This window comes from Nocardioides terrigena, assembly GCF_003047265.1.
In the GTDB taxonomy this organism is placed as follows: domain Bacteria; phylum Actinomycetota; class Actinomycetes; order Propionibacteriales; family Nocardioidaceae; genus Nocardioides; species Nocardioides terrigena.
In genome coordinates this window covers 224,145-339,487 of sequence record NZ_PZYY01000004.1, presented here as the reverse complement: position 1 = coordinate 339,487, position 115,343 = coordinate 224,145, and the positions used below count along the sequence as shown (strand labels likewise).

Here is a 115,343-nt window from a genome sequence, read left to right as displayed (position 1 = left end):
CCGCGGCGCTGGCCACGATCGCCGGCACCAGCGGCCCGGAGTCGAACCAGTGCTCGGCGGAGCGCTCGATGCTGGCCGCACACACCTGGAAGGACACCTCGAGGTCGGCGAAGGTGGTGTCGCCGAACTCCTCGGCCAGCCGGGCGGTGAGCGGCTTGGCGGAGTAGATGTGGGTGCCGGTGGAGACCGCGCGACGGACGCTGCGCAGCGGGCGGTCGCCGTACACGTCGCGCGACTGCGCGGTCTGGGCCCACAGGTCGGTGAGCCGCTCGATCACCGGCAGCCGCGGCTCGCGGGCCACCATCGCGCCGTTGAGGGCGCCGACGCTGGTGCCGAGCACCAGGTCGGGGGTCACGCCGCGCTCGAAGAGCGCCCGGAGCATGCCGACCTCGACGGCACCGAGGATGCCGCCGCCGCCCAGGACGAACGCGGTCGTCACGATCGAGCGCCCCTCACGTGCTCATCGCAGCTCGGGTTGCAGCTCGGGGTGCTCGGCGCGGGTCCGCTGCGTGGCGCGGTGCTCGGCCCAGAACGACAGGATCGGCACGGTCCCGCAGACCAGGGTGACCACGAGGAAGGGCATCTCCCAGGCGGCGCGACGTCCGAGCATGAACGCGGTCACCAGGAAGATCATGTAGAGCCACCCGTGCGCGACGCCGAGGTACTCGGTGATCGCCTCGCCGAACTGCTGGACCGAGGACCCGGGGGTGACCAGCTCGGGGGTGCTGGGGAAGACGCCCCACATGCTGCTGCCGTCGAAGTTGGCCAGCGGGACGCCGATCAGGATGAGGACGACGAGCAGCACACCGACGACGGTGGCCATGACGCGGTAGCGGAGCAGGGCAGCCTTCACGCGGGCGAGTCTGTCACGCGGTCCGCAGCCCGCAGGTCGCGCACCCAGCGCCACCAGATGAAGGCGGCGAAGCCACCGAAGACCCACCACTCCACGGCGTACAACAGGTTCTTCAGCGCGGTGAAGCTGCCCACCTCCGGCAGCGACCCCAGGCTCGCCGCCTCCAGGCCGGGCGCGGGCTCCTGCGCCACCACGTAGGCGCCGTACAGGTCGGCGTCGACGCGCTGGACGGCGTCGGCGATGCGGAGCTGGGGTACGACGTCGTCGTCCGGGTCGTCGTCGACCGCACCGGTGCCCTCGGCGGGCTGGAGCCAGCCCGTGAGCTCGGCGGAGCCGTCGGGCAGCTCCCCGTCGGGGGCGTCGCTCCAGCCGCGGACCACCAGCACCGCGGTGTCGGTACCGGAGAGCTCCAGAGGGGTCACCGCCCAGTAGCCGTCACGGCCGTCCTGTACCCGGTCGGAGACCCAGAACGAGCCCTCGGGGAGCCAGCTGCCGGCCACGTCGACCGGCCGGCCGACCTCGTTGCCGGGGAACGGGTCGTCGGAGCCCATCACCTCGTCGATCGCCACCGGGGTCAGCTCGGTGAGGTCGCGCGCCTCGGCGTCGCGGCGCGCCTGCCAGGCCCCGAGCTGCCACCAGCCGAGCCAGCCGGCGATGCCGACGAGCACCAGGGCCAGCGCCGTGGCGGCGACGGTCCGGGGGGTGGATGACACGGCCAGAGTCTGCCACTCGGCCCCCAGCCGCCCCACGCCCGCGTACCCTTCGCACGACAGGGAGAGGCGGACATGACTGACACCCAGCCGACGGTGGTCGACGGCAGCACCGGATCGATCACCGCGCACGAGGCGGAGTGGTTCAGCCGCACCTTCACGCAGATCGCCGACCACATGGGCCGCGCCGTCCTCGGCAAGGACCACGTCGTGCGGCTCGCGCTCACCTGCCTGGTGTCCGAGGGCCACCTGCTGCTCGAGGACCTCCCCGGCACGGGGAAGACGATGCTCGCCCGCGCGCTGTCCAACACCATCGAGGGCAGCCACGCGCGCATCCAGTTCACCCCCGACCTGCTGCCCACCGACGTCACCGGCGTGACGGTCTACGACCAGCACAAGGGCACCTTCGACTTCCACCGCGGGCCGATCTTCCACGACATCGTGCTGGCCGACGAGATCAACCGTGCCTCGCCCAAGACCCAGTCGGCGCTGCTCGAGGTGATGGAGGAGGGCCACGTCACGGTGGACGGCATCACCCACGCCGTGGCGCGCCCGTTCATGGTGATCGCCACCCAGAACCCCATCGAGCAGGCCGGCACCTACCGGCTGCCCGAGGCCCAGCTCGACCGCTTCCTCATGAAGACCTCCGTCGGCTACCCCGACGCCGAGGCCACCGAGGAGCTGCTCCTCGGCTCGGCGGTCCGCGACCGCGCCTCGCTGGTGGCGCCCGTGGTGTCCCGCGAGGTCGTCTCCGAGCTCACCCGCGTCGCCGGGGAGGTGTACGTCGACCGCGCGATCGTGCGCTACGTCCGCCAGCTCGCCGAGGCCAGCCGCGAGCTCCAGCACGTGCGGATGGGGCTGTCCGCCCGCGGCTGCCTCGCCCTCGTCCGGGTCGCCAAGACCTGGGCCGCCGCCGACGGCCGGACCACGGTCGTCCCCGGCGACATCACCGCCCTGGCCACGCCGGTGCTGTGCCACCGCCTGCTGCTCGACCCGCAGGCCCAGTTCAACGGTGTCTCGGTCGACGACGTCATCGAGCGCCTGCTCGAGTCCGTCGAGCCCCCGACCTACCGCGGCTGACCGGGGACCTGCCGTGCTGTCGCGCGCGCTCGCGGTGACCAGGACGGGGTCGCGCGTGGTGACGTCGACGGGCCGCGGCGTGCTCCTGCTCGGGGTGGTGGCCTACGCCGGGTCGCTCGTCTGGGGCCTCGTCGAGCTGCGCCTCGTCGCGGTGATGTGCCTCGGCGTGCTGCTCGCCGCGGTGCCCTGGCTGCTCGTCCCCATGCGGGTCGAGGCCGACCTGCGGCTCCGCCCGCCCCGCACCACGGCCGGCGAGGCCGTCGAGGCCTCCCTGACCGCGACGAACCACGGCGCCCTGCCGCTGTGGCAGCCCCTGGTGCGGATCCCCGTCGGCACCCGGGAGACCTGGGTGCGGATGCCGTCGCTCGACCGCGGCAGCCGCGAGCGGGTCGAGGTCGTCGTCGACGACCTGGCCCGCGGGGTGCTCCAGGTGGGCCCCGCCACCGCGGTCCGCTCCGACCCGCTCGGGCTCCTGCACCGTCCGGTGCGCTGGGGCGGTGCCCGGGAGCTCTTCGTGCGCCCCGCGATGGTGGTGGTGCCGACGCTGGGGGCCGGTCAGGTCCGCGACCTCGAGGGCACGCCCAGCGACCGGGTCTCCATGAGCGACCTGGCCTTCCACGCGCTGCGCGAGTACGTCCCCGGGGACGACCTGCGCCACGTCCACTGGCGCTCCTCGGCCCGCGCCGGCGAGCTGCTGGTCCGGCAGTACCACGACACCCGGCGCAACCACGCCACCGTCGTGGTCGACGCCGACCCGGCGGCGTACCCCTCCGTCGAGGCCTTCGAGCTGGCGGCGTCGGTCGCGGCGTCGCTGCTGATGTGCGCCGCGCGCGAGGAGTACGACGTGAGCCTGGCCTGCGCCGACGTGCAGCTGACCGCGCTCCCGGCCCCCGCCGTCCTCGACGGCACCTGCCGGATCGACCCGGTGCCCGGTGCCGCGTCGCTGAGCGAGCAGGTGGCCACCGCGATGGTGCTGGCGCCGGAGACCAGCGTGCTGCTGCTCGTCACGGGCAGCGGCACCGACGCGGAGGCCGTCACGCGCGCGACCGTCGCGCTGCCGGCCGACACCCGCGTCGTGGTGCTGCGGGCCGCGCCCGGCGAGACGGCAGGCGTGCTGCGCCAGCACAGCCACGACGCCGTCACCGTCGGGTTGCTCGGCGAGCTCCCCGGGCTGATGGCGGCCGCCTCGTGAGCACTCGCACCCGCCCCCTGCCGCCGTACGCCGCCGCCGACCTGCTCGCGGTCGTCGTGCTGTCGGCGATCACGCTGGTGGGCCTCACCGACAGCTTCGCCGGGATCCGCTGGGTCCTCGTCGGCGTGGCCGGGGTGGCGATCGGCCTGGCCTGGACCCTCACCCTCGTCACCCTGCGGATGGGGCTCGGGGTGGTCCTGCCGCTGCTGCCGGTGCCCTACCTGCTCACCGCGGGCCTGCTCGCCCTCGGCTCGTCCGGGCTCCTGCTCGGCGTGCCCGACATCGAGACGATCGCCGACGTCGTGGTCGGCACCGTCGGCTCCTGGCGCGTCCTCGTGGAGACCGCCCCGCTGGTCGACGGCGAGGGTTCGGTGCTGCTGATCCCCTACGCCCTGGGGCTCTTCCCGGCCGGTGCCGCCTCGGCGCTGGCGCTGCGCAGCCGCCGGGCCGCGCTGCCGCTGCTCCCGATGGCCGCGGGGCTGGTGGTCGCCCTCGTGCTCGGCGTGACCGACCCGTTCTCGACCCTCCTCCAGGGGATCGGCTTCGGACTGGTCTCCCTCGCCTGGATCTCGCACCGCGGGCTGCGCTTCGAGGCCGGCCGGCGCAGCGACGCGGCCCTGGGTGCGGTGTCCGCGCGTCGCCTGCTGGTGGGCCTGGCGGTCGTCGGCCTCGTCGCCGCGGCGTCGTACGTCGTCGTCGACCAGCCGGACGGCCAGCGCCGCTTCGTGCTGCGCGAGGCGGTGGCGCCCTACGACTCGGTCTACCTCGAGACGCCCCTGTCGGCCTTCCGCCGGTTCCGCGACGAGGGCCCCGGGTCCTACACCAACCTCGCGGACCGCAAGCTCTTCCGGGTCCGGGGCGCCGGCCCCGGCACCCGGGTCCGGGTGGCGGTGATGGACCGGTACGACGGCACCCGTTGGTACGCCGACGACGACACCAGCCCCGACGACTTCACCGACCGGTTCCTGCGTGTGCCGTCCCGCCTCGACAACCCCGCCCGGGGCGAGGAGCAGCTCTACACGTTCTTCGTGCGCAGCACGTGGGACCTCCCGTGGGTGCCGACCATCGGGGCGATGCAGGCCTTCGAGTTCTACGACGACTACGCCAGCGACCGGCTGCCCGACCTGCGCTACAACCGGGCCACCGACACCGCGGTCCTCCCCGGCGGGCTGCGCGTCCAGGAGGACTACGTCCTCACCGCCATCCCGACCCCCGACAAGCTCACGGTGCGGATGAAGCCCTTCCGGCGCCCCGACACGACCCTGCAGGAAGCCGCCGAGTTCCTCGACGTGCCCGCGCAGGCGTGGTCGCTGGGGGCGAAGACGCAGATGGCGGCCGTCTTCCGCATCGCCGACCGGCTCCGCGAGCGCGGCCGCTACTCCGACGGCGCCTTCGGGTGGGAGACCCGCTTCGACGCGGGCCAGGACGAGCGCCGGCTCGACGAGGGGTTCGTCAACGCGCCGATCATGGTCGGCAACGACGAGCAGTACGCCGCGACCATGGCGCTGCTCGCCAACCGCATCGGCGTCCCCGCCCGGGTGGCCGTCGGCGCCGTGCTCGGCCGCAACGGGGTGATCAAGGGCAAGCACCTCGACGCCTGGGTCGAGATCCGCGTCGCCAACGGCTCCTGGCGGGTGCTGCCGACCCGCGCCTTCATGGGGCGTCGGCCGCCCAAGCGCGACTCGGCGCCGCTGCCCGAGGTCAGGCTCCCACCCGAGCAGCGTCCCGAGGACCGACCGCAGCAGCCCGAGCCCGAGGTCCGGGAGGAGGCGGAGGCCGAGGACCGGCAGGACGAGGCCGCGGACCAGCCGCTCCCCCGGTGGCCGCTGCTGCTCCTGGTGCCGCTCGCGCTCGGGGTCGTGCCGCTGCTCAAGGTACTGCGACGACGCCGGCGGCGGGCCGCGTCCCCCACGTCGCTGGCCTACCTCGGCGGCTGGGACGAGCTGGTCGACACCGCGCACGACCTCGGCGTCGCCGTGCCCCGCAGCACCCGGTCCGCGCAGGCCACCGCCCTCGGCGTACCCCGGTCCCTCGCCCGCGACGCCGACGTCGCGACGTTCTCACCGGACGAGCCGGACACCGCGGAGGAGTTCTGGGCGCTCGTCGACGAGGGGCGCGCCGGTCTCAGGTCGTCGGCTCGTCCCGTACGACGCGTGCTCGCGCCGCTCGACCCACGCTCGCTGCTCCGCCGCCGGCGCTGAGGATCAGCCGAACCACTCCCACAGCCACGCCCGCATGGTGAGGATCTCGGCGTGCTGGCTGCTGCTGATCGACCGGGCCAGGTCCTCGACGTCCTCGTGCTCGGCGAGGTCGCGGACCACCAGCTGCTGCGCCATCATCACGGCGGCCATGTGGTGCCCGACCATGTCCTCGAGGAAGACCCGGTCGAGCTCGTCGCCGGTGAGGTCCTCGAGGTCGCGCATCATCGGCTCGTAGTCGGCACTCGTCGACATGTCGGGGTACCACTCCTCGAGCCACCCGCGCATCTGCTCGACCTCGGCGGTCTGGCCCTCGACGATGGAGCGACCGAGCTCGCGCATCTCGGGGCGCTCGGACCGGGCCAGCTCACCGGCCGCGTCGATCGCCTCCTCGTGGTGGGCCACCATCTCGACCAGGAACTCCGCCTCGCTGCGGACCGCGACGTGCATCCCGGCCCCCATGAAGCCGCCGCCCATCATCGACCCCGGCCCCGATCTGCCGGGGTCGCGGTCGTCGCGGTCCTGGGCGGTCGACGTCATCATGCCCGGACCCCAGCCGCGGTCCCGGTCCCCCAGCGCGAGGGCGAGCACGGCGGTCACCAGCGCGGCCATCATGACGGCCACCACCGCCACCGAGAGCGCAACCAGCGTCGGGCGCTTCATGCCGGGCCTCCTCGCAGGGTCCTCCTGCTACCGAGCATGCGCCGGTCCGGGCCGATCGGTCAGAGGCGGGCGCCCCGGCCCCGTGTGCCGGAGGTCCTTGACCGGGCCTACGGGGATCACCGGTCAGCCAGTGGTTCCGCGCGACCAGATGGAGGAGATGGGTGGTGGAGCCTAGGGGACTCGAACCCCTAACCCCCTGCTTGCAAAGCAGGTGCGCTACCAATTGCGCCAAGGCCCCCGGGTCGGCCCGCGAGGGCCGGTGAGGATCAGGACTTGTGGACGGTGTCCGTCGCCTCGGCCCACAGGGCCTGCTCGGACTTGCCCTCGTCCATCTTCTTCTTCGCGAAGGCGGCACCGGCGGCGGCCAGCAGGACCAGGATGATCTTCTTCATGGTGCGCTCCTGAGGGGCGGGGCTGGTGCCGGGATGGTGCCGGATGGGGAACTGCGGTGGGCCTAACAGGACTTGAACCTGTGACCTCTTCCTTATCAGGGAAGCGCTCTAACCGTCTGAGCTATAGGCCCGAGTCGCCGAGTCACGACGACACGGCCGCCACCGGCGGCCGAGGGGGAACACTACCCCACCGCCGAGGGCCGTCACAAAACGCCGGTACGCCGTCCGCGGAGGGTGTGCGCGGGTGTCAGCGCTCGTCCTCCGAGAGGGTGACCTCGATGCCCCCGAGGAGGGCAGCGGCCATGTTGTAGAGGAAGGCCGTGAGGGTCGCGATGGCGGTCAGCAAGATCACGTCGATGATGCTGACGAGGAGGGTGAAGCCGAGCACCCGGCCCATGCCGACGTAGTTGGTGACGTCGAAGTCGCTGGTGTTGGTGTCGCCCTCGACGACGCTCGCCACGGTCGAGTTGATCGAGTCCCACACGCCCGCGGCGCCGAGGACCGACCAGACCATGAAGACCGCCACGAACGTGACCACGCCGAAGGCCACGGACAGCAGGAACGACGTCTTCATGACCGACCAGGGGTCGATCCGGGTCAGTCGCAACCGCGCGCGACGGGGCGACTTGCCGGGCCCCTTGGTGACCCGACGACCGGTGCGGCTGTCGCTGGCGTCGGCGTTGGCCTTGTGCTCGGTCGCGGCGTTCGACAGCTTCGCCTGGACGCGCTCGCTCAGCGACGGCCGAGACGCGGCAGGGTCGTCACCGCGCGGGCTGCCCTGCGATCGGGAAGCGGTGCGCTCGGACATGGATCACTCCTCAGCGGACTCGGAAGGACTCTCGATTGTTGCATCGTCGGCGACCTCGGGCGATTCGTCGGCGTCCGCGACCTCGGTCACGGCGCCGTCGGCGGCGTCGGTCGCGACCGGCGTACCGGCCTCGTCCTCACCCTCGACCGCGCCGTTCTCGACCTCGTCGGCCTCCTCCTCGCGGGCCTCGACCGAGCGGGCGACCACGACGACGGAGTCGTCCTTCTTGGGCTGGACGAACTTCACGCCCATGGTCGAGCGGCCGGTCGGCCGGAAGTCGTCGTTGATGGGGCTGCGCACGACCTGGCCGCCCTGGGTGATCGACAGCACCTCGTCGCCGTCCTCGACGATGAAGGCGCCGACCAGCCCGCCGCGGTCCTCGTTGGCCAGCGACATCGCCTTGATGCCGAGGCCGCCGCGGGACTGCGTGCGGTAGTCGTTGATGCGGGTGCGCTTGGCGAAGCCGCCGTCGGTGATGGTGAAGACGTACTGCGGCTTGACCTCGCCGGTACCGGCGGCGGTGGCGACCTCGTCGTTGCCGTGTGCCTCCTCGACAGCACCCTCGGTCGGGGCCGCGACCTCGTCGCTGGGCGTCTCCGCGTCGAGCCCGGCGGCGACCTCCGCGGCCACCTGCGCGGCCCGGATGATCGACATCGACAACAGCGAGTCCTCGCCGCGGAACTTCATGCCCGACACACCGCTGGTGGCCCGACCCATCGGCCGCAGCTGGGAGTCGTCGGCCTTGAAGCGGATCGCCTGGCCCTTGCGGGAGACGAGCAGGATGTCGTCCTCGGCGTTGGCCAGCTCGGCGCCGATCAGCTCGTCATCGTCCTCACGGAAGTTGATCGCGATGACGCCGGCCTGGCGCGGGGAGTTGTAGTCGCCGAGGCGGGTCTTCTTGACCAGGCCGTTGCGGGTGGCGAGGACGAGGTAGGGAGCCTGCTCGTAGTCGCGGATCGCCAGCACCTGCGCGATGTCCTCGTCGGGCTGGAAGGACAGGAGCCCGGCCACGTGGCCGCCCTTGGCGTCGCGCGCGGCCTCGGGGAGGTTGTAGGCCTTGGTGCGGTAGACCCGGCCGGCCGTGGTGAAGAACAGCAGCCAGTGGTGGTTGGTGGTGGAGATGAAGTGCTCGACCACGTCGTCGCCGCGCAGGGTCGCGCCCCGCACGCCCTTGCCGCCCCGCTTCTGCAGGCGGTACTGCTGGCGCAGGGTGCGCTTGGCGTAGCCGCCGCGGGTGATCGAGACGACCAGCTCCTCGTCGGGGATGAGGTCCTCCATGGAGAGGTCCCCGTCGGCGGCGATGATCTGCGTACGCCGCTCGTTGCCGTACTTGTCGACGATCTCAGTGAGCTCGTCGATGACGATCTGCCGCTGGCGCGTCTCGTTGGCCAGGATGTCCTCGAGGTCGGCGATCTCGAGCTCGAGCTCGGCGAGCCGGTCGATGATCTTCTGCCGCTCGAGGGCCGCGAGGCGACGCAGCTGCATCTCGAGGATGGCGTCGGCCTGCACGTCGTCGATGTCGAGGAGCTGGATGAGTCCCTCGCGGGCCTCGGCGACGTCGGGGCTGCGGCGGATGAGGGCGATGACCTCGTCCAGCGCGTCGAGCGCCTTGACCAGGCCGCGGTAGACGTGGGCCTGGCGCTCCTTCTCCGCGAGGCGGAAGCGCGTCCGCCGCTGGATGACCTCGATCTGGTGGGTCACCCAGTTGCTGATGAACTGGTCGATCGTCAGGGTGCGCGGCACCCCGTCGACCAGCGCGAGCATGTTGGCGCTGAAGTTGGTCTGCAGCTCGGTGTGCTTGAGCAGGTTGTTGAGCACCACGCGGGCGACCGCGTCGCGCTTGAGCACCACGACGAGGCGCTGGCCGGTGCGACCCGACGAGTCGTCGCGCACGTCGGAGATGCCCTGGACCTTGCCCGAGTCGGCAAGCTCGGCGATCTTGAGCGCCAGGTTGTCGGGGTTGACCATGTAGGGCAGCTCGGTGATCGACAGGCAGGTGCGCCCCTTGGCGTCCTCGTCGATCTCGATGACCGCGCGCTGGGTGACCGAGCCGCGACCGGTGCGGTAGGCCTGCTCGATGCCCTCGCGGCCCACGATGAGCGCGCCGTTGGGGAAGTCGGGACCCTTGACCCGCTCGATGAGCGCGTCCTGGAGCTCCTCGCGACTGGCGTCGGGGTGCTCGAGGGCCCACCGGGCGCCTTCGGCGATCTCGCGCAGGTTGTGCGGCGGGATGTTGGTCGCCATGCCGACCGCGATGCCGGCCGAGCCGTTGACCAGGAGGTTGGGGTAGCGCGACGGCAGGACGACCGGCTCCTGCGAGCGACCGTCGTAGTTGGGCTGGAAGTCGACGGTGTCCTGCTCGATGTCGCGCACCATCTCGAGCGCGAGCGGGGCCATCCGGCACTCGGTGTACCGCATGGCCGCGGCCGCGTCGTTGCCCGGCGAGCCGAAGTTGCCCTGGCCGTTGACCAGCGGCGCCCGCATCACCCAGGGCTGCGCGAGGCGGACCAGGGTGTCGTAGATCGCGGTGTCGCCGTGCGGGTGGTACTGACCCATGACGTCACCGACGACGCGGGAGCACTTGGAGAAGCCGCGGTCGGGGCGGTAGCCGCCGTCGTACATCGCGTAGAGCACCCGGCGGTGCACCGGCTTGAGGCCGTCACGCACGTCGGGGAGCGCGCGGCCGACGATGACGGCCATCGCGTAGTCGATGTAGGCGCGCTGCATCGAGGTCTGGAGCTCGATGGGCTCGATGCGGCCGCCGCCACCGGCTCCGGCGAGGTTGTCGGTCGTCTCAGTCATCGCTACTTCTCTCTCACGGTGTCTAGCTCACGTCTTAGAGTTCTTGATATTCAGCTACAGGAGCGGCGAGGGGTGCCGGCTCGCAAGGCGGAGGAGCGAGTGCGACCTCAGAGCGGAGCGGGTCGTCGAGCGACGACAACGCAGCGAGGGGGTGCCCATCGCCTCTCCTGTCAGATGTCGAGGAATCGGACGTCCTTTGCATTGCGCTGGATGAAGGAGCGTCGCTGCTCGACGTCCTCGCCCATCAGCGTGGAGAACACCTCGTCGGCCTGGGCGGCGTCGTCGAGGGTGACCTGGAGCATGAGGCGCTGGTCGGGGTTCATCGTGGTCTCCCACAGCTCCTCGGCGTTCATCTCACCGAGGCCCTTGTAGCGCTGGACCGGGTTCTCCTTGGGGAGCTTGCGGCCCTGGGCCAGGCCGTCCTTCATCATCGCGTCGCGCTCGGAGTCGGAGTAGACGAACTCGTGCTCGGCCGGCTTGTTCCACCGGATCCGGTAGAGCGGCGGCTGCGCCATGTAGACGTAGCCGTGCTCGATGAGCGGCTTCATGAAGCGGAACAGCAGCGTCAGCAGCAAGGTGTTGATGTGGTGGCCGTCGACGTCGGCATCGGCCATCAGCACGACCTTGTGGTAGCGCAGCTTCTCGAGGCTGAACTCCTCGTGGATGCCGGTGCCCAGCGCGGAGATGATCGCCTGGACCTCGGTGTTGGCGAGCACCTTGTCGATGCGGGCCTTCTCCACGTTGAGGATCTTGCCGCGGATGGGGAGGATCGCCTGGACGCGCGGGTCGCGGCCCTGGCGGGCGGAGCCGCCGGCCGAGTCGCCCTCGACGATGAAGACCTCGCACTCGGCGGGGTTGGTCGACTGGCAGTCGCTCAGCTTGCCGGGGAGGCCACCGCCGCCCAAGAGGCCCTTGCGGTTGCGGGCCAGGTCGCGGGCCTTGCGGGCCGCGATTCGTGCCGACGCCGCGGCCTGCGACTTGCGGACGATGTCCTTGCCCTCGGCGGGGTTCTGCTCGAACCACGCCCCGAGCTGGTCGTTGACCACGCGCTGGGTGAAGCCCTTGGCCTCGGTGTTGCCGAGCTTCGTCTTGGTCTGCCCCTCGAACTGGGGCTCCTCGAGCTTGATCGAGATGATGGCGGTCAGGCCCTCGCGGATGTCGTCCCCGGAGACCCGGTCCTCCTTCTTCTTGATCTGGCCCCACTCCTCGCCCCAGTGGTTGACCAGGGTGGTGAGCGCCGAGCGGAAGCCCTCCTCGTGGGTGCCGCCCTCGTGGGTGTTGATCGCGTTGGCGAAGGTGTGGACCGACTCGGTGAACGAGGTGTTCCACTGCATCGCGACCTCGAGGCTCATGTGCGCGCCCGAGGACTCGGGGGACTCGGCCTCGAAGGAGATGACGGTGGGGTTGGCCAGGGTCTTGCGGCGGTTGAGGTGCTCGACGTAGTCGACGAGGCCGCGGTCGTACTTGAAGATCCGCTCGAGCCCGGTCTCCGTGCGCTTGATCGCGTCGGTGCCGGCCTGGTCGACGCTGGCGTCGACGGTGCCGTCGCCGACGGCGTCGGCGACCTCGTCGGCGTGCGGTCGCTCGTCGCGCACCACGATCTCGAGGCCCTTGTTGAGGAAGGCCATCTCGCGGATGCGGTGGGTGATCGTCTCGAGGTTGTAGGTGGTGGTCTCGAAGATGTCCTCGGAGGCCCACCAGGTGACGGTGGTGCCGGTGCGCTCGCCCTCCTCCATCGGCCGGACCTGCTCCAGCCCGCCGTCGGGGACACCGAGGCTGAAGGTCTGGCGCCACAGGTGGCCGCGGTTGCGGACCTCTGCGTGCAGGTGGGTCGACAGCGCGTTGACGACCGAGACGCCGACGCCGTGCAGGCCGCCGGACACCTTGTAGCCGCCGCCGCCGAACTTGCCGCCGGCGTGCAGCATGGTGAGCGCCATCGTCAGCGCGGGCATGTCCTGCCCGGGCGCGGTGTCGGTGGGGATGCCGCGGCCGTTGTCCTCGACCCGGACGCTGCCGTCGGCCCGCAGGGTGACGATGACACGGTCGCAGTAGCCGGCCATCGACTCGTCGACGGCGTTGTCGATGATCTCCCAGATGAGGTGGTGGAGGCCGCGCTCACCGGTCGAGCCGATGTACATGCCGGGCCTCTTGCGGACCGCTTCGAGTCCCTCCAGCACCTGGATCGCGGAGGCGTCGTAGTCGACGCCGTTGGGCCTCTCGGGGGCGGATCCGTCGCTCACGCGTACCTCATCTGCTTCTCGACCACACGGGCCGGTGACATGGGAGAGGGTCGCGACTGGTGAGCCGGCGACCCAAACGCTGAGTCTACCCGTCACGGGCCCACAATCCACGCAAGTGCCCCCCGGATCGGGTCGCCTGTGGATGAAAAGTGCCCCTGAGCGCCCCGTGAGGGGCTCGCGGAGCGCCGATCAGGGGGTCGGACAGGTCCCTGTACGCCGGTGCGGCCCGTAGATCGTCATTTCGGGGTACGCCGTGCGAGGACGTCAGCCGTACGTGTCGCGTGGCCCGCGACCGTCGCGACTGGTGAAGCGGCCCTTCTTCCAGCTCGGGAGGTGTGGCCCCTGGATGTCGATGACGGTGACCGTCCCGTGGCCGAGCTCCTCGTTGAGGCGGCGCACGATGGTCGGTGCCAGCAGCTTGAGCTGGGTCGCCCACGCCGTCGAGTCGGTGCGCACCACCAAGCGGGTGTCGCCGAACGACTCCGGCGTGCAGTGCGAGGCCACCTCGTCACCCACCAGCTCGGCCCACCGGCCGAAGACCGACTGCACGCGCAGGTCGAGCTCCCACCCGTGGTTGGCGATGAGGCGACCCATCGCGGTCTCCATCAGCTGGGGGTCGCGGTCGGAGGGGAACGCCCCGGACGTGCGGGGGCCGCCGCGGCGACGCGGGGCGTCGTACGGCGTGGTGCGCTTGCGCTTCCTGGCCGTCGGCTGGCCGGGGACCGCGCCGGCGGCCCGGCGGGCGGCGCGCGCCAGGTCGAGGCCGTCGTCGCGGTGCTCGGGAACGGGCTCGGGGGCCGGACCGGTTGCCGGCAGCTCGTCGGAGGCGGGCGCCTCGCCGGGAGGGTCACTCGTCACGGCGCACCTCCCCGTCGGCCACGACGTACCGCACGCCCTGCAGCGCGACCGGCACGTCGGCGGCCACGGCCGCGGTGACCAGCACCTGCTCGGCGCCGGCCACCAGCTCGGCCAGCTGTTGTCGGCGCTCGCCGTCCAGCTCGGCGAACACGTCGTCGAGCACCAGGATCGGGTCGTCGCCGTCGGCGCGCAACAGGTCGTACGACGCCAGGCGCAGCGCCAGCGCGAAGGACCAGGACTCCCCGTGGGAGGCGTACCCCTTGACCGGGAGCCGGAGGTCGTCGTTGCCCAGGGTGAGCTGGAGCTCGTCGCGGTGCGGCCCCACCAGGGAGATCCCGCGGTCCAGCTCGTCCTTGCGGCGCCGCTCCAGCTCGGCGAGCAACGCGTCGGTCAGGTCGGCGGCGTCGGTGGCGCCGTCGAGCTCGAAGGACGGTTTGTAGTCGATCTCGGCGTCGTCGCGGCTCGCCCCGCGGGCCACCGCCTCGTAGGACTTGCCGAGGTAGGGCCGCAGGTCGTCGACGAGCCGGAGCCGGGCGGCGAGCAGCTCGGCGCCGACCCGGGCCAGGTGGGCGTCCCACACGCCGAGCGTCGAGATCGCGGTCTCCCGGGCCTCGCCGCGGGCGATGCCGGCGGTCTTGAGCAGGGTGTTGCGCTGCTTGAGCACCCGGTCGTAGTCGGAGCGCACGCCGGCCAGCCGGGGGGCGCGGAGGACCAGCAGGTCGTCGAGGAACTTGCGCCGGTCGCTCGGGTCGCCCTTGACCAGGGTCAGGTCGTCGGGGGCGAAGACCACGGTCCGCACCAGGCCGATGATCTCGCGGGGGCGGGGGAGCGGGGACTTGTTGATCCGCGCCCGGTTGGCCCGGCCCGGGTTGAGCTCGACCTCGAGCACCGCCGTACGCCCGTCCTTGACCACGGCCGCGCGGACGACCGCCTGGTCGGTGCCGGCCCGGACCAGGGGGGCGTCGGAGGCGACCCGGTGGGACGAGAGCCGCGAGAGGTAGTCGATGGCCTCGACGAGGTTGGTCTTGCCCTGCCCGTTGCGGCCGATGAACGCCGTCGCGCCGGGGCCCAGCTCCACGTCGAGGTCGGCGTAGGAGCGGAAGTTGTGCAGCGTCAGGTGTGCGACATGCACGTGGGACCTAGCTCTCGCCCGTCTGGCGACCCTCGCCGGCTCCGGCCTGCTGGGCCGCACCCGACTGGTCGGGGGAGTGGCCGGTGGCACCGGAGGCGTCGCCGCCCTTGGGGGCGGCGGTCCTGACCGCGTGGCCGCCGAACTGGTTGCGCATCGCGGCAACGGCCTTCATGGTCGGCGAGTCCTCCTGGCGGGAGACGAACCGTGCGTAGAGCGCCGCGGTGATGGCCGGGGTGGCGACCGCGTGCTCGATGCCGGCCTCGACGGTCCAACGACCCTCGCCGGAGTCCTCGGCGTAGCCGGCGATCTGGCTCAGGCCGGGGTCGTCGTCGAGCGCCGCGACCATCAGGTCGAGCAGCCACGAGCGGATGACGGTGCCCTCGCGCCACGAGCGGAAGACCTCGGTCACGTTGTCGGTGAGCTCGGCCGCCTCGAGCAGCTCCCAGCCCTCGGCGTAGGCCTGCATCACGGCATACTCGATGCCGTTGTGGACCATCTTGGAGAAGTGGCCGGCGCCGACCTTGCCCGCGTGCACGGCCCCGAAGTCGCCCTCGGGCTTGAGGGAGTCGAAGGCGGGCTGGACCTTGGCGATGTCGGCGGCGTCCCCGCCGTACATGAGGGCGTAGCCGTTCTCCAGGCCCCAGACGCCTCCGGAGACGCCGCAGTCGACGTAGCCGACGCCCTGGCCGGACAGCAGCTCGGCGTTGGCGATGTCGTCGGTCCAGCGGGAGTTGCCGCCGTCGACGACCACGTCGCCCTCGCCGAGGAGCTCGCCGAGCTCCTTGACCGTGGCGCGGGTGGGGTCGCCGGCCGGGACCATGACCCAGACGACCTTGGGGGAGGGCAGGGCCTCGACGAGGGCAGCGAGCGAGTCGACGTCGCTGACGTCGGGGTTGCGGTCGTAGCCGACGACGGCGTGGCCCGCGCGGCGCAGCCGCTCGCGCATGTTGCCGCCCATCTTGCCGAGGCCGACGAGTCCGATGTCCATGCGTGTGCCCTCCAAGACGATGTCGCTGCTGCTGCTGCCACTCAACCACGCGCTCCGGCGCGGTCCGATGCTCGCCTCAGCTGAGCAGGCGGCGGGGCATCAGCAGGTAGCGGAAGCCGTTGTCGGCGCTGCCGTCGGTGCTCGAGATGACCACCGGCTTGGTGGCCTGGGTGAACGAGAGGTCGATGAACTCCCCGTCGAGCGCGGTGAGGCCGTCGAGCAGGAACTGCGGGTTGAAGCCCGTCGTCAGGTCCTCGCCGGTGATCTCCGCGTCGATCGCCTCGGTCGCCATGGCCTCGTCGCCGCTGCCGGCGTCGAGCACGAGCTGGTTGTCGCCGAACTTCAGCTGCACCGCGGTGTTGCGCTCGGCCACCAGGGCCACGCGCTTGACGGTGTCGATGAGCTCCTGCTTGTTGACCTTGGCGACGGTCAGGTGCTCGCTGGGGAACAGCGCCCGGACCTTGGGGAACTCGCCGTCGAGCAGGCGGGTGGTGGTGCGTCGTACGCCGCCGAGGCCGGAGCCCTGGAAGCCGATGAGGCCCTCGCCGGTGCCGCCCGTGCTGAGGGCGATGGTCACCTCGGCGCCCGACGTCATCGACTTGGCGGTGTCGCCGAGCACCTTGGCGGGCACGAGGGCCGCGACCGAGGCGTCGGGGGTCTGGGGGTTCCAGGTCAGCTCACGGTGCGAGAGCCGGAAGCGGTCGGTGGCCAGCAGCGACATGGTCGGGCCGTCGATCTCGATGCGTACGCCGGTCAGCACGGGCAGCATGTCGTCGCGACCGGCCGCGGTGACGGCCTGCGCCACCGCGTGGGCGAAGTCGTTGCTGGAGACGGTGCCGGTGGCGGCGGGCATGTCCGGGAGCTTGGGGTAGTCCTCGACCGGCATGGTCTGGAGGCTGAAGCGGGCGGAGCCGCAGGTCAGCTGGACCTTGGGACCCTCGAGGACCACGTCGACCGGCTTGTTGGGGAGGCTGCGGCAGATGTCGGCGAGCAGCCGGCCGCTGACCAGGGCGCTGCCGTCGTCGCTGACCTGGGCCGTGAGGTCGGCCCGGGCGGACGTCTCGTAGTCGAACGTCGAGAGCACCAGGCCCTCGTTGCTGGCCTCGATGAGGAGGCCGGCGAGCACCGGGGCGCTGGGACGGACCGGGAGGCTTCGGGCCGCCCAGGCAACGGCATCGGCGAAGACGTCGCGTTCGACGCGGAACTTCACTGCGGGCTCCTCGGTGCTGTGGAAGGCGTGCTGCGGTGGAGGCGGGACAACGATCCACGAGCAGGATCGGGGCAGGGTGGAGTTACACGAACCTGTCCGTGGGAGGTGAATCCTGCCATGCCGATCCTCGTCGTGGGGTGGTGCAGGTCAGGTTGTCCCCAGGCAGGGGGCCGGATGACGTTGGACTGGTGATCGATCCGTGTAGAGGTTCGTGGGAGTCATAGCGTCGGTGGAAACTGTGGACAACTCGCGTTGTCGCAGGTCGTCGCGCTCGATCTCTGTGCACAGGGGGTGTGCACGAGCCTGTCGACCCCCGGACCGGGGTGTGCACGACGAGGTGTCCGTGGACGGCGGTGCGTGTGATTCCCACAGGGGGTGTGCACGACTGGCCGACTGGAACCACACGTCCTCCACAGCTCTCCGGGTGTGCTTCGACGTGTGGTTCGAGTGCGACTCGGCGGGTGATCCGTGGTGCGCGCGGTGGTCGGGTGCCGGGTCAGGACTGGCGGGCCTGCATCTTGACGCGGTTGGTGAGCTCGCTGACCTGGTTGAAGACCGCGCGGCGCTCGGCGAGCAGCTGGCGGATCTTGCGGTCGGCGTACATCACGGTCGTGTGGTCGCGGTTGCCGAACTCGGCGCCGATCTTGGGCAGCGAGAGGTCGGTGAGCTCCCGACAGAGGTACATGCCGATCTGGCGGGCCATCACCAGGTGGCGTCCGCGGCTCGGGCCGGTGAGGTCCTCGATCGAGACGCCGAAGTAGGCGGCCGTCTGGGCGATGATCAGGCCGGGGGTGATCTCCGGCTCGCCACCCTCGGGGATCAGGTCCTTGAGCACGATCTCGGCCAGGGTCATGTCGACCTCCTGGCGGTTGAGGTTGGCGAACGCCGTCACCCGGATCAGGGCGCCCTCGAGCTCGCGGATGTTGGTCTGGATCTTGCTGGCAATGAACTCGAGCACGTCCGGCGGTGCCGTGAGCCGGTCCATCGCGGCCTTCTTGCGCAGGATCGCGATGCGGGTCTCGAGGTCGGGGGGCTGGACATCGGTGATGAGCCCCCACTCGAACCGGTTGCGCAGCCGGTCCTCCAGCGCCTCGAGGCGCTTGGGGGCGCGGTCGGAGGTGAGCACGATCTGCTTGTTGGCGTTGTGGAGGGTGTTGAACGTGTGGAAGAACTCCTCCTGGGTCTGCGTCTTGCCCTCGAGGAACTGGATGTCGTCGATCAGCAGCACGTCCACGTCGCGGTAGCGCCGCTTGAAGCGGTCCTGCCGGTCGTCGCGGATCGCGTTGATGAACTCGTTGGTGAACTCCTCGCTGGAGACGTAGCGCACCTTGGCCCCGGTGTAGAGGCTGCGCACGTAGTGACCAATCGCGTGCAGGAGGTGCGTCTTGCCCAGGCCGGACTCCCCGTAGACGAGGAGCGGGTTGTAGGCCTTGCCCGGCGCCTCCGCGACGGCGACCGCGGCGGCGTGGGGGAACCGGTTGGACGAGCCGATGACGAAGGTCTCGAACGTGTACTTGGGGTTGAGGCGCGTCTCGAGCGCGGAGCCGGCGCGCCGCTCGGCCGCCTGCTCGTCCGCGGCCGTCGGGGCGGGGATCGCTCCGAGCGGTGTCGACATGTCGTCATGTGTCTTTGTCGACATGTCGATGCCTTGCTGGTCGGAGACCTCGGGCAGGGGGGTCGTGCTGCCGTCGTCCAGTGCGGGGTTGACCGTCACGGCGAGCCGGATCTCACGACCGAGCGCGTCGCTCAGGGAGTCCTCGAGCTGACCCCGGAGCCGGCCCTCGAGCTGGTTGCGGGTGAAGTCGTTGGGCACGGCGATGATCGCGGTGCTCTCGTGCAGCGTGACGGGCTCGCTGGCTCGCAACCAGGCGCGCTGGTTGGGCTGGAGGTCACGGACGATCGAGCGCCAGACCGTTCCGAGGTCGGTCTCCGGGTCTTCCACGACTGCCTCCACGCCTCGCTGGTCTCGACCCGGCCGCGGTGTGCGGACCTCGGGTGCTCCACAGAGTTTTCCACAGTCTGTGAACCATCGGTCAGCGAACGCCGTCGTCGGCGTCAGAGCGCCGTACCGCGGGGGAAGTGCGGTGGTGCGGGCCATCTCGTCGCACCGGATCGCCCGCAACCTAACAAGGTCGCGACACTCGCGGCAAGAAGTCATCCACAGGCGTGGGACTCGTGTCATCATCGCTAGTTTGACCCTGTCTTCGCCTCCCGCGTACCGTTGGCCGGTCGCCTCTGGGCGATGCACGACCTTCCCCTGTCACCACTTCGTGTCGACGGGTGCCGCATGTCCACGACTTCACGCCCACCGGGGCGTGCGCGTGGGTGGGCGGTGCCGGCCGAAGCGCCGTTCCCCGCACCGGTGCCCTGCACCGGGTCGGAGCACCGATCCACCGGCTGTGGAGTGGACACCTTCAGAAAACGCATCGGAGACAACTCGTGAGCAAGCGTACGTACCAGCCGAACAACCGCCGCCGTCACAAGGTGCACGGTTTCCGCCTGCGCATGCGCACGCGCGCCGGCCGGTCGATCCTGTCCTCGCGCCGCCGCAAGGGCCGCAAGGACCTGGCCGTCTGAGCGACGCCTCGGCGTCCGCTCAGGGCCACGGCCGTGCTGCCGGCGCACCACCGGCTCGTCGACAGTGACGCGTTCCGCGTCACGGTCCGCTCCGGCCACCGCTCCGGCGCCCAGACCCTCGTGGTCCACCTGGACCGGAGCGAGCCGGACGCACCGGTCCGCGCGGGCTTCGTGGTGAGCAAGGCCGTGGGCAACGCCGTGGTCCGCAACCGTGTGAAGCGTCGGCTCCGACACCTGACCCGGGAGCACCTGCCATCGCTGCAGGGGCTCTCGGGTTCTGCCGTCCTCGTGGTCCGGGCCCTCCCGGCCAGCGCCACGGCGTCGTACGCGGAACTCGGGGCCGACCTGGACCGTTGCCTGTCGAGGGTGATGTCGTGACCGGGGTGCATGCGTGAGACTGCTGCTGATCGGACTGCTCCGCGCCTACCGTGCGGTCATCAGCCCGCTCTACGGCCAGGTCTGCCGCTACCACCCCTCGTGCTCGGCGTACGCGCTCGAGGCAGTCACCCAGCACGGCTCGATCCGCGGCAGCTGGCTCTCCGTACGACGACTCGCCCGGTGCCACCCATGGGCCGCCGGCGGCTACGACCCCGTTCCACCCCGTGCCGCACCAGCCGGCCCGGATCCCACCTCCACCCGAGGAGCATGAGTGATCGACTTCTTCCAGGCCGTGGGCGGCTTCATCATGGCGCCGCTGTACTACGTCATCTCCGCGGTGCTCCTGGGCTTCCACAACGTCTTCGGCGACATCTTCGGTCCGGCCTCGGGCGTGGCGTGGGTGCTGTCCATCATCGGCCTGACCCTGGTGGTGCGGATCGCCCTGATCCCGCTCTTCGTGAAGCAGATCAAGTCCAGCCGCAACATGCAGCTGATCCAGCCCAAGGTCAAGGAGCTGCAGAAGAAGTACGGCCACGACCGGGAGCGTCTCGCGCAGGAGACGATGAAGCTCTACAAGGACTCGGGCACCAACCCGTTCGCCTCGTGCCTGCCGATCCTGCTGCAGATGCCGATCTTCCTGGCGCTGTTCCGGCTCATCGACCAGGCGGCGAAGGACCCCGCGGTCGAGCGTGGCCTGATGACCGAGGAGCTCAACAACCAGTTCCGTGACGCGGTCTTCCTCGGGGCCAAGATCTCCGACACCTTCCTGAGCACGGACGACTGGAGCGTGCGGCTGCTGGCCGCCGTCCTGGTGCTCGCCATGACGGCCACGACCTTCCTCACCCAGCGCCAGCTGATGAGCAAGAACATGCCGGCCGACGCGCTCACGGGTCCCTACGCCCAGCAGCAGAAGCTTCTGCTCTACGTCCTCCCCGTCGTCTTCGCGGTCGGCGGCATCGCGTTCCCGATCGGCGTGCTCTTCTACTGGACCACCTCCAACCTGTGGACGATGGGCCAGCAGTTCTACGTGATCCGCAGGAATCCCGCTCCGGGCACGCCGGCGTTCGCCGCCAAGGAGGAGCGCGACAAGGCCAAGGCGCAGCGCAAGGGCCTGGTGCCCGAGGCGCAGGCGACGCAGGACGAGCTCGGCGCCACGACCGCGGTGGAGGAGCCCCCGGCGGCCCCCCGCGTCCAGCCCAAGCGCCAGACCAAGGCGCAGCGGCAGGCCAAGAAGAAGCCCAAGGGTTCCTGACCCTTCCCCAGTTGTCCGCGGGGAGACCCGCTGCCCATCGATGATCCAGGAGTGACCCACGTGAGCGATCCGACCGAGACCCTGCAGGACACCGACAGCACCGATACCTCGACGGAGGACGTCGCCGGGGGCTCCTCCGACGGCGCCTCCGAGGACACCGGCTCCGAGGAAGGACGCCTCTCCAAGGTGGAGCGCCTCGAGCAGGAGGGCGACATCGCCGCCGACTACCTCGAGGAGCTGCTCGACATCGCCGACCTCGACGGGGACCTCGACATGGACGTCGAGGGCGACCGCGCTGCGGTCTCCATCGTCGGTGCCGACCTCTCCCAGCTGGTCGGGCGCAACGGCGAGGTGCTGGACGCCCTCCAGGAGCTGACCCGCCTCGCGGTCTACCGCGAGACCGGTGAGCGTTCCCGCCTGATGCTCGACATCTCGGGGCACCGCGCCGACCAGCGGGCCCGCCTCGTGGAGCTCGCCGCCGAGAAGATCGCGGTGGTGAAGGAGACGGGCGAGCAGCTCTCCCTGTCGCCGATGACGTCGTTCGAGCGCAAGGTCGTCCACGACGCCGTGGCCGCCGCCGGCCTCACCTCCGAGTCCGAGGGCGCCGAGCCCAAGCGCTACGTCGTCATCCTGCCCGCCTGATCGGTCTCCCCGTCAGGTCCGTGTTTCACGTGAAACGAGCCCCGTGACCGAACAGCACGACCGCGCACCCTCCCCGCCCGACGAGGCCGGGAGGGTGTTCGCGTCTGACCGTCTGCCCCTGGCGGTGGCGTACGCCGACCTGCTGGCGACCGAGGGCGTGGTCCGAGGTCTGATCGGCCCTCGGGAAGCCCCCCGCCTGTGGGACCGCCACCTGCTGAACTGTGCGGTCCTCGGTGAAGCGGTGCCGCAGGATGCCACGGTCTGCGACATCGGGTCGGGCGCGGGACTGCCGGGCCTGGTGCTCGCGATCGCGCGTCCCGACCTCCGGGTGACCTTGGTGGAGCCACTGCTGCGGCGCACGACGTTCCTCGAGGAGGTCGTGTCGGCACTGTCGCTCCCCCACGTGGAGGTGGTGCGCGGTCGGGCCGACGCCCTGCACGGAATGCGCACGTTCGACGTGGTCACCTCGCGTGCCGTGGCACCCCTCGAGCGCTTGCTTCAGTGGTCCATGCCGCTCGTCTCCCCCGACGGCGCCCTGGTGGCGATGAAGGGGTCGAACGTCGCGGAGGAGATCGACTCCGCACGCCCGGTGCTCCAGGAGTGGCGCTGCGCGGAGCCGGAGGTGTTGACGCTCGGCGAGGGGGTCCTTGTCCACAGCACGCACGCGCTGAGAGTGGCCTGGTCCGACCCTGCGCGGGTAGGTTGGCCGCTTGCTTCGACGAAGCGCAGCTCACGCCGCCGTCGCTCCCGCTGACCAGCACTGGCCCGGCGCGGTCCGCGACGCACCTGTGCGTGCGTGGTTCCCCACGTTCCTGTGCACCATGCCTGTTCCCTGCACCATGCCCGTTCCTGTACCAAGCCCGTTCCTAGCACCATGTCCGTCCTGAACACGCGTCCCGCGTGAGACAGCGAAAGGCCTCGCCCGTGTCTGAGGACCACCCGACGCCCGCGTCCCTCCCCCGGGATGACTGGGACGACCGGCACAGCGTGTCCGGCGACACCACAGAGTTTTCCACCGGTGTTGACCGCCCTGCTGAGCGTGAATATCCACAGACCCACGCAGTTCATCCACAGGATGAGGCCGGGGCGGTTTCACGTGAAACCGCGCGATCGCAGTCCGTTTCACGTGAAACACCGGCCCGGCCGTTCCAGGTGCGGACCGCCGCGGAGGTGGCCGAGGGCACCACGGGATTCCACGACGAGACCACCCCACTGGCGCGAGCGGCGGAGCACTCCGTGCTCGCGCGCACCGGAGGTCTGCACCGGGGACGCGAGGTCCCGCGTCCGGAGGAGACCCGCGTCTTTGTGGTGGCCAACCAGAAGGGTGGGGTCGGCAAGACGACGTCCACGGTCAACGTGGCCGCCGCACTGGCCCAGCTCGGTCAGCGCGTCCTCGTCATCGACCTGGACCCCCAGGGCAACGCATCGACCGCACTCAGCATCGATCACCACCGGGGCGTGCCCTCGACGTACGACATGCTGGTGGAGGGCGAGCCACTCGCCGACGTGATGACGCCGAGCGAGGACCTGCCCGGCCTGTGGGTGGTGCCCGCCACCATCGACCTGGCCGGCGCCGAGATCGAGCTCGTGAGCGTGGTCGCCCGCGAGAGCCGCCTGCAGAAGGCGCTCGCCGCGCACCCGTGGATCGGAACGGCCGCGGAGGCGGGCGAGGAGCGTTTCGACTACGTGCTGGTGGACTGTCCCCCGTCCCTCGGCCTCCTCACGCTGAACGCGTTGGTCGCCGGCCGCGAGATGTTCATCCCCATCCAGGCCGAGTACTACGCACTGGAGGGCCTGGGCCAGCTCCTCGAGACCGTGGAGATGGTGCGCAAGCACCTCAACCCCGCGCTCGTCGTCTCCACGATCCTCCTGACGATGTACGACGCTCGCACCCGGCTGGCGGCCGGCGTGGCGAGCGAGGTGCGGGAGCACTTCGGCAATGAGGTCCTCAAGACCGCGGTGCCGCGGTCGGTCCGCGTGTCGGAGGCGCCGTCGTACGGGCAGACCGTGATGACCTACGATCCGGCGTCGGCGGGTGCACTCAGCTATCTGGAGGCGGCCCGCGAGATCGCCACCAAGGGAGCACCACGATGACGTCCACCCCCAAGCCGGTTCGCCGGGGCCTCGGTCGCGGCCTCGGGTCGCTGATCCCCACGGCTCCCCCCGAGTCAGCCCTGGCGGAGGCGCCGGGGGCGCCCACGCACAACGGGTCGCACGTGACGGCGGGCGAGGCGCCCGGCTCAGACCCGGCCACGTCGGACCACTCCACGTCGGACCACACCGCGGCGCCCGTCCCTGCGGCGGGCGGGGAGGTGGCCGGCTCCTGGTTCGCCGAGCTCCCCATCGACCAGGTGCGTCCCAACGCCCGCCAGCCGCGGCAGGTCTTCGAGGAGGAGGCGCTGGGCGAGCTGGTGCACTCGATCCGCGAGGTCGGCCTCCTCCAGCCGGTCGTCGTACGCCGCACGGGCGAGGACTCCTACGAGCTGATCATGGGCGAGCGCCGGTGGCGGGCGTCGCAGGAGGCCGGCCTCACCGCCATCCCCGCCATCGTCCGGCACACCGACGACAACGACATGCTCCGGGACGCCCTCCTGGAGAACCTCCACCGCTCGCAGCTCAACCCCCTCGAGGAAGCGGCCGCCTACGGCCAGCTGCTGGAGGACTTCGGCTGCACCCACGACGAGCTCGCGCAGCGCATCGGCCGCTCGCGCCCCCAGATCAGCAACACCCTGCGGCTCCTCAAGCTCTCGCCCGCGGTGCAGCGCCGGGTGGCGGCCGGTGTGCTGTCCGCCGGGCACGCCCGGGCCCTGCTCAGCGTCGAGGACGCCGACCTCCAGGACCGGTTGGCGGCCCGGGTCACGGCCGAGGGCATCAGCGTGCGTGGTCTGGAGGAGATCGTCTCCCTCGGCCCCGGCCGGACCGGGTCCCCGCGGGCTCAGCGCTCCCGCCCGACGGCGCCTGGTCTGGGTGACCTGGCCGAGCGGCTCTCCGACCGGTTCGAGACCCGGGTGAAGGTCGACCTGGGCAAATCCAAGGGCAAGATCACCGTCGAGTTCGCCTCGCTGGACGACCTGCGGCGGATCGTGGAGGTCATGGACCCCCGCAACCGCACCGACCGCCCCATCTGAGGTCCGCCCGGCGACCGCCGGCGGCGCGCCGGGCGTCGTACGTCCAGTGTCGTTCCTCTGTGCTGGCCGCTGTCCCAGCGCACCTAGTTTGGGACGATCTGGTCGGAAAGGCGGCGGCGGAACCGACCAGATCATCCCAAACTATGCGCTCACGGGCCGCTGACCTGCGACGACAATGTTTGTCGACAAAGCCAGATAGCAACAAGTCGAGGTAGTGACATATCGATGTGTCCCCGTCATCCGGTCGCCGGTAGCGACCGGAGCGCCTGGACGAGCGCGAGGGAACCGGGCATCCCGGTGAGCACGTCGGGGTTGCTGTCGAGGGTGCTCCGGAGCAGCCGGACCAGCGCCGATGCCTCCGCCCGGTCGCAGTCGCGCCCGGAGCTGCGGTCCTGCTGCAGCGTGTCGAGGAACAGCGACCGGGTCTCGGCGTCGACGTCGAGACCCAGGTCCACGGCCACCCGGGACCGCATCTCCTCGTAGGCGCGCAGGGCGGCGGTCCGGTCGCCGATGCCCACGAGCCCGCGCATCAGCTCGCGCAGTGCCGGCTCGGAGAAGGTGTCCCGCCGGGTGGCCTCGGTGGCGAGGCGCACGGCCGTCGCGTGGTCCCCCGAGACGTTGGCCTCCCGGGCGGCCCTCGTGCAGGCCGTCGCCAGGAGCTCGGCGAACGAGGTCCGCGCCTCCTCCGCCCAGCTCGCGTAGGGCTCGTCGGCCAGCAGGTCCCCCGGGATGCGGTCCAGGCCCTCCAGGACCGACGCGGCGTCGCCCTCGAGGAGTCGACGTACGTCGTCGAGGTCCACCCGGACGTGCTCGGGGTCCAGCAGGTATCCCCCGTGGCTGGTGGCGATCGCGCAGTGCCGACCCGCGGGGAGCCGCAGCTTGCGCCGCAGCAGGCAGACGTAGCTCTCCAGCGTGGTGATGCACCCGCCGGGCGGCCGCTGCTCCCACAACCGGTCGGCCAGCGCCTCCTTGGGCACCGGACGGCCGTGCTCCAGCGCCAGGAGCTCGAGCAGCTGGCGCGGCTTGACGCCCCCCAGGTCGGCCGCCCCCAGCCTGACCGCACCGTCCACCGACATCTGGCCCAGCAACGTGACCCCGATCATGAAACCCCTCCGCTCCCCGTCCGGACTTCATCGTCGGGGAGGGAGGGATTGCCGCATCAGCCCCTGCGAGGGGGTTGTCGCATCCCCCCAGCGGCACTGACCCGGACGGACTCGTCTGACCCGATCGGACTCGTGCGCCCCTTCGGTACGGGAGCACATGACGAAGCACCGGAACGGGCCCGTTGCGGGCTCAGGAGAGGACCCACACCCGCCAGAGCACGGCCAGCACCGCGGCACAGGCCATCACGGTGGTCATGATGCCGCGCAGGCGCGGCGGCAGGAGTGCGGCCACGGAGATGACCAGGACCAGCTCGGCGACCAGGCACAGCAGGTCAAGGACCCCGACCGGCTCCACCCGGGAGCCCGGGTAGGTCGGGATCCCGTTACCGACCGCGCCGGGCACGGGCAGGTGCTCCATCTCGTGCGCCGCGTCGTGCGGCGGGACGAAGGGCAGGTCCACGGTGCGCGACGCGACGTACAGGCCCATGATCGCGAGGTGGGCGGAGATGACGCCGACGAGCACCGCGTCCGGCAGGCCTCGCCCGAGCGCAGCCGCCAGCACCAGCTGTGCCACCCCGACACCGAGGAAGAACGCGCTCATCGGGGCGGACACCGCCCAGTGGCCCGGGACGACGACGAGGTGGATGACCCCGGCCATGGCGGCCCCCATGGCTGCCGCGAGGACGAATCCCTCGCCCGGGAGGGGCTCGTCGATCGAGCCGCTCGACGACACGGACGGGATGGTGGTCGCCATGGCGCGTCAGAGGGGGGTCTCGGGCAGGTTGCGGGCCGGGACGGAGAACGGGTCGTCGGCCACGTTGGCACCATCGAGGACGACGAACTGGCCCATCATGTCGTGGTCCTCGTGCACGAGGTTGTGGCAGTGCATCATGTACTTCCCGAAGCCGCCGTCGAACTTGATCAGCAGCCTGATGGTCTCGTTCTCGCCGAGGAACACGACGTCCTTGGCGCCCTGCTCCCAGGGCTGGGCAGGCCTACCGTTGCGGCTGAGGATCTTGAAGTCCACCAGGTGCACGTGGATGGGGTGGTGCCATCCACCCGACGGGTTGCGCAGCTCCCACGTCTCGACGTCGTTCTTGTTGGTGGTCGCCAGGGCCAGGGTGAAGTTGCTCCGGACGACGTCCTCCCACGTCCGGTTGTTGATGACCCACTCGCCGCCGTCACGGCGGAAGACGAACTGGCGGGTGCGCATCGAGTCGGCCGCGGTCAGCGCCATCACCGGCTGGTAGGGCTCGAGCACCGCCGGGACCGTGTTGTTCGCGGGGTCGAACGGGTCACCGGTGACCTCGAAGGCCATCACCTTGTCGACGTTGGCGAAGTTGACGTTGTTCTTGGGCGAGCTGTTGCGCAGCGTGATCCGGGTCCCGGGCGCGTAGCGGGCGAAGTCGATGACCACCTCGTAGCGCTCGGCGGGCGCGTGGCGCAGGCTCGTGACGTTCCTGGGCGCAGCCATCAGGCCGGCGTCCGACGCGATGACGGTCATGGGCCGCCCGTCCGACAGCGACCACCGGTACGACCGGGAGACCGAGGCGTTGAGGATGCGGAAACGGTACTTGCGGCGCTGCACCTTCATCAGGGGCCAGGGCCGCCCGTTGACCGCGATGACGTCGCCGTAGAAGCCGGAGTCCTCGTCGAGGTTGAAGAGCAGCGAGCCGTCGGCGTTGAACATCATGTCGGAGACGATGAGCGGGACGTCGTACTCCCCGTGCGGGATCGGCAGGGCCTGCTCGACAGCGTCGGTCATGATGTACATCCCGGCCAGGCCCATGAAGACGTTCTGGGCCGTGTGGTGGACCCCGTGGTCGTGGTACCAGAGCGTCCGCGCCTGCTGCTTGTTCGGGTAGACGTAGTCCTTCCACTGACCGGGGTTGCAGATGTCGCTGGCGTAGCCGTCGTACTGCGGCAGCGACGCCGAGCCGTGGAGGTGCACCGAGGTCCAGGGGGTGTAGTCGAGGACCGGGTGTCGGCCGGGCAGGTTGTTGACCTGTCGGACAACCGACTGCCTCCCCTTGAGGACCCGGAACGTCGGCCCGGGGACGGACCCGTTGTAGCCCCACACCATGGTCTGCAGGCCGGGGATGATCTCGGTCATGGCCGGCTCCATGGACACCCGGTAGTAGTCGGTGGTGGCGTCGCTGCGGACCGGCCAGATGGCCGGTGGCTTCGCGAACGGGACCGTGAACGGCAGTGGGAGCGCACTCGTGGCGATCCGGTTGGCCAGCGTCGCCGGCCCCCCGATCGCGCGTTCGAGCGGCAGGGCCACCGCCGCACCCCCCAGCAGCGACAGCTTGGCCACGTCTCGTCGTGTCAGGTCCACCACGATCTCCCCTCTCGATCCACCCACGCTAGGAGGGGGCGCTTGGGAAAAGATGGGAGGTCGCCCGGGCGCCCGTCGCTCAGTCGCGCAGTGCGTCGTCGAGCTCGGGCAACCGGGCCGGTACGACGGCGCGCAGCCGGGCGCCGCCGTCCCCGCCGGGGCGTTCGACGAGCTCCAGACTGCCGTGGACGTCGGTGAGGAAGTGCTCCAGCAGCCGCAGCCCGACGTGGCCGTCCTCCCCGTCGTGCTGCACCGGGCCACGGCCGTTGTCGTCGATGGTCACGTCGACGACGGCGTCGCGCCGGGCGACCCGGACCGTCGCCGCCGTCGCGTCCGCGTGCTTGGCGACGTTGTGGAGGCCCTCGCGGACGATGCGGTAGACGAGGGTCCCGGCCGCCTTTCCCACGCCCAGGTCGGGGTCCGTCGACATCTCGACCCCCAGCCCGTGCTCCCGGTGCCGCTGGGCCAGGGCGTGCAGGGCCGCGTCGAGCTCCGCGTCCTCCAGCCCCGACGGGGCGAGGTCGGTGAGCACGCCGCGCAGCACCCGGACGCTGCGGATCAGCACGCCGGTCATCTGCTCGCCCATGGCCCGGGCCGCTGCGGCCGGCTGGTCGTCGGGCAGCGCCTCCAGCACCACGGGGAGGGCATAGCCCATGGCCGACAGGTCCTGGATCACGTCGTCGTGCAGGGACTGGGCGAGGCGCTCGCGCTCGCGCTGCCACGCCCGCAGGGAGCGACGCAGGATCTCGCGACGCCCGGCGTTGGCCCGGTCGATGCGACGCGCCAGGGTGAGCGACAGGGGCACGATGGCGGCGACGAGCAGGAGCAGTGAGCCCAGGGTGAGGGGCAGCAGCTCCCGCATCAGGATCCGCGCGTCGGCCTGGATCTTGCCACGGGGCGTGTAGGCCTCGAAGACGAACGGATTGCCCTCCGCGTCGAGGACCCGGACGTAGACCTCGACCAGGTCGTCGGTGCCGGCGCCCACGTGCTGGAGCGGCTCAGGCCCCCGGTCGACGGCATCGCCCTCCGCGGCCTCGACGGCCGTCAGGGTGACGGGCAGGCCGTCGTCGTGGTCGACCTCCTCGGGGGTGTCCCCCCAGAGGGGTGTGCCGTCGACGTCCCAGACGACCATGTGGGACACGGTGCCGTCACGCATCCGGTTGCTCAGGGCGTCGTCCAGGGCGCGCATCGCCTCCGGGTCGCCGTCCCGGACGTCGCTGTTCACGAGCGGGGCGGCGATCCCCCGCGCGATGCCGATCGTCCGGTTGCGGGCGTCACGCACGGCCTCGTCCCGGGCGATGTGGAGGCTCATGTAGACCGTCACCGACGCGACGAGGACAAGGGCGACGAAGGTGAGGACGGCGAAGCGGGTGATCGCCACCTGGACGACGGACCGGTCCACGCGCTCGCGTCGGCGGCCTGTGGACCTCACGGGTCCGTCACGAGTCCCCGTCTCCGAGCGTTGGCAACGGCCTCGAGCTGGGTGTGGGCGTCCAGCTTGCACAGGAGTGACTTGATGTAGCCCCGGCAGGTGTTCTTGGAGATCCCCAGCTGGTCGGCGATGTCCTGGGCGCGGAGCCCGAGCGCCAGCATGGCGAGGACGTCGTGCTCCCGAGCACTGAGCGGGTCGACCTGGGCCGGCGCGGCCTCGTGGAGCATCCCGGGGTGCACCAGCAGTGCTCCGGGTCCGATGGTCTGGAGGGCGTGGAGCAGGTCGGGCAGGGAGCCGTCCTTAGGCAGCAGGGCGCGTGCCCCGGCCGCGGCCGCGCGGTGCAGGAGGTCGGCGTCGGCGTGGCCGGTGAGCAGGACGACATGGACGTCGGGGAAGCGGGCGGTGACGGCGGCGGTCGCCTGGATCCCGTCGAACTGGGAACCGGGGAACTCGTAGTCCATGACCACCAGGTCCGGATGGTGCTCGCCGATGACCTCGAGGCCGTCCTCGGGGGTGTACGCGACGCCGACGCAGGACAGGGACCGGGCGCTGCCCAGCGCGAACTGCAGGAGCTGCACGAAGGTGCGGTGGTCGTCCACCAGGACGACGCGGCGCGGGCGGGTCGGGGCGACCTGGTCCTCGAGCGTCTCGGGCGCGAGAGGCGACGGCTGCATGTAGATCGTCATCAGGACCCTTCCCCAGGACCGACAGGTGTCCAGAAGGTTAGGAGTCAGGTGCGTCATCAGGTGCTCCCGAGGATCGGATTTCCCCAGCAGAGGGGACGGGGGGACAAAGAGGGCACCGGAGGCAAGGGGGTCGGGTCCCTCGCCTCCGGTGCCCTGGTCTTGACCGGCGCCTACCTTCCTGCGACCAGGTTGGACCTGAGCGACTGCTGGCTGTTGCCGATCGCGTTGATGGCCTGGACGGTGAACCGGTAGTTTCCGGCCACCGGCAGCGTCATCAGCAGGGTGCGTGCGGCCGCCGGCTGTACCGCTGAGGTCGTCGTGGCAAGCACGGCCCCTGCAGCACTCATCCGCAGTGCCCTGATCCGGTAGCCCGTGATCGGCGAGCCGCCGGTGTTCGTCGCCTCCGGCCAGTTCGCCGTGGCATTGATTGCCCCACCGGCCGCCGCTCCCTGGACGGCGATGCCGATCGCCGGCCTTCCGGGCACCGTCGCCGGCGCCGTGGCTGCTGTCGTGAAGGACCACGTGACCGGTGCGAGCTGTGCGCCCGCTGAATCGGTGATCCCGGTCAGCAGCCGTGCGGTGTAGACCGTGTTGGCCGCCAGGTTGGCGGTCGGGTTCAGCGTGGCCGTGGTCGCTGTCGAGCTGACAGCGCCCGCGACGAGGGCACCGGTGGTTGCGGTGCCTTGACGCAACGTGAAGGTTGCGCCGCTGATCCCGGAGACGGCCTCGCTGAAGGTCGCCGTGATGTTGTTGCCGACCGCGACGCCGGTGGCGTTGACCGCCGGTGTCCGGGCCGTCACGGTGGGCGCCGCGTTGGCCGCCCCCGCTGTCGTGAAGGACCACGTGACCGGTGCCCCCGCCAGCGCCAGGCCCGTCGTGTCGGTGATCCCGGCGAAGAGCCGCGCTGTGTACACCGTGTTGGCTGCCAGGTTGGCGTTCGGGTTCAACGTCGCGGTCTGGGTGGCCGCGTTGTAGGTGACCGCCCTGCCGACGAGGGCACCAGTGGCGGTGGTGCCTTGACGCAGGGTGAACCTCGCTCCGGTGACCCCGACGACAGGCTCACTGAAGGTCGCCGTGACGTTGTCACCGACCGCGACGCCGGTGGCGTTGATGGCCGGAGTCCGGGCCGTCACCGTGGGTGCCACGTTGCCGGCGGCTGTCGTGAAGGACCACGTGACCGGTGCGAGCGGGGCGCCCGCGGAGTCGGTGATCCCGGTCAGCAGTCGCGCGGTGTAGACCGTGCCGGCCGCCAGGTTGGCGGTCGGGTTCAGCGTGGCCGTGGTCGCTGTCGACGTGACAGCGCTCGCAACCAGGGCACCGGTGGTGTCGGTGCCTTGACGCAACGTGAAGGTTGCGCCGCTGATCCCGGCGACGGCCTCACTGAAGGTCGCCGTGATGTTGCCGCCGACCGCGACACCGGTGGCTCCGGTGAGCGGGGAGGTCGCCGTCACCGTCGGTGCGGCGTTGGCGGACGGCGTCACCGCGGCTGACGGAGCCGAGGCCGGACCGGCGCCCACGGCGTTCACCGCGATCACCTGGAAGGTGACCGGTGTGCCGTTGGTCAGCCCGGTGACGACGGTGCTGGTCGCGGTGGGGGCGATGCCCGTCACCGTGTTCTGCACCACGCCTCCGACCAGGACCTGGACCCGGAACTCGGTGATGGGCGAGCCGCCGTTGTCCGCAGGAGCGGTGAAGCTGACGGTGGCCTGGGTGTCGCCGGCCACGGCCGTGACGCCCGTGACCGCACCCGGGGCGGTGGCCACCGGGTCACCGGCGAACTGCATGGCCTCGATGCCCCGGAGGGTGTCGGTGCCGTCCAGCCCGGTGCCGCCGGTGTGGGCCACCGTGGTGGTCCCGTCGGCGTTCTCGGTGATGGTGTACTCGGTCTGCGCCCCCGAGAAGAGCGCCGTGTCGGTACCCGCGCCTGCCGGCGTCGTCTCGACTGTCCGCACGATCCGGAGGGATCCCGGGTCGATGCGACCGGCGAAGACGTCGGCCTGCAGAGCCGCCAGGTTGTCGACCAGGATCGTGTCGGCCGTGTCGGCGGTCGCCACGTTGGGAGCCTCGACCTGGACGTTGAGCCACTTGTCGCCATCGATGACGTCGTCACCGCCACGACCTTCGATCAGGTCCGACCCGGCGCCACCCAGGATGATGTTGCCACCCTGGAAGGACGTCACGCCGGTCCCGAGCACGGCCTGGAGCCCGGCGATACGGGCGATGCCCGCCGCGTTGAGCTCGTGGTCGGTGCCGAGGTCGGCCGCGGCCCGGTCGTCACCACGCAGGGTGTCGTCGAAGGTCCACCCCGACAACGCCTCCACGAGGTCGAACCGGTCCTTGTTGGTCTCCACCGACGGCGGCAGGGCCCCGATGATCTCCATGTCGGAGTCACCCGCGAACGGGTCGCTCTTGTGGGTCGCCCAGTCGAAGCCGAGCATGCCCTCCGAGCGCTGGATCCCGTTGCCGAGCAGCATGATGTCGTCGCCGCCCTCGCTGTCGTAGTCGGTCTCGCCGCCGTAGCCCATCAGGACGTCGTGTCCGGGCTCGTTGGGATCGTCCTGGAACGGGGCGCCGTTGTCGCCCTGCAGCAGGTTGAACGGGCCACGACCACCTTCCATCCAGTCGTCACCGTCGTCGCCGAAGACCGTGTCCTCGCCGTCGCCGGCCATGACGTAGTCGTCACCGGGACCGGCGAACGTCTCGGTCATGTCGTTGCCACCGACGATGAAGTCATTGCCACGACCGCCCTGGTTGAGGTCGGCTCCGAAGCCCTGGCCCGAGGACAGTGCGTCGTCGCCGTCGCCGCCCTTGAGGGTGTCGTCCCCGGCCAGGTCGTTGAGGATGTCGTCGCCGAGCCCACCGATCAGGTTGTCGACGCCGTCACCCCCCTGCATCCAGTCGTTTCCACCGTTGCCGCGGATGGTGTCGTCACCCTCGCTCGACCAGACCCGGTCGTTTGCCCTCGGGTCGGAACAGAGCACCATGGGCGCCTCGACCGGCGCCTCACCGCAGTCCACGCCGTTGAAGACCACGTGCGCGGGTCCGGCGTACCGGAGCGTGCCGTTGGCCATCCGGGTGAGCTCCGTGCCCTCGTTCCAGTCCTCGGTGAGGACGTCGTCGGGGACGGGACCCGTCGTGCCGAGGTTGGCGACCTCGAAGACGAAGTCCGGCCGGGAGAACACGTCCGCCGGCAGTGCGGTGACGTCCGTGTTGCGCATGATCAGCTCGGCGAACGAGTTGCCCTCGAGCTGGGTCAGCAGGTTGAGGCCGGCGGTGCGGGACAGGTAGTAGAACCGGTCGCCGTCCTGGAGGTCCTCCATCTGCTTCTCGAACACGTAGTTGAACGTCGGGCCGAGGAGGCCGCCGAAGACCATCGGCTTCTCCGCGAGTCCACCCATCCACAGGTCGATGTCCTCGAGACCGGTGGACTGGGTCGCCCAGGTGCCGGTGCTGTTGAGGAAGTCGACGGCATCGGTCGGCACCGGGGCGGTCGGGTCGTCGGCAGTGGCTGCCTGCCCGTCCGGGCCGTTCGCTCCGTGGACGATTGCGTTGGCCACGTCGCGGCGGGCCGCGTTGGTGCCGGTGATGTCCGGGTGCCGGCCGTAGGCCGCGATGAAGTTGACGAACGATTCACGCCGCCTGAGACCGAACATGAAGTCGGCCCAGTTCTCGTACGGCGCGACCGCGCTGTTGTTGGACTCGGCGTAGAACCTGCGCCGTGCCTCGTTGAGCGTCGGGACTCCTTGCTCGCGTGCTCGGGCCATGTTGATGGACGCGAGGTCCAGGGGCAGTCCGAGCAGGCTGTTGCGCAGGGCGCCGGTCACGAACTCGTCGATCTCGTTGCCCACCTGTCGGGCGCTGCCGCGGAAGATGGCTCCCGCGGCCTGATCCGCAGTCAGGGCGTTGGTAGGCCCTCGGAAGGCCGGCGGATTCAGGAACGCCTGGAGCAGCGGCATGCTGGTGTTCGCCCCACTCGCACTGCGGCGGGCCACCGTCTCGTTGAGCATCGAGTGGCCGAACCGGTACACGGCGTGGGCGAACTCGGCACGGATGGACGGGTTGACCGCCGCGTTGTAGCCCGTGCCACCTTCACCGAAGGCGTTGACCATCGGCTGCACCTTGCGCGCGAACTCCTCGAACGCGAGGTGCTGGTACTCCATCTCCGTGACGAACTTGGCGGCCTGGAAGAGCCGGTCGCCGTCCCAGACGCCGGCGGGCGACACCCAGTCGGCGAGGTTCGGGGCGACCTCCGTCGTCGTGATGACGTTCTTGATGTCCTCCACCAGTCGGTTGTGCTCGGAGTGGAAGACGTGGTGGATGGCGGTCAGGCCGATGTTCTCGTTGACGCGGCCGTCACCGGCGACGAAGTGGGCGTTGAGCATCTCGTCGTCGTACGTCGTGCTGTCCGCCAGCGGTCCGGGGCCGTTGACCACGGTGTCCGTGTCCGGGGTCTTGGTGCCGGAGGGCACCGCGTTGTGCGCGATGTCGTCCAGGAACGCGTGCCCGGTGCGCAGGGTGTTGGCAGGGAGCGACACGCCCTGGTTGCCGTTGGCGGCCGGGTCGCCCTCGACGAGGCCGTCGGCGGTGACGATCTGCGGGAAGCCGCCGGGACCCCGGGTGAAGTTGCCGTACGGGTCCGTGGCCAGCAGCGGCACGTTGAGCACATCGGCGTCGGAGAGCTGGATGCCCAGCATCGCCGCGGCCTGTGCCTTGACGGTTCCCCACGTGGCCATGCCTCCACCCGGGCCCTCGAGCAGCCCGCCCGTCTCGACAGGGTCGCCGTCGCCGTTGAGCTCGAAGTGGCGCACGAACACCTGGTGGGACGGGTGCGACGTGTAGGTCTGGTTCTGGTCGACGAACGCGGTGGTGGTGTTGGCCGCCTCCTGGATGTCGTCCTCCGTGCCCATCAGGCCGTCGGGCCCGGGCCGGTTGGTGGCGCGGGTGAGGACCATGAAGTTGGTCGGGCTGCCCGGGACGAACAGCGGGTCATCCGCCTGCAACGGCATGAAGACCGAGCCGCCACCCTTGGTCACCAGGTCGAGACCGTGGTCGAAGAACTGACCGAACAGGGTGAAGACCGAGTTGTACGGCGCCGAGAGCCCGACGTCGGGAGCGACGTTGGGGATCTGGAGCGTGCCCGACTCGACGACCGGGTCCGTTCCGGCGGCCTCGACGGCGGCCGGGTTGTTGGCGCTCTGGTCGACGATCAGGTTGCTGACCCGCCGGGGCTGGGAGTCCTGCACCGTGCCGGACTTCGAGGCGTAGGTCGTGCCGCCCTCGGCCGCCCGGAAGGAGGCCGGTGCGTGCCGCGGGAACTCCGTGTCGGCGGCGCCCCACTTCTCCCGGCCGGCGAAGAGGTTGTTGCAGGTGCCGTCGACGGTGCGCAGGCCCCACGGGAGCTCACGTCCGTTGCCCGTCGCGGGGACCTGGAACTCCCCCGAACCGACGAGCGTCCCGCACGGGTTGGCCGGCGTGCGCGTGGCGGCGTGCTGCTCGGAGATCTTGATCTGGCGCATGATGAAGCGCAGGTCGGAGCGGTTGAGGTTGAACCCCTGGCCGACGGCCGCATTGGCACCTGTCGACATGGTCGCTACGAGGGTTCCCTGGAGCATCCCCATCCCGAGGAGGAGGGCCAGGAACACCGACAACCTGCGTCTTGTCTGTCGCCGTGGCCTGATCCTGGGACCCGACGCTGGATTCGTGCTGCTCTTCTTCTCGATGCTCACGATGTACCCCTCCCTGGGTTGGCCACGGGTCGGTCAACCCGCGGTCAGGTGGGGTCAGCATCGGGCGGGCCGCCTTGGGAAAAGGTGGGGCGCGATCCCGGACGGAGGGAGGGGTCTAGTCGCCCCTGGCAGCGGCCCGCTTGGCCGCCCGCTTGCGCGCCCGCTCGCGCAGCTCCTCGGCGTCGAGCAGCTTGGCCTCCGCCAGCGTGGGGGCCGAGCCGCCGTGCCGCTGCGGCAGCCACCAGGAGCCGGGCGGCTGCTCGTCGGCCGGGTAGGCCGCGATCGTCTGGTCCAGCATGGCGCTCATCCGGGACTTGAGCTCGGCGTTCTCGGCCGCGGCGTTCTCCCCGGTGGGGTGCATCGGCTCACCGACGGTGAGGGCGATGGTCTTGCCGCGGCGGAAGTCGCGCGGGTGGTCCTTCGTCATCATCCGTTGCGTGCCCCAGAGGATGACGGGGACGAGGGGGACGCCGGCCTCGGCCGCGATCCGCACCGCGCCGGTCTTGAAGTCCTTGAGCTCCATGGCCCGCGAGATGGTCGCCTCCGGGAAGATCCCGACGGCCTCCCCGGACTTGAGGTAGTCCAGCGCGACGTCGAGCGACTTCTCACCCGACGCGCGGTCCACCTCGATGTGGTGCAGGGAGCGCATCAGCGGACCGACGGCCGGGTGGTCGAAGAGCTCGCGCTTCGCCATGAAGCGCACCAGCCGCTTGGACGGGTGCGCCGCCAGGCCGCCGTAGACGAAGTCGACGTACCCGATGTGGTTGTAGGCGAGCAGCACGCCCCCGGTGCGCGGCACGTGCTCGGTGCCGGTCATCTGGATCCGCTGGCCGAGCAGCTTGAAGCCGGCGAGGGCCGTGTAGATGATCGGGGGGTACGTGAGGTCTCGCATGCGGTGAGCCTAGTGGGACTCGACCCGACGCACGGGCTCAGCGGCGGGTGGCGAGGAAGTCGCCGATCCGGCCGATGGCCTCCTCCAGCACGGCGGCCTCGGGCAGCGTCACGAGCCGGAAGTGGTCGGGCTCGAACCAGTTGAAGCCGGTCCCGTGGGTGACCAGGATCTTCTTGGCCCGCAGCAGGTCGATGACGAACTCCTGGTCGTCGTCGATCGGGTAGACCTCGGGGTCGAGGCGCGGGAAGCAGTAGAGCGCGCCCTTCGGGGTCACGTTGGAGACGCCCGGGATGTCGTTGAGCAGCCGGTCGGCGAGCATCGACTGCTCGTAGTAGCGACCACCGGGCCCGACCAGCTCCTCCACCGACTGGTAGCCGCCCAGCGCCGTCTGGATGGCGTGCTGCGCGGGCACGTTGGCGCACATGCGCATGTTGGCGATGAGGGTGAGTCCCTCGAGGAAGTCGGTGGCGATCTCCTTGGGACCGGAGATCATCACCCAGCCGGCGCGGTAGCCGCAGACACGGTAGGCCTTGGACAGCCCGCTGAAGGTCAGGCAGAGCACGTCGTGGCCGGCGTACGTCGCGGCGTGGTGGTGCTGGGCGTCCTCGAAGAGGATCTTCTCGTAGATCTCGTCGGAGAGGATGACGAGCTCGTGGCGGCGCGCGATGTCGACGAGCCCCTTGACCGTCTCCTCGCTGTAGACCGCGCCCGTGGGGTTGTTGGGGTTGATGATCACCAGCGCGTGCGTGTTGTCGGTGATCTTGGCCTCGATGTCGGCGAGGTCGGGGTTCCAGCCGTCCGCCTCGTCGCAGCGGTAGTGCACCGCCGTGCCGCCGGACAGGGTCACCGCACCGGTCCACAACGGGTAGTCCGGGGCCGGGACCAAGACCTCGTTGCCGTCGTCGAGGAAGGCCTGGAGCACCATCGAGATGAGCTCGGAGACGCCGTTGCCGATGAAGACGTCCTCGACGCCGACCTCGCGCAGCCCGCGCGACTGGTAGTAGTTCATCACCGCGGTGCGGGCGGAGTAGATCCCCTGGGAGTCGCTGTAGCCCTGCGACTTCGGCAGGTGGTGGACCATGTCCGCGACAATCGCCTCGGGCGCCTCGAAGCCGAAGGGTGCGGTGTTGCCGATGTTGAGCTTGAGGATCCGGTGCCCCTCCGCCTCGAGGCGCTGTGCCTCGAGCAGGATCGGCCCCCGGACGTCGTAGCGGACTCCACGCAGCTTCTGGCTCTGGACGATGGGGCGCACGGGACCATCCTCGCAGGCCGCGGGGCGGCCTAGCATGGGGATTGCGTGCGTGGACGACGCCGGGGTCGTCGCCCGCGGCGCCCGGACGCAGGAGGTCCCCATGACACGTCGTACCGTCCCGATCACGGTCGACCACCTGGCCGAGCTGGGCGAGCCCTGCCGGTCCTGCCTGTTCTGGGAGCTCGACGCGGTCAACCGCGCCCGCCTCGACCACGACGAGCGCGTCGCCGAGAAGCAGCAGTGGCTGTCCACGGTGCTGCGCGAGTGGGGGTCGTGCGGCCGGGTGGTGCTCGTCGACGGCCGGGTGGCGGGGCACGCGATCTACGTCCCGGCCGCCTTCGTGCCCGGCCAGGCCGCTCTGCCGACGGCCCCGGTCTCGGCGGACGCCATCGTGCTGACCACCGTCCAGGTCCAGCCGTGGGCCCGGGGTGGCGGGCTCGGCCGGCTGCTGGTCCAGGGCATGGCCCGGGACCTGGTGACCCGCGGCCAGATGGCCGTGGAGGCCTTCGGGGACACCCGCGGCCGGGCGGTCGGCTGCGTGATGCCGGCGGAGTTCCTCGGGCGGGTGGGCTTCCGGACCCAGCGGGCGCACGTGACCACGCCGCGGATGCGGATGGAGCTCCGCTCGGCGATCAGCTGGAAGGACGAGGTGGAGGCGGCGCTGGAGAAGCTGTGGGGCGTGGTGCGCCCCGCCCCGGCCCGCGCGCCGCAGCAGCCCCGGACCCTGCCGACGCGGCGTACGGGTCCCTGGCGGGCATCCATCCGACCTCGGCTCCCCGGCCCCCCTACGGCGCCACCGTGACCGTCACCGTGTCGCTGTCCGCCCGGCCCCACCCGTCGGTGACGGTGAGCGTCACCGTGTAGGTACCCGCTGCCGCGAACGTGTACGACGGGCCGGAGGCCGTGGAGGTCCCGACGCCGTCACCGAAGCTCCACGCGTGGCTGAGGACGTCCTCCTCGTCCGGGTCGGTGGACGCGGCGCCGCTGAAGTTGCAGACCAGTCCGACGCAGGTGGGCCTGGTGTTCACCGCGGTCGGCGCCGAGTTGCCGGCGGGCTCGACGACCGTGACCGGGGCCAAGGTCGTCGTCGAGGTCAGGCCGTACTCGTCGGTGACCGTGAGGGTCGGGGTGAAGGTGCCCGGCCCGGTGTAGGTATGGGTGGTCAGCGCGTTGTCGTCGTCGTCCCCGTCACCGAAGTCCCATGCGTAGGAGAGGGTGGGCGCGTTGTCGTCCGTGCTGGCACGGCCGTCGTAGGTGCACACGGTGCCGGCGCAGGTCACGACACCGGCGGCGACCGGCGCCGCGTTGGCGGTGGGCCCGGTGACGCTGACGTCGACCACCCGCGGCTCGGCGACGAAGCCGTGCGTGTCCACCGGCCGGATCAGCACCTGGTACGCCCCGTCGGGGAGGATCGGGGACGTGTACGAGTAGTTCGACGCCACCGATCCCGGACTGTTGAGGAAGGTGCCGTTGTAGCGCTCGGCGGTGCTGAAGGCACCGTTGCGATCGAGGAACAGGCCCGCCGAGTTCTTGATGGCGACCTCCACCCCGGCGATGGCGACGTCGTCCTCGGCACGACCGCTGACGAAGATCCGCGCCTCGGTGAACGCCTCCCCCTCCGTGGGAGCGGCCAGGTCCTCCCAGAGCCACGGCGCCTCTTCCCCCGGGAAGACCCGGTAGCGGGCGGTCGCCCCGGACGTGGACCGGTCGTACTGGTCGGCCGTGTCCATGGCGCGGGCCGTGACGGAGTAGTCGCCGTTGCCGGGCAGGGTGACCGGCAACGACCAGGTCGTGCTGGTCCCGCCCGGGCTGCCCAGCACGGCCGGGCGGGCGGCGAAGGCCGCCTGCAGGCTCCCGTCGGGCTGGAGGTAGCGGCGGGTGCCGTTCTCCAGGACCGTCACCATCACCCGGTCCACGCCGAGGTCGTCGGTGGCCCGCCCGGTCAGGTCGAGCTGCAGCGCGTCCCCGGTCTGGGTGCCGGTCACGTCCAGCAGCCCGTCCGGCGGCAGGTCGCCGGGGACGGCCACGTCGATGGTCATGGCGCCCTGCATGGTGCGTGACGTCGACAGGTCACGCTGGTCGGTGGCCCGCACCCCGAAGGAGTAGCTCCCGGGCACCAGGTCGTCCGGCATGGTGAAGCTCCAGTCGTACGACGTCGCGTTGAGGCCAGCCGGGGAGACGCGGTGCCATCCGGAGAAGAATCCCGAGTAGACGTCGGGGCCCCAGGAGCCGTCCGCGGCGAGGCTCTCCCCGGTGGTGGTGTTGCGCAGGCTGACCTCGACCGAGGCCAGCGCCTCGTCGTCGGTGGCGGTGCCGGTGAAGGTGAGCGGACCACCGGGGCTCATGCCCAGCGCCGGCGAGGTCACGGGCGGGATGACCTCCACGGGACCGTTGATGGTGACCGTGGGTCCCTGGCCGGTGGAGGTGACCGTGTATTCACGCGTCGCCGACCGGGTGTCGGACTGGCCGGCGGTGTCGATCGCCATCGCTCCGACCTTCCACCGACCCTCGTGCGGGAGGTTCACCTGGTGCTGCCAGGTCGTGTCGACCGACCCGGGCAGGTCGGGGTCGATGCGGAACGTCGTGTACTCGTCGACCAGCTCGCCGTCCTCGGTCAGGTAGCCGTCGCCGTCGAGCTCCTGGATGTAGAGCGAGATGCCGTTGACGCCGACGTCGTCGGTCGCCGAGCCGCGCAGCACGAACGAGGTCGCGGTCTGCAGGCTGTCGCGCGGCGAGGAGATCGATGTCGAGGGAGGCAGGTCTCCGAAGCTGAACGACTCGATCCTCTTGGTGGCCTTGTCGGGGTCCTGGCCACCGGCCGCGAAGGCCTTGGCGAGGAGGGTGATCTCGCGGGCGTCGTCGAAGGTCACCGCGAGCGACCACGGCGTCCGGTCCCCGGACCGCTCGCCCAGGACCGCGTCGCGCACCTCGCGGGTCCCCCCGCTCAGGATCTCCACCTGGACCCGGGTCAGGGGCTCCGACGACGTCGCGACACCCTCGATGACCGTCTCCTGTCCGGTCGGGACCACCCGCCCCTGGATCGGCGTGGTGATGGTGGTGTCGGGGTCACTGGGCCCGGGCAGCTCGTCGAAGTCGAAGAACGCGACCCGGCCGACCCGTCCGCCGCCTTGCCGCATCCCGTCGCCGCCGGTGAGCAGGCCGTGCTCGGTGGCCACCATGGCCTTGTTGCCCTCGAAGGAGTTGGAGCCGGGGTGCCACTCCAGCGCCGTCCCGTCCGTGGGGTTGAGTGCCCCCAGGTGGTCGCGCCGGACCACGGCATCCCCGAGCGCGTACGCCGAGAGCCCCTGACCGGTGCCGTAGCCGCGGTTGTCCAGACCCGGCCACGGGATCGGAGAGGTGGGCGACTCGTTCCACTGGAAGTGCCCGCCGAGGTAGACGGCGTGCTCGGTGATCGCCAGAGAGTAGATGCTGTCGAACGCCCGGCTGATCCACCGAGGCTGCACGTCGTCGCTGTTGTCGAAGGAGAAGGCGACCGCGGTGTCGTTGATCGGCGGCCGGTCCCCGCCGGACCCGCTGGTGACCACGAAGTAGGAGTCGTCGGGTGCGATGTCACCGGCGTAGATCCGCTGGATCCCCCCGACGTACTGCAGGTTGTCCTCCCACAGCCGGGTGCGCCACGGCAGCAGCTCCTTGCTGACCGTGCCGATCAGGCCCACGCCGTAGCGGTCCTGCCCGTCGATCCGCCGGGCGGTGTGCACGACCAGCAGCCTCGCGTTGTCGTGGGTCAGCTCCAGGTGCTGCACCCCGAGTGCGCCGTTGACACCGATACCGCCCGAGAGCTGGTTGTCGAACTCGGCGTCGACCGCACCGGAGGTGACGTCGACGGCGGCGAGGCCGGTCAGGACCACCCCGTTGATCCGGGTGAACCGGCCGCCTACGTACAGCTGGTCGTCGGTCGCGGCCAGCGCCTGCACCTGGTTGTTGGTGACGCGGGAGAAGTCGAAGGACGCCAGCGGCTCGCCGCTGGTGAGGTCGAGGCTGGCGACCTTCTGCCGCGTCACCCCGTTGACGGTGTTGAAGGTGCCGCCGACGAAGAGCTTGGTCCCGTCCGGGCTCGCCTCGATCGCCCGCGGCGCGCCGCCACCGAAGGTGGGCCGGAACTCCAGGTCGACGAGGCCCGTGGTCAGGTCGAAGGCCGCGAGTCCCGCCTGGGGGACGACGTCGCCGCCCCGACCCGTGTCGGTGAGCCCCTGGAACCCCCCGACGACGAAGGCGCGATCGCCGACGACCTCGATGTCCCAGATCTCGCCGTCCTCGATCACGGGCATCTGCCTGCTGGCGGTCTCGGGCACCAGCCTGTCTCCGTGTCCAGGTGTCGGCTGCTCGGAGGTGTCCGTCGGGGGGAGCGTGATGACCGTCTCCACGGTCCTGGCCGCGTCGTCCTCGAGGGCGCCGTCGCTGACGGTCAGCGTGACCGTGCGCCTGCCCGGGTCGGCATAGGTGTGCACGGCGTTGATGCCGGTCCCCGTCTGGCCGTCCCCGAAGTCCCAGGCGTAGGTCAGCGCGTCTAGGTCGAGGTCCCTGGAGGTGCTTGCGTCAAACGCACAGTCCAGGTCGTCGCAGGAGACCCCGAAGGCGGCGATCGGGGCGGAGTTCACCGGCGTGGGTGTGGTGGTGGGTGTGGTGGTGGGTGTGGTGGTGGGTGTGGTGGTGGGTGTGGTGGTGGGTGTGGTGGTGGGTGTGGTGGTGGGTGTGGTGGTGGGTGTGGTGGTGGGTGTGGTGGTGGGTGTGGTGGTGGGTGTGGTGGTGGGTGTGGTGGTGGGTGTGGTGGTGGGTGTGGTGGTGGGTGTGGTGGTGGGTGTGGTGGTGGGTGTGGTGGTGGGTGTGCTGGCGGGCGTGCTGGCGGCGCCCGGGCTCACGACGACGGAGAACGTGGCGGCACGGTCGGCGCGGACCCTGGTCCTGGCCGTGCGGGCCTTCGCGGTGCCGGGCGTGACGGATGCGCCCGAGTCGGCGACGAGCATGCTCACCCTGCCGCGACCGGGCGTCGAGCGCAGGGTGGCGGTGTCAATGGCGGACGGGACCTTCCACCCCGGACCCCTGGCGGCCGTGAGGCCCCAGGCGCTGACCAGCCACGAGCCCTGGTCGGTCACCCGGGTCGCCGGGGTCCGGTGGACCTTGCCGGGTCGGTTCGATCCGCGTGCGGCGGTCGCCGTCACCTGCGCGGGACCGCTCGTGCCGCGGTAGGCCGTGACGGCGAGCACGCCCTTTGCGGCCTTGCGGAGCACCACCTTCAGGCGTCGACCCGCGTCCGAGGCGGTGGCCTCGCGGGTCCAGGCCTGGGCGCGGATGCCCCTGCCGCGGTGGGACTCGAGGGGTTGCCAGCCGGGCACCCGCTTGACGCCGGCCTGCGACCGCCAGGTCAGGAAGAGCACCAGTCGGTCGCCCGTCTCCACCTGGGTCGGGATCCTCAACCGGTGCGCCTTGCCCGTGCCGGCGGCGGACGACGCGGCCACCCGGCTCAGCTCCGACGGCGCGGCGTTGGCTGCGGGCGCCACCACCACGGCGGCCGCCAGGAGCGACACGACGCCGAGGGCGAGAGCCACCAGGACGGCGACGAACCTGTGCGGTGCCGGCGCGGCACCCTGAGCGCGGTCGAGCATGGTGATCCCCTCGTTGAATGACCCAATGTGGGTTGCTTGTCAGGTCGACCATGACAACAACGGGGGTCGACCTGGGGGGAGCACGTCGGCGTACCTCACCCAAATTGGGGGTCGCTCTCACCCGCAGGTGGAGCATGGGACGCACGACGCCCCGGCGGCTCCGTGAGGAGCGCACCGGGGCGCGGTGTGGAGACTCGACTCAGATGAAGTCGGCGAGCTCCTTGAGGAGCGCGGCCTTGGGCTTGGCGCCCACGATGGACTTGACGACCTCGCCGTCCTTGTAGACGTTGATGGTCGGGATGCCGGTGACGCGGTAGGACGAGGGCGTCACCGGGTTCTCGTCGACGTTCATCTTGAGGAAGGTGACCTTGTCACCGTGCTCGGAGTTGATCTCGTCGAGGATCGGGGCGACCTGGCGGCACGGGCCACACCACTCGGCCCAGAAGTCCACGAGGACGGGCTTGTCGGACTTGAGGACCTGCGCCTCGAACTCGGCGTCGGTCACGGCGGCGATGTTGGCCACTGCTCCACCTTTCTGTGGGGGTCTCGGGTTGTGCTCAGTCAACACCGTGCCGGGGACATCTGTTCCCCGCGCCGGCGGAACCGCGCCAACGATGGCGATGTCCCCCGGCATCGCGGTCGTCAGGTCGCGGATCAGAAGGAGCAGAGAATCTTGGCGTCCCCCAGCACGACTTCAGGGCCGCTTGTCACGTTGGTCGGTTCGACGACAAGCCTCAGCGCGTTGGTCAAGTCGAATGTGACCGGAAATCCGACACCCAACGTGAGGTTGTTGTTGGCGTAGCGCTCCACGGAGTCGGCCAACAGACGTACGGCAGCCCGGGAGCCGCTCGCGCTGGAGTCGTTCAGACCCACCACCGTGCTGAACCGGATGCAGGATCGGGCCAGGTCAACCTGGATGTACTCGGTGTCCTCCGCAACCGAGTTGGTGTACGTGGCGCCGCTGATCCGATAGGCGCCTGAACCATCCCATTCGCCCTCGACGGTGCCCATGTCGCTCAGGTAGTACCAGCCAAACACCGAAATGACGCCAGCGCCGACGGACGACGCCAAGGTCGTGGGCGTGGCAGGCGCGACGATCCGTACGGCGATCTTGCCGGCGGTCCCAATGGGACCGCTGACCGCCCAGTTACCGGACCCGTCAACCACGGCACCGCCGATCGCGCCCCAGGTCTCACTGGTGGTGTCGTACACCTGGAAAGCCACGCTCTTGCCGATCAGGTTGCCCGAAGCGGTCCCGGTCGCGGTGATCGTCTGCCCGGCCTCGATCTGGGCGCTCGGACCACCCGTGAGGGTGAGCGAGGTGGGCTGCGGCGCGGGCGGCTCGGGGCGGACGATCCTTACGGCGACCGGCTTGCTGCATCGTCCGCGGACGCAGGCACGGTACTGCCGGTCGAAGTTGGTGACGGTCTCGGTGTAGGAGAACCTGCCCTTGCGCCTGACCCTCGTCGTTCCTTCCTCGGTCCACGACTTCCTACCGATTCGTCGCTGTTGGATGACGACGGGGGTGCGCTTGCGCGCTTTCGCGGTGCCGGTGAGCCTGACCGTGCTGCGGGGCGCCACGGTCGCAGGCGCGAAGAGCGTGACAGCTCCATTGGTGGCGCGTTGAAACGTTGTGATGCCCGCTTCCATGTTCACCGCCTCCTGGCCCGCCGCAGTGACAGGGGTCGTGGTGGCGACCAACAGCGTGGCAACGGTGAGTGCGAGACGGCGCATGGCGGTCCTCCTGGTGGGAACGGGTCGTGTGGATCTGACCGTAGGCAGTCGTGTGTCGCCCAGGACATCCCCGGTTTCCGGGGGAGCGGACACGTCAGCCGATCAGTTCTTTACCCGAGACGTCGCCATCGAGTGCAATCGCTCGCCTAGCATCGCGGGCAGCGACCGGACGGGGGGACGGGCATGAGGAGCTGGGTACGTCCGCCTGTTCCACGCCCCACGCAAGGCAGTGCCTACCGGATGTATCGCAGCATTCTCGGTGCGCATGCGTCGATCCTGATGAGCCTCTGTCTGTTCTCTGCGTTGCCGTGGGTGGGAAAGTCATGGGTCACGAGCGAGATCGCGATGCTGCGAAGTGTCATCGCGATCGTCCTGCTGTGCGTTGCTCTGGACGTGTTCCGTGACGGGGAACGGGTGCGACACCTCGTCCTGCTGGTCGGCACATTTCTCGTCGCGACGCCCACCTTGGGCACTCACGGAGTGCCGAACGACGGCACGACTGGCATGGTCCTCTCTGCATTGGGTCTGATGGCCGCCCGCCTCATGTGGTTGCCCCTCGCCCTGGGCGTCGTCGCCACCTGTGCGGGTGTCCACATCGTCGTCCTGCGTGCCTTGGACCTTGCGGGTGCGGGACTCACGCTCGACACCATCGTCTTGGCACTCAGCACGGCTTCGGCGGCCGTGAGCTTCGTGAACGCCATGCAGCACAGCTCGATCACCACCGAGCAGGTCGCGCTGGCCAACCGGCAACGGGAACTCGAGCTGGCCAAGGAGGAGACTGAGAGAGACGCACGCGGGATCAGCCAGCGCGTGCTGCACGACGACGTCCTCGGGACCCTCCACCTGATCGCTGATGCATCGGCCCCGCCGCCGCGCATCCGAAGGCAGTGCTCCGCCACGGTCGCCGCGATGAAGGCGGTCCTGGAGCGCGAAGAGGGCGAGGCGGGGCCTGTGGGGGCGCCCGGCGACGACAGCCTCGGGCTGGCGAGTTCATACGCGCAGCTGGTGCACGACATCCGGTCCGGATCCCCGATCAGGGTGCATGTCGCGGTGGGTGCCAGGATGGCCCGTTTGCCGGAACTGTCCCCCGATCGACTTGCCGCCTTGCGGAGGGCCGCACTCGAAGGCGTTCGCAATGCGCTTCGCCACGGCCGTGCCGATGCCGTGACCTTGGCGCTGTGGGGTGATCGCCGGGACGTCCATTTGGAGGTACGGGATCGAGGGAGAGGGGTCGATGCCACTGCAGCCGAGGGCTTCGGGCTCTCGCAGTCCGTGCGTCGACCGCTCCAGGCGTTGGGGGGTTCCGCTGCGCTGCGTCCTCGCGAAGGTGGTGGCGCGACTCTGGCCATGACCATCCCTCGGCACGATGGCTCCCGCGTGCGCCAGCTCCAGCGAGCCCACGAGCTGACCACTGCCAGTCTCGGGCCCATCAGCACCCTGTCGAGATCGGTCGCATTCCCACTGGCCGCCGCCTGGACCGTCGTGGCGGTCCACAGCGCCGCTGTGAATGGCACGTGGAGTCAGCTGTGGCTCGCTGTCGGATGGCTGGCCTCGACCTACCTCATCGTGCGTCGCGTGGAGTCTCGAGCGCCGGACACAGCCTGGCTGGTGACCATGGGGTGCGCGCTGGCCGGCTTGCAGGTGGTCGGGTTGATCACCATGGCCGACGAAGCCATGCTCGACTTCCGATCGTGGTCCGTCGGCATGAGTGCTCTGCCACTGGTGGTGCTCGTCTTCAACCTGCCCATCCGGGCGGGCGCACTGGTCATCGTGATGCACCTCCTGATCGTCGTCGGGGCGCCGCTCATTAGGCCCGAACTCACCGGTGGTCTGGTCCCGTGGGGATCGATCAACGCCGTGGTGACCTGCCCCGTTCCCTCGCTGGTACTCGGGTGGCTCATCCGTCGACAGGGTAAGAGCCTGCGGACGGAGCAGGCGCGTGAGTTCGAGCTTGAGCATGCACTGGCGGTGCGTCAGTGGCGCGACGCAACCGCTCACATGTACTTCGCCCATGTCCGTGCCGAGACGTTGCCGTGGCTGCAGCGGATCGCCAACGGCGAGCTCTCCCTGCACGCAGCACCGACCCGTGACCGCGCGCGACTTCTCGCAGTGTCGGCGCGCGATGACCTGTATGCACCGGGCTTCTTCGACGAAGCCCTCCGTCTGCAAGTCGCGCGCTTCCGTGAGGCAGGCGGCGTGATCGAGCTCCGCGCAGGGCTCACCCCCGGCGCTTCGACAAGAACTGTAGGACAGGTGCTGGCCCGCGTTCTGCCTCATTCAGGCGGGCACCGGGTCATCGTCACACCGCCGTCGATGGATGACCCACGAGTCAGGATCTCGATCGTCCCCGCACCCGACAGACCCGCCATCGACCTGCTGCATGGACAGCAGGAGGCAGTCATTGAAACCGATGTGGACGAGTTCCGGGCGGTCCTCCTGATCGAGGACCTCCCCGTTTTGGGGTAGAGACACCGGCTAGGCCGGACAGATAGGCAACTCCCATGCAGCCATCTGCTCGCGTGACCGTCGCCGTGCTGGACAACCAAGAGGTCGTCCGTGACGGTGTGGCCGCTGCGGTCCACCGACACGGCGAGGAGCTACAACTGGTCGGTTCGTACGGCGCAGTGGACGAGGTGGATGTCGACGGTCCCGGACCTGACGTGCTGGTGCTGGACCTGTACCTCGGGCGTGATGACGTGCTGGTCCTCGACCACATTCCCGCGCTCGCGGCTTGGGCCGGCGCTGTCGTCCTGCACACGGCGGAGGAGAAGCCGATGCCACTGCGCCGGGCGCTTGCCCACGGTGTCCACGGGGTAATCCTGAAGAACGACGGAACCGAGGCTCTCGTGAACGTGGTGCGGCGGGCCGCGATGGGCGACTTCGTCTGCAGCAGTGTGGTGGCCGAGGCCCTCATCAGCGACGTCTCTCTCACCCCGCGGCTGACGGTCCGGGAAGTGGAGGTCCTCTCCAACCTCCGCGACGGATTGACCCAGCGCCAGGTTGGATCGCGGCTGAAGGTGGCGGAGGAGACGGTCCGTGCACACCTGAAGTCGATCAGAGGCAAGTACATCGACGCCGAACGTGAGGTCACCAACACAGGCAGCCTGGTTCGCGAGGCGGGGCTGGACGGCTGGATCTGACCCCGCCCAGCAGGTCCCCGGCCGGCCGGGGACCTGCTCCGTCATGAAGTTGACGGGCGTGCTTCGCTCGCACGCGCGGCGGCCCTGCGCACTCGCCGCTGGTCTCGCTTCGAGGAGTCGAGCCTCGAGGCTGAACGTCCGTGACCGCTACCGCACGTCGTGGCCACAATAGGGGCACTTGTAGGTTTCGGAATCGCCACGCTTCTTGTAGCAGGTGTGCCCCTTGGGACAGGTCGCCTGGATGTCGTAGTTGCCGCGTGCTGTCTTGTAAGCCTCGGTCTTGAACATGAGCGTCTACCTCCGTGATTCGGCCGGGGATCCCCCCCAGATGACGTGGCCACCAAAGATGTGGCCCAAGGGAAGACTGCGCGAAGTGTCGTAGGTGCAGCATTCCCGGAATAGGGGAGGCAACAGTGGCCACGAGCGTGAACCGCGTCGTCCCCCGGAAGTGGGGATGTACTGCTCCGTATTCCTTGGGATTCCCTTCAGGCGAGGGGTCAGCGGAACCCGACAATGACCGGAACGGATGCAGACATGACGAATTGGAACGCACTCACCAGCTTCATCAGTAGCAATTACGACGTCAATGAGATGACGGACAGCAGGGTCAAGATGGTCTTCAACACCGGGGACCTACGGTCTCAGGTGGTCTTCCTGTGGCGCATGGAACTGGCCCAGGGCGAGGAGTGGATTCAGGTTGAGTCCGTCATCGGACCGATCGCCTCGCTCGACATGGTGCAGGCGCTTCGGATCATGGAGAACCACGTCTGCGGGGGGTTGGCGCTGTCGGGTGAGCTGCTCACCGTGCGTCACGCGGCTCCACTCGCGAACCTGGACGCGAACGAGATCGTCCGGCCGATCGTCCTGGTGACCAGCACCGCGGACGATCTCGAGAAGCAGCTCATCGGGTCGGACACCTTCTGAGATGCGGGGCACGCGGAAGGGCTGTGCGGCATCGTGGATCGCGCGCCGTGGTTGTGCGGTCGTGGCAGTGGCACTGGTGTCGCTCCTGATGACGGCGTGCGGACAGGAGCGCTCGGCGGAGGCCTACTGCTCGACGATGGACGAGTACAAGAAGCGATACCTCGAGGCGTGGGCCAGCGCAGACGAGCAAGCAAGCAGCGGAAGCGCCCTCGGCGCCCTCGAAGGCCTGAGCAGGGGAATGGGCGCCATGGGCGACCTGGCGCAGATGTGGGAGGCGCTGTCGGAGGTTGCTCCGGACGAGATCCGACAGGACACCGAATCCGTTCGGGATGCCTACGAATCGCAACTGGAGTCCAGCAAGGAGTCGGCTGACAACGCGCTGGGTGCCTTCGCGTCCAGTCTGATGGCAGGACTCCAGACTGCCCCCGCCCTAGGGAGGATCGACGAGTACGTTCGGGTCAACTGTGGGTGATGGGCAGGAGGGTCGCCGCAGACGAGTCCAGCATCTGGTCGAGCGACGGGAGTTCCAAGCCTTCATCATCCTGGTCATCGTCGTGAACGCAGCCCTGATCGGCGTCGAGGCCACTCCGGCGCTCGCCACGAACCATGCAGAGGTCCTTAGGTGGGCGACGTTCGGCACCGTGATGATCTTTGTCGTCGAGGTGTCCCTGCGTCTGTACGCCTACGGCCCCCAATTCTTCAGAAGTCCGTGGAACCTCTTTGACCTCGCCGTGGTACTTATCTCCGCGGTGCCCGGCGGCAGCGGCTATTCGTTGCTCAGGATATTCCGGGTCTTTCGGGTGCTTCGCCTTCTCTCGACGGTCCGGTCGATGCGCAGGGTGGTCGGGGCTCTCGTCGCGACCATCCCGGGCATGGCTTCCATAGGAGCGTTGCTGGGGATCGTCATGTACATCTCAGCCGTGCTCTCGACCGAGTTGTTCGGAGAGGCCGACCCGGAGCACTTCGGCTCGCTCGGTCCCTCGTTTCGGTCCATCTTCCAGATAACAACCGGAGACGACTGGGCCAACGTCGTCGCGGGGGTCGCATCTGACAACCCCTGGGCGTGGGCGTTCTTTGCTGCCTACCTGATCGTGGCGACCTACATCGTGCTCAACCTCTTCGTGGCGGTCGCCGTGGAGGCACTGGACCGTCAGTCCGATGACTCGATCGATGGTGTCGTCGAGACGGTCGACGAGGTCGAGACCGCAGTGGACGAGTCGACCCGCACAGTCCTGGCCGAGCTCGCGCACATTCGCACCCGTCTCGACGAGTTGGCGAGTGTGCGGTCACACGACTCGAAGTGTTCGGTCCACTACTCCGTTGTGGAGTGATTGCCCAATCAGAGACCGGCGGTCTGCACGACCTCGGTGACGATCTCGTCGGTCTCCGCCGGAGAGGCGTCCACGAGCGCGGCGTGGTCGAGGGCTGCCACGTAGCGCTCGGCGTCGAGGGCCGCGGCGCACCCGGTGCCGGCGGCGGTGATCGCCTGGCGGTACTGGTGGTCGACGAGGTCGCCGGCGGCGAAGACGCCCTGGATGTTGGTGGCCGTCGACGGGTGGTCGACGAGGACGTAGCCCTCGTCGTCGAGGTCGACCTGGCCGGCGAGCAGCTCGGAGCGCGGGTCGTGGCCGATGGCGATGAAGAGGCCGGTCACGTCGAGCTGGCGCTCCTCACCGGTGACGGTGTCGCGCAGCACGACCGACTCGAGCTTGTCGGCGCCGTTGATCGCGGCGACCTCGGAGTTCCACACCATCTCCAGCTTGGGGTCGGCGAAGGCGCGCTCCTGCATGATCTTGGAGGCGCGCAGCTCGTCGCGGCGGTGGATCAGGTAGACCTTCGAGGCGAAGCGGGTGAGGAAGGTGGCCTCCTCGATGGCGGAGTCGCCGCCGCCGACGACCGCGATGGCCTGCTCGCGGAAGAAGAAGCCGTCGCACGTGGCGCACCAGGAGACGCCGCGACCGGAGAGCTCCTCCTCGCGGGGCAGCCCGAGCTTGCGGTAGCCCGAGCCGGTCGCCAGGACGACCGAGCGCGCGGTGTAGGTGTCGGTGGCCGTCTTGACGACCTTGACCTCGCCGGTGAGGTCGACCTCGACGACGTCGTCGGAGATCAGCTCCGCCCCGAAGCGCTCGGCCTGGGCGCGCATCTCGTCCATCAGGGCCGGGCCCATGATGCCGTCGCGGAAACCGGGGAAGTTCTCGACCTCGGTGGTGTTCATCAGGGCGCCACCGGCGGTGACGGAGCCCTCGAAGACCAGCGGCTCCAGGGCCGCGCGGGCGGCGTAGACCGCGGCGGTGTAGCCCGACGGGCCCGAGCCGATGATGATCACGTTGCGGGTCTCGGTGCGCTCAGTCATGCGTGTTCAGGGCTCCTGGAGGATCTGGGGAGGGGTGCTGGGTACATCAGTCCAACCGATCGTAGGCGAGGGATGTTCCCCGCGGTGGCGCACACCACGACGGGGGACCGGTGGGGCGTGAGGGGCTCAAGGGGCGCGCAGCGTGGTGCTGGCCACGACCTCGTCCGAGCCGCAGACGAAGACCTCCACGTCCTGGCGGCCCTCCTCGACCGGACGCAGCACGACCACGGCGGGAAGCCCGTCCCAGGTGGCGTCCACGCGCTCGCCCGCGCCGACGTCGAGGACGCAGCCGGGGCTGGCGTCGTACGCCGTCACGGCTCCCGGGCGCGCAAGCGGCCGGACCGCGGGACGCAGGGCCTCGTCGCTGCGGAGCGCGAGGGGGGCGACGAACGCCGAGCCGGTCCGCTCGCTGCTGGCGCCGGGGCTCTCCGCCAGCTCGCTGGGCGCGGACCCCGCCGCGGCGTCGTCGGAGTCGTCGCCCTGGCCGGGCCCGGACTCGGCGACCGAGCCACCGCTGTCCGCCGCCGAGCCGGAGGACGCCGAGTCGGACCCGCCTGTGGAGTCGAGGACCTGGGGGAGGGCCACGCCGAGGGCCACGACGGCCGCGGCGGCGACCAGTCCGGTGGAGAGGGCACGCCGGCGTCGGGAGGCGAGGGGTACGACGGGCGCGACGGGTGCGTCGTCCTGCTCCCGGCGGTCAGCGGCAGGCTCGGCGGTGCGCTCGGCGGTCAGGTCGGCGAGCACCCCGTCGAGGCGGGCGACGACGTGGTCGGGGACCGGGTCCGTGTGCCGCGCCTCGGCGAGGCGGGCGCGGACGGCCGCCTCCTCGGCGGGGGACAGGGCGGGGTCGTCGGCGGTCATCGTGCTCACCTCCTCGGGAGCTGGCGGGGTCGGGTCGGTCCGGGCGTCGGGTGCGGGCGCACCTCAGCGGGCGCTGTCGGGAGGCCCGCGGGGTGCACCGGTGGATGGGACGTCGGCGCCGGACGGGGGGTTCCCCACGGGGGTGGCGGGTGAGGGGGGTCTCAGTGCGACCAGCAACGGCGCGAGGCGGGCCCGGCCGCGCGAGCACCGTGACTTGATGGTGCCCTCGGCACACTCCAGGATCGCCGCGGCCTCGGCGACGGAGTAGCCCTCCATGTCGACGAGCACCAGCGCGGCCCGCTGGTCGAGCGGCAGGGTGGCGAGCGCGTCGAGCACGGCCCGGCGACGCTCCCCGGCGAGCGCGCTGGCCTCGGGGTCGTCGCCGGTGTCGGTGGACGCGACGAGCGCGCCGCGGTCGGCCCGCTCCTCCAGGTCGTCGGGCAACGCGTCGGCGGCACGGACCTTGGCGGCCCGGATCCGGTCGAGGCACGCGTTGACCACGACCCGGTGCAGCCAGGTGGTGACGGCCGCCTCGCCGCGGAACGAACCGGCCCGGCGGAAGGCGGCGATCATCCCGTCCTGGAGGCCGTCGGCGGCGTCCTCGGGGTTGCCCATGGTGCGCAGTGCGACGGCCCAGAGCCGGTCGCGGTGCCGGGCGAAGAGGACACCGAAGGCGTCGGCGTCGCCGGCCACGTGCGCGGCCAGCAGGTCGGGGTCCGACCGGTCGTCCGGGCCGCCGGGGAGAGTCACCCGGCCACCACGACGTCGGCGATGGTGCCGCGGAAGGTGCCGTCGAGCTGCGGCAGCGCGGTCAGCCACACGGTGACGAAGCGCCCCGACACGGCCTCGTCGAGCTCGACGGTGAGGGTGCCGCTGCCCGTGGCATCGCCGACCGGCGTGAGGTCGGCGACGCCCGAGGGCGCCTGCCCGGTGATGTAGACGGCGAGCGACGTCGGACCACCGAGGGTGGCGATGTCGACCTGCCGGACGCCGCGGGTGCGGCCGAGGTCGAGGACCAGTCCCACGCCGGTCTTGAGACCGCCCGGGCCGAGCTGCTGGTTGTAGCTCGACGTGTTCCACGAGGTGGCGGTGTTGCCGTCGAGTGCCAGTGGCACGAGGTCGGAGTTCTCCACCTGCCCGTCCGTGCCCTGCGGGTCGAAGTCGCGACCCGTCACCTCGGGGAAGGGCGTCGGGGGCGCGGTCGTCACCGGCGTCCCCGGGGGCTCGGCGGTGGGCTCGTCGCCACCGCCGCGACCGATCTGGTACGCCGCGAGGGCGGCCAGGGCGACGAGCAGGCACAGGCCGATGAGCAGGGCGAGGCGGATCCAGCTGCGTCCCGGGACGTCGTCGTCGCCGGTGCCGGTGTCGTAGAGGGACGCGGCACCCGTCCCGGTGTGCGAGCCGGTCTGGTGACCGCCGGACGTGCCCTCCCACGGCCAGTAGCCGCTGGACGTCGCGGCGCTGAATCCCTCACGGGGCCGTCTCGCCGGCTGGCCCTCGGGCGGCTCGGGGGCGAAGAGCGGCTTGGCGGGCCGCTCCTCGAAGGGCGGCGGCGGGGGCGGCGGGTCGCTGCGGGCCGCCACCCAGCCGATCTCGTCGCGCTCGTCGTCGAAGACCGGCATGCCGGCCTGGGTCGGCTGGTCCACGGGACCCGCGCGAGGCGGCTCCCCGGCGTCGTCCGGCTCGTCGCGCACGTCCGCGTCGGTGTTTGTGTCGGGGTCGGCGTCCTCGCCGGTGGGGACCGGCGCGACGACCCGGGTGGGCTCGCTGACGCTCGGCACCGCGCGGGTCGCGTCGGCCGGATCCGGCGCGTCCGTCGCCCGCTCGGCCGCGGGGCCCGGGCCGTGCTCCGGCGCCGGGGGCGCCCACGGCGGGATCGTGGTGTGGTCCTGGGTGGACTCCCGCATGCCGGAGGCGTCGCCGACGTAGTCGCGCAGCATCTCGGCGATGACCGCGGCGGACACACCGGCGTCGGCGGACCGGCCGGAGTTGATGACCTGGTCGCAAAGGGCGTCGAGGGCGCGGGGGATGCCGGCCCGGACCCGCCGCGGTCGCAGCACGGCGCCGTGGTCGGTGGGCGCGGCGGGGAGCTGCGAGGACGAGACGCCCGCCCACTTGCCGGTGAGGGCGGCGTACAGCAGCGCGGCGGCGTCGACGAGGTCGGCCGACCGCCGTCCGGGCGGCAGGCCGTGCAGGGCGGCGTCCACCCCGAAGCCGATGATCCGGACCTGTCCGTGGTGGTCGACCAGGACGTTCTCGGGGACCAGCCGGCCGTGCGCCAGCCCGGCGGCGTGGGCGAGGGCGAGGCTGTCGGCCACCTCGGAGACGATCCACGCGGCGCGGCGCGGCTGCAGCGGTCCGTCGTTGGCCAGCATGACGTCGAGCGACGTCCCCTGGCCCCACTCGTTGACGACGAAGCAGAGGTCGTCGAGCCGCTCGGCGTCCAGGACGCGCAGCAGGCGGGGGTCGAGGTGGGGGGCCACGTTGCGGGCCGCCTCCAGGAGTCCCTCGGCCCGCGGGTCGTCGCGGGGGATGAGGTGCACGGCGACGTGCCGGTGCAGGACGGCGTCGTGGGCGCGCCAGAAGCGGCCGCCCTCGCTCTCGGCGAGCAGGTCGTCGAGGCGGTAGCGCGAGGCGAGGACCTCGCCGGCGTGGATCGAGTCAGGCATCGCTCACCTCGCTCCCGAAGGCTCCCGACTGGGCGGTGGACGACCTCATCGTAGGTGTCACCGTCGCGCGAGCCGACCGGCCACGCTGTCCACGAGGGAGGTCACCTCACGGATCCGCATCAGGTGGGCCGCGACGAGCAGGACGAGTCCGCCGGCGAGCCCGGCGAGTCCGCCGCGCAGCAACGACAGCAGCATCCCCGGCTGTTCGCCCAGCCCGTCGAGCGCCGTCTCGACCGACCACGCGGCCACCCCGGCGAGGCCGCACGCCAGCACCATCCGCACCAGGAAGCGCACCAGTGCGGGGGTCTGCAGGCCGCCCAGGGTCCGCCTCAGCACGGCATAGCTGATGGTCGAGCCCACGACGTACGACGCCAGCCAGGCCAGCACGAGCGCGGGCGCGGTCTGGTCGGGCGAGGTCCGGCCGACCAGCCACACCGCCACGGCGATGTTGGTGGCGGAGATGGCGCACTGGATGAAGAAGACGAGGCGGGTCTGCTCGAGGGCGTAGAAACCGCGCAGCATCAGGTAGTGGACGGTGAAGAACACCAGCGCCGGCCCGAAGACGGCCAGCGTCGGGGCGAAAGCGGCGGGATCGCCGGCGCCCACGTCGAAGAGCACCCCCGCGACGTCCCTCGACACGATCGGCATGAGCACCGCGAAGGGCAGCACGACCACCAGCGCGGTGCGCAGGGTCGAGCCGATCATGGCGCCCATGTCGGCACGGCGCTCGTCGTTGGCGTAGCCGGACAGACGGGGCAGGATCGCGGTGGTGAGCGAGACGGTCACGATCGCGTGCGGCACCATCATGATGAGGAAGCTGCTGGAGTAGACGGTGTTGCCGGTGCCGCCGCCGTCGACCGTGCCGCTCGACGCCAGCCGGGTGACGACGAGGTAGGCCAGCTGGTTGACCACCACGAAGAGGACGGTCCACACGGCGAGCCGGGCGGTGTGGCCCAGGCCGGTGCCACGGAAGTCGAACCGCGGGCGGTAGCGGAAGCCGGACCGGCGCAGGTAGGGGATCAGGATCAGGAACTGCACGACGATGCCCAGCGTGGAGCCGAGGCCGAGCAGCAGCTCCTGCCCGTCGGTGTAGGGGCCGACCTCCTCGACGGCGTTCGCGGGACCCCAGACCAGGAGGTAGAGGCCGAGCACCGCGATGGCGATCAGGTTGTTGGCGATGGGCGCCCACATCATCGGCCCGAACTTCTGGCGGGCGTTGAGCACCTGCCCGAGCAGCACGAACATGCCGTAGAAGAAGACCTGCGGCAGGCAGTAGCGGGTGAACGCGATCGCCGACTCGAGGTGCGCCGCCCGGTCCGCGTCGAAGTAGCGGGGGGCGAGGTAGACCCGCATCAGCTGCGGCGCCACCAGCACCAGCAGCACTGTGACGACGGCCAGGAACATCGCCGAGAGGGTGATGATCCGTGCGGCGTAGGCCTCGCCGCCGTCCTCGTCGTTCTTCATCGCGCGCACCAGCTGGGGCACGAGCACCGCGTTGAAGATGCCGCCGGCGACGAGGATGTAGACGGCGTTGGGGATGGTGTTGGCGATCGTGAAGATGTCGGCGTGCAGGGCCTGGCCCAGCGCGGCGACGATGAGCAGCGTGCGGAAGTAGCCGCTGAAGCGGGAGAGGATCGTCCCGCTCGCCATCACGGCGGTCGCGGAGAGGACCCGGGAGTCGCTCACGAGGCGGCCTCCGGCTCGCCGGCGTCCGGGTCGCCGTCGCGACGACCGGCCCGCACCTGGCGTACGACGCGCACCGCGATCGTGCCGAAGAGCAGCACGGCGCCGAAGACCATGATGTACCAGATGATCGCGCTGACCCGGGCCGCGCGGATGGGCAGCGAGGCGGAGCCACCGAGGGGCGTGCCGTCCTGGTCGGTCACCACCAGCCGCACCTGGTGGATGCCGAGCCGGGAGGCGGTCACGTCGAGGAGCAGCCGGGACCGGGCGCCGGGAGCGAGGTTGAGGACCTCGGAGTCGGCGACCTCGAGGGACCCGTCGGTCGTCGCCTCGACCCGGACGGTCACCGGCTGGTCGAGCCCGTTGACGACGGTGGCTCCCAGGGTGCCGTCCTCGCTCGAGAGGGTCACCGACGGCGGGGCGACCACGTCGATGTCGGCGAGCTGGTCGTCGAGGTAGCCGGCCGCGGCGCGGGCGGAGCCGGCGGCCGCGGCCTCCCGGGGACGCTGGCGGACCGACAGCGTGGCCAGGGCCTCGTCGGTGGCCTGCTGCTGCACCAGATCGGGGCTGGTGAGCACGCCCGACATGACGGCCGCCTGCTGCCGCAGGGCCTGGGCGGCGGAGAAGCTGGTGGCGCCGAGCTCGGTGGCGGCGTCCTCCTCGGTGTAGCTGAGGTCGGAGGCGCTGAGGCCGACCGCGGAGCGGGCACTGATGTCGATGACCGGGACCGGGTCGAGCCACGGCACGTCGAAGGCGCTGAAGAGGTCGGCAGGGTCCTGGGGGTACCAGTCGTCGGGGAGCACGAGGACCACCGGAGCGGTGGACCCGGCGTAGAGGCGCAGGGCCGCCTCGCTCAGCAGCCGCTGTCGCAGGGCGAGCGGCTCGTCGGCCGTGGTGGGTCCCGGGCCGCCCGATGCCGCCCCGGACGACGTCACGACCACCTTGTGGCCGAGCAGCCGGACCATCGAGTTCGGCGCGTCCGGCGGGACCGCGAAGGAGGTGTCGCCGAGGAGGACGACCGTCTCGTCCGTGGCGGCCTGCAGCGCGTCGGGGCTGATGAGACCGTCCGGGGGAGCCAGCACGGGGGTGTGCGTGATGCCCAGCGCGGTCAGCACCTCGGCGCCCCGGGCCATCGCGTCGGTGTAGAACACCGGCCCGTGGGTGGCCGCGGCCGACACGTCGAGGTCGCCGTAGGGCAGGGACAGGACCGTATCGCCCGCGACGAGGGCGGAGAAGCGGTCGAGCCAGGCCTGCGCCACGGCGGCGACGGCCTGCTTGTCGTCGGAGAGCTCCTCGGGCGCGGGCGGGCCGAGCGGCGCACCGCCGAGGTCGGACGGGAAGGGAACCTCCGCGACCCCCGCGCCGGGCTCCTCCGTCGGCTCCTCCTCGGCGTCCTCCGGGGCCTCGGTCTCCTGGGCCGGGTCGGCGGCCAGGCTGCGGCTCGGGTTGCCGGCCGCCAGCCGCGCGACGGTGGCCAGCACCGCCGGGTCGACCAGCCAGCTGATCGGGGTGCCGCCCGACGCCTGCCCGGCGTCCAGCACGGCGTCGAGGCGCCCGCCGTCGCCGAGGGACGTCGCCCAGCGGCGGACGCCGGACACCCGCCCGCTCGCGGTGTGACGGATCTGGTCGCGGACGGGCAGGACGACGGCGGCGTCGATGGACCCGGCCGAGGACGCGACATACGGGATGAAGGTGCGCGCCCTGCCGTCGGCGAAGGCGTCGCGCGGGACCGAGGAGTCCCCGATCGCGTGGACGCCGATCCAGTAGGCGCCGGGCTCCACGATCCCGAGCAGCTCGCGGGGCACGGTGAGCGAGAAGCCGGTGGTCTGCCCGGGCTGGAGCAGGTCGACGGTGTCGAAGGTGCCCGGCTCGACGACCCGGTCGCCCACGGCCTCCGCCGGATCGATGGCCGCGGACGCCGCCAGTGAGGTGGTGTCGAGGATCGGGGTGGTGGACCGGAAGGCGTAGAGGTTGACGTCGGTCCAGGGCTCGGCGCTCTGGTTGGTGACCGTGCCGGTGATCTCGACCGGGTCGTCGTCGTCGCCGAGGGCGGCGGGGGTGATGGAGTCGAGGTGCACGATCAGCGGCTCGGCGTCGGCGAGAGGCGCGGTCCCGGCCGCCGGCGCGGTGACGGGTACGCCGAGCAGGGTCGCCGCGAGGCCTGCGGCCAGGGCCGCCCACCGGTGCCGCCGTCGTGCCACCTGCCGCCTGGGGGCAGGCAGGGGTGAGGACGGGCGCGGCACGCCCCGACTCTAACGGCGCCGCGGTCGTGCCAGCGGAGGACTCGGCGGTGCCGGGGGAGGCGTCCGGACCCCCTAGACTGCTCCGTCGTGCCAGACGCCCCGTTGCCCCCGCTCCAGATCGTCGACGTGCAGCGTCGCGTGGGTGCCGAGCTCGATCGCATCGGTCCCGTCATCGACGAGCTGGGCGCCCGTTTCGCCGATGCCGGCGAGGAGCTGGCACTGGTCGGCGGCCCGGTCCGCGACGCGATGCTCGGCCGGCTCCAGAACGACCTCGACTTCACCACGTCGGCGCACCCCGACGTGACCGAGCGGCTGCTCAGGGGCTGGGCCGACGCCATCTGGGACATGGGACGGGCGTTCGGCACCATCGGCTGCCGCAAGGGGCCCTGGCAGGTCGAGATCACGACGTACCGGGCCGAGACCTACGACCCCGCCTCCCGCAAGCCCGACGTGGAGTACGGCGACTCGCTGGCCGGCGACCTCGGCCGGCGGGACTTCACGGTCAACGCGATGGCGGTGCGGGTGCCGGGCCGCGAGTTCGAGGACCTGCACGGCGGGGTCGTCGACCTCGCCCAGCGGGTGCTGCGGACCCCCGGGACCCCCGAGGAGTCCTTCTCCGACGACCCGCTGCGGATGATGCGCGCGGCCAGGTTCGCCGCCCAGCTCGGCTTCACCGTGGCCCCCGAGGTGGTCGCGGCGATGACCGCGATGGCCGGGCGGATCGAGATCATCTCCGCCGAGCGGGTGCGCGACGAGCTCGTCAAGCTGGTCTGCGCGCCGTACCCCCGCCTCGGCCTGACCCTGCTCGTGGAGACCGGCCTGGCCGCGCACGTGCTCCCGGAGCTGCCCGCCCTCGCGCTCGAGCGCGACGAGCACCACCGGCACAAGGACGTCTACGAGCACACTCTGACCGTGCTCGAGCAGTCGATCGACCTCGAGCACCGGCTCGGCGGTGGGCCCGACTTCGTCTCCCGCTTCGCCGCACTCATGCACGACATCGGCAAGCCGCGCACCCGCCGCTTCGAGTCGGGCGGCATCGTGACCTTCCACCACCACGACGTCGTCGGGGCCAAGATGACGCGCAAGCGGATGCGCGCGCTGCGCTTCTCCAACTCCGACATCGACGCCGTGAGCACCCTCGTCGAGCTGCACCTGCGGTTCCACGGCTACGGCTCGGGGGAGTGGACCGACTCGGCCGTACGCCGCTACGTGCGCGACGCCGGCGACCAGCTGGAGCGCCTGCACATCCTCACCCGGGCGGACTGCACGACCCGCAACCAGCGCAAGGCCGACCGGCTGCGCCGCACCTACGACTCCCTCGAGGAGCGCATCGCCCGCCTCTCCGAGCAGGAGGAGCTCGCCTCCATCCGGCCGGACCTCGACGGCAACGAGATCATGGGGATCCTCGGCATCGGGCCGGGCCGCGAGGTCGGCGAGGCCTACCGGTTCCTCCTCGAGCTGCGGATGGACGAGGGCAACCTCACGCCCGACGAGGCGCGGACCCGCCTGCTGGAGTGGTGGGCCCAGCGCTAGCCTCCCGGCCATGAGTAACACCCGTGGAGTCACCCAGGACGTCGAGCCGTTGATCGAGGAGACCGTGGAGGTGGCGGCCGACCCGGCGCGCGTCTGGTCCCTGGTCTCGGACCTGCCCCGGCTGGCGGAGTGGAGCCCCCAGGTCGTGCGGTCGTACGTGCGGACCGAGCGGCCGATCCAGCTCGGCACCCGGCTGCTCAACGTCAACCGGCGGGGCCTGCTCGTGTGGCCGACCCAGTCGAAGGTCGTGCGCTTCGAGCCGCACCAGGAGATCGCGTTCCGGGTGAAGGACAACTTCACCGTGTGGTCGTTCACGCTGGAGCCGACCGCGACCGGCACCCGCGTGGTGCAGCGCCGGGAGGCCCCGGAGGGCATCTCGGCCATCTCCAGCCGGCTCACCAGGCGCATGCTCGGCGGCGTGCCGTCCTTCCAGGCCGAGCTGCGCGAGGGCATGCGCTCCACGCTGGCCGCGATCAAGGCGACGGCCGAGGCCTGAGCCCGGCACACCGGCTGACGACGGACAGGGCGACCCGCACCGTGTCGGTGCCGATCGCCCTGTCGACGCTGTCGCCCCCCGTTACTACGACAGCGTCACCCCCGTGCCCACAGCGGCACGGCGCGGGTCCCCCCGGGCCCGGCGTGCCGCGTCCTGCGGATGGTGCGGATGGTGCGACCGGAAGGGGGCGCGGCGGTGCCGTCCCCCTGGACGCGACCCGGGTCGCGCTCCCCTCCGGCCGGTGTCCGCGGACCCTGCGGGTCCGGTGCCCCCGTGGCACCGGCGCCGCTCCCGGGCCCACGGACGCCGCTGACCCCCCACGCGTCGTCGCCGCCCACGAGGAGACGCGCAGCGAGGACCGTCGCCACCGCCGCGAGGATCGCGACGAGGTTCGGGAGCTCGTGCATGCTGCTGCCTCCTGGGTGACGGACCGCCGACGCTTCCCCCGTACGGCGAGTGCACCCGGTCAGAGCGCCCTGCCGCGGTCCTGATACACCCGGTCCGACTGGTCTGGACCGGTGGCCGACCGGCCACCTCCGGAAATGCCGACAGCCCCGGCGCTCGGCCGGGGCTGTCGGGGTGGTGCGGGTTGCTGCGGGGGCGAGGTCACTCGCCTGCGATGAACTTCTCCAGCTCGTAGCGGCCCTGGTCGTCGGGCATCTGCACCGGCGGGGACTTCATGAGGTAGGTCGAGGCCGGGATGATCGGGCCACCCACGCCGCGGTCCATGGCGATCTTGGCGGCCCGGACGGCGTCGATGATGATGCCGGCGGAGTTGGGCGAGTCCCAGACCTCGAGCTTGTACTCGAGGTTGAGGGGCACGTCACCGAAGGCGCGACCCTCGAGGCGGACGTAGGCCCACTTGCGGTCGTCGAGCCACGCGACGTAGTCCGACGGACCGATGTGGACGTTGCGGTCGCTGATCTTGTCCGCCAGCTCGCCCTTGAGGTTGGACGTCACGGCCTGGGTCTTGGAGACCTTCTTGGACTCCAGGCGCTCACGCTCGAGCATGTTCTTGAAGTCCATGTTGCCGCCGACGTTGAGCTGGTAGGTGCGGTCCAGCGCGACACCGCGGTCCTCGAACAGCTTGGCCATCACGCGGTGCGTGATGGTGGCGCCGACCTGCGACTTGATGTCGTCACCGACGATCGGGACGCCGGCGTCCTCGAACTTCTTGGCCCACTCGGGGTCGGAGGCGATGAAGACGGGCAGGGCGTTGACGAAGCCGACACCGGCGTCGATCGCGCACTGGGCGTAGAACTTGTCGGCCTCCTCCGAGCCCACCGGGAGGTAGGAGACGAGGACGTCGACCTTGTTGTCCTTGAGGACCTGGACGACGTCGACCGGCTCGGCGGACGACTCGTCGATGGTCATGCGGTAGTACTTGCCGAGGCCGTCCATCGTCGGGCCGCGCTGGACCTCGACACCGAGGGTCGGGACGTCGGCGATCTTGATGGTGTTGTTCTCGGAGGCGTTGATGGCCTCGGAGAGGTCCTTGCCGACCTTCTTGTCGTCGACGTCGAACGCTGCGACGAACTCCACGTCACCGACGTGGTAGTCGCCGAACTTGACGTGCATGAGCCCGGGAACGGTGGCCTGCGGGTCGGCGTCCCGGTAGTACTCCACGCCCTGGATGAGGGAGGTGGCGCAGTTGCCGACCCCCGCGATTGCTACTCGTACCGAACCCATGGGGCTCTCCTTGTCTGCCTGGTCTTCTACTGGTCTGTGCTGGTGACGGGGCTGCTGCTGCTGATCTGTCCGGGTGACTCGCCGCGCTCGGCCCGGATGAGGTCCGAGAGCCAGCGCACCTCGCGCTCGACCGACTCGACGCCGTGCCGCTGGAGCTCGCCGGCGTAGCGGTCGACCTCGGCCTGGGTGCGCTCGAGGTCCTGCTGGACCCGGGCGAGCCGCTCCTGGAGTCGGGTACGACGGCCCTCGAGGACGCGCAGCCGGATCTCCATGTCGGTGGACGAGAAGAACGCGAAGCGGATGTCGAAGTTGTCGTCCTCCCACGCCGTGGGACCGACCTCCGACATCAATCGGGAGAACTCCTCGGTGCCGGCGTCGGTGACCTGGTAGACGATCCTGGGCCGTCGCGACGCCGGGGTGGTGGTGGTGAGCTCCTCGATGAGGCCGGTGCGCAGCATCTTCTTCAGGGCGGGGTAGAGGGAGCCGTAGGACAGCACCCGCCCCCAGCCGAGCATCAGGTTGAGCCGCTTGCGGAGCTCGTAGCCGTGCATGGGTGCCTCGTGCAGCAGTCCGAGGACTGCGAGCTCGATGGTCTCTCCACGACGTGTCACGAGACCTATCGTAGCGATATATCCGTTCGGCGCCATCCTGCGTGTCTGTGGCGTGCGATACCCCTGCGTTCGCGACGACAAGGGCCTGCCACCGCTCTGGCCGTACCCTTGCCGCCGTGAGTGCGAAGCGCAGAGCAGACGGTCCGGCGGTCAAGCGCCGACCCACCAAGCCGAAGAAGACGACGGGCCAGCGGGTCCGCCGCATCCTCAAGACGCTGCTGGTGGTCGGACTCGTCCTCGTGCTGCTCGGGTCGCTGGCGTCGTTCGTCCTCTACCGGGCGATCGCGATCCCGGCGCCCAACGAGGCCTTCAAGGCCCAGACGACGTTCGTCTACTACAGCGGCGGCAAGCAGGAGCTCGGCACCTTCTACGACGACCAGAACCGCGTCTCCATCCCGCTCTCGGAGATGCCGCAGCAGATGCAGGACGCTGTCGTCGCCGCGGAGAACCAGACCTTCTGGACCGACCAGGGCATCGACCCCAAGGGCATCCTGCGCGCCGCGTTCTCCAACGCCCGTGGCAACGACCGCCAGGGCGCGTCGACGATCACCCAGCAGTACGTCAAGATCCTCTACCTCACCAGCGAGCAGAGCTACCAGCGCAAGATCAAGGAAGCCGTCGTCTCGCTCAAGATCCAGAACGAGCTGAGCAAGGAAGAGATCCTCGAGGGCTACCTCAACACCATCTACTTCGGTCGCGGCGCGTACGGCGTGCAGGCGGCGGCGCAGGCGTTCTTCGACAAGGACGCCGCGCAGCTCACCCTGCGCGAGAGCGCGGTGCTCGCCACCGTCCTCAACAACCCGTCGCGCTACGACCCCGACGGTGGCAAGGAGGCCCGCGAGGCCCTCAAGGAGCGCTACACCTACGTCCTCGAGGCGATGGTCGACACCGAGGCGATCTCCGCCGAGCAGGCCGAGAAGGCCACCAAGCGGCTGCCCAAGTTCCCCGAGATCGCGGCGCAGAGCCAGTACGGCGGCCAGCGCGGCCACATGCTCTCGCTGGTCAAGGACGAGCTGCTCGCCACCGGCGACTTCACCGAGGAGCAGATCGACGGCGGCGGCCTGCGGATCACCACCACCTTCACCCCCGAGGCCATGGAGGCCGTCGAGCAGGGGGTCGAGGAGCAGCGGCCCGCCGGCTTCGACAAGCAGCTGCACGTCGGCGCCGCGACCGTCGAGGTCGGCACCGGAGCCCTGCGTGGCTTCTACGGCGGGCAGGACTACCTCGAATCCCAGATCAACTGGGCGGTCGCCGGGGGCATGGCCGGATCGACGTTCAAGGCGGGCACCGACGTCGCCGCGATCCGCGAGGGCTTCTCCCTCAACGACACCTTCGAGGGCAACAGCCCGATCGACATCGCGGGCACCGAGTTCGAGAACCAGGGCGACACCGACTACGGCTCCGCCGTCTCGATGCTGGAAGCCACCGAGAACTCCATCAACACCGCCTTCGTCGACATGGTCGACGCCATGCCCGACGGTCCGGCGAAGGTCATCCAGGCCCTCGAGGACATGGGCGTCCCCGGCAACAAGCCGGGCCCGTGGGGCATCCCCAACCGCTCCATCGACATGCAGGAGAACGTCGGCGTCACCCTGGGCACGGCCCAGGTGAGCCCGATCAACATGGCCAACGCCTACGCCACCCTCGCGAGCGGCGGCGAGCGCGCCGACGTGCACGTCGTGGAGAAGGTCGTCGACCGCAACGGCGAGACGGTCTACTCCGCGGAGCCCGAGATCAAGCGGACGGTCGACGAGGACATCTCCGCCGACGTCAGCTACGCCCTGCAGCAGGTCGTGCAGAGCGGGTCCGGCACCGAGGCGCTGGCGCTGGGCCGCCCGGCCGCCGGCAAGACCGGCACGGCCACCAACGACGACGGCGAGGTGTCCTCGTCGTGGTTCGTCGGCTACACCCCGCAGATGTCGACCGCGGTGATGTACGTGCGCGGCAAGGGTCGCGAGGCCCTCGACGAGTGGCTGCCGACCAGCTCTGACGGCAAGCTCGGCTACTTCGGCGGCAACTACCCCGCCAAGACGTGGACCTCGATCATGCAGACGGTGATGGAGGGCCTGGAGGTCGAGGAGTTCCCGGAGCCGGTGTTCGTCGACGGCGACACCCCCGAGGGCTACGAGACGCCGTTCGTCCCGCCGGAGACCACCACCACCGCGCCGCCCCAGCCCCAGCCGACCAGGCGTCCGAACCGGACCCCGACGATCCAGACCGAGGAGCCGTCCCCGACGGAGACCCCGACGGAGACGCCCACCGAGACGGTGCCGCCGACCCCGGTGCCCACCACCCCGGTCCCGACCACGCCCGTCCCCACGGCTCCCGTCCCGACCACGCCGGCGCCGACCGAGACGGCCCCGCCCCCCAGCGCGCCGACGGCGACCCCGACGGCGGCGCCCCGGCGGACGACGTACGCCTCGCCGACGAGGCGACGCCTGGCCACCTGGCGTCCGTGACTCCGGAGCCGCGGGTCGGGGACCCGCGATGACGGACCGGGTCCACCCGAGCCGCGACGACGCCCTCGTCCGCTCGCTGAGCGAGGTGGCCGGCGGCCCGCTGGGCGACCACGCGGGGCGGCACCCCTGGTGGACCCCGCTGCGGGTGGTCCTGCTCCTCGCGACGCTCTCGCTGTCCCTGGGGATGGTCGCCAAGGCGCCGTGCCTCGACGTGGCCGGCGAGGGCGGCACCGGCCGGTACGCCGCGCTCTGCTGGTCCGACGTCTCGCAGGCGTACGTCGACCGCGGCCACGCCGAGCTCGCCTGGCCCTTCACCGACGACCCGGCCGTCCGGGAGCGGTACGCCGCGGGCTGGCACCCGCCGGTCCCGGCGTACGTCGCGTGGGCCGCGGCCCGGGTGACCCACGTGGTCTCCGGGTCGCCCGACCTCGACGACCGGCGCAGCGAGGCGGTCGCGGACGTCGCGGTCGACGAGGACGTGCACCGCGAGGCGCGGATCTTCACCGCCGTCACCGCGATCTGGCTGGCGGCCGCCGGGCTGCTGGCCGCCGGCCTCCTCGTCGGCGTACGCCGTCGACGCCCGTGGGACGCCGCGGCGTTCGCGGCCGCGCCCGTACTGGTCCTGCTCTGGCCGGTCACCTGGGACCTGCTGGCGGCGGCCGCCGTCGCGGGTGTGCTGTGGGGCTGGGCCCGGCGCCGGCCCGGGGTGGGCGGTGCCGCGCTGGGGCTGGGCGCGGCCACCTCACCGCTGGTCGCGGTGCTGCTGGTGCCGCTGGTGGTGGTCGCCGTGCGCGAGCGGCGCGGCCGCGAGGCGTGGCGGGTGGCCGCCGTGGCCCTCGGGACCTGGGTGGTCGCCAACGCCCCGGCGTACCTCTCGTCGTCGACGGCCTGGCGCACGTCGTGGCAGGGCTACCTGCACGGCGCCGACGTCGGCTCGGTGTGGCTGCTGGTCGAGCAGGCCGGCAACACCGACCTCTCCCGTGCCACGGTGCTCACCGCCTCCGCGGTGCTGGTCGCGGCCTGGCTCGGCGTGGTCGCCGCGGTGGGGCTGCGGACCCGCCTCCCGCTCCCGGCCCTCGGGACCCTGGCCGTCGCCGGGACGCTGGTCGTGAGCCCGGCGTCGGCCCCGTCGTACGCCCTGGTCCTGCTGCCACTGGCCGCGCTCGGCGTGGCGCGCTGGCGCGACCTCCTGGTGTGGCAGGCGGGCGAGGCGCTGCACTTCGCGATGCTCGGGTGGTACCTCGGAGGACTGCTCGCCCCGGCCGGCGGCGGCGACGCGCGGGCCTACTGGTGGGGCGTGCTCGCCCGGCTGCTCGGCCTGGCGTGGCTGGTCACGGCCGTGCTGCTGCGGACCCGGACAGCCGGCTCAGGTGACGACGACGCTGTCGAAGTCGGTCGCCGTGAAGCGCACCCGGACGTCGATGTCCTCGCCGACGGCGGGCACGCGCGCGCCTGACGGCACGAAGAGCATCGAGGCCTGCATGTGCGGGGGCTCGGCGAAGAGCCGCTGCTTGCCGTCGATGGAGAACGGCGAGCGCACTAAGCCGACCGCGTCCATGCCACCGCGGGCCAGGGTGGCGGCGCGGGCGCGGATGGACTGGTCGCCGGTGGGCGCCTCGAGCCCGATGCCGTGCGCCGTACCGCCGCTGACCACGAGCAGGTGGCCGCTCTTCGGCATGGACCGGCCGCGGTAGCCGAAGGCCTCGCCGCGCTCGATCGGGTGCACGTCGAGGACGGTGGAGCTCACCTGCAGCGCGCCCCGGTCGCCGAGCCAGAGGTCGGTGCCGACGCGCGGGCGGATGGTGAAGTCGGGGTACGTCGCACGGAGCGTGGTCAGCTCGTCGCGGGTCAGGTGGCTGACGAAGACCGTGCGGGTGCCGATGCCGGCCGCGACCATGTCGTTGATGAGCCGGGTGACCTCGCCGAGGTGCGAGGAGGTGTTGAGGGGCAGGTGCAGGGCCATGCCCTCGAGTCCCGGGAGGCGCCGCTCGGCCAGCAGGTGGCCGGCCTCGACGAGCTCGCGCCGGGTCATGCCGTGGCGACGCATGGAGGTGAGCTGCTCGAGCACGAAGCGGGCGCGCGGGTCGCGGTCGGTGAGGTCGCGCAGGTCCTCGAGGCGGCTGATCGTGTGCACCACGCGGTGGCCGTGGGCCTCGGGCACCTCGACGGCGCCGCCGACGGGGCGCCACGGGGTCAGCACCAGCAGGTCGCCGTCGTAGCGGGTGGCCGCCTCGGCGAGCTCGCGGTAGGTGCCGACCGCGAGCATGTCGACCGGGGTGCCCGTCTGCTCGGCGTGCTCGTGCAGCCACTGCACGCGGCGCGCCAGTCGGCCGATGGTGAATCCGTAGCCGTTGCCCTTGCAGACCGGGACGATGCCGGGGTGGGCGGTCGCGGTGGCGAGCAGGTGCCGGCGCCAGCGCTCGCCGTCCACGGTGAGTCGCAGCGTCATCCGCGACGCCCCATGTAGAGGTCGAACGCCTTGTAGAGCGGGCGGTTGAGCGGGAGGTCCCACTCGCCGACGTACTCGACGGCCTCGCCGCCGGTGCCGACCTTGAACTGGATGAGGCCCACGTGGGAGTCGTCGGCGTCCAGGGTGTCGGTGATGCCGCGCAGGTCGTAGACGGCCGCGCCGGCGGCCAGGGCGTCGCTGATCATCGCCCACTGGATGGCGTTGGAGCCGCGGACGTCGCGCTTCTCGGTGGAGCTGGCGCCGTAGGAGTACCAGGAGTGGGTGCCGACGCGGATCGCGATCGTGCTGGCGACGAGGTCTCCCTCGTGGCGGGCGGTCCACAGGGTGATGCGCCCGTCCGCCTCGGCCGACAGGGCGTCGTACATCGTCTCGAAGTAGCGCAGGCCGCGCGGGGTGAAGTGGTCGCGCTCGGCGGTGTGGACGTAGAGGTCGTGGAAGGCCTCGAGGTCCGCGCGGGTGCCGCGCTCGACGACGACGCCCTGCTTGGCGGCCTTCTTGATGTTGCGCCGCCACAGCTGGTTCATCCCGGCGAGGACCTCGTCCTCGGTGCGCGGGGTGCCGTCGTCGTGGACGAGCGGGATGACGAAGTTGTACTGCGGCTGGCCGGCCGCGAAGCCGCCCTCGACGGCCTGGGGACGCCAGCCGAGCTCGTGGAGCTGGGACACGACGCAGGCGCCGGTCTGGTTGCGCTCGAGCGGCGGCACGTCCGTCAGCCGGTGCACGGACTCGTCGGCGATGCCCTCCTTGACCTGCGCCGCGCTCCAGCGCCGGGTGACCACGGGCGGGCCCATCCGGACCCCGAAGGCGCCCTGCCGGGACAGGTGGCGGGTCATCGGCGCGAGCCAGGAGTCGAGGTCCTCGGTGGTCCAGTCGATGACCGGTCCCTCGGGGAGGTAGGCGAGGTAGCGCTTGAGCCGCGGGAGCTGGCGGTAGAGCACCAGCGCGGCGCCGACCAGCTCCTCGCCGGCGAACCAGCCGAGGGACTCCGCGCGCCACTCCGGCTTGACCTGGGCCCAGCCGGGGGTCTGCAGGAAGCTCGCGCTGGGCTGGGCGGCGACGTACGCGGCGTGCTCGGCGGTCGTGATGGCCCGAACGGTCAGGGGGGTCGGCGTCGTCACCCGGGTGAGGCTACAGGGGCTGAAATGGTGACAGGGACCAGACAAGACCCCCGTACTTGTCCGATCCCTGCTCACCCACCTAGACGCGGCAGGTGGTGGTTTGGTTGCGCGGTTTCGCCGACTTTTTACCTTGTGTCGTCGAAAGTGCCTGCGGATCAGTCGCGACCGGCGCCGCGGGACGGCCTCACGTCGAGGACGACGGGAGCCTCCAGGCCGGCGTCGGCGGCAGCCGCGGTGACGGCCGCGCGCACCTCCGGGACGGCCTCGCGGGGCACCAGCGCGACCACGGCGCCGCCGAAGCCGCCACCGGTCATCCGCGCGCCGAGGGCACCGCCCGCGAGGGCCGCCTCGACCGTGCGGTCGACGACCGGCACCGAGTTGGCGAAGTCGTCGCGCATCGAGGCGTGTGACGCGGTCATGAGCGGGCCGATCCCGGCGAGGTCGCCGCGGCGGGCCAGGGCCACGCACTCGAGGACCCGCTGGTTCTCGGTGAGCACGTGTCGCGCCCGGCGCCGGGTCTCGTCGTCGGTGAGCGAGGCCAGGGCGGCGTCGACGTCCTCGACCTCGCGCAGGGTCGGGACGCCCAGCTCGCGGGCGGCCCGCTCGCAGGCCTCGCGGCGCGAGGCGTAGCCGCCGTCGACCAGCTGGTGGGGCGCGTGCGGGTCGATGACGAGCAGGGTCAGGCCCGCGGCGTCGAGGTCGCAGGGCACCGGCTCCACGGTGAGGTCACGGGCGTCGAAGAAGGAGAGGTGTCCGTCCTGCGAGCGCAGGATCGCGGTCTGGTCGAGGAGACCGGTGGGTGCCCCGACGTAGTCGTTCTCGGCGCGCTGGACGAGCAGGGCCAGCTCCTCGCGGGGGACCTCCGCGCCGGCGAGGCCCAGCAGCGCCAGCGCGACCGCGCACTCGAGGGAGTGGGAGGAGGAGAGCCCCGAGCCCACCGGGACCTCGCTGACGATCTGCAGGTCGGCACCGGGGACCGGTGTCCCGAGGTGCTCGCCGAGGACCCAGGCGATGCCCGCGACGTACGCCGCCCAGCCGGTCACGTCACCCGGCTGCGTGGTGGTCGGGAAGTCGCCGGGCTCGAGGTCGCCGGACGTCGCGGTGACCCGCCCGTCGGTGCGGGGCCGAGCGGTGACGGTGGTGCGCTGGGGCAGCGCGAAGGGCAGCGCGAAGCCGGCGTTGTAGTCGGTGTGGTCGCCGATGAGGTTGACCCGGCCGGGGGCCGACCAGGTGCCGCCGGCGGTGTCCTGCCCGCTCATGCGACCCGCTCCCGCAGCCAGGCCGCGTCGGCGGTGTGCTCGGCGGCCCCGCCGGGGGTCTCGAGGCAGACCGGGGCGCCGGCGTCGCGGATCACCGCGGCCAGCAGGTCGGCGTCGATGTGACCGGCCCCGAGGTTGGCGTGCCGGTCGGCGCCGGAGTCGAAGGCGTCGCGGCTGTCGTTGCAGTGCACCAGGTCGATCCGTCCGGTGATGGCCAGGACGTCCGCGACCACCGTCTCGAGCGGGTTGCCGCCGGCGTGGGCGTGGCAGGTGTCGAGGCAGAAGCCGACCATGTCGGCCTGCTCGGTGCCACTGATGGCGTCCCACACCCCCGCGATGCGGTCGAGGTAGCGGGTCATCGCGTTGTCGCCGCCGGCGGTGTTCTCGATGAGCAGCGGCAGCTTGAGGTCGGTCGCCTCGACGGCCTTGCGCCAGTTGTCGAACCCGATGCTCGGGTCGTCGGACTTGTTGACGTGCCCGCCGTGCACGATCAGGCCCTTGGCGCCGATCTCGGCCGCGGCGTCGACGTGCTGCTGGAGCAGCTTGCGGCTCGGGATCCGGATCCGGTTGTTGGTGGTGGCGACGTTGACGATGTACGGCGCGTGGACGTAGAGGTCGACCCCCGCCTCCCCGGCGGCCTCGCGCAGCGCCTGCGCGCCCCCGGCGTACTGCACCTCGGGGCCCTTGTAGCCCTGCGGGTCGCCGAGGAAGAACTGCACCAGCGGCGCCTGCCGGGCCTGCGCCTCGGCGATCGGGTCGGTCTGGTCCACGTGCGCGCCGATGGGGATGCTCATGGGCGTCAGGCTAGTGCGGACCGGGGACACCGGGCACGGGCGTTTGCCCGGCGCTCAGGTGAGCGCCGCGGTGGCCACGACCGTGCAGGCGACCAGCACGACCAGGCAGCCGACGACGGCGGCCCAGGCCGCCCAGTCGACGGCGGGGGTACGCCGCTCGGCGGGCAGCGGGGGCAACCGGTCGGCGACGACCGGGCCGGGCTCCGCGGGGATGTCAAGGCGCCGCAGCAGGCGCAGGGCGGCCTCGGCGGACGCCAGTCGCTGCTCGGGGTCGACCACGAGGAGGCGCTCGAGGAGCGGGCGCAGCCGGCTGGACCCGATCTCCCCCTGGCGCGACGGCGGCAGGCCGGTGAGGAGCTGGAGGCCGACCCGGCCGACGGCGTAGAGGTCCTGGCACGGGTCGGGCGGCGCCCCCCGCGCCTGCTCGGGCGCCATGTAGCCGTCGGTGCCGATCGCCCCCGGGACGGTGGTGAAGCGGCGGTCGGCGATGGGGGCGGCCACGCCGAAGTCGCCGAGCCGCAGGTGCGGGGTGGCGGCGTCGCCGGCACCGGTGGCACCCGTGACGTCGGTGCTGTCGGCGGTGTCGGTCGGGTCGAGCAGCAGGTTGGCGGGCTTGACGTCGCGGTGCACCAGCCCGGCCGCGTGGACGGCGGCGAGCGCCATGAGGAGCTGCTCGACCAGCCGCGCGGCGTACCCCACCGGGAGCGGGCCGTGCTCGTCGAGCAGCTGCTGGACCGAGCCACCGGGCACGAGGTCCATGGCGAGCAGGACGAGGTCGTCCTCGGCGGCCCAGCCCGTGGGGGCGACCACGTGGGGGTGCCGCACCCGGACCGCCTGCTCGCGCACGAAGCGGGCGAGCAGGCCGGCGGAGTGCTGTCCGAGGACCTTGACGGCGACCAGCGCACCGGTGCGGGTGTCCCGTGCCCGCCACACCGAGCCCATCCCGCCGGCGCCGACCTGGTCGAGCAGGACGTAGCGACCGGCGACCGGCGGGAGGGCCGTCCGGGGTGGCGCCTGCCGGCGCGCTGCGTGGGCTGGGGGACGCACGAGGACGACGCTAGCGACGTACGCCGATCGGTGCCGCCGGTCATCCACAGGCCCCGCCCCGCACGGATTCCGCGGGGGTGGCCGGGCGCTGTTAGCCTTTCCTGTCGCTCCCTATCCGCTGGGGGCACATCCTCCTGCCACGGATCGTCCGTGGCCGCATGAGTCCGAAGGAGGTAGACACGCATGACGCGTGCCTACGAAGTGTTGGTGATCCTCGACCCCAGTCTCGAGGAGCGCACCATCGAGCCGTCCCTCGACAAGTACCTCAACGTCATCCGCAAGGACGGCGGATCTGTCGACAAGGTCGACGTGTGGGGCCGGCGTCGCCTGGCCTACGAGATCAAGAAGAACGCCGAGGGCATCTACGCGATCATCTCGCTGCAGGCCGAGCCTGCGACCGTCAAGGAGTTCGACCGCCAGCTCACGCTGAACGAGTCGATCCTGCGCACCAAGGTCCTCCGCCCCACGCTCTGAGCGTGTTTGTGGAAAACCTTTCCGATGTCGGTGGCCTCCGCAACGATGGCCCCCGACCTCACATCGTGATCATTAGGGAGTCCTGACATGGCAGGCGAGACCGTCATCACCGTCGTCGGCAACCTCGTCGACGATCCGGAGCTGCGCTTCACCCCCTCGGGGGCGGCCGTGGCCAACTTCCGGATCGCGTCGACGCCGCGCACCTTCGACCGCCAGAGCAACGAGTGGAAGGACGGCGACGCGCTGTTCCTCTCCTGCTCGGTCTGGCGCCAGGCCGCGGAGAACGTTGCCGAGTCCCTCCAGCGCGGCATGCGTGTCGTCGTTCAGGGGCGTCTCAAGTCGCGTCAGTACGAGACCCGTGAGGGCGAGAAGCGCACCGTCTTCGAGATCGAGGTCGAGGAGGTCGGTCCGTCGCTCAAGTACGCGACAGCCAAGATCTCCAAGACCACCCGCTCCGGCTCCGGCGGGGGCGGCGGTTTCGGTGGTGGCGGTGGCGGCAACGCGTCCGGCGGCGACGACCCGTGGGCCACGCCCGCCCCCCAGGGTGGCGGACAGGCCGGCGGCTTCGGCGGCGGACAGCCCGCGCAGTCCGGTGGCGGCTTCGGCGGCCAGCAGGGCGGCGGCGGCTACGGCGGCGGCTCCAGCCAGGGCGGCCAGGGCGGTGGCCAGCCGGCCAACGACCCCTGGGGCGCTCCCGGCGTGGGCGGCTCCGAAGAGCCCCCCTTCTGATCTTCTGACACACAGCACCAACCAGTCCCGAACACCCTCAACCATTCCGGGCCAGTAACCAACCTGGTCCGGGCTTCTAGAAAGGAAGCACCACAATGGCCAAGGCAGTGATTCGCAAGCCCAAGAAGAAGGTTTGCCAGTTCTGCAAGGAGAAGGCGACCGGTGTCGACTACAAGGACACCACCCTGCTCCGCAAGTTCATCTCCGACCGCGGCAAGATCCGTGCGCGTCGCGTGACCGGCAACTGCGTCCAGCACCAGCGTGACGTGGCCATCGCGGTCAAGAACGCCCGCGAGGTCGCCCTGCTGCCCTACACGTCCACCGGTCGCTGAGGAAGGGAAGAGAACACATGAAGCTCATCCTGACCCAGGAGGTCGACGGACTCGGCGCCCCCGGCGACGTGGTCGAGGTCAAGGACGGCTACGGCCGCAACTACCTCGTTCCCCGTGGCCTCGGCATCCGCTGGACCCGCGGCGGCGAGAAGACCATCGAGTCGATCAAGACGGCCCGCACGGCTCGCGCCGCGCGCGACGCCGACCACGCCAAGGAGATCAAGACCAAGATCGAGGCCACCCAGGTCGCGGTCAAGGTCCGCTCCGGCGCCGGCGGCCGCCTCTTCGGCGCCGTCACCACCGCGGAGATCGCCCAGGCGATCACCGAGGTGTCCGGCGAGCCCGTCGACCGGCGCACGATCGTGGTCGACCAGCCCATCAAGGCGCTCGGCGCCCACGAGGTGTCGGTCAAGCTGCACGACGAGGTGTCGGCCACGGTCGCCCTCAACGTGATCCCCGCCTGACGCACACACAGCACTGCCAGCACGGCCCGCTCCCTCCGGGGGGCGGGCCGCGCTGCATTTCGTCGGGGTCGCGGCGGGTGTGTCGGAGTCCCCGCTGGAGCGGGGACTGTGGCGGTTGCTGGCCGACGCATCGGCCAGCAACCGTCAAGGTCGGCCAGTGAGTACGCCGTTCAGCCGCCTCGGCGGGTGAGTGTCGGATCGTGTCCGCGGTCGGTGATCACTGGCACGACGGCAGCGGGTGGGACAGGTCACGAGCCGCCGGTCCGCGGGGCGACGGCGTCCGCCGCGTCGCCCGCCAAGGCCCAGGGGCGGGCGGCGTAGGAGAAGAGCAGCACGATGAGCAGCAGGACCACACCCGCGGCCGCGGCGTAGACAGCGGCCAGGACGTCGTCGGACGAGTCGGCGGAGAAGGCGATGACGGGCGCCGCGGCGGAGACCCCGACGAGGACCGTCGCCGTCCGCAGCCACGCCGTCGCCCGACGGTCCGCGGCCGCCGCGGACCGGGTCGCCAGCTCGCGGCAGAGCTGGGCGCAGGCCGCCAGCTGCGGCAGGGTCGCGGCCCACCAGAGCGACGGGTGCAGCTCACCGAGCGCGTCCTGGACCGGGGGCCACCAGACGACGAGCGACACGGCGAGGGCGGCGCCGACCAGCCCGGTGAGGAGGTCGGAGAGCCCGAGGCGGCGGGCGCCGAGGACGACCAGGACCCAGCCGACGAAGTCCGGGAGGGCGTCGTACCCCTGGATGCGTGCGGTCAGCGCCACGATCAGCAGCCCCATCGCGACGGACTGGAGGGGCTTCATGCGCGCGAGGCTAGCGCCCCGGTCACCAACCACGCGTCGCCGCGGGCGCGACGGGTGAGGACGACGTACCTCGAGCCCATGAAGACCACGACCATGGCCAGCCAGACCGGCACCAGCCCACCAGGGCCGGCGGCGGCGAGCAGCGCGGCGGGGGCGTAGGCGGCGAGCACCAGCAACCCGCCCCACGCGAGGTAGCGGCCGTCGCCGGCGCCGATGAGCACGCCGTCGAGCACGAAGACCACGCCGGCGATCGGCTGGCCGAGGGCGGCGACGAGCAGCACCGGGACCAGGAGCCGCTGGACCTCGGGGTCGGGGGAGAAGAGCACGCCGATCCAGGGCGCGCACAGTGCGAGCAGGAGCCCGGTGACGATGCCGCCACCCCAGCCCCACCGGACCAGGCGGCGGGTGAGACGGCGGGTGCCGTCCACGTCCCCGGCGCCGAGGGCGCGGCCGGTGATGGCCTGGGCGGCGATGGCCAGGGCGTCGAGGGTGAAGGCGAGGAAGGTCCAGAGCGTGATGGCGATCTGGTGGGTGGCCAGGTCGGTCTCGGGATCGGTCCCGGCAAAGGTCACGGCGTACGTGCCGACGAGCAGGCAGGCGCGCAGGGTGAGCGTGCGCATCACCAGTGGGGTGCCGGCGTGGGCGGCGGCCCGGATCCCGGGGAGGTCGGGCGACAGCGGCGCCCCCTCACGGCGTGCGGCGCGCACGACGACCGCGACGAGCACTACCGCGCTGCCCACCTGGGCGAGCACCGAGCCGATCGCGGAGCCGGCGATGCCCAGGTCGAGGCCGTAGACGAGCGTGACGTTGAGGACGATGTTGGCGACGTTGCCGCCGATGGCGACCCACAGCGGGGTGCGGGTGTCCTGCAGTCCGCGCAGCACGCCGGTCGTGGCGAGCATGAGCAGCAGCGGGGTGGTGCCCCAGATCGCGATGCGGAGGTACGTCGTGGCCTGCTCGCTCACCGCGTCGCCCGCGCCGAACAGCCCGACCAGGGGCTCTGCCAGGACGAACCCGACCGCCGTCGCTGCCCCGCCGATGAGCACGGCGAGCCAGCAACCGTCGATGCCCTGGGCGAGGGCGCCGCGCAGGTCGCCGGCGCCGAGGTGGCGCGCGACGCTGGCGGTGGTGCCGTAGGCGAGGAAGACGCACAGGCCGACGATGGTCTGGAGGACGACGCCCGCGATCCCGAGACCCGCGAGCGGCGCCGTGCCGAGGTGCCCGACGACCGCCGCGTCGGTGAGCAGGAAGAGGGGCTCGGCGACCAGGGCCAGGAACGCGGGGACGGCCAGCCTGAGGATCTCGCGGTCGGTCGTGTTCACCTGCGGAGCGTAACGACCAGAAGGGGCTGATGACCATGACATGTGACGCAAGTGAAAGTTCGGATGGCCCTAAGTGACTACCTGTGTACAACCCGGTCGGACCTGTGGGAAATGTCGGTGACGTGCTGCATGTCGACAAACCGACCGGCGACTCCCACATGTCGAGAAGGTGGACGGCCGGTTCGGTAAAGAACTTCACGTCCACAGCCGTCACATCACGTTTGCGCAGGTCAGAGTCCTGCGGTGTAGTCAAGATCGACCAGTATCCACAGGCTCGTCCCCAGCTGGTGCACAACATCGTGCGTGTCGTCCACGGGCCTGCGCCGGTTATCCCCAGCGCCTGTGGATAACTCGGCGTCGCGGAGTGGCCGGGCGGGTCGCGGGCGTCGTACCGTCGCGCGGTGCGGGACCCGGGCAACCGGACGACGCACCACGATCGGTCCGGCACCGGACCGGTCGCCGGGACCGGTGTCGAGCGGTGTCGGTGGTCGTCCCTAGGGTCGGCCACGGCGGACAGCGGGGTCGGATCCGGCAGTGGCCACGGGCGCAGAGCGGCCAGGAATGAGGAGTGGGACCGGTGAGCATCGCGGGCCAGGACCTGGGGCACGACAGTGGACCCCGCGACCCCGAGTACGACTGGGGCGACGGGCCGGCTGCCTACGAGCCCGGCAACGCGCCCCGTCAGCCCGGCGACCGCACCCCGCCCCAGGACAACGCGGCCGAGCAGTCCGTGCTCGGGTCGATGCTCATCTCCAAGGACGAGATCGCCAACGTCACCGAGACCCTGCGCGGGGTCGACTTCTACCGTCCCGCGCACGAGAAGATCCACGACGCGATCATCGACCTCTACGGCCGCAGCGAGCCGGCCGACCCGATCACCGTGGCCGCCGAGCTCCAGCGCCGCGGTGAGCTCTCCAACATCGGTGGCGCGCCCTACCTCCACACCCTCTCGGCCAACGTGCCGATCGCGGCCAACGCGGCCTACTACGCCGAGATCGTCCGGGAGAAGGCGATCCTGCGACGGCTCGTCGAGGCCGGCACCAAGATCGTGCAGATCGGCTACGCCGGCGAGGGGGCCGTCGACGACGTGGTCGACCAGGCGCAGGCCGAGGTCTACAAGATCACCGACCGCCGTTCGGCCGAGGACTACGCGCCGCTGTCGGACATCATGAACCCCGTCCTCGACGAGATCGAGGCGATCGGCAACCGCGAGGCCGGCCTGTACGGCGTGCCCACCGGCTTCGCGGACCTCGACGACCTGACCAACGGTCTCCACTCCGGTCAGATGATCATCGTCGCGGCGCGTCCCGCCATGGGCAAGGCGCTCGCCCTCGACACGCCTCTCGCGACCCCGGACGGCTGGACGACGATGGGCGAGGTCGCCGTCGGGGACCTCCTGTACGACGCCGAGGGTCAGCCCACTCGTGTGGTCGCGGCGACCGAGGTCATGGAGGACCGGCCCTGCTACGAGGTGCGGTTCTCCGACGGCTCGTCGATCGTGGCGGACGCCGAGCACCAGTGGCTCACCGAGACGCGCGCCGCACGCAAGTCGAAGTGGGCGGCTGACCACCACTACAACCGCGCGCGCCACCAGCGGGTGCACGCGTCGGTGGTCACCACCGAGCAGATCGCGTCGACCGTCCGGCTCGGCAAGGAGCAGCGGGCCAACCACGCCGTGCTCAACGCGGCGCCCCTCGAGGGTGGGGTCCAGGACCTCCTGATCGATCCCTACGTCCTGGGCGCCTGGCTCGGCGACGGACACAGCGCCGGCAACCGGATCACCTGCGAGACCGACGAGATCCCGATGTACATCGAGGGTGCTGGCTATCGAGTGCAGACCCAGGGGGACATGCTCTACTCCATCCGCCTGCACGAGGACGATGCGCTCGGGGCCACGCGGGGGATCTGCGTGGACTGTGGTGGTACGTGCTCCGGCGCCCGACGGTGCGCCGGTTGTCACGCCGAGCACTCGTTCACGGCACAGCTCCGCCGCCTGCGCGTGCTGGGTGACAAGCACATCCCGACCTCCTACCTCCGGGCGAGCGAGACGTCGCGCCGTGCCCTGCTGGCCGGTCTCATGGACACAGACGGCACGGTCGTACGCGGGGTCGGCAGCTGCCAGTTCGCGGTCACCAATGAGCGGCTGGCCCAGGACGTGTACGAGCTCGTCGTCAGCCTGGGTTACCGCTGTGGCCGCCGGACCAAGCGCGTCCAAGGGCGCAGCGAGGCCTCCTCGACGTGCTACATCCTCAACTTCTCGACCACGGACGACGTGTTCCGGCTGGAGCGCAAGCACCTCCTGCACAAGGAGGAGCGTCCGACGAGCACGAGCCGCATCGGCAGGCGCTACATCACGAGCGTCACACCGGTGCCCTCGGTGCCCGTCAGGTGCGTGCAGGTCGACAACGAGGACCACCTCTATCTCGCCGGTGAGTCGATGATCCCGACGCACAACTCCACCCTGGCCCTCGACTTCTGCCGGGCGGCGTCGATCCACAACAACCTCACCAGCTGCTTCTTCAGCCTCGAGATGACGCGCTCCGAGATCATGATGCGACTCCTCTCCGCCGAGGCGAAGGTGCCGCTCAACCACATCCGCAACGGCCAGATGGGTGATCAGGACTGGGACGCGCTGGCCCGCAAGATGGGCCAGGTCTCCGGGGCGCCGATGTTCATCGACGACTCACCCAACATGACGATGATGGAGATCCGGGCCAAGGCGCGACGGCTCAAGCAGCGCCACGACCTCAAGCTCATCGTCATCGACTACATGCAGCTGATGAGCTCGGGCAAGAAGGTCGAGTCCCGCCAGCTCGAGGTCTCGGAGTTCTCCCGGCAGATCAAGCTCCTCGCCAAGGAGCTCGAGCTGCCGATCATCGCGCTCTCCCAGCTCAACCGTGGTCCCGAGCAGCGGGGCGACAAGCGCCCGATGATGAGTGACCTCCGTGAGTCCGGGTCGCTCGAGCAGGACGCCGACATGGTGATCCTGCTCCACCGCGACGACGTCTACGAGAAGGAGTCGACGCGCCCCGGCGAGGCCGACCTGATCGTGGCCAAGCACCGCAACGGCCCCACCAGGGACCTGACCGTGGCCTTCCAGGGCCATTACTCGCGGTTCGTCGACATGGCGCACTGACGAGGCCCGCCCGCTGGCCGCGTCAGCGGCTTTCGGCGTACCAGGTCTCGTGGATGCTCTGACGCAGGACGGCTCGCTGCCTGACCTGGACGGCGATGCCGCCGATCGCGAGCACCAGCACCAGCAGTGCCCAGCCGGTGCTGTCCGAAACGCGGTCCGTGAAGTCGCCCTCGGTGAAGTCGGACGAGTTCAGCGAGCCGACCAGGAGCATCAGGCCACCGGTCACGCCGACGGCACCGGCGACGGAGCCGATGAAGACGAGCACGATCATCGGAACGTTCGCGAATGCCGACACGAGGCCGAACGCGATGCCGAGTGCCAGGCCCACCGAGGCGGCCACCCAGTCCCAGTCGAACCCGAAGGCAAGGATGGTGCCCGAGCCGATCGCGTAACCGGCCGCGCCCATCGTGATGACGACGCCGAGCCAGTAGAACATGTAGGCGAGGAGGGCAAAGATCACGGCGAAGAGCAGGCCCAGCGCCCAGCCGAGAACGGTACCGAGAAAGTGCTCGTCGGCAAACGACGCAACGATGCCGGCACCGAAGGCGAACCCCGCGAAGAAGGCCCAGATGGGGATCACGAGTCGCAGCACGAACTGCCCTGCGACGAGCATGGCGCTTCCGGCGAGGATCGCGAGGACGCCCAGAACGATGTCGGCCATGACTGCAATGTAGGGCCCACTCTCCCAGGCGCCCGCGACGACACGACCATGCACAGTGACTCCGCCGCGGCGCGCGGCGTACCGACGCCGGGAACCTCTCGGGGGACGCTCTTTGGAGCTACTCGGTCTGCCCGGCCGCCTCCGCGGCCTCTCGGTGGATGCGGCGCACCCGGCGGGCGACGACGACGAAGACGATCGCGACCGCCACGCTGGAGGCCAGGCCGGCGATGATGACCGCGGCCAGGGGGTTGTCGACCAGCGCCGTGCCGACGGCGTACGCGACCCCGCAGATGTAGATCGACCACGCGACGCCGCCCACCGCGGACCACCGCAGGAACTCGCCGTACGGGTGCCCGGCGAGCCCGAGGGTCGCGTTGACGACGAAGCGCAGACCGGGCACGTAGCGGCCGAAGACGAGAAGGGACGCGGCGGACGACCCGATCACCTCCATGGCCGTGGCGACCTTCTCGTTGGCCATGGCGGCGGTCAGCTGGCGCTCCATCCGGCCGCGGTTGCGGCGGGCGATCCAGTACAGCGCGGAGTCACCGAGCACGGCACCTGCGGCGCCGGCGACCATCACCCAGCCGAGCTCGAGGAATCCCTGCGCGGCCAAGGTCGACGCGGCGTTCAGCGTCGTCTCCCCGGGCAGGATCGGGATGACCGCGTCTCCGAAGACCAGGGCGAAGACGGTCAGGTACGCCCAGGGACCCTCCGCCTCCTGCGGTGCGGGGCGGCCCTCGAACGGCGCGAGCGCCACGAGGGCGACGAGCAGGAGCACGAGGACCAGCAGGACGAGCGCGGCCCACATCCACGCGCGTCTGTGGCGATCCGGCCCGGTCGCCGGCTCGGAGTGGCTCATCGGCACACGATCCCTTCCACGTGGCCCGTGGACTCGGGCTCGGCCCACTGAACCATCCGGAACGAGTTCGCACCACAGCGAACGCGGTACATGGTCCGGGACGGCCCGGCAGACCCGCGGCGGGTCGATGGGATCCCACCCGATTGGGGTGATCCACGGGGTGACCACCGAGTGCGACGGTCGGAATCCGAGGGTGCGGCGGGACCCACCCAGAGCGTGATCATCATCATGCGGACGTCACACCGAACCGACCCGGAGGCAGGCGATGGCAAGCCCGGATCTCACCCACGTCCCAGACCTGCGAGCGACCACCCCGGTCGCCGCCGAGGTCGCACAGGTGGCGCGCGAGCTCGGGGTCGACCTCGCCCTCGGGCTCTCGGCCGAGGAGGCCAGGTCGCGGCTGCAGTCGCACGGCGCGAACCGGTTGGCGGGTGGCAAGAAGGAACCGGGCTGGCGGGCCTTCCTGCGCCAGTACAGCGACTTCATGCAGCTCATCCTGCTGGGCGCGGCCCTCGTCAACCAGCTCGTCACCGGGGACACCGGGACGACCGTCGTCCTGGCGGGCCTCACGGTCTTCAACGCCGTCATCGGGCTCCGCCAGGAGTCCAAGGCGGAGGAGAGCGTCAAGGCCCTGTCACAGATGATGAAGACCATCGCGCGGGTCCGTCGCGACGGTCAGGCGGTCGAGATCGACGCGGAGGAGCTGGTGCCCGGCGACGTGGTGCTGGTCGAGGCGGGCAACCGCGTGCCGGCCGACGCCCGGGTCAGCCTGGCCGCGACGCTGGAGATCGAGGAAGCAGCGCTGACCGGCGAGAGCCTCCCCGTCGGGAAGTCGATCCAGCCCGTGCCCGGGGAGGACGTCCCGCTCGGCGACCGGACCTGCATGGCGTACATGAACACGTCGGTCACCCGCGGGCGGGGCGAGCTGATCGTCACCGCCACCGGCATGGACACCGAGATCGGCCATATCGCCGACATGCTGGCCAACACCGAGACCAGCAAGACGCCCCTGCAGAAGCAGCTCGACTCCTTGTCGAAGATCATCGCGGCCATCGCTGCCGTCGCACTGGTCGTGGTCGTCCTCCTGGGCCTGGCGCGCGGCGAGTCGTTCGACACGTTGTTCATCACCGGCGTCGCCCTCGCCGTGGCTGCGATCCCCACCGGCCTGCCCGCCGTCGTGACCGCGCTGCTCTCGATGGGCACGCGTGAGATCGCCAAGCGCAACGCCATCGTGAAGCGGTTGCCGGCCGTGGAGACACTGGGCTCGACGTCCGCGATCTGCTCGGACAAGACCGGGACCCTCACCCTCAACAAGATGACCGCGCGAGAGCTGGTCATCCCCGGCCAGAACCGCTACACGGTCTCCGGCGAGGGCTACAGCACCGTGGGCGAGATCAGCCATGTCGGCGGGCAGCGGCTGGACCTCGACCCGTACCTGCTGCCCATGGTGCTGTGCGCGGACGCCGTCCTCGACGGCGAGAGCCTGATCGGGGACCCGACCGAGGGCGCGCTCATCGTGCTGGGCGCCAAGGGGGGCCTCGACATCGAGGAGACCCGCAGGATGCTCCCCCGGGTCGCCGAGGTGCCGTTCGACTCCGACTACAAGTTCATGGCGACCTTCCACGAGATGACCGGCGATGACGGCCGTCCCGTCGTCCGCTGCTACGTCAAGGGCGCGCCGGACGTCCTCATCGCCAGGGCCACGACGATCCGGCACCCGGACGGCAGCCTGGTCCCGATCACCGACGACAACCGGCATCTCGCTGTCGTCGCCAACGACCAGATCGCCGACGCGGGCGAGCGGGTCATGGTGGTGGCGCAGCGGGACCTCGACCCGGGGGTGATCACGGCGGGTGGCGATCTGATCGACCAGGTGCAGGAGCTCACCCTGCTGGCGATGGTGGGCATCGTCGACCCGCCGCGCCCGGAGGCCAGGGTGGCGATAGCCGAATGCCACTCCGCCGGGATCCAGGTCCGGATGATCACCGGTGACCACGCGACGACGGCGGCAGCGATCGCCCGGGAGCTGGGGATCGAGGGGCGCGCGGTCACCGGCACGCAGTTCGCCGCGATGAGCGACGAGCAGCTCCTGGTCGAGCTCGACGACATCGGCGTGGTCGCGCGGGTGGCACCGGAGGACAAGGTGCGCCTCGTCCGTCTCCTCAAGGAGAAGGGCAACGTGGTCGCGATGACCGGCGACGGCGTCAACGACGCCCCGGCCCTCAAGACGGCCGACATCGGCGTGGCCATGGGCATCACCGGCACGGAGGTCTCCAAGGAGGCCGCCGTGATGATCCTGACCGACGACAACTTCGCCACCATCGTCGGTGCGGTCTCCTTCGGCCGCACCCTCTACGACAACCTGTTGAAGTACCTCCGCTTCCAGATGTCGACGCTCGTGGCCTACATCGCGATCTTCATCGGCGCAGGGATCATCGGCATCGCCAACGGGGCGCCCCTGAACCCGCTGCAGATCCTGTGGTTGAACATGGTCGTCGACATCCCGCTGGCCATCGCGCTCGGCTTCGACCAGCCGGCGCGCGGTCTGATGGCCCGCCCGCCACGACCCGTCGGTGACCCGGTGCTCTCCCGCAACAACTGGTACCGGCTGTTGGCCCAGGGTGCCGTGATGACCATCGGTGCGCTCGCCGCCTACCAGATCGGCGACGAGATGGACGGTGCGGTGGTCGCGTCGACGATGCTGCTCACCGCGCTGTCGCTGTTCCACGTCGCGGGAGCTCTGCTGTCCCGCGACCAGCGCAACACCATCTTCGACCGCGACGCCGTGCCGGGGGTCACCCAGCTGCGGCGCTACGCGCTGGCACTGCTGGCGATCGTCCTGATCACCTCGCTCGACTTCCTGCAGCGCATCTTCGACACGACCGGGCTGAGCTTCACCCAGTGGTGCATCTGCGCCGGGATCGCGGGGTCCATCGTGGTCGTCGAGGAGCTGATCAAGCTCGTCATCCGCCGCCGCGTGCCTGATGCGGAACCACAGAACCTGTCCCCGTCCACCGTGCCCGCCTAACCGAGGAGAACGTCGATGTCCTTCAACCTCCGTCACCGCAGCTTCCTCAAGGAGCTCGACTTCACCCCTGACGAGCTGAAGTTCCTGCTCAGGCTCTCCGCCGACCTCAAGGCCGCCAAGTACGCCGGCTACGAGCAGCCGAAGCTCGCCGGCAAGGACATCGCCCTCATCTTCGAGAAGACCTCGACACGGACCCGCACGGCGTTCGAGGTCGCGTCCAAGGACCAGGGTGCCAGCACCACCTACCTCGCGCCGGGCGGAACCCAGATCGGTCACAAGGAGTCGATGAAGGACACCGCGCGGGTGCTCGGGCGCACGTTCGACGGCATCGAGTACCGGGGCTTCTCGCAGGACACGGTGGAGACGTTGGCGGCGTACGCCGGCGTGCCGGTCTGGAACGGTCTCACCGACGAGTTCCACCCCACCCAGATCCTCGCTGACGTCCTGACCATGACCGAGCAGTGCTCGAAGCCCCTGAGCGACATCGCCTTCTGCTACCTCGGCGACGCTCGCAACAACATGGGCAACTCACTCATGGTGGGAGGGTGCAAGTACGGCATGGACGTCCGGCTGTGCGCTCCCCGCGACCTGTGGCCGCAGGAGGACCTGGTCAAGGCGTGCCGAGCGATCGCGGAGGAGACCGGCGCCCGGCTGACCCTGACCGAGGACGTGGACGAGGGAGTGTCCGGCGTCGACTTCCTGTACACCGACGTGTGGGTGTCGATGGGTGAGGACAAGGACGTCTGGGGGGAGCGGATCAGGCTCCTCACGCCCTACCAGGTGAACCGGGACGTGATCGCCCGCACCGGGAACCCGAGGGTCAAGTTCATGCACTGCCTCCCGGCGTTCCACAACCGGGAGACCAAGGTCGGGGAGGACATCTTCCAGCAGTTCGGGATGGACGGCCTCGAGGTCACCGACGACGTGTTCGAGTCCGAGCACTCGATCGTCTTCGACCAGGCCGAGAACCGTCTCCACACGATCAAGGCCGTCATGGTCGCCACGCTCGGTGACTGAGCGGGCCGACAGGATGACGAAGATGCGCGTGGTCGTAGCCCTGGGAGGCAATGCCCTCCTCAAGCGCGGGCAACCGATGACCGCGGAGAACCAGCGCGTCAACGTGCGGTCGGCCGCCCCGGCGCTCGCCTCGGTCGCGGCGGAGCACGAGCTGGTGCTCTCCCACGGCAACGGCCCCCAGGTCGGCCTGCTGGCTCTGCAGGCGGCGGCCTACACGGAGGTCGAGGCGTACCCGCTCGACGTGCTGGGAGCACAGACCGAGGGGATGATCGGGTACGTCCTCGAGCAGGAGCTGGGGAACGCGATGCCCCCCGACGCGCCCCTGGCGACGATCCTGACGATGGTGGAGGTCGACCCGGACGACCCCGCCTTCCAGGACCCGACGAAGTTCGTCGGGCCGATCTACACCGAGGCCGAGGCCGAAGCCCTGAAGGGCAAAGGCTGGGTCTTCAAGCCCGACGGCGACAGCTGGCGTCGGGTGGTGGCGTCGCCCGAGCCGCGGCACATCTTCGAGATCGACCCGATCCGCTGGTTGCTCGAGCACGACGTCGTGACGATCTGTGCGGGCGGAGGCGGCGTGCCGACGATGTTCACGTCCGACGACCCGCCCACGCTCATCGGCGTCGAGGCGGTTATCGACAAGGACCTGGCCAGCGAGCTGCTGGCCCGCGAGGTCGCGGCGGACCTGTACGTCATGGCGACGGACGTCGACGCGGTGTATGCAAACTGGGGGACCCCGGAGCAGCAGCGACTGGGCCGGGTGACCGTGGCGGAGCTGCGACAGCACAACTTCCCGGCCGGCTCCATGGGACCGAAGGTCGAGGCGGCGTGCCGCTTCGTGGAGATGACCGGAGGACGGGCCGCCATCGGCGCGCTCACACAGATCCAGCAGATCGTCGCCGGAGACGCGGGCACCCAGGTGGTGGCCTCGTGACCTCCCCGACATGACGAATGGAGAAGAGATGACGACGTTCGGCGTTCACTCCGAGGTGGGTCGGCTCCGGAAGGTGATGGTGCACCGGCCCGAGCTCAGCCTGCAGCGACTGACCCCGTCCAGCCACGACGGGCTGTTGTTCGACGACGTGCTCTGGGTCGAGCGGGCGCAGTACGAGCACGACCAGTTCGTGGCGAGGATGCGCGAGCGCGAGGTCGAGGTCTTCCTGCTGCGAGACCTGCTCGGGGAGACGCTGGCGGCGAGCGCCGAGGCGAAGGAGAAGCTGATCGGGCTCGCGGCCTCGGAGTTCACGGTGGGGATCTCCATGGTCGACGAGGTGCGCTCGGTCCTGGGGGCGATGGCCCCGGAGACGCTGGCCCGGCACCTGATCGGCGGACTGACGGTCGCGGAGTCCGGGCTGGACCTCGGGCGGCTGCGGTCGCGGTCCGTGATCGCGGCGGCCATCGACGACGAGAGCATGTTCGTGCTGCCGCCGCTCCCGAACACGTTGTTCACCCGGGACTCGTCGTGCTGGATCTACGGCGGCGTGACGATCAACCCGATGTTCTGGCCGGCGCGGCGCCTGGAGGCGTACAACGTCGCGGCGATCTACCGCTACCACCCGATGTTCGCCTCGAGCGACTTCGAGTACTGGTATCCACAGCTCGGCGACGACGACCGCTTCAACGCCCTGGACTTCGGCAAGGCCTCGCTGGAGGGCGGGGACGTGCAGCCGATCGGCAACGGGACGGTCCTGATCGGCATGAGCGAGCGCTCCCAGGCCCGCATGATCGAGCAGGTGGCGCGCTCCCTCTTCGCCACGGGCGGGGCGGAGCGAGTGGTGGCGGTCGTGATGACGAAGGACCGCGCCCACATGCACCTGGACACGGTGTTCACCATGCTCGACCGCGACGCGGTGACGGTCTATCCCCGAGTGATGGACCAGGTGCGGGCGATCAGCCTCCGCCCGGGCGTCAACGGCGCGGAGTTCCACGTCACCGAGGAGAAGGGCTTCATGTCGACCGTGGCGGACGCCCTCGGCGTGCGCGACCTGCGGGTGATCGAGACGGGTGGCGACACCTACCAGCAGGAGCGTGAGCAGTGGGACGACGGCAACAACGTCGTCGCCCTCGAGCCGGGCGTGGTCGTCGCCTACGAGCGCAACACCTACACCATCGAGAAGATGCGGGCCGCCGGCATCGAGGTGATCACCATCGAGGGCTTCGAGCTGGGCAAGGGTCGGGGTGGTGGTCACTGCATGACCTGCCCCCTGCAGCGGGACCCGCTGTGATGAGGCCACGATGAGCGTCGCGGTGCGGTGGGCCGTCGGTGCGGTGGCGGTCGTGCTGGTGGTGTGCATGATCATCTGGGCGCGCGGCGACGACCACCGCCGCGGCGACGACGTCGGCGCGCTCGGGACCACCTCAACCGTCGCGGGTCCGTGAGGTCGTCATGCGCAAGCGTGCGCCCCGTTCCGGCCCGCGGCCTCCCAGCCTCCTGGACGCCCTGCTGCCGGTCTTCGTCCTGATCGCCCTGCTCGCCCTGACGATCGTGCTCTTCGGGGTGAGCGCGACGGACGGCCCCCTCCAGGTCGCGCTGCTGCTGAGTGCGGCGTTCGCCAGCCTGGTCGCCTTCAAGAACGGCCACACGGTCGCATCGGTCGCCGACGCGGCCGTCAGTGGTGTGACCGTGGCGATGAGCGCGGTGTTCATCCTGCTCGCGGTCGGCTCCCTGATCGGCACCTGGAACATGGCGGGCACCATCCCCACCGTCGTCGACTACGGCGTCAGGATCGTCAGTCCGAGCTGGTTCTACGTCACGGCGGCCGTCGTGTGCGCCGTGGTGGGCATGGTGACCGGCAGCTCGTGGACGACGGCCGGGACCCTGGGCGTCGCCTTCGTCGGCATGAGCAGCGTCCTGGGTCTCGACGAGGCGATCGCGGCCGGAGCGGTCATCTGCGGGGCGTACTTCGGTGACAAGATGACGCCGCTCTCGGAGACGACAATCCTGGTGCCGCAGCTCGTCGGCGGCGGCCTGACGGTCGGGCAGCACGTGCGCAACATGATCTGGACAGCGGGACCGGCACTCGGGATCAGCCTCGTCGCCTTCTTCTTCCTCGGGCGCGCCGCCGATCCCGACGCCGCGATCAGCACCGACGAGGCCCGCGCAGCGCTGGCCTCGGCGTTCGACATCTCCGCCCTCACCCTGCTGCCGCTGATCTTGCTGGTGGTGCTGGCGGTGCTGCGGATGCCGCCGTTCCTGTCGATCCTCGGATCTGCAGTGTTCGCCGCCGTGCTCGCCCCGTTCCTCCAGTGGGACGCCGTGGTGGCGTTCGTCGACGACCCGAGCCTGGGCACCGTGGCGACCGCCGTCAAGGCCGGTTACGCGGCGATGGCGACCGGCTTCGTGAGCAACTCCGGCGTGCCCCAGATCGACGACCTGTTCTCCCGCGGCGGCATGACCAGCGTGCTCACCACGATCTGGCTCGTCCTCGGCGCGCTGTCGTTCGCGGCTGTGATGGAACGCGCCGGCTTCCTGCAGCGCATCCTGGAGCCGATCGTCTCGCGCACCCGCCGGCGCGGCTCCCTCATCGCATCGGTCACCGCCAGCGGCGTCGGCCTCAACGTGATCGCCGGCGACCAGTACGTCGCCGACGTGCTGCCCGCGCGGATGTTCCGCAAGGAGTTCGCTCGTCGGGGACTGGCACCCCAGGTGCTGTCCCGGGCGGTCGAGGACTCCGGAACGGTCACGTCCGTCCTGGTGCCGTGGAACACCTGCGGGGCCTACATGTCGGGAGTGCTCGGCGTCGCGACCGCCGCCTACTTCCCGTTCTGCTTCTTCAACCTGCTCAGCCCCCTGCTCGACATCCTGTACGGCTACCTCGGCTTCAAGGTGCCCCAGGCGGAAGCGCCCTGGGAGGACGAGGCGAAGACAGCCACCTTTGCGGCAGTAACCGGAGGAGACAACGATGAGTGACACAGGCACGACGGCCAGCGCCGCACCGAAGAAGGGGTTCAAGCTCCCCTCGGCGTACACGATCCTCTTCGCCCTGATCGCGCTGATGGCGGTCGCGACCTGGTTGATCCCCGCAGGCGTGTACGACCTCGACAAGAACGGGAGCCCGGTCCCCGGCACGTACCACTCGGTCGAGTCGCAGCCGGCGCGCATCCTCGTCGACTCGCTCACGGCTCCGATCAACGGTCTGTACGGCATCGAGAACGCCAAGGGCAACATCAACTACTACAACTCGGGCACCCTCTTCGGAGCGATCGACGTGGCCCTGTTCATCATCGTGATCGGTGGGTTCCTCGGCGTGACCATGCGGACCGGAGCCATCCAGGCCGGGATCGCCCGACTGGTGGCCCGGCTCAAGGGCCGGGAGCGGTGGATGATCCCGATCCTGATGTGCGTCTTCGCGCTCGGCGGGACGACGTACGGCATGGCGGAGGAGAGCCTCGCGTTCTACGCCCTCGTCATCGCCGTGATGATCGCGGCGGGGTACGACGCGCTCACCGGTGCCGCGGTCGTCCTGCTCGGATGTGGGATCGGGACGTTCGGCTCGACGATCAACCCGTTCGCCACCGGGATCGCGTCCGGGTTCGCCGACGTGTCGATCAGCGAGGGCCTGGTGCTGCGCGTGATCATGCTCGTCGTCGGCCTGGTGCTGGGGATCTTCTTCGTGCTCCGGTACGCCGACAAGGTCAAGGCCGACCCGTCCCACTCCGTCGTGGCGAACATGCGCGAGGAGAACGCGCGCCACTTCAGCGTCGACTCCACGGGGGGCGAGGTCGTCGTCAGCGGACGTCAGAAGACGATCCTGGTGGTGTTCGGCCTGGCCTTCCTCGTGATGATGTACGGCGTCATCCCCTGGGAGGACATGAACATCGGCCTGCCGACCCTGTGGTGGTGGTTCCCCGAGATGACCGCGTCCTTCATCCTCTTCAGCATCGTCATCGGTGTCATCGGCCGGATGTCCGAGGAGGACCTGACGACGTCGTTCGTCGACGGCGCGCGGGACCTCCTGGGAGTCGCCCTCATCATCGGGATCGCCCGCGGCATCACCGTGATCATGAACAACGGGAAGATCACCGACACCGTGCTCAACTGGGCCGAGCAGGCTCTCGGTGACGTCGGTCAGGCCGGCTTCGCCGTCGTGATGTTCCTGCTGTTCCTGCCGCTGTCGTTCCTGATCCCTTCGTCGTCCGGGCTCGCCACGGTCGCGATGCCGATCATGAGCCCGTTGGCCGGCTTCGCGGAGGTGCCGGCCGAGCTCGTCGTCACGGCGTTCCAGAGTGCGTCCGGGATCATGAACCTCTTCATCCCGACCTCTGCGGTCGTGATGGGTGGCCTGGCCATCGCGCGGGTCCCGTACGGCGCCTACCTGAGGTGGGTGTGGCCCCTCCTGGCGTCCCTCGCGTTGCTCAGCGTGCTGAGCCTGACCGCGGGAGCGCTGGTGGGCTGAGGGGCTGGGTCAGCCCCCCACGACCTCGCGGAGCCGGTCGAGCATGCTCTGCTCGCCCTCGCTGACCAGCTGGGCCTTGAAGCCCATGAAGCCGCCCTCCTTGGCGGCCTCGGCGGCCGCCTGGGCGCTCACGACCAGCCAGGCGCCGAACGCAGCCGTCTCCTCCGGGGTCGCCTTGGCCGTCACGAGGGCCTTGACCTCCCGCAGCTCCTCGAGCACGGCTTCGCCGGCCGGCTGGCTCGAGGGCTTGTAGCCCTTCAGCGGGTGCTGCCGCTGCTGCGCCATGGCCTGGACGTCGAGGGCCACCTCGGTCAGCAGCTCCTCGCGGCTCGGAGGACTGGTGGCGGACTTCATCGTCGCCATCGTCTCCTTGGCGGCTTCGATCGGGCCGCCGGGGTCGGCCAGGGAGATGGCCAGGCCGGCCACGAAGGGTGCCCGCACGATCCGGGTCCACTCGTCCTCGGCGAAATCGGTCTTCACGGTCACAGGCGTTTCCTTCCGGGGACGACAGATTCCGGTCAGTGTCCACGGTGATGGTGCGGATGTCACCCCCCCGACCAGTCCGCTCGGGTCAGGGCTTCGACGGAGGCCCGGATCACCCGAGCCGGATGAGGCACACCGCGCGAGGCGCCGGTGAGGATGGGGACGGCGACGTCAACGGCGTCCCCACCGACCACCGGAGGTTGCCATGCGCCCGAGCAGCATCAGCGCGGTGGCGAAGCGCGTGGCGGGCCTCCTGCTGCTCGCCCTGCTGCTGGCCGCGTGCGGCGGGGACGGCAGCGGGGACGGCACGCGGCCCTCGATCTCACCGACCCGCACACCCACGGCGGAGCTACCCACCACGACAGATCCCACGGAGCCCACAACCGAGCCGTCGACGGAGCCGACGACCGAGCCCACCGAGGAGCCGACGGAGGAGCCCACGGAGGAGCCCACCAGCGAGCTGCCCAGCCCGACCCGGACGCCGACCCGGACGCCGACCCGTACCGAGGAGCCGGAGCCCACGCAGACGTCGGAGCCGACCCCGACGGAGACGCCGACGGAGACCGCCCCTGAGACGGTCACGGAGTCACCGGAGGCGCAGGAACCCGAGGCCGAGCCCGCAGAGGAGGACGTCCCGGCCTGGGTCTGGTGGCTGGTGGCGGCACTGGTCCTCGGGAGCCTCGTGGCCATCCCCCTGGTGCTGCGGTCGCGGCGCCGCAGCGCGTGGGACCACGAGCTGGCCGCGGAGGAGGCCGAGGTCTCCTGGATGGCGCGGGAGCTGCTGCCCGAGCTGCGCCAGGCCGCCTCGCGGGAGGAGGTGGCGGGCGGTTGGACCGTGAGCCAAGCACGCGTGTCCGCCGCCGAGGACCGGCTGACCGTGCTGGAGTCCTCGGCGCCCGACGAGCCGCGGGGGGCACGGGCACGGGTGTTGCGGGACGCCTCACGAGCGGCGCGGGCCCAGATGCAACGGATCGTCGGCCCGGGTGCGCACGACACGTGGGCACTGGACCTGGACGCGATCATCATCGACCTCGAGACGGCGTTGCGACCGACCCCGGCCGACCCCGGCACCGCGCCACCCGAGGCACGCTGACCCGGCGACGGGCGAGACCCGAGCCGCGGCGCGAACAGGCCGCGACGAGGGCGCCCGAGTCAGCTCCAGAGCAGGACCGCGCCGACCAGCCCGGCGAGGACGATGCCGGTCCGCAGCAGGGTCGGGGGCAACCGGCGCCCGACCCGCGCCCCGACGTACCCGCCCACGACCGAGCCGGCGGCGAGGAGCAGCACGGCACGCCAGTCGAGGTCGGCCGCGAAGACGAAGATGACGCTGGCGACGAGGTTGGCCGCCAGCACGGCCAGGGTCTTGAGGGCGTTGGCCACCCGGAACGGCAGGTCGGTCCCGAGGCCGAGCACGGCGAGCATCATGACGCCCGAGCCGGCGCCGAAGTACCCGCCGTACACCCCGGTGATGGTCGCGAAGAAGCCCGTCACCGGCGAGACGTGCAGCCGGTCGTCGGCCCCCTCGGACCGGCGTGAGCGGAGGAGCGCGGACAGTCGCGGCTGGACGCCCACGAGCAGGCAGGTGCCGAGGATCAACCACGGCACCACGCTCTCGAAGACCGTCGCCGGCAACGCGAGGAGCAGCACCGCCCCGACCACCGAGCCGACGGCACAGGTGGCGAGCACGACCGCCGCGACGCGGGGGTGCTCGCGCAGCTCGGACCGGTAGCCCCACGACCCGCTGATCGCGCCGGGCGTCAGGCCGACCGTGTTGGAGGCGTTGGCCACCACCGGCGGGAGCCCCACGGCGACCAGCACCGGAAAGCTGAGGAGCGAGGCGATCCCGACCGTCGAGGTGAGGATCCCGGCGCCCAGCCCGGCCAGCAGCACGACGAGCTGCTCGAGCGGGGTCACTGCGGCCGGAGCACGGCGACGTCGCTCACCATCTCGACGTGGGCGTGCATGGCGCGCGCGGCGCCCTCCGGGTCGCCCGCCCGGATCGCGTCGGCGATCGCCCGGTGCCCGGCGAGGGAGGCCCGCGGCCGGTCGGGCTGCGACAGCGACTCGATGCGGGTCTCCCGGATCAGGTCGGCGATCTCGGCCATCAACCGCGACAGCAGGAGGCTGTGGGACGCCGCGGTCACCGCGGCGTGGAAGGTCTCGTCGCCCTCGACCCCCCGACCCCCGGCCTCGATGTCGGCCTCCATGCCGGCCAGGGCGTCCTCGATGCGGTCGAGATCGGCCTCGGTACGCCGCGCGGCTGCGAGGCTGGCGATCTTGGTCTCCAGCGCGTCGCGGGTCTCGATGATCTCGGGCAGCCGGTGGGCGTGCGCCCGGACCGCGTCGATGATCCTGGAGGGCCCGGGCGACTGGGCGACGACCGTCCCGTCGCCGTGCCGCACCGCGACGGCGCCGATCACTTCGAGCGCGACCAGGGCCTGGCTGAGGGTGGCGCGGCTGACGCCGAGCCGGGCCGCGAGCTCGCGCTCGGGCGGCAGCTTGTCGCCGGGCTTGAGGTCGTGCTCGCCGATCCACGTCGAGATCTGCTCGGCCACCTGCTCGTAGAGGCGGACCCGGGCCAGGGGCGCGGGGAAGGAGGCCTCGGGGCGTCGTGGCGGAGGCGGGATCGCGTCGGACATGACCCCAGCCTATTGACAGATGGCTCAGAGGGCTATTGGCTAGGCCACTGATCCAGTACGTGACGCCGGTCACGTCGATGGCCTCGGGCCATCACCGACAGAGGGAGAGTCCTATGGGACCGGAATGGGTGGCGATCCTCGCCTTGGTCGCCCTGTTCGTCGTGGGCACGCTGCTGCCCATCAACATGGGGGCGCTGGCGTACGTCGCCGCGTGGTTCGTGGGCATGTACGCCCTGGACCTGACCGAGAAGGAGATCCTCGCCGGGGTCAGCGGTGACCTGATCCTGACGCTGATCGGAGTGACCTACCTCTTCGCCATCGCGCGCAACAACGGCACCGTCGACCTGATCGTGCGTACGGCGGTCAAGGGCGTCGGTGGTCGGGTGGCGCTCATCCCGTGGGTGATGTTCGCGGTGACCGCGGTGCTGACCGGCATCGGCGCCGTCAGCCCGGCGGCCTGCGCGATCATCGGCCCGATCGCCCTCGGCTTCGCCGGCCGCTACGGCATCAGCCCGCTGATGATGGGCATGTTCGTCGTGCACGGCGCCCAGGCCGGCGGCTTCTCGCCGATCAGCATCTACGGCGTCATCACCAACTCCGTCATGGAGGAGGCCGGCCTGCCCTCCAGCGAGATCACCGTCTTCCTCGCCAGCCTGATCGTCAACACGATCATGGCCGCGATCCTCTTCGTGGCGCTCGGCGGTCGCAAGCTGATGGCGATGCGGATCGACCCCGACGACCCCGACACCCTGGACGAGGACCTGCACCGCGGCGGTCCCACGGTCCAGGCCCGTGGAACCGGCGCCTCCACCATGACCGGCACCCAGGCCGTGGGCGTACGCCACGACCAGCTGCTGACCCTCGTGGCCTTCGTCGCCGTCGCGCTCGTCGCCCTCGTCTTCGACAAGAACATCGGCTTCGTCGCCATCACCGCCGCCGTCATCCTGGCGATGCTGGCCCCCAACGAGCACAAGGACGCGGTCAAGCAGATCGCCTGGCCCACGGTCCTCCTGGTCGCCGGTGTCAGCACCTACGCGACGATCCTGACCACCGCGGGCTCGCCGGAGTTCGTCGGCACGTGGGCCGCCGGGCTCGGGGCGGCCGCGATCGGCGCGCTGATCCTCTGCTACGTCGGCGGGGTCGTCTCGGCCTTTGCCTCGTCCACGGCGCTGCTGCCGGTGATCATCCCCATCGGTGTGCCGCTCATCGCCGACGGCGGCATCAACGCCGCGCTCTTCGTCGCCGCGCTCGCGGTGTCGTCGACGATCGTCGACGTCAGCCCGTTCTCGACCAACGGCGCGCTCATGCTGGCCAACCGGCCCGACTCCATCAGCGAGCCCGTCTACTACAAGCAGATCCTGACCTACGGAGTGATCGTCACCCTGGTCGGCCCGCTGCTCGTGTGGGGCGCCCTGGTCCTGCCGGGGTGGGGCTCGTGACCGCTCCGCTGGCCGGCATCCTCGTCGTCGACCTCTCCCGTGCCCTCGCCGGACCGCACGCCACGATGATGATGGGCGACCTCGGTGCCCGGATCGTCAAGGTCGAGGCCCCGGGGCACGGGGACGACACCCGCGGCTGGGGCCCGCCGTTCGTCGGGCCGGAGGACGACCGCCAGTCGACGTACTTCCTCTCCGCCAACCGCAACAAGGAGTCCATCGCCCTCGACCTCAAGGACGAGGCCGACCGCGACATGCTGCTGCGGCTGGTGGACCGGGCCGACGTGCTGGTGGAGAACTTCCGCACCGGCGTCCTCGAGCGGCTCGGCCTGGGCATCGACGCGCTGATGGAGCGCAATCCGCGGCTCGTGGTCCTCTCGATCACCGGCTTCGGGCACGACGGCCCGGAGGGCGGGCGCGCCGGCTACGACCAGATCGCCCAGGGCGAGGCCGGCCTGATGTCGCTCACCGGCTCCGGTCCCGACGACCCGCAGCGGGTCGGCGTACCGATCGGTGACCTGCTCGCTGGGATGTACGGCGCGTACGGCGTCCTCGCCGCGCTGCACGAGCGGTCCACCACCGGCAAGGGACAGGTCGTGCGCACGTCCCTGCTGTCCGCGGTCGTCGGCGTGCACGCCTTCCAGGGCTCGCGCTGGACGGTGGCCGGCGAGGTCGGCCGCGCCCAGGGCAACCACCATCCCTCGATCTCGCCGTACGGCCTGTTCCGCTGCCGCGACGGCGCGGTCCAGATCGCGGTGGGCAGCGAGGGCCTGTGGAAGCGGCTCTGCGCCGGGTTCGACATCGACCCCGCGACCCCCGGGCTCGAGACCAACGGCGACCGGGTCGGGGCGCGCGAGCGCACCATCGAGGTCGTCGAGGCGGCCTTCGCCGACTGGGACGCCGAGCCCCTGCTCGCCCGCCTCGCCGAGGTCGGCGTACCGGCCGGAAAGGTGCGCAGCCTCGACGAGGTCTACGAGTGGGACCAGACCCGCAGCCAGGGCCTGCTCGTCGACGTGGAGCACGCGTCCCTCGGGAGGGTGACCCTGCCGGGTCCGCCGCTGCGCTTCTTCGACGCGGCGGGCGGCGAGACCACGCCTCGCGACCACGCGGCCCCGCCGCTCCTGGACCAGCACGGCGAGTCCGTGCGCACCTGGCTGGAGGAGTCGTGACCACCACCGCGGAGGTACGCCGCCGCTGGGGCGCCGAGGACCTCCTCGGCCTCGTCCTCGACGAGGGCTCGTGGGAGTCCTGGGACCGGCCGATCGACATCTCGGGGCACGACGAGGGCTACCAGCGCGAGCTCGTCGCGGCCCGGAAGAAGGCCGGCACGGACGAGTCCGTCATCACCGGCCGCGGCCTGGTCCGCGGCCGGCCGGTGGCGGTGGTCGCCAACGAGTTCCGCTTCCTCGCCGGCTCCATCGGGCGGGACGCGGCTGGACGCATCACCGCCGCCGTACGCCGCGCGACCGCCGAGGGCCTGCCGCTCCTGGCGACCACGGCGTCGGGCGGGACCCGGATGCAGGAGGGGACGCCGGCCTTCGTCGAGATGGTCGAGATCACCCGGGCGATCGGCGCCCACAAGGCCGCCGGGCTGCCCTACCTCGTGCAGCTGCGCCACCCCACCACCGGTGGCGTCTACGCCTCGTGGGGCTCGCTCGGCCACGTGACCGTCGCCGAGCCGGGCGCCCTGGTGGGCTTCCTCGGGCCGAAGGTCTACGAGGCGCTCAACGGCGAACCGTTCCCGACCGGCGTGCAGCAGGCGGAGAACCTCGCCGCCAAGGGCGTCATCGACGCCGTGGTGGCGGCCGAGGACCTGCCCGAGCTGGTCGACCGCTCGCTGCGGGTCCTGCTGGACCCGGCCGAGCCGCCGTCGCTCCCGCGCCGCGACCCCACCGCCCTCACCACGCGCACCGCGTGGGAGTCGGTCGGGATCACCCGCCTGCCCGGACGTGCGGGCGTGCGCGACCTCCTGCGCTACGGCGCCGCCGACACCCTGCGCCTGCGCGGCACCGACGAGGGGGAGCGCGACGAGACGGTGATCGTGGCGCTCACCCGGCTCGACGGCCAGCCGTGCGTGCTCGTCGGCCAGGACCGGACCCGCCAGGACGCCGATCGGGCGATGGGCCCGGCCGCGCTCCGCGAGGCCCGGCGGGCGATGAACCTCGCCGAGGAGCTCGGCCTCCCGCTCGTCACGGTGATCGACACCCCGGGCGCCGAGCTGTCGGTCTCCGCGGAGGAGCGGGCCGTGGCCGGCGAGATCGCCCGCTGCATCGCCACCATGACCCGGATGCGGGTGCCGACCCTCGCGGTCCTGCTCGGCCAGGGCTGCGGAGGCGGCGCGCTCGCGCTGCTGCCCGCCCGCCGCGTGCTGGCCGCGCAGCACGCCTGGCTCTCCCCGCTGCCGCCCGAGGGGGCGAGCGTGATCGTCCACGGCGACACCACGCACGCCGAGGAGATGGCGACCCGTCAGCAGGTGCGGGCCCTCGACCTGGCCGCCAACGGGACGGTCCACCGCATCGTCCCCGAGCGCGAGGACGACGACGCCCGCTCGCTCGCCCGCGCCGTCGCGGCCGAGTGCGCGGCGATGCTCGTCAGCATGGCGGTCGACGGGGAGCGCGACCGGCGCTGATCTCTGCTGCTCCGGCTCGAGTGTGGCTTCGGTGTCCCCTGCTGGTGGCACCGAAGCCACACCCACCTCAGCCGGCGGGCGGATGCCGGAGGGCGGATGGGCGGATGGCGGCCCAGCAGGTCCACCGGGTGGACCGCAGGGGCCGCTGTCTCGCATGCAGGTCAGGAGGTGCCCGGTCAGGTGCGAGCGCTGGCGTAGCCCAGCGCGGCCGCGAGCCCGAGCGCGCTGCGGGGCTCGTACGCCGCACGCCACAGGCCGCCGTGCACCGCGGCGTACGCCTCGTCTTGCCACGGGTGGTCGTGCGTCGGCAGGTCGGTGCTGAGGTCGTGGACGAGCAGGGCGGCCATCAGCGTGTTGGCGGTGTCCGGCTCGAAGATCTCGACGCCGAAGCGGTGCGCGCCGGCGAAGGCGGCGGCCAGGGCGCGGTTCTTGACGACCGAGCGGGTCCGGGTGGACGGCGCGACGTGGAAGGACACCAGGGTGCCGTCGCGGCGGGCGACGGCGGCCCGCCAGCGCTGGATGCGCTTGGCCAGCGCGTAGTTGGGGCCCTGCACCGGCACGATCGCGTCGCTGATGCCGGGGTCGGCGGCGGGCGGGTAGGCCCGGTGCAGCAGCCGGCCGCGGGTGGCCCAGCGCAGCGGCCGGCCGACCAGCTTGGCCGCACCGGAGCGCTCGCGGTAGGCGCGGGTGGACTGCTCGACCGCCTCACGCGGGACGACGAAGGCGTCGGTCGGGGTGGCGAGGAAGGCCAGCGCGGTGTCCGGTCGCGCGGCGATGAGCCGGGTGGCGAGGGCGTCGGCTGCGGCGGCGACGCGGACGTGGGTGCCGCCGTCGGCGTAGAGGTAGTTGCCCAGCACCAGGCGCCCGTCGAGCGCAGCCAGCCAGTCGGACACCTCGGGCACCTCGGCGAGGAGGTCGGCGCCGAACGACCCGTCCTCGGAAACCGACGCGTCGAAGGGGACGAGCAGCCGACCGGCGCCGGCGCGGGCGGTGCGCTGCACGCGCTCCCACAGTGCCGTGCGGGGGAGGTCGACGGCGGCGACGGTCGCGCCCCAGCGGAGCAGCGCGGCGAGCGGGCCCATCTCCGCGCCAGCACCGAGCACGGCCACGGTCCGGCCCTCGAGCCGCAGCCACTCGGGGTGGTCGATGACGAGTCCGACGGCCGTGGCCACCGACGGCTCCATCACCCCGCAAGCCACCCACGCGTCGAGCTGGGTGCGAAGGTCGTCACCGCGCAGCTCACGCCCGCGGTAGGGGAGCACGAGCTCGACCTGGGGCTCCCCCTCGCCGAGCACCTCGACCGTGCCGAGGGTCCGCTTGGAGGGTGCGGTGGCCAGCGAGGACAGCGGGGCCTCGGACCCGTCGTCGGCCGCGACGACGAGGGTGCGGCGTACGGCGTCGAGGCCGGCGTCGGCGATCGCGAGCCAGGCCTCCGGCCCGGCGACGCCCGCCTCCACGAGCCGGCGGAGGTGCAGCACGTAACCGCTGCGCCACGCCGTCTCCTGCTCGGCGCCGAGGGCCCCGACCGGGTCGACGGGGCGCAGGGCGTCGGCCACGACGGCCCGCCCGGCGCGGGTGGTGCTGCGGCGGCCGTCGGCGTCGGCGGGGAAGGAGACTCCATGGGTCATGGGTCCCATCATGGGCCAGCCACCGTGCGGGTGGACCCGCGGCTACGGTGGGGGTCTCGGAAGGAGTTCCCATGACGTCAGGTGACGACGTGAAGGACGCGGACGCGGCGCTGGTCAACGGCGAGGCACCTCCGTCACGGCACGTCCCGCTCGACCGCGGACGGATCCTCGACGCCGCGATCTCCTACATCGACGAGCAGGGACTCGCGGGGCTGACGATGCGTCGCCTCGGGCAGGCCCTCGGTGTCGAGGCGATGGCGCTCTACCGCTACGTCGCCGGCAAGGAGGAGCTCCTCGACGGCGTGGTGGACCGGCTCGTGGCCGGCATGCAGGCGGACGACCAGGTGCTCGACCGACCCAGCGACGGCTGGCAGGACTTCGTGCAGCGGCTCGCCCACGGCGTACGGCGCGTGGCGCTGGCGCACCCCAAGGCCTTCCCGTTGGTCGCGTCCCGACCGCCCGAGGCGCCGTGGCTGCGTCCGCCGCTGCGCAGCCTGGAGTGGGTGGAGGCGTTCCTGGCCGGCCTGGAGTCGGAGGGCTTCTCCGACGAGGCGGCGGTGGCGGCCTACCGCGCGTTCACCAGCTTCCTCCTCGGTCACCTCCTCCTCGAGGTCTCCACGCTCGGCGCGGACCTCGGCCCGCTCGACGTCATGGAGGAGTCGGTGGAGCCCGGTCTCGAGGACTTCCCGATGGTGAGCCGGCTGCGCCGCCAGCTCGCGGAGGACAAGGCGGCGGTGGAGTTCGAGGAGGCGCTCGAGGAGCTCCTCAACCGGATGGCGCTGGTCCGCCAGGAGGGCGACGGCGGCTGAGCCCGCCGGCGGGAGCGGCCACCCCTAGGGCGGAGGCCGCTAGGTGGTGTGCCCGGGGTGTGCTTGGTTTACAACGTAAACCGCTTCATCCCACTCCCTGTTGGAGGCACCACTCTCATGGAAGACACTCTCCGGGACGGCCTGCGCGACGGCGTCAGCACCGTCAGCGAGTTCCTGCCCAAGCTGTTCCTGTTCCTCATCATCCTCATCGTCGGCCTGCTGATCGCCAAGGGCATCTCCAAGGCGCTCAACGCCGTGCTCGAGCGGGTCGGCTTCGACCGCGCCGTCGAGCGGGGAGGCGTCAAGCGCGCCATGGCCAACTCGAAGATGGACGCGAGCGACGTGGTCGCCAAGCTCATCTACTACACGCTCATGCTCTTCGTGCTGCAGCTCGCCTTCGGCGTCTTCGGCCCCAACGCGATCAGCGACCTGATCGAGCGCGTGATCACGTTCCTCCCCAGCCTGATCGTGGCCATCATCATCATCGTGGTCGCCTCGGCGATCGCCGCGGCGGTCAAGACGCTCATCGAGGGCACCCTCGGCGGCCTGTCCTACGGGCGGACCATCGCCAACGTGGCCTCGGTCTTCATCCTGTTCCTCGGTGTCGTCGCCGCGCTCAACCAGATCGGCGTCGCCACCACGGTGACCCTGCCCGTCCTCATCGCGATCCTGGCGACCGTGGCCGGCATCCTCATCGTGGGCGTGGGCGGCGGTCTCGTCCGTCCCATGCAGCAGCGCTGGGAGGGCTACCTCACCAAGGCCGAGGAGGAGGCGCCCCGCATCAAGCAGCACGCGGCCGCCGCTCCCTCGGTGGAGACGCAGGCCCGCCACCAGGCGGCCCGGGTCAACGACCACGTCTGAGTCTACGACGCGCGCATCGGCCCCCGTCTCCCGCACGGGAGGCGGGGGCCGTCGCCGCTGCGGGGGGTCAGCGGTCGGGGGGCTCCGGGTCGTCCGCGGAGTCGTCGGCCACCAGCTGGAGCCGGTGGCGGGGCGGCTGCGGCTGCTGGCGGCCCAGCTCACCGCCGATGCGGCCGCCGTGGGGCCGGCCGTGGTCGGCGTACTCCTCGCGCAGGAAGGCCAGGATGCGTGCCGGGCCGGGGCCGAGCTCGATGCGGCTCGACGAGCGCAGGATCGAGCTGCCGACGCGGCGCCCGTGCACCCGCACCTCGGCGTCGCCGATGGCGGTGACGACGAACTCGTCCTCGTCGTCGTGGACCACCTGGGCGTGCACCGGGGCCAGGCCGGGCAGCACGATGTCGCACGACGGGTCGGACCCGATGGTGGTGCGGTCCTGCTGCAGCCAGTGGACCGGGTGGGCGCTGCGGGTGATGCCAGGACCGGGACGTTCGACGAGGCGCGGCAGGCCGCCGCGGCCGGGGTCATGGGTCGTGGTCACCCGGCGGACCGGGCGCCGCAGGAAGGTCGGCGCGACGGGGAACGGGGTGGGTGGCGGCAGCAGTGCCGGGCCGGGGAGCGCGGAGGTGTCGTTGCGCAACCGGCCCCGTCCGGCCGACACGACGCCGCGGATGCCGGCGACACGCATGTGCGCGCTGCGGGTGAACGGGCGCTGCCACCACGGGCAGCGCACGTTGCCGAGGGTCACGAGCGGGACGTCGTCGGCGTCGCGCACCTGCACCGAGATGCCCAGGTCGGCCAGCTCGGTGGCGATCCGGCGCAGCCCCGCCGCGTCGGCGCCGCCGGCGAAGGCGGCCGGGTCGCTGACCCGCAGGGTGAGAGCGCTGCCGCGACCGGTGAGCGATCCCGTGACGGGCGGGTGTCCCGGGGTGTCGACCCGGAAGCAGACGTCCGCCTCGACGCGGGTCCGCAGCGTGGTCACGCCGCTTCCGGGGAGGGCCCCCGGGTGGTGTCGTCGTCGGTGGAGATGCGCAGCGTGCCGTCGATCTTCCAGGTCGCCCGCGGCGCCTTGGGACCGGTGTCGCGCGGCACCTCGACCGACATGTCGACGAACTGGTAGTTGATGGCCGCCCGACGTCCCGTGAGGAACGACCACATCTCCCGACCGAGGTCGCTCCAGTCCACGACCGAGTCGGCGCGGAATTCAGTCTGGTCCTGCGTCATGGTGAGCCTCCGGGTGAGGTAGGGTCTGCCTGAAGTTAGACACAAAACTTCGACAAACTGTTTAGGTATGGAGTGAGTATGGGCACGAACGTCGCCACACCGCAAGGGCAGACCCCCGAGACGGCGCCCGCCGACGACTCGCTCCTGACCATCGGCGAGCTGGCCCGGCACACCGGGATCTCCACCCAGCTGATCCGCGCCTGGGAGCAGCGCTTCGGCTTCCCCGAGCCGGTCCGGCTGCCCAGCGGCCACCGCCGCTACACCGACGCGGACGTCCGCGCCGTCCAGCGCGTGGTGGAGGAGCGCGACCGCGGCCTGCGCCTCGAGGAGGCGATCTCGACGACGCTGCGCTCGGGCCAGGTCGGGGAGAGCAGCTCGGTCTACGCCGCGCTCGGTCGCCGCCACCCCGGGCTCGCGTCGTACACGCTCACCAAGCGCACCCTGCTCGCCCTGTCGTGGGCGATCGAGGACGAGGCCGTGGCCCAGTCCTCGAGCGGCGTGCTGCTCGGCACCTTCCAGCGCGGCCGCTACTACGGCCAGTCGCGGCGCCGGTGGGAGGACCTCGCCCGGACCGCGCAGGACGCGGTCGCGATGGCGGACTTCGAGTCCCACGACGACGAGTCCCGGCCGGCGACCGTGGCCCTGCCGCCGGACTCGCCGCTGCTGCGGGAGTGGGTGGTGGTCCACGAGGGGCCCGACTTCGCGGTGGCGCTGGTGGCCTTCGAGCTGCCCGGCCACGGGTCCGTCGGCGACGACCGGCCCTTCGAGGCGCTGTGGTCCGTCGACGGCCGGGTGGTCCGCGACGCCGCCGTCCTCACCGCGCAGGCCGGTGCCGCGGCCGGCTCGCTCGCCTCGGCGCGGGTGCTGGCCACGCTCGAGGAGAGCCCGGCCCTGCCGAGCACCCCGCCGTCCGCCGCCACCGCGGTGTTCAACCGGATGGTCGCCTACACCGACGGCAGCACGCTGCGGGCCCGGCGCCCCTGAGGGTGGAGGCGGCCGCCCGCGCGCGTCGTACTGTCGACGACATGCAGACACGAACCCTCGGAACCCACCGGGTCGGGGCCATCGGCCTCGGCCTGATGACCTTCGACCAGACCGGCGCCCAGCCGCGCCAGCAGCTCCTCGACACCGTCACCGCGGCGCTGGACGCCGGCGTCACGCTCTTCGACACCGCCGACGCCTACGGCCCCGGTGACGACGGTGCGGCGGCGCAGGGCCAGAACGAGCTCCTCATCGCCTCGCTGCTCGACGAGCTGGGCGCGCGCGACCGCGTCGTGCTCGCGACCAAGGGCGGGCACGTGCGCACCGACAGTGGGGACTGGGCGACCGACAGCACGCCGGAGCACCTGCGCGCGGCCGTCGACGCCAGCCTCGAGCGCCTCGGTGTCGAGCAGATCGCGCTGTGGCAGCACCACCGTCCCGACCCCGACGTGTCCTACGACGACGTCATCGGCACGCTCAGGGAGATCGCGGACAGCGGCAAGGTCGCCGCGATCGGCCTCTCCAACGCCGACCCCGACCAGATCCGCGCCGCGCACAAGGTCCTGGGCGACGCGCTGGTGAGCGTGCAGAACCAGTTCAGCCCCAAGTTCCTCAGCAGCCGCCCGGAGATCGACGTGTGTGAGGAGCTCGGGCTGGCCTTCCTGCCGTGGAGCCCCCTGGGCGGTCTCAACGCCGCCAAGGGCCTCGCCGACAAGCACCCGGCCTTCGCCGAGGTCGCGCAGGACCGCGGCGTCAGCGCCCAGCAGGTCGCGCTCGCCTGGGAGCTGGCGCAGTCGCCGTGCGTCATCCCGATCCCCGGCGCCAAGCGTCCCGAGTCGGTCCGCGACTCCGCCGCGGCCGCCGACCTGGAGCTCACCGCCGAGGAGCTCGCCCGCCTCGACGGCTGACACGCACCACCCCGTCGTACGACGGCCCGGGACCTCGTCGGCCCGGGCCGTCCGTGCGTCCGGGGACGGGGCTCGGATGTGGCGACGGTCACAGGAGGATGGCATGCTGACCCTTCCGTGAGAGCGCTTCCACCATCCCCCCGAAGGATCCCTCATGTCTCGTGAACCCCTGTCCGCCCGTCGACCCGGACGGGCCCTGCGGCTCGCCGCGGTGCTCGGCTCCCTCTGCCTGGCGCTGGCCGCCCTGACCGCCGCACCGGCCACCGCGACGCAGCGGGCCGCCGCGCCCACCGCCGCCCCACCGGGGGCGCAGGTCCCCGATCTCGGCTCGCGCGTCGTCGTCTTCGACCCCTCCATGCCGGTCACCGAGATCAAGGCGCAGGCCGACGCGATCCACGCGCGGCAGGTGGACGACGAGATGGGCACCGAGCGGTGGAGCCTGCTCTTCCGCCCGGGCACGTACGGCACCGACGCCGAGCCGCTGCAGATCAAGGTCGGCTACTACACCGAGGTGGCCGGTCTCGGCGCGTCGCCGTCGGACACCGTGATCAACGGCAAGGTCGAGGTCTACAACCGGTGCCTGACCGACGGGCCGACCGAGACCTACTGCGTGGCGCTCAACAACTTCTGGCGCTCGATGTCCAACCTCACGATCCAGGTCAACGGTCTCGGACAGGACGGTTGCCGCGCCTCCGCCAACTTCTGGGCCGTCTCGCAGGCCTCGTCGCTGCGCCGCGTCGACATCCGCGGCGGCAACCTCTCGCTGATGGACTACTGCACGGAGGGCCCGCAGTTCGCCAGCGGCGGCTACCTCGCCAACTCGCGCGCGGGCGAGATCATCAACGGGTCGCAGCAGCAGTGGATCACGCGCAACTCCGAGGTGGGCAGCTGGTCCAACGGCGTGTGGAACCAGGTCTTCGCCGGCACCATCGGCGCCCCGTCCGAGGCGGGCTTCCCCGCCCCGCCCTACACGACCATCGACACGACGCCGGTCAGCCGCGAGAAGCCGTTCCTGTACGTCGACCCCGCCGGCGCCTGGAAGGTGCGGGTGCCCAGCGCCCGCACCGACTCGCGCGGCACCGACTGGACCGAGGGGACCGCGGCCGGACGCAGCCTCCCGCTGTCGGACTTCCACGTCGCCCGCCCCACCGACTCCGCGCGCGAGCTCGCCTCGCAGCTCGCCCGCGGCAAGCACCTGCTCCTCACCCCCGGGGTGTACGACGTCGACCGCAGCCTCGTCATCCGGCGTGACGACACCGTCGTGCTCGGCCTCGGCCAGGCGACCCTGACCGCCGTCGGCGGCGCGGTGCCGCTGGTCGTGGGCAAGCACGCCGACGGCGTCGTGGTCGCCGGCGTCACCGTCGACGCGGGCCCCGTCTCGTCCCCGGCGCTGATGCACATCGAGGCCCAGCAGCCCGGTCGGGACCGGACCCGGCCGGACGGCACCCCCAGCACGACGCTCAACGACGTCTATTTCCGCGTCGGTGGACCCCACGTCGGCCGGGCAGACGTCTCCCTGCAGGTCGACGCCGACGACGTCCTCATCGACCACGCCTGGGTGTGGCGCGCCGACCACGGGGTCGAGGGCTTCACCGCCGGTGCAGTCGGTGACACCGACCGCTGGCGCACCAACACCGGCCGGGTCGGCGTGATCGTCAACGGCGACCGGGTGCGGGCGACCGGCCTGTTCGTCGAGCACTACCAGGAGCACAACACCATCTGGAACGGCGAGGACGGCGAGGTCGTGCTCTACCAGAACGAGCTGCCCTACGACCCGCCCTCGCAGGCGGAGTGGACCCGACCGGACGGCACGCTCGGATGGTCGGGCTACAAGGTGTCGGACGATGTGCGCCGGCACGACCTCTACGGAGGCGGGGTCTACGTCTTCAACCGAAACGACCCCTCGATCGTCACCGAGCGCGGCTTCGAGGTGCCGACGAGGAGCGGGGTCCGCCTGCACCACCTGCTGACGGTCAACCTGGACGCCGGGGCGATCGAGCACGTGGTCAACGACGTGGGCGCCCGCGTCGACGCCACCGCCCCGGGGGTCCCGAGCTACGTCGTCGACTACCCGGTGGACTGACCCCGGTGGGCTGACCCCACCAGGACGGGGCGGGGGCCGCGGATTCCGCGCGGTCTTCGCCCCGTCCGTACGCTGGCGCGCATGGACAGACCCGCGTGTACGTGCCGTTCACTCCCGAGTGCGATCGGTGGTGAACGGGCCTGATGGACACCCAGACCTTCCTCAACGTCGGCCTGGTCCTGCTCTTCGTCCTCGTCGGTGGCGTCTTCGCCGCCACCGAGATCGCGCTGGTCTCCCTCCGGGAGAGCCAGCTGGTCTCCATGGAGCGCAAGGGTGCCCGCGGTGTGCGGGTGGCGCAGGTCGCCCGCGACCCCAACCGGTTCCTGGCCGCGGTCCAGATCGGCGTCACCGTCGCCGGCTTCTTCTCCGCGGCGTACGGCGGGTCGACGCTCGCGCCCGACCTCGCGCCGTACCTCGTCGACCTCGGGATGGGCGAGGACGCCGCGCAGACGACGGCGCTCGTCGTGCTGACCCTGGTCATCGCCTACCTCTCGCTGGTCCTCGGCGAGCTCGTGCCCAAGCGACTCGCCCTGCAGAAGGCCGCGCCGCTCTCGCTGGCGGTGGCGCCGGTGCTCGACAAGTTCGCCACGGCCATGCGGCCGGTCATCTGGCTGCTCTCCCTGTCGACCAACGCCCTGGTCCGGCTGCTCGGCGGCGACCCGCACGCCACCAGCGAGCAGCTCTCCGAGGAGGAGCTGCGCGACCTGGTGTCGACGCACGAGGACCTCGACGAGGAGGAACGCCGGATCCTCAGCGACGTCTTCGCCGCCACCGAGACCAACGTCAAGGAGGTCATGCGCCCGCGCACCGACGTCTCCTTCATCGACGGCGGGCTCACTCTCGCCGAGGCCGCAGCGCAGGTCCGGGACATGCCCTACTCGCGCTACCCGGTCACCGGCGAGGGCTTCGACGACGTGCTCGGCTTCCTGCACGTGCGCGACCTGCTGGCCATCGACGCCACCCCGGACCGACTCGTCAAGGACGCGTGCCGCCCGGTGCTGATGGTCCCCGGCACCAAGCCGATGCTCCCGTGCATCGCCACCATGCGCCACGAGGGCACCCACCTCGCGGTCGTCGTGGACGAGTACGGCGGCACCGACGGCATCGTCACCCTCGAGGACCTCGTCGAGGAGCTCATCGGCGAGATCCGCGACGAGTACGACGTCGACGAGCGCGAGCCGTCCGGCGACCCGGCCGACATCGACGGCGGCACCAGCCTCGAGGACTTCGCCGACGACACCGGCATCGAGCTGCGCGACGGCGGCTACGAGACCGTCGCGGGCTACGCGATCGCCCTGCTCGGGCACATCCCGGAGGTCGGGGAGCAGGTCGCCGTGGACGGCGGCATCCTCGAGGTGACCGAGGTGGTCGGCAGCCGGGTCACCCGGCTGGTGCTGCGCCGCGACGGGGTCGGCGACGAGGCCGGCGACCAGTCCCGCGAGGCCTGATCGCCGGCTGGCCCGACCGGTGCGGTCACTCCTCGAAGAGGCGCGTCTCGGCCTCGACGGAGGTGACCTCGAGGCGCGACCCCATGACCTTCTCGGACGGCATGCCCATCCGCGCGAGGATCACGTGCAGCTGTGGCAGCAGCCACGACTGGGCCTCGAGAGTGACCCGCTGGAGCTCGGTCCCGACGCGGACCCAGAGCACCGGCTCGCCGTTGCGGTCGGGGAGCCAGTGCGCCTCCACCACGCCCCACGGGGCCAGGGACGCGACCAGCGGGACGATCGCGGCGTCCGCCGCCCGCCGCATCGCGCCGTGGTCCATCCCGCCACGCTAGTCCGGCGGGGCGCGGGGCGCGGGGTTAGCCTCGGACCGAGTCCCGTCCCACCGTCAGGAGATCCCATGGACGACCGGTCCGTCACCCGCCTGGTCGGGGTGTACGACGCCGACGGCGGCCTCCTCGGCGAGGCGGCGTACGTGTGGGGCAAGGTGCGCGGGACCCGCCACTGCGGGCTGTGCGACATCACGCACGGGCGCGTGCGGCGCAAGCCCGAGTGGGACCGGATGGTCGCCGACCTGGGGGTCCCGGTCGACCTGCTGCACCTCGACGAGATGCCACCGGACGTGCGCGAGGTGGTGGCGGCGTGCGGCGCCCCGGCGGTCCTGGCCCGGACGGCGGACGGCCTGCGGCCGCTGGTGGTCGGTGCCGAGCTCGACGCGCTGGAGGGCTCGGTCGCGCGGCTCGGCGACGTGCTCCGCGCCCGCCTGGCCGCGGACCCGGCATGACCGGGTCCGGCGTCGCCGGCGGCTGGGCGGCGACCGTCGTGTGGGTCGGCGTCGTGGTGGTGTACGCCGGCCTGTCGAGCGTCTGGACCGCCCACGACCCGGGGTGGTACTCCCGCCTGGCCAAGCCGTCGTTCCAGCCGCCGGACCTGGTCTTCGGGATCGTGTGGCCGCTCAACTTCCTGGCGCTGCTGGGCGTGGGCGTGTGGTTCACCCGCTCGGCTGACGCGACCGGCGTGTGGCCGGCCACCCTCGTCCTCGCGGCCTCGGTGGTCGCCGCGCTGGCCTGGGCGTGGCTGTTCTACGTCCCGCACCGGATCGGCGCCGCCACGGTCGCCCTCGCCGTGGCGGCGGTCCTCACCTGGGTGCTGGTCGTGCTCGTGGCCCGGTCGCTGCCCTGGGCGGGCCTCGTCCTGGCGCCGTACGCCGTGTGGCTCAGCATCGCCACGGCGCTGTCGGTGCAGTACGCCCGGCTCAACTGAGCCGGCCACGCGTCGCCGCTGCCCGTCGGCGCTTCGGCGACCTCGGGGCGCGTGCGTAGATTGGCGCGCATGAGTGACGAGCGCACGATGCGTGAGCGGATGCTGGCCGGCGACCCCTACATCGCGGACGACCCGGTCCTCGCGGAGGAGTCGCGGCGCGCGCAGCAGCTGACCCACCGGCTCAACACCGCCGACCCCACCGACCACGAGCTGCGTCGTGCCCTGCTCACCGACCTGCTCGGCGCCTTCGGCGAGGGCAGCGAGCTGCGACCGCCGTTCCAGTGCGACTACGGCTACCAGACGACGATCGGTGCCCGGACCTTCGTCAACTGGGGGCTGGTCAGCCTCGACGTGGCCACAGTGACCATCGGCGACGACGTGCAGATCGGCCCCGGTGTCCAGCTCCTCACCGCGACGCACCCGGTCGAGCCCGGCCCGCGCCGCGACAAGTGGGAGGCCGCCCAGCCCATCGTGATCGGGGACAACGTGTGGCTCGGTGGCGGCGTCATCGTCTGTCCCGGCGTCACCATCGGCGCGGACACGGTCGTGGGCGCGGGCTCCGTGGTCGTGCAGGACCTGCCGTCCGGCGTGGTGGCGGTCGGCTCGCCGGCGAAGGTGATCCGCACGCTCTGAGTCGTACGCCGCGCGCTCACTGCCCGACGTCGCCGCGCCAGGTCGCGAGCCGGCCGGCCCTGTGCACGGCCATGATCCGTTGCTCGGCGGCGGCCCGCTGCTCGGGCCGGGTGAAGACGAGCACCACGTCGTGGGTGCGCAGCTGGGTGGCCGGCTCGAGGGTGAAGGTCTCGCCGGCGCGGGCGAGCAGCGCCAGCGTCGACCCTTCCGGCAGCCGCAGCTCCCCGGCATACACGCCGTGCAGCTGCGAGCCGGGGCTGACGGTCACCTGGATGAGCTCGGTGCCCAGCTTGTAGAGCGACCCCGAGCCGACGTCGAAGTCGAGCGCGACCGTGTCGGGACGCGGACCGGGCGTGCCGACGGCGGCCTGCGGGATGAGCCGGCTGAAGCGCTCGGACTGGGTGGACATCACCGGGCCGACGACGGCCAGGACGAGGACGTAGCCGGCGGCGAGGTTGCCGATGCGCTGGTCGAGCCCGGCGGCGACGGCCAGCGACGCCAGGATGATGGAGAACTCACCACGCGTCAGCACCGTGTAGCCGATGGTTGCCGCCTCGACCCGGTCGAAGCCGTGCAGCCGGGCCGCGTAGACCCCGGCCGCGGTGGCCAGCACCACGGTCATCACGACGGCGACGGCGATCTCGGGCAGCACCGCGACCACGTCCATCGGGTCGATGGTCAGGCCGAAGTGGAAGAAGAAGATCGCCCCGAAGGCGTCCCGCAGCGGGTGGGTGAGCGTCCGCAACCGTGCCGCCTTGGCGGTGGCGCCGAGGATCAGGCCGACCATGAAGGCGCCGATCGCGTCCGAGACCCCCAGCGCCTCGGCGACACCGGCGGTGAAGATCGCGAGCCCGGTGAAGACGACGACCACGATCTCCTCGTCGGGGGTGCTGACCAGCCGCCCGACGAGCCCGGCTCCCCAGCGGGCGATCGCCCCGAGCCCGAGCAGGAAGGCGAAGGCGGTCGCGATGCCGGTGATCGCCTCGGCCGGTCCGTCGGCGCCGCCGAGCACGGGCTGGAGGAGCGCGAGGTAGAACGCTAGGAAGATGTCCTCGATCACCGCGATGCCCAGGATGGTGCGGGTCTCGCGGTTGCCGAGGCGCCGGTTCTCGACGATCAGCTTGGTGACGATCGCGGTGGACGAGATGCCCACGATCCCGGCGATGACCAGCGCCTCCGCGACCCCCCAGCCGAGGCTGAATCCGTAGACCAGGCCGCCGCCCACGTTGAGGACCAGGTAGATCGTCGCCGCCGTCACCAGCCGGCGACCACCCGCGACGAGCTGGTCGAGGGAGAACTCGAGGCCGAGGTAGAACAGCAGGAAGACGAGTCCGAGCCGCGCCACCAGCTCGAGGTCGTGCGGGTCGCTGACCAGGTCGATGCCGCCGGTGCTCGGCCCGAAGACGACGCCGGCGAGCATGAACAGCGGGACCGTGGGGAGGCCGAGCCGGACGCCGCCCCGCGCCAGCAGGCCGCACACGAGCAGGGCGCCGCCCAGTGCGATGAGCGCGTCAGCGGCGTGGGGCATGCCGGTCTCCTCACCTGCCGGGTGTGGGTCCCAGCCTGCGCGACCCGGAGCGTCGTACCCATGGGGAACGGACCCCATCCGTCGGTGGGCCTAGGGTGCGAGCACACCTACGAGAGGGCACTGCCATGAGCGAGCTGCACGTCGTCGCGACCATCCCCGTCCAGGCCGAGCACGTCGAGGCGATGCGTGAGGCGCTCACCGGGCTGACCGAGGCGACGAGGCAGGAGCCGGGGTGCGTGGCCTACGACCTGTACGAGTCGGCGGCAGCGCCCGGCGTCTTCGTCACCGTCGAGCGGTGGACCGACCAGGCCGCCCTCGACGCCCACATGCAGTCCCCGCACATCGCGGCCGCCTTCGCCGCGGCGGACGGCGCCCTCAGCGGGGACGTGGCGATCCACCCCCTCGTCCCGGTCGGCAACTAGCCCGTCCGGGCCGGTGAGCCACCCCTTCGGGGGCGTGATCAGGTGGAAAGCAGTTGAGGGGTTTACCATCCGAAGACGCGTGTGCGATGACCGCACGGGCACTGATGGCTCGATGAGATGGGACCCCTTGCCCGTGGAACGACTCGCCCAAGGCTTCAGGCTGGGGGATCGCTACGTCCTCGAGGAGCGCATCGCCTCCGGTGGCATGGCCGACGTGTGGCGCGCGATGGACGACGTGCTCCAGCGTGCCGTCGCGGTCAAGATCATGCGCGCGGACCCGGACAACGAGGAGATCTTCGCCAAGCGTTTCCGTGACGAGGCCCGGCACTCCGCGGCGTTGATGCACACCAACATCACCACTGTCTTCGACTACGGCGAGGACGACCACCTCACCTACCTCGTGATGGAGCTCGTGCCCGGTGCCCCGCTGTCCGCGGTGATCCGCGAGGCCGGCACCCTCGAGCCCGACGTCGTGCGCTCGATCATCAGCCAGGCCGCCCTCGCCCTGGGCGTGGCCCACGAGGCGCGTGTCGTGCACCGCGACGTCAAGCCCGCCAACATCCTGGTCCGCGACGACGGCGTCGTGATGCTCACCGACTTCGGCATCGCGAGGGCGCTCGACGCCCGCGGGCACACCCGCGTCGGCGAGATGCTCGGCACCCCCAACTACATCAGCCCCGAGCAGGCGCTCGGTCAGCCGGCGACCGGTGCGAGCGACCTCTACGCCCTCGGCGTGGTCGCGCACGAGATGCTCACCGGCATCCGGCCCTTCGACCGGGGCACGCCCATCGCCACCGCGATGTCGCACGTCAACGAGCCGCCCCCGCCGCTGGCCGAGGAGGTCCCGCCCGAGCTGCGTGCCGTCGTGGCCTCGCTGCTCGAGAAGAAGCCCGAGGACCGTCCCGCCAACGCGCGGGCGGTGGCCGAGATGATGGGCATCGCGACCACCGAGCTCGCCGGCCTGGCCGAGGGCCTCGCGTCCCTCGTCAACGGCGACTGGGACGACGACACCGCAACCCCCGCGCACGACGTGCACACGGTCGCCACGCCGGCGCGCGATCTGCTCGCCTGACTCGGTCGGGCCGCGCTGCCACCTCGCCGACTGCGAGCGGGCCTCGGACGTCGTCGCGCCCTGAGGTGTCAGAGTCGCCCGACCCGGCCGCCGCCCCCGGCGGCCCAGCAGGTGCCGTCGGGCGTGCAGTCCAGCGTGTGGAAACGGCTCTCGCTGAACCGCGACCAGGTACGCCCGCGGTCGTACGACACGCTGCTGCCCCCGACGGTGCCGGACTCGCCGACGACCAGCAGGCGACGCCCCGTCCACGCGACGTCCTCGCCGAGGTGCGTCAGGTCACCGGCGCTCGTCCAGCTGCGGCCGTCGCGGGTGGTCGAGGTGGCGTCGACACCGTCGGCGGGCGCACCGAAGTCACCGCCCACCACCACGCCGTGGCGGGGACCTCGGAAGGCGAACCCGAAGACACCGGCCGCCTCGCCGGCCGGGATGGCCGAGTCCGTGGCGTTCCCGGTGAGTCCGTGGTCGGTCGAGCGGAAGACCCGCGCGGCCGCGCCGCCGCCGCCGAACCACGCGTCCCGCCCGGCGATGACGAGGCAGTCGCCGCTGGCCGAGAAGTTGTACTCACCGGTCGAGTCGGGCATGCCGGCGTCGGGCAGCACCTCCCACGAGCGGCCACCGTCGTCGGTGGCGGCGATGCGGAACTTCCCGTCGACCGGGTCGCTCACCGCGAGGCCGTGCCGGCCGTCGGGGTAGAAGTCCAGGCAGTTGTAGAACGCCGCGGGCTCGTCGTTGCGGAAGGTCTCGTCCCACGTGCGGCCACCGTCGGTGGTGCGGTACATCCGCGAGGCCTCGCCCTCGCCGATCGCGAGCACCGTCGCGGTGCGCGCGTCGGTCGCCTCCACGTCGCGGAAGTTGAGCCCGACGGTGTCGGGCGGGCTGACGTCCTGCCAGCTGCGGCCCGCGTCGGTGGTCCGGTAGACCTTCGCGGCACCGCCGCTCGTGCTCGCACCGCTGACCCATGCCGTACGCCGGTCGACGGCATCGAGGCCGCGGAAGCTCTGGTCGGCGTCGACGACCGCCTCCTGCCAGGCGAGGCGGGGGCCGGCGTCGGCCCGGTCGGCCGACGCGGCCGCGGGGAGGAGGGGGAGGGACAGGACGAGGGGGAGCACGAGCATCCCGAGACGGTTGCGCATGTCCGGCACAGTGCCGCAGCGCTCAGCCGGTGTCCAGCCCCTCGAGCAGGGTCCACGTCGCGGCGTCCACCGGGATCCACTCGCTGATCGTGATGTAGCGCTCCATGCTCGCCGGGTTGACCGACACCCGGAAGCGGAGCTCGTCGCCGGAGTCGAGGCGCCAGGTGATCGGGAAGGAGAAGCGCCACTTCTGCACGGCGGGCTCGGTGGTCGCCCAGATCGACACGAAGCGCTGGACGTACGGCGTCGCCCCGGTCAGCAGCCGCTCCACCACCGCGCCGACATAGGGGTGTGCAGTCAGGTCGTCGCCGTAGCCGCCGCGCAGCATCGCCGCCACCAGCCGCATCGCCTCGTCCCAGTTGACGATGTGGTCGGCCCACCGCGGCTCGGTGAGGGCGATGAGCATGTTGCGCTCGACGGCGGACGGGATGGCCGCCAGGTCGACGCCCCACAGCGCCTCCATCGGTTGGTTGACGGCCACCACCTCGAAGACCTCGGTGTTGACGTGCGCGGGCCAGGGGTAGGTCGCGATGTCCGCCGCCGCCTCGTGCACGGTGTAGTCCGGCGCCTGTGCCTGGCGTCCTACGAAGGAGGACGGCACCGCGAAGCCGACGGCCTCGATGATCTGCGCCCGACGCATCGGGTCGACATCGAGCCCGTCGAGCAGCGCGTGCAGCGAGCTCCGGCTGGGACGCCGGCGGCCGTCCTCGTA

At 71.2% G+C, this 115,343-nt stretch carries 100 protein-coding genes and 2 tRNA genes (2 of these 102 cut by a window edge); 48 read left to right on the top strand and 54 right to left on the bottom strand.

Going from position 1 to position 115,343, the window contains the following annotated elements; genetic code table 11:
• The 3 genes in view from DAE25_RS10845 to DAE25_RS10835 are tightly spaced (at most 21 nt apart) and all read right to left on the bottom strand, a layout consistent with a single transcriptional unit that may run on beyond the window.
• Positions 1–439, bottom strand: the 5' portion of a protein-coding gene (locus DAE25_RS10845) for a patatin-like phospholipase family protein (RefSeq protein ID WP_107766205.1). 410 nt of this gene lie to the left of the window's left edge; only the first 439 of its 849 coding nucleotides appear in the window; its start codon is at positions 437–439; its stop codon lies off the left edge, out of view.
• Positions 440–460: 21 nt separating this feature from the next.
• Positions 461–853, bottom strand: coding sequence for a DUF3817 domain-containing protein (locus DAE25_RS10840; protein ID WP_199907536.1), 393 nt, complete (start codon positions 851–853; stop codon positions 461–463).
• Positions 850–1,566, bottom strand: coding sequence for an SURF1 family protein (locus DAE25_RS10835; protein ID WP_159083679.1), 717 nt, complete (start codon positions 1,564–1,566; stop codon positions 850–852). The genes DAE25_RS10840 and DAE25_RS10835 overlap by 4 nt, the downstream gene beginning before the upstream one ends.
• Positions 1,567–1,638: 72 nt before the next feature.
• Between DAE25_RS10835 and DAE25_RS10830 the strand changes: the two genes are divergently transcribed.
• Genes DAE25_RS10830 through DAE25_RS24125 form a run of 3 tightly spaced genes read left to right on the top strand, consistent with a single transcriptional unit; the run spans position 1,639 to position 6,036 of the window.
• Complete coding sequence (locus DAE25_RS10830; RefSeq protein ID WP_056888010.1) at positions 1,639–2,643, top strand: AAA family ATPase; 1,005 nt, start codon at positions 1,639–1,641, stop codon at positions 2,641–2,643.
• A 55-nt stretch (positions 2,644–2,698) separates the two neighbouring features.
• On the top strand, positions 2,699–3,835 hold the full coding sequence (locus DAE25_RS23535; RefSeq protein ID WP_199907535.1) for a DUF58 domain-containing protein: 1,137 nt from the start codon (positions 2,699–2,701) through the stop codon (positions 3,833–3,835).
• Positions 3,832–6,036, top strand: a complete 2,205-nt coding sequence (locus tag DAE25_RS24125; RefSeq protein ID WP_107766204.1) for a transglutaminase domain-containing protein — start codon at positions 3,832–3,834, stop codon at positions 6,034–6,036. The genes DAE25_RS23535 and DAE25_RS24125 overlap by 4 nt, the downstream gene beginning before the upstream one ends.
• Positions 6,037–6,039: 3 nt before the next feature.
• Here the strand turns inward: DAE25_RS24125 and DAE25_RS10815 are convergent, their stop codons facing one another.
• From DAE25_RS10815 to dnaA, 12 genes are all read right to left on the bottom strand, one after another.
• Positions 6,040–6,696, bottom strand: a complete 657-nt coding sequence (locus DAE25_RS10815) for a DUF305 domain-containing protein (protein ID WP_107766203.1) — start codon at positions 6,694–6,696, stop codon at positions 6,040–6,042.
• A gap of 162 nt (positions 6,697–6,858) precedes the next feature.
• Positions 6,859–6,934: transfer RNA gene (locus DAE25_RS10810), tRNA-Ala, on the bottom strand.
• A gap of 28 nt (positions 6,935–6,962) precedes the next feature.
• Positions 6,963–7,088 (bottom strand): DLW-39 family protein, encoded by a 126-nt coding sequence (locus DAE25_RS23860; protein WP_234410972.1) that lies wholly within the window; start codon positions 7,086–7,088, stop codon positions 6,963–6,965.
• A gap of 57 nt (positions 7,089–7,145) precedes the next feature.
• Positions 7,146–7,219, bottom strand: a tRNA-Ile gene (locus DAE25_RS10805).
• Between the two features lie 116 nt (positions 7,220–7,335).
• A complete protein-coding gene (locus tag DAE25_RS10800; RefSeq protein ID WP_107766202.1) occupies positions 7,336–7,896 on the bottom strand; it encodes a DUF3566 domain-containing protein in 561 nt (186 codons plus the stop codon).
• 3 nt (positions 7,897–7,899) lie between these two features.
• On the bottom strand, positions 7,900–10,698 hold the full coding sequence (gene gyrA, locus DAE25_RS10795) for a DNA gyrase subunit A (protein WP_107766201.1): 2,799 nt from the start codon (positions 10,696–10,698) through the stop codon (positions 7,900–7,902).
• 170 nt (positions 10,699–10,868) lie between these two features.
• Positions 10,869–12,938, bottom strand: a complete 2,070-nt coding sequence (gene gyrB / locus DAE25_RS10790) for a DNA topoisomerase (ATP-hydrolyzing) subunit B (RefSeq protein ID WP_107766200.1) — start codon at positions 12,936–12,938, stop codon at positions 10,869–10,871.
• 264 nt (positions 12,939–13,202) lie between these two features.
• Entirely contained in the window at positions 13,203–13,796 is a 594-nt protein-coding gene (locus DAE25_RS10785; RefSeq protein WP_107766199.1) for a DUF721 domain-containing protein, read from the bottom strand.
• The gene (recF, locus tag DAE25_RS10780; RefSeq protein ID WP_107766198.1) at positions 13,786–14,928 is read right to left on the bottom strand and encodes a DNA replication/repair protein RecF; all 1,143 of its coding nucleotides are present in this window, start codon (positions 14,926–14,928) and stop codon (positions 13,786–13,788) included. Before recF ends, DAE25_RS10785 begins: the two co-directional genes overlap by 11 nt.
• A 7-nt stretch (positions 14,929–14,935) precedes the next feature.
• On the bottom strand, positions 14,936–15,916 hold the full coding sequence (gene gnd / locus DAE25_RS10775; RefSeq protein WP_234410971.1) for a phosphogluconate dehydrogenase (NAD(+)-dependent, decarboxylating): 981 nt from the start codon (positions 15,914–15,916) through the stop codon (positions 14,936–14,938).
• A 76-nt stretch (positions 15,917–15,992) separates the two neighbouring features.
• Complete coding sequence (gene dnaN, locus DAE25_RS10770) at positions 15,993–17,126, bottom strand: DNA polymerase III subunit beta (RefSeq protein WP_056888000.1); 1,134 nt, start codon at positions 17,124–17,126, stop codon at positions 15,993–15,995.
• A 496-nt stretch (positions 17,127–17,622) separates the two neighbouring features.
• On the bottom strand, positions 17,623–19,068 hold the full coding sequence (gene dnaA / locus DAE25_RS10765) for a chromosomal replication initiator protein DnaA (protein ID WP_407669348.1): 1,446 nt from the start codon (positions 19,066–19,068) through the stop codon (positions 17,623–17,625).
• 497 nt (positions 19,069–19,565) lie between these two features.
• Between dnaA and rpmH the strand changes: the two genes are divergently transcribed.
• From rpmH to DAE25_RS10725, 8 genes are all read left to right on the top strand, one after another.
• Positions 19,566–19,703: a 50S ribosomal protein L34 gene (gene rpmH / locus DAE25_RS10760; protein WP_056887998.1), complete on the top strand. Its 138-nt coding sequence runs from the start codon at positions 19,566–19,568 to the stop codon at positions 19,701–19,703.
• A gap of 33 nt (positions 19,704–19,736) precedes the next feature.
• A complete protein-coding gene (rnpA, locus tag DAE25_RS10755; protein WP_107766195.1) occupies positions 19,737–20,081 on the top strand; it encodes a ribonuclease P protein component in 345 nt (114 codons plus the stop codon).
• A 13-nt stretch (positions 20,082–20,094) separates the two neighbouring features.
• Complete coding sequence (gene yidD, locus DAE25_RS10750; protein ID WP_107766194.1) at positions 20,095–20,352, top strand: membrane protein insertion efficiency factor YidD; 258 nt, start codon at positions 20,095–20,097, stop codon at positions 20,350–20,352.
• Positions 20,353–21,333, top strand: coding sequence for a membrane protein insertase YidC (yidC, locus tag DAE25_RS10745; RefSeq protein WP_107766193.1), 981 nt, complete (start codon positions 20,353–20,355; stop codon positions 21,331–21,333). It begins immediately after the preceding gene.
• 60 nt (positions 21,334–21,393) lie between these two features.
• A complete protein-coding gene (locus DAE25_RS10740) occupies positions 21,394–21,975 on the top strand; it encodes a Jag family protein (protein WP_407669347.1) in 582 nt (193 codons plus the stop codon).
• Positions 21,976–22,018: 43 nt separating this feature from the next.
• The gene (gene rsmG, locus DAE25_RS10735) at positions 22,019–22,729 is read left to right on the top strand and encodes a 16S rRNA (guanine(527)-N(7))-methyltransferase RsmG (protein ID WP_234410970.1); all 711 of its coding nucleotides are present in this window, start codon (positions 22,019–22,021) and stop codon (positions 22,727–22,729) included.
• A gap of 398 nt (positions 22,730–23,127) precedes the next feature.
• Positions 23,128–24,069, top strand: coding sequence for a ParA family protein (locus DAE25_RS10730; RefSeq protein WP_199907534.1), 942 nt, complete (start codon positions 23,128–23,130; stop codon positions 24,067–24,069).
• On the top strand, positions 24,066–25,103 hold the full coding sequence (locus DAE25_RS10725) for a ParB/RepB/Spo0J family partition protein (RefSeq protein ID WP_107766191.1): 1,038 nt from the start codon (positions 24,066–24,068) through the stop codon (positions 25,101–25,103). The genes DAE25_RS10730 and DAE25_RS10725 overlap by 4 nt, the downstream gene beginning before the upstream one ends.
• Before the next feature lie 236 nt (positions 25,104–25,339).
• On the opposite strand, the gene DAE25_RS10720 is transcribed toward DAE25_RS10725, so the two are convergent.
• The 8 genes from DAE25_RS10720 to DAE25_RS10685 form a co-directional block, all read right to left on the bottom strand.
• A complete protein-coding gene (locus tag DAE25_RS10720) occupies positions 25,340–26,206 on the bottom strand; it encodes an AfsR/SARP family transcriptional regulator (RefSeq protein WP_107766190.1) in 867 nt (288 codons plus the stop codon).
• A gap of 190 nt (positions 26,207–26,396) precedes the next feature.
• On the bottom strand, positions 26,397–26,960 hold the full coding sequence (locus tag DAE25_RS10715; RefSeq protein ID WP_107766189.1) for a hypothetical protein: 564 nt from the start codon (positions 26,958–26,960) through the stop codon (positions 26,397–26,399).
• 6 nt (positions 26,961–26,966) lie between these two features.
• Positions 26,967–28,571, bottom strand: a complete 1,605-nt coding sequence (locus tag DAE25_RS10710) for a multicopper oxidase family protein (protein ID WP_199907533.1) — start codon at positions 28,569–28,571, stop codon at positions 26,967–26,969.
• Positions 28,572–28,623: 52 nt separating this feature from the next.
• Positions 28,624–29,946 carry a sensor histidine kinase gene (locus DAE25_RS10705; protein ID WP_107766187.1) on the bottom strand — a complete coding sequence of 441 codons (1,323 nt, stop codon included), beginning with the start codon at positions 29,944–29,946 and terminating at the stop codon, positions 28,624–28,626.
• A 26-nt stretch (positions 29,947–29,972) separates the two neighbouring features.
• On the bottom strand, positions 29,973–30,662 hold the full coding sequence (locus tag DAE25_RS10700; protein WP_159083678.1) for a response regulator transcription factor: 690 nt from the start codon (positions 30,660–30,662) through the stop codon (positions 29,973–29,975).
• Positions 30,663–30,832: 170 nt separating this feature from the next.
• On the bottom strand, positions 30,833–36,247 hold the full coding sequence (locus DAE25_RS10695; protein WP_159083677.1) for a peroxidase family protein: 5,415 nt from the start codon (positions 36,245–36,247) through the stop codon (positions 30,833–30,835).
• A gap of 256 nt (positions 36,248–36,503) precedes the next feature.
• Entirely contained in the window at positions 36,504–37,280 is a 777-nt protein-coding gene (locus tag DAE25_RS10690) for a lysophospholipid acyltransferase family protein (RefSeq protein ID WP_107766184.1), read from the bottom strand.
• A gap of 37 nt (positions 37,281–37,317) precedes the next feature.
• The gene (locus DAE25_RS10685; protein WP_107766183.1) at positions 37,318–38,532 is read right to left on the bottom strand and encodes a pyridoxal phosphate-dependent aminotransferase; all 1,215 of its coding nucleotides are present in this window, start codon (positions 38,530–38,532) and stop codon (positions 37,318–37,320) included.
• Positions 38,533–38,632: 100 nt separating this feature from the next.
• Here DAE25_RS10685 and DAE25_RS10680 point away from each other — a divergent pair, with 100 nt between their 5' ends.
• Entirely contained in the window at positions 38,633–39,334 is a 702-nt protein-coding gene (locus tag DAE25_RS10680; RefSeq protein ID WP_107766360.1) for a GNAT family N-acetyltransferase, read from the top strand.
• Here DAE25_RS10680 and DAE25_RS10675 read toward each other — a convergent pair.
• The 3 genes from DAE25_RS10675 to DAE25_RS10665 all read right to left on the bottom strand — a co-directional run bounded on the left by DAE25_RS10675 (position 39,318) and on the right by DAE25_RS10665 (position 45,890).
• Entirely contained in the window at positions 39,318–44,156 is a 4,839-nt protein-coding gene (locus tag DAE25_RS10675) for a PKD domain-containing protein (protein WP_107766182.1), read from the bottom strand. The two genes, DAE25_RS10680 and DAE25_RS10675, sit on opposite strands and share 17 nt — an antisense overlap.
• Before the next feature lie 199 nt (positions 44,157–44,355).
• On the bottom strand, positions 44,356–44,679 hold the full coding sequence (trxA, locus tag DAE25_RS10670) for a thioredoxin (RefSeq protein ID WP_056887986.1): 324 nt from the start codon (positions 44,677–44,679) through the stop codon (positions 44,356–44,358).
• A 131-nt stretch (positions 44,680–44,810) separates the two neighbouring features.
• A complete protein-coding gene (locus tag DAE25_RS10665) occupies positions 44,811–45,890 on the bottom strand; it encodes an NPCBM/NEW2 domain-containing protein (protein WP_107766180.1) in 1,080 nt (359 codons plus the stop codon).
• A gap of 240 nt (positions 45,891–46,130) precedes the next feature.
• On the opposite strand from DAE25_RS10665, the gene DAE25_RS10660 reads away from it, so the two are divergent.
• The 5 genes from DAE25_RS10660 (at position 46,131) to DAE25_RS10640 (ending at position 51,285) form a co-directional block, all read left to right on the top strand.
• Positions 46,131–48,356 (top strand): ATP-binding protein, encoded by a 2,226-nt coding sequence (locus DAE25_RS10660; protein ID WP_107766179.1) that lies wholly within the window; start codon positions 46,131–46,133, stop codon positions 48,354–48,356.
• A 53-nt stretch (positions 48,357–48,409) separates the two neighbouring features.
• Positions 48,410–49,030 carry a helix-turn-helix transcriptional regulator gene (locus tag DAE25_RS10655; protein WP_159083676.1) on the top strand — a complete coding sequence of 207 codons (621 nt, stop codon included), beginning with the start codon at positions 48,410–48,412 and terminating at the stop codon, positions 49,028–49,030.
• A gap of 534 nt (positions 49,031–49,564) precedes the next feature.
• Positions 49,565–49,954, top strand: a complete 390-nt coding sequence (locus DAE25_RS10650) for a hypothetical protein (protein ID WP_107766177.1) — start codon at positions 49,565–49,567, stop codon at positions 49,952–49,954.
• A 61-nt stretch (positions 49,955–50,015) separates the two neighbouring features.
• On the top strand, positions 50,016–50,426 hold the full coding sequence (locus tag DAE25_RS10645; RefSeq protein WP_159083675.1) for a hypothetical protein: 411 nt from the start codon (positions 50,016–50,018) through the stop codon (positions 50,424–50,426).
• Positions 50,419–51,285 (top strand): ion transporter, encoded by an 867-nt coding sequence (locus DAE25_RS10640; protein WP_107766175.1) that lies wholly within the window; start codon positions 50,419–50,421, stop codon positions 51,283–51,285. Before DAE25_RS10645 ends, DAE25_RS10640 begins: the two co-directional genes overlap by 8 nt.
• An 8-nt stretch (positions 51,286–51,293) precedes the next feature.
• On the opposite strand, the gene trxB is transcribed toward DAE25_RS10640, so the two are convergent.
• From trxB to DAE25_RS23855, 6 genes are all read right to left on the bottom strand, one after another.
• Positions 51,294–52,307 (bottom strand): thioredoxin-disulfide reductase, encoded by a 1,014-nt coding sequence (gene trxB / locus DAE25_RS10635; protein WP_107766174.1) that lies wholly within the window; start codon positions 52,305–52,307, stop codon positions 51,294–51,296.
• Between the two features lie 126 nt (positions 52,308–52,433).
• Positions 52,434–53,168, bottom strand: a complete 735-nt coding sequence (locus DAE25_RS10630) for a hypothetical protein (RefSeq protein ID WP_107766173.1) — start codon at positions 53,166–53,168, stop codon at positions 52,434–52,436.
• A 63-nt stretch (positions 53,169–53,231) separates the two neighbouring features.
• Positions 53,232–53,918 (bottom strand): RNA polymerase sigma factor SigM, encoded by a 687-nt coding sequence (sigM, locus tag DAE25_RS10625; RefSeq protein ID WP_107766172.1) that lies wholly within the window; start codon positions 53,916–53,918, stop codon positions 53,232–53,234.
• A complete protein-coding gene (locus tag DAE25_RS10620; protein ID WP_107766171.1) occupies positions 53,915–55,837 on the bottom strand; it encodes a protein kinase family protein in 1,923 nt (640 codons plus the stop codon). Before DAE25_RS10620 ends, sigM begins: the two co-directional genes overlap by 4 nt.
• Positions 55,838–55,894: 57 nt before the next feature.
• Positions 55,895–57,523, bottom strand: coding sequence for a murein biosynthesis integral membrane protein MurJ (gene murJ, locus DAE25_RS10615; RefSeq protein WP_234410969.1), 1,629 nt, complete (start codon positions 57,521–57,523; stop codon positions 55,895–55,897).
• Positions 57,520–59,763: a DUF6049 family protein gene (locus tag DAE25_RS23855; RefSeq protein ID WP_234410968.1), complete on the bottom strand. Its 2,244-nt coding sequence runs from the start codon at positions 59,761–59,763 to the stop codon at positions 57,520–57,522. The genes murJ and DAE25_RS23855 overlap by 4 nt, the downstream gene beginning before the upstream one ends.
• 87 nt (positions 59,764–59,850) lie before the next feature.
• On the opposite strand from DAE25_RS23855, the gene DAE25_RS10610 reads away from it, so the two are divergent.
• On the top strand, positions 59,851–61,296 hold the full coding sequence (locus DAE25_RS10610) for a CCA tRNA nucleotidyltransferase (protein ID WP_107766170.1): 1,446 nt from the start codon (positions 59,851–59,853) through the stop codon (positions 61,294–61,296).
• 10 nt (positions 61,297–61,306) lie between these two features.
• Positions 61,307–61,792, top strand: coding sequence for an SRPBCC family protein (locus DAE25_RS10605; protein WP_107766169.1), 486 nt, complete (start codon positions 61,307–61,309; stop codon positions 61,790–61,792).
• A 95-nt stretch (positions 61,793–61,887) separates the two neighbouring features.
• Here the strand turns inward: DAE25_RS10605 and DAE25_RS10600 are convergent, their stop codons facing one another.
• The 3 genes from DAE25_RS10600 to DAE25_RS10590 all read right to left on the bottom strand — a co-directional run bounded on the left by DAE25_RS10600 (position 61,888) and on the right by DAE25_RS10590 (position 64,092).
• Entirely contained in the window at positions 61,888–62,199 is a 312-nt protein-coding gene (locus DAE25_RS10600) for a hypothetical protein (protein ID WP_107766168.1), read from the bottom strand.
• Between the two features lie 199 nt (positions 62,200–62,398).
• Entirely contained in the window at positions 62,399–63,481 is a 1,083-nt protein-coding gene (locus DAE25_RS10595; RefSeq protein WP_056887976.1) for an inositol-3-phosphate synthase, read from the bottom strand.
• 26 nt (positions 63,482–63,507) lie between these two features.
• The gene (locus DAE25_RS10590) at positions 63,508–64,092 is read right to left on the bottom strand and encodes a PadR family transcriptional regulator (RefSeq protein ID WP_107766167.1); all 585 of its coding nucleotides are present in this window, start codon (positions 64,090–64,092) and stop codon (positions 63,508–63,510) included.
• A 116-nt stretch (positions 64,093–64,208) separates the two neighbouring features.
• On the opposite strand from DAE25_RS10590, the gene DAE25_RS10585 reads away from it, so the two are divergent.
• Positions 64,209–66,551 (top strand): transglycosylase domain-containing protein, encoded by a 2,343-nt coding sequence (locus DAE25_RS10585; protein ID WP_107766166.1) that lies wholly within the window; start codon positions 64,209–64,211, stop codon positions 66,549–66,551.
• 28 nt (positions 66,552–66,579) lie between these two features.
• Positions 66,580–68,007: a glycosyltransferase 87 family protein gene (locus DAE25_RS10580; RefSeq protein WP_107766165.1), complete on the top strand. Its 1,428-nt coding sequence runs from the start codon at positions 66,580–66,582 to the stop codon at positions 68,005–68,007.
• Here DAE25_RS10580 and DAE25_RS10575 read toward each other — a convergent pair.
• The 5 genes from DAE25_RS10575 to DAE25_RS10555 form a co-directional block, all read right to left on the bottom strand.
• A complete protein-coding gene (locus tag DAE25_RS10575; RefSeq protein ID WP_107766164.1) occupies positions 67,918–69,000 on the bottom strand; it encodes an alanine racemase in 1,083 nt (360 codons plus the stop codon). The two genes, DAE25_RS10580 and DAE25_RS10575, sit on opposite strands and share 90 nt — an antisense overlap.
• On the bottom strand, positions 68,997–70,139 hold the full coding sequence (locus DAE25_RS10570) for a lipid II:glycine glycyltransferase FemX (RefSeq protein ID WP_107766163.1): 1,143 nt from the start codon (positions 70,137–70,139) through the stop codon (positions 68,997–68,999). Before DAE25_RS10570 ends, DAE25_RS10575 begins: the two co-directional genes overlap by 4 nt.
• A gap of 155 nt (positions 70,140–70,294) precedes the next feature.
• Positions 70,295–71,398 (bottom strand): galactokinase, encoded by a 1,104-nt coding sequence (gene galK / locus DAE25_RS10565; protein ID WP_107766162.1) that lies wholly within the window; start codon positions 71,396–71,398, stop codon positions 70,295–70,297.
• Positions 71,395–72,192 (bottom strand): deoxyribonuclease IV, encoded by a 798-nt coding sequence (locus tag DAE25_RS10560; RefSeq protein WP_107766161.1) that lies wholly within the window; start codon positions 72,190–72,192, stop codon positions 71,395–71,397. Before DAE25_RS10560 ends, galK begins: the two co-directional genes overlap by 4 nt.
• 54 nt (positions 72,193–72,246) lie before the next feature.
• The gene (locus DAE25_RS10555; protein WP_234410967.1) at positions 72,247–73,239 is read right to left on the bottom strand and encodes a serine/threonine-protein kinase; all 993 of its coding nucleotides are present in this window, start codon (positions 73,237–73,239) and stop codon (positions 72,247–72,249) included.
• Positions 73,240–73,422: 183 nt separating this feature from the next.
• Here DAE25_RS10555 and rpsF point away from each other — a divergent pair, with 183 nt between their 5' ends.
• From rpsF to rplI, 4 genes are all read left to right on the top strand, one after another.
• Positions 73,423–73,713: a 30S ribosomal protein S6 gene (rpsF, locus tag DAE25_RS10550; protein WP_056887966.1), complete on the top strand. Its 291-nt coding sequence runs from the start codon at positions 73,423–73,425 to the stop codon at positions 73,711–73,713.
• 87 nt (positions 73,714–73,800) lie between these two features.
• Positions 73,801–74,442 (top strand): single-stranded DNA-binding protein, encoded by a 642-nt coding sequence (locus DAE25_RS10545; protein WP_107766160.1) that lies wholly within the window; start codon positions 73,801–73,803, stop codon positions 74,440–74,442.
• A 95-nt stretch (positions 74,443–74,537) separates the two neighbouring features.
• On the top strand, positions 74,538–74,774 hold the full coding sequence (gene rpsR / locus DAE25_RS10540) for a 30S ribosomal protein S18 (RefSeq protein ID WP_017933521.1): 237 nt from the start codon (positions 74,538–74,540) through the stop codon (positions 74,772–74,774).
• A gap of 17 nt (positions 74,775–74,791) precedes the next feature.
• Positions 74,792–75,238, top strand: a complete 447-nt coding sequence (gene rplI, locus DAE25_RS10535) for a 50S ribosomal protein L9 (RefSeq protein ID WP_107766159.1) — start codon at positions 74,792–74,794, stop codon at positions 75,236–75,238.
• Between the two features lie 248 nt (positions 75,239–75,486).
• On the opposite strand, the gene DAE25_RS10530 is transcribed toward rplI, so the two are convergent.
• Positions 75,487–76,038 carry a hypothetical protein gene (locus DAE25_RS10530; protein WP_107766158.1) on the bottom strand — a complete coding sequence of 184 codons (552 nt, stop codon included), beginning with the start codon at positions 76,036–76,038 and terminating at the stop codon, positions 75,487–75,489.
• On the bottom strand, positions 76,035–77,360 hold the full coding sequence (locus tag DAE25_RS10525) for an MATE family efflux transporter (RefSeq protein WP_234410966.1): 1,326 nt from the start codon (positions 77,358–77,360) through the stop codon (positions 76,035–76,037). The genes DAE25_RS10530 and DAE25_RS10525 overlap by 4 nt, the downstream gene beginning before the upstream one ends.
• Before the next feature lie 742 nt (positions 77,361–78,102).
• On the opposite strand from DAE25_RS10525, the gene dnaB reads away from it, so the two are divergent.
• Positions 78,103–80,496 carry a replicative DNA helicase gene (dnaB, locus tag DAE25_RS10520; protein WP_234410995.1) on the top strand — a complete coding sequence of 798 codons (2,394 nt, stop codon included), beginning with the start codon at positions 78,103–78,105 and terminating at the stop codon, positions 80,494–80,496.
• Positions 80,497–80,518: 22 nt separating this feature from the next.
• Here dnaB and DAE25_RS10515 read toward each other — a convergent pair whose 3' ends face one another.
• Together DAE25_RS10515 and DAE25_RS10510 are read right to left on the bottom strand one after the other, a co-directional pair.
• Positions 80,519–81,157, bottom strand: a complete 639-nt coding sequence (locus DAE25_RS10515) for a DUF4203 domain-containing protein (RefSeq protein ID WP_107766156.1) — start codon at positions 81,155–81,157, stop codon at positions 80,519–80,521.
• Between the two features lie 118 nt (positions 81,158–81,275).
• Positions 81,276–82,016 carry a DedA family protein gene (locus tag DAE25_RS10510; protein WP_107766155.1) on the bottom strand — a complete coding sequence of 247 codons (741 nt, stop codon included), beginning with the start codon at positions 82,014–82,016 and terminating at the stop codon, positions 81,276–81,278.
• A 265-nt stretch (positions 82,017–82,281) separates the two neighbouring features.
• On the opposite strand from DAE25_RS10510, the gene DAE25_RS10505 reads away from it, so the two are divergent.
• The 7 genes from DAE25_RS10505 to DAE25_RS10480 are packed head-to-tail and all read left to right on the top strand — an operon-like array spanning position 82,282 to position 91,457.
• Entirely contained in the window at positions 82,282–85,044 is a 2,763-nt protein-coding gene (locus DAE25_RS10505) for a cation-translocating P-type ATPase (protein ID WP_107766154.1), read from the top strand.
• Positions 85,045–85,059: 15 nt separating this feature from the next.
• Complete coding sequence (gene argF, locus DAE25_RS10500) at positions 85,060–86,061, top strand: ornithine carbamoyltransferase (protein WP_107766153.1); 1,002 nt, start codon at positions 85,060–85,062, stop codon at positions 86,059–86,061.
• A 22-nt stretch (positions 86,062–86,083) separates the two neighbouring features.
• Positions 86,084–86,995 carry a carbamate kinase gene (gene arcC, locus DAE25_RS10495; RefSeq protein WP_107766152.1) on the top strand — a complete coding sequence of 304 codons (912 nt, stop codon included), beginning with the start codon at positions 86,084–86,086 and terminating at the stop codon, positions 86,993–86,995.
• 10 nt (positions 86,996–87,005) lie between these two features.
• On the top strand, positions 87,006–88,286 hold the full coding sequence (locus DAE25_RS10490) for an arginine deiminase (protein ID WP_456093765.1): 1,281 nt from the start codon (positions 87,006–87,008) through the stop codon (positions 88,284–88,286).
• A gap of 10 nt (positions 88,287–88,296) precedes the next feature.
• The gene (locus DAE25_RS23145) at positions 88,297–88,440 is read left to right on the top strand and encodes a hypothetical protein (RefSeq protein WP_159083674.1); all 144 of its coding nucleotides are present in this window, start codon (positions 88,297–88,299) and stop codon (positions 88,438–88,440) included.
• Positions 88,441–88,447: 7 nt separating this feature from the next.
• The gene (locus tag DAE25_RS10485) at positions 88,448–89,971 is read left to right on the top strand and encodes a Na+/H+ antiporter NhaC family protein (RefSeq protein WP_107766150.1); all 1,524 of its coding nucleotides are present in this window, start codon (positions 88,448–88,450) and stop codon (positions 89,969–89,971) included.
• On the top strand, positions 89,964–91,457 hold the full coding sequence (locus DAE25_RS10480) for a YfcC family protein (RefSeq protein WP_107766149.1): 1,494 nt from the start codon (positions 89,964–89,966) through the stop codon (positions 91,455–91,457). Before DAE25_RS10485 ends, DAE25_RS10480 begins: the two co-directional genes overlap by 8 nt.
• Before the next feature lie 9 nt (positions 91,458–91,466).
• On the opposite strand, the gene DAE25_RS10475 is transcribed toward DAE25_RS10480, so the two are convergent.
• Entirely contained in the window at positions 91,467–91,943 is a 477-nt protein-coding gene (locus DAE25_RS10475) for a hypothetical protein (protein WP_107766148.1), read from the bottom strand.
• 202 nt (positions 91,944–92,145) lie between these two features.
• Between DAE25_RS10475 and DAE25_RS10470 the strand changes: the two genes are divergently transcribed.
• Positions 92,146–93,033 carry a hypothetical protein gene (locus DAE25_RS10470; protein WP_107766147.1) on the top strand — a complete coding sequence of 296 codons (888 nt, stop codon included), beginning with the start codon at positions 92,146–92,148 and terminating at the stop codon, positions 93,031–93,033.
• 59 nt (positions 93,034–93,092) lie between these two features.
• On the opposite strand, the gene DAE25_RS10465 is transcribed toward DAE25_RS10470, so the two are convergent.
• Together DAE25_RS10465 and DAE25_RS10460 are read right to left on the bottom strand one after the other, a co-directional pair.
• Positions 93,093–93,854, bottom strand: a complete 762-nt coding sequence (locus DAE25_RS10465) for a sulfite exporter TauE/SafE family protein (RefSeq protein ID WP_107766146.1) — start codon at positions 93,852–93,854, stop codon at positions 93,093–93,095.
• The gene (locus tag DAE25_RS10460) at positions 93,851–94,579 is read right to left on the bottom strand and encodes a FadR/GntR family transcriptional regulator (protein ID WP_107766145.1); all 729 of its coding nucleotides are present in this window, start codon (positions 94,577–94,579) and stop codon (positions 93,851–93,853) included. The genes DAE25_RS10465 and DAE25_RS10460 overlap by 4 nt, the downstream gene beginning before the upstream one ends.
• Positions 94,580–94,692: 113 nt before the next feature.
• Here DAE25_RS10460 and DAE25_RS10455 point away from each other — a divergent pair, with 113 nt between their 5' ends.
• Genes DAE25_RS10455 through DAE25_RS10445 form a run of 3 tightly spaced genes read left to right on the top strand, consistent with a single transcriptional unit; the run spans position 94,693 to position 98,644 of the window.
• Complete coding sequence (locus tag DAE25_RS10455; RefSeq protein WP_107766144.1) at positions 94,693–96,018, top strand: SLC13 family permease; 1,326 nt, start codon at positions 94,693–94,695, stop codon at positions 96,016–96,018.
• Complete coding sequence (locus DAE25_RS10450; protein WP_107766357.1) at positions 96,015–97,184, top strand: CaiB/BaiF CoA transferase family protein; 1,170 nt, start codon at positions 96,015–96,017, stop codon at positions 97,182–97,184. The genes DAE25_RS10455 and DAE25_RS10450 overlap by 4 nt, the downstream gene beginning before the upstream one ends.
• A complete protein-coding gene (locus DAE25_RS10445) occupies positions 97,181–98,644 on the top strand; it encodes a carboxyl transferase domain-containing protein (RefSeq protein WP_107766143.1) in 1,464 nt (487 codons plus the stop codon). Before DAE25_RS10450 ends, DAE25_RS10445 begins: the two co-directional genes overlap by 4 nt.
• 176 nt (positions 98,645–98,820) lie before the next feature.
• Here DAE25_RS10445 and DAE25_RS10440 read toward each other — a convergent pair whose 3' ends face one another.
• Positions 98,821–100,272, bottom strand: coding sequence for a hypothetical protein (locus DAE25_RS10440; protein ID WP_107766142.1), 1,452 nt, complete (start codon positions 100,270–100,272; stop codon positions 98,821–98,823).
• Between the two features lie 71 nt (positions 100,273–100,343).
• On the opposite strand from DAE25_RS10440, the gene DAE25_RS10435 reads away from it, so the two are divergent.
• Positions 100,344–101,081: a TetR/AcrR family transcriptional regulator C-terminal domain-containing protein gene (locus tag DAE25_RS10435; protein ID WP_107766141.1), complete on the top strand. Its 738-nt coding sequence runs from the start codon at positions 100,344–100,346 to the stop codon at positions 101,079–101,081.
• A 117-nt stretch (positions 101,082–101,198) separates the two neighbouring features.
• Positions 101,199–101,942, top strand: a complete 744-nt coding sequence (locus DAE25_RS10430; RefSeq protein ID WP_107766140.1) for a mechanosensitive ion channel family protein — start codon at positions 101,199–101,201, stop codon at positions 101,940–101,942.
• A gap of 67 nt (positions 101,943–102,009) precedes the next feature.
• Here DAE25_RS10430 and DAE25_RS10425 read toward each other — a convergent pair whose 3' ends face one another.
• Both DAE25_RS10425 and DAE25_RS10420 read right to left on the bottom strand, forming a co-directional pair.
• Positions 102,010–102,921 carry an FHA domain-containing protein gene (locus DAE25_RS10425; RefSeq protein WP_107766139.1) on the bottom strand — a complete coding sequence of 304 codons (912 nt, stop codon included), beginning with the start codon at positions 102,919–102,921 and terminating at the stop codon, positions 102,010–102,012.
• On the bottom strand, positions 102,918–103,163 hold the full coding sequence (locus DAE25_RS10420) for a hypothetical protein (protein ID WP_056887950.1): 246 nt from the start codon (positions 103,161–103,163) through the stop codon (positions 102,918–102,920). The genes DAE25_RS10425 and DAE25_RS10420 overlap by 4 nt, the downstream gene beginning before the upstream one ends.
• 78 nt (positions 103,164–103,241) lie before the next feature.
• Between DAE25_RS10420 and DAE25_RS10415 the strand changes: the two genes are divergently transcribed.
• From DAE25_RS10415 to DAE25_RS10400, 4 genes are all read left to right on the top strand, one after another.
• On the top strand, positions 103,242–104,147 hold the full coding sequence (locus DAE25_RS10415; RefSeq protein WP_107766138.1) for a DICT sensory domain-containing protein: 906 nt from the start codon (positions 103,242–103,244) through the stop codon (positions 104,145–104,147).
• Positions 104,148–104,188: 41 nt separating this feature from the next.
• On the top strand, positions 104,189–105,052 hold the full coding sequence (locus DAE25_RS10410; protein ID WP_107766356.1) for an aldo/keto reductase: 864 nt from the start codon (positions 104,189–104,191) through the stop codon (positions 105,050–105,052).
• A 154-nt stretch (positions 105,053–105,206) separates the two neighbouring features.
• On the top strand, positions 105,207–107,135 hold the full coding sequence (locus tag DAE25_RS10405) for a hypothetical protein (RefSeq protein ID WP_199907531.1): 1,929 nt from the start codon (positions 105,207–105,209) through the stop codon (positions 107,133–107,135).
• 143 nt (positions 107,136–107,278) lie between these two features.
• Positions 107,279–108,583, top strand: coding sequence for a hemolysin family protein (locus DAE25_RS10400; RefSeq protein ID WP_107766137.1), 1,305 nt, complete (start codon positions 107,279–107,281; stop codon positions 108,581–108,583).
• Positions 108,584–108,608: 25 nt separating this feature from the next.
• Here DAE25_RS10400 and DAE25_RS10395 read toward each other — a convergent pair whose 3' ends face one another.
• Positions 108,609–108,902: a hypothetical protein gene (locus tag DAE25_RS10395; protein ID WP_107766136.1), complete on the bottom strand. Its 294-nt coding sequence runs from the start codon at positions 108,900–108,902 to the stop codon at positions 108,609–108,611.
• Between the two features lie 78 nt (positions 108,903–108,980).
• Here DAE25_RS10395 and DAE25_RS10390 point away from each other — a divergent pair, with 78 nt between their 5' ends.
• The 3 genes from DAE25_RS10390 (at position 108,981) to DAE25_RS10380 (ending at position 110,476) form a co-directional block, all read left to right on the top strand.
• On the top strand, positions 108,981–109,364 hold the full coding sequence (locus DAE25_RS10390) for a hypothetical protein (protein ID WP_107766135.1): 384 nt from the start codon (positions 108,981–108,983) through the stop codon (positions 109,362–109,364).
• Complete coding sequence (locus DAE25_RS10385) at positions 109,361–109,843, top strand: TspO/MBR family protein (protein WP_107766134.1); 483 nt, start codon at positions 109,361–109,363, stop codon at positions 109,841–109,843. Before DAE25_RS10390 ends, DAE25_RS10385 begins: the two co-directional genes overlap by 4 nt.
• A 69-nt stretch (positions 109,844–109,912) precedes the next feature.
• Positions 109,913–110,476, top strand: coding sequence for a sugar O-acetyltransferase (locus tag DAE25_RS10380; protein WP_107766133.1), 564 nt, complete (start codon positions 109,913–109,915; stop codon positions 110,474–110,476).
• Between the two features lie 16 nt (positions 110,477–110,492).
• On the opposite strand, the gene DAE25_RS10375 is transcribed toward DAE25_RS10380, so the two are convergent.
• Positions 110,493–112,004, bottom strand: coding sequence for a cation:proton antiporter (locus tag DAE25_RS10375; RefSeq protein ID WP_159083673.1), 1,512 nt, complete (start codon positions 112,002–112,004; stop codon positions 110,493–110,495).
• Positions 112,005–112,129: 125 nt separating this feature from the next.
• Here DAE25_RS10375 and DAE25_RS10370 point away from each other — a divergent pair, with 125 nt between their 5' ends.
• Together DAE25_RS10370 and DAE25_RS10365 are read left to right on the top strand one after the other, a co-directional pair.
• The gene (locus DAE25_RS10370) at positions 112,130–112,426 is read left to right on the top strand and encodes a putative quinol monooxygenase (RefSeq protein WP_107766132.1); all 297 of its coding nucleotides are present in this window, start codon (positions 112,130–112,132) and stop codon (positions 112,424–112,426) included.
• A gap of 133 nt (positions 112,427–112,559) precedes the next feature.
• Positions 112,560–113,498: a serine/threonine-protein kinase gene (locus DAE25_RS10365; protein ID WP_199907530.1), complete on the top strand. Its 939-nt coding sequence runs from the start codon at positions 112,560–112,562 to the stop codon at positions 113,496–113,498.
• 68 nt (positions 113,499–113,566) lie between these two features.
• Here DAE25_RS10365 and DAE25_RS10360 read toward each other — a convergent pair whose 3' ends face one another.
• Together DAE25_RS10360 and DAE25_RS10355 are read right to left on the bottom strand one after the other, a co-directional pair.
• A complete protein-coding gene (locus DAE25_RS10360) occupies positions 113,567–114,631 on the bottom strand; it encodes a WD40/YVTN/BNR-like repeat-containing protein (RefSeq protein ID WP_199907529.1) in 1,065 nt (354 codons plus the stop codon).
• Between the two features lie 22 nt (positions 114,632–114,653).
• Positions 114,654–115,343: the 3' portion of a helix-turn-helix domain-containing protein gene (locus DAE25_RS10355; RefSeq protein WP_159083672.1), read on the bottom strand. 111 nt of this gene lie beyond the right edge of the window; the window shows 690 of its 801 coding nt (coding positions 112–801); the start codon falls outside the window, past its right edge; its stop codon occupies positions 114,654–114,656.

Bases quoted from the DNA above. Each gene is read 5' to 3' on its own strand.
- DAE25_RS10455 (WP_107766144.1), top strand. From the start codon at position 94,693: ATGGGACCGGAATGGGTGGCGATCCTCGCCTTGGTCGCCCTGTTCGTC.
- DAE25_RS10440 (WP_107766142.1), bottom strand. From the start codon at position 100,272: ATGACCCATGGAGTCTCCTTCCCCGCCGACGCCGACGGCCGCCGCAGC.
- DAE25_RS10800 (WP_107766202.1), bottom strand. From the start codon at position 7,896: ATGTCCGAGCGCACCGCTTCCCGATCGCAGGGCAGCCCGCGCGGTGAC.
- DAE25_RS10420 (WP_056887950.1), bottom strand. From the start codon at position 103,163: ATGACGCAGGACCAGACTGAATTCCGCGCCGACTCGGTCGTGGACTGG.
- rplI (WP_107766159.1), top strand. From the start codon at position 74,792: ATGAAGCTCATCCTGACCCAGGAGGTCGACGGACTCGGCGCCCCCGGC.
- argF (WP_107766153.1), top strand. From the start codon at position 85,060: ATGTCCTTCAACCTCCGTCACCGCAGCTTCCTCAAGGAGCTCGACTTC.
- DAE25_RS10680 (WP_107766360.1), top strand. From the start codon at position 38,633: ATGACACGTCGTACCGTCCCGATCACGGTCGACCACCTGGCCGAGCTG.
- DAE25_RS10595 (WP_056887976.1), bottom strand. From the start codon at position 63,481: ATGGGTTCGGTACGAGTAGCAATCGCGGGGGTCGGCAACTGCGCCACC.
- DAE25_RS10620 (WP_107766171.1), bottom strand. From the start codon at position 55,837: ATGCCTGACTCGATCCACGCCGGCGAGGTCCTCGCCTCGCGCTACCGC.
- DAE25_RS10650 (WP_107766177.1), top strand. From the start codon at position 49,565: ATGACGAATTGGAACGCACTCACCAGCTTCATCAGTAGCAATTACGAC.
- DAE25_RS10515 (WP_107766156.1), bottom strand. From the start codon at position 81,157: ATGGCCGACATCGTTCTGGGCGTCCTCGCGATCCTCGCCGGAAGCGCC.
- DAE25_RS10815 (WP_107766203.1), bottom strand. From the start codon at position 6,696: ATGAAGCGCCCGACGCTGGTTGCGCTCTCGGTGGCGGTGGTGGCCGTC.
- DAE25_RS10660 (WP_107766179.1), top strand. From the start codon at position 46,131: ATGTATCGCAGCATTCTCGGTGCGCATGCGTCGATCCTGATGAGCCTC.
- DAE25_RS10430 (WP_107766140.1), top strand. From the start codon at position 101,199: ATGGAAGACACTCTCCGGGACGGCCTGCGCGACGGCGTCAGCACCGTC.
- DAE25_RS10390 (WP_107766135.1), top strand. From the start codon at position 108,981: ATGGACGACCGGTCCGTCACCCGCCTGGTCGGGGTGTACGACGCCGAC.
- DAE25_RS10375 (WP_159083673.1), bottom strand. From the start codon at position 112,004: ATGCCCCACGCCGCTGACGCGCTCATCGCACTGGGCGGCGCCCTGCTC.
- DAE25_RS10545 (WP_107766160.1), top strand. From the start codon at position 73,801: ATGGCAGGCGAGACCGTCATCACCGTCGTCGGCAACCTCGTCGACGAT.
- DAE25_RS10460 (WP_107766145.1), bottom strand. From the start codon at position 94,579: ATGTCCGACGCGATCCCGCCTCCGCCACGACGCCCCGAGGCCTCCTTC.
- DAE25_RS23145 (WP_159083674.1), top strand. From the start codon at position 88,297: ATGAGCGTCGCGGTGCGGTGGGCCGTCGGTGCGGTGGCGGTCGTGCTG.
- DAE25_RS10600 (WP_107766168.1), bottom strand. From the start codon at position 62,199: ATGCACGAGCTCCCGAACCTCGTCGCGATCCTCGCGGCGGTGGCGACG.
- rpsF (WP_056887966.1), top strand. From the start codon at position 73,423: ATGACGCGTGCCTACGAAGTGTTGGTGATCCTCGACCCCAGTCTCGAG.
- DAE25_RS10360 (WP_199907529.1), bottom strand. From the start codon at position 114,631: ATGCGCAACCGTCTCGGGATGCTCGTGCTCCCCCTCGTCCTGTCCCTC.
- DAE25_RS10715 (WP_107766189.1), bottom strand. From the start codon at position 26,960: ATGGCGACCACCATCCCGTCCGTGTCGTCGAGCGGCTCGATCGACGAG.
- DAE25_RS10575 (WP_107766164.1), bottom strand. From the start codon at position 69,000: ATGACGCTGCGACTCACCGTGGACGGCGAGCGCTGGCGCCGGCACCTG.
- DAE25_RS10490 (WP_456093765.1), top strand. From the start codon at position 87,006: ATGACGAATGGAGAAGAGATGACGACGTTCGGCGTTCACTCCGAGGTG.
- trxB (WP_107766174.1), bottom strand. From the start codon at position 52,307: ATGACTGAGCGCACCGAGACCCGCAACGTGATCATCATCGGCTCGGGC.
- DAE25_RS10380 (WP_107766133.1), top strand. From the start codon at position 109,913: ATGAGTGACGAGCGCACGATGCGTGAGCGGATGCTGGCCGGCGACCCC.
- DAE25_RS10560 (WP_107766161.1), bottom strand. From the start codon at position 72,192: ATGAGCATCCCCATCGGCGCGCACGTGGACCAGACCGACCCGATCGCC.
- DAE25_RS10415 (WP_107766138.1), top strand. From the start codon at position 103,242: ATGGGCACGAACGTCGCCACACCGCAAGGGCAGACCCCCGAGACGGCG.
- DAE25_RS10400 (WP_107766137.1), top strand. From the start codon at position 107,279: ATGGACACCCAGACCTTCCTCAACGTCGGCCTGGTCCTGCTCTTCGTC.
- DAE25_RS10695 (WP_159083677.1), bottom strand. From the start codon at position 36,247: ATGTCGACAGGTGCCAATGCGGCCGTCGGCCAGGGGTTCAACCTCAAC.
- DAE25_RS10395 (WP_107766136.1), bottom strand. From the start codon at position 108,902: ATGGACCACGGCGCGATGCGGCGGGCGGCGGACGCCGCGATCGTCCCG.
- DAE25_RS10530 (WP_107766158.1), bottom strand. From the start codon at position 76,038: ATGAAGCCCCTCCAGTCCGTCGCGATGGGGCTGCTGATCGTGGCGCTG.
- DAE25_RS10700 (WP_159083678.1), bottom strand. From the start codon at position 30,662: ATGACGATCTACATGCAGCCGTCGCCTCTCGCGCCCGAGACGCTCGAG.
- DAE25_RS10470 (WP_107766147.1), top strand. From the start codon at position 92,146: ATGCGCCCGAGCAGCATCAGCGCGGTGGCGAAGCGCGTGGCGGGCCTC.
- DAE25_RS10580 (WP_107766165.1), top strand. From the start codon at position 66,580: ATGACGGACCGGGTCCACCCGAGCCGCGACGACGCCCTCGTCCGCTCG.
- DAE25_RS10605 (WP_107766169.1), top strand. From the start codon at position 61,307: ATGAGTAACACCCGTGGAGTCACCCAGGACGTCGAGCCGTTGATCGAG.
- DAE25_RS10505 (WP_107766154.1), top strand. From the start codon at position 82,282: ATGGCAAGCCCGGATCTCACCCACGTCCCAGACCTGCGAGCGACCACC.
- DAE25_RS10405 (WP_199907531.1), top strand. From the start codon at position 105,207: ATGTCTCGTGAACCCCTGTCCGCCCGTCGACCCGGACGGGCCCTGCGG.
- rpsR (WP_017933521.1), top strand. From the start codon at position 74,538: ATGGCCAAGGCAGTGATTCGCAAGCCCAAGAAGAAGGTTTGCCAGTTC.
- DAE25_RS10720 (WP_107766190.1), bottom strand. From the start codon at position 26,206: ATGATCGGGGTCACGTTGCTGGGCCAGATGTCGGTGGACGGTGCGGTC.
- DAE25_RS10725 (WP_107766191.1), top strand. From the start codon at position 24,066: ATGACGTCCACCCCCAAGCCGGTTCGCCGGGGCCTCGGTCGCGGCCTC.
- DAE25_RS10480 (WP_107766149.1), top strand. From the start codon at position 89,964: ATGAGTGACACAGGCACGACGGCCAGCGCCGCACCGAAGAAGGGGTTC.
- DAE25_RS10830 (WP_056888010.1), top strand. From the start codon at position 1,639: ATGACTGACACCCAGCCGACGGTGGTCGACGGCAGCACCGGATCGATC.
- DAE25_RS10630 (WP_107766173.1), bottom strand. From the start codon at position 53,168: ATGACCGCCGACGACCCCGCCCTGTCCCCCGCCGAGGAGGCGGCCGTC.
- DAE25_RS10370 (WP_107766132.1), top strand. From the start codon at position 112,130: ATGAGCGAGCTGCACGTCGTCGCGACCATCCCCGTCCAGGCCGAGCAC.
- DAE25_RS23860 (WP_234410972.1), bottom strand. From the start codon at position 7,088: ATGAAGAAGATCATCCTGGTCCTGCTGGCCGCCGCCGGTGCCGCCTTC.
- DAE25_RS10485 (WP_107766150.1), top strand. From the start codon at position 88,448: ATGCGCAAGCGTGCGCCCCGTTCCGGCCCGCGGCCTCCCAGCCTCCTG.
- DAE25_RS10665 (WP_107766180.1), bottom strand. From the start codon at position 45,890: ATGCGCCGTCTCGCACTCACCGTTGCCACGCTGTTGGTCGCCACCACG.
- DAE25_RS10510 (WP_107766155.1), bottom strand. From the start codon at position 82,016: ATGAGCCACTCCGAGCCGGCGACCGGGCCGGATCGCCACAGACGCGCG.
- galK (WP_107766162.1), bottom strand. From the start codon at position 71,398: ATGAGCGGGCAGGACACCGCCGGCGGCACCTGGTCGGCCCCCGGCCGG.
- DAE25_RS10435 (WP_107766141.1), top strand. From the start codon at position 100,344: ATGACGTCAGGTGACGACGTGAAGGACGCGGACGCGGCGCTGGTCAAC.
- dnaB (WP_234410995.1), top strand. From the start codon at position 78,103: ATGCTCATCTCCAAGGACGAGATCGCCAACGTCACCGAGACCCTGCGC.
- gyrA (WP_107766201.1), bottom strand. From the start codon at position 10,698: ATGACTGAGACGACCGACAACCTCGCCGGAGCCGGTGGCGGCGGCCGC.
- gnd (WP_234410971.1), bottom strand. From the start codon at position 15,916: ATGGACATCGGACTCGTCGGCCTCGGCAAGATGGGCGGCAACATGCGC.
- DAE25_RS10675 (WP_107766182.1), bottom strand. From the start codon at position 44,156: ATGCTCGACCGCGCTCAGGGTGCCGCGCCGGCACCGCACAGGTTCGTC.
- DAE25_RS10690 (WP_107766184.1), bottom strand. From the start codon at position 37,280: ATGCGAGACCTCACGTACCCCCCGATCATCTACACGGCCCTCGCCGGC.
- DAE25_RS10410 (WP_107766356.1), top strand. From the start codon at position 104,189: ATGCAGACACGAACCCTCGGAACCCACCGGGTCGGGGCCATCGGCCTC.
- arcC (WP_107766152.1), top strand. From the start codon at position 86,084: ATGCGCGTGGTCGTAGCCCTGGGAGGCAATGCCCTCCTCAAGCGCGGG.
- DAE25_RS10385 (WP_107766134.1), top strand. From the start codon at position 109,361: ATGACCGGGTCCGGCGTCGCCGGCGGCTGGGCGGCGACCGTCGTGTGG.